Below are 113,094 nucleotides of genomic sequence, written 5' to 3'. Positions count from 1 at the left end.
CCCGTATGGAGAGTCGTGAAGACTTTCAAAAGCCTCGCTCTTTACGCTGGCACTTACAGACCTTCGGGACTCAATACCACCGTGAGTTCCTCGGTAAGCCTAACGTCTGGTTTGACTTGGGCATGATCGAAGTTCGCAAGGCACTCGAAGTCGGTACTTACGACCATGTTGTGGTTACTGACATGCGAATGATCAACGAATACGAAGGGCTGCTTTATGCGCCTTCCGTTAAGACAATCCGAATAGTCCGCGATTGGTTCATTCCAGGCGTAGACGATCAGCCTTATCACATCTCCGACATTGCACTAATGGCCCATCCCTTCGACGCCCTTGTGGTGAATCGACTGGGTGAGCCGTGGGCGATGTTGGATCAACTCAAAGAACAAGGAGTAATCAAATAGTGGAACTTGCACATAAGACCTTTAAGGCCACAGTGGAAATTGACGATCACACCGACGAAGTAACGATCTACGCGGTAAGCATGGACGCCGCATGGGAAAGCGCTGAGGCCCGTTTCAGTAACGCCGCCCGTGTGACCCGTATACGCCCTTTGATGGCGCCGAACGTGGACCGCTTTGGGGTGACGCTGTGAATCGCGCCCAAGGCAATGGTCGGGCAAAGCCTGACGGCTTCCTGCACCTGAACAACTTCAGCCATGTCCGACAGTCTGGGCTGGCCGGTGTTCTCTATGAGCGCCTAATGACCGTAAAGCAACAGGAGCTGGTCGAACTGACGTTGTTGGAGCTTGCAGCTACTCAAGCAGCCACAACGGAAAGCTACGCGCACTTCAAACACGAAGTGTGGCGGTTCAAAAAGTCGTTCCTAAAGGACCACTTTGTTCATGTCGTTTACTCAGTGTTCCGCTCTGTGCGCAAGTCGCCAGCTCAGGAAATCTCTATGGCTATCAGCCGTGAAGAACTCCAAAGCGAATCCCGCAAGGTTATCCAACCAAGCTTTCGCTGATTCAAACCCACCTACTTAAAGCACAGCTAAACAACTTGAGACCCTTAAAGGTCCCGAGCGAATCCCTGTGCTTGTAATTCAGACACCTCAATAAGGAGACCCATAACTATGGCAGGTCCACGTAAAGTAGTTTTCACCACCCCCAAAGGCCTCGCAGAACCGTACTGCTCCCTTCAGAAACCGGACTACGGTAATCCTGAAAAGGGCTTCGGTAATCCACGGGGTCTCTGGAAGGTTGACCACACAGTTCCTTCCCGTGACGCTCAGTCCCTCATCGACACGATCGTTCAGGCGCATGAAGCCAACTACAAGAAGCTCCTGGCTGAACACGAAAAGAACCCACCAGTAGTTCCACGCGGTAAGAAGCCTCTGGTGCCGTATGAGGGTGATATGCCGTTCATGGATAACGGTGACGGCACTGTGACCTTCAAGATCAAGGGTTACGCCTCGTACATCGACAAGAACACCCAGGAGAACAAAGCGATTCCTCTGAAGGTGGTCGATTCCAAAGGCAAACGTATTGACAACGTTCCGGCCATCGCTGGTGGCTCTGAGTTGAAGGTTAAGTTCACTCTGTTTCCGTATGGCTGGACTGCTGTGGCGGGTGCTTCCGTAAAGCTGCAAATCGACAGTGTGATGCTGCTGAACCTGAAAGAGTTCGATGGTGGTAACGACTGGGCTGATGATGTGGAAGAGGGCGGTTACTCCGCTGATGACTCCAGTGAATGGGAACAAGGTGAGGACGTAGACACCCGTAATCACACCACGGAAGAAATCCCTGATGCTGATGACGGCGGCGACTTCTAAGAGTGGCCGCATTCGGTCGCTATACCGGACCCCGAAGAACTCAAAGTTCCTTTCGGTCGGGCCTGGAAGAGAAGAACAGCGAACTGATGGACAAGCACGGTATCCCTTACACCTTTGAACAGCATTGGATTCACTACACGATCCCTGCACGAATCGCTAAGTATCTCCCGGACTTCATCCTGGGGAACGGAATCATCATTGAGTGCAAAGGTATCTGGGAAGTTGAAGACCGCAAGAAGCACTTGCTGTTGCGTGAACAATATCCCCAGCTTGATATCAGATTGGTCTTCTCATCGAGCAAGGCGAAGCTCTATAAGGGCTCACCTACGACCTACGGGGCGTGGTGTGAGAAACACAATATTCAATTCGCAGACAAGTTAGTTCCACTGGCTTGGATGAAGGAGAAGAAGAAACAGATTCCTGATGGGATTCTGAAAGAGAAAGGAGCGTAATTAATGGCTCGTGTTCAATTCAATAAGCGGTCAGTAACACGGCTGCTGGTTATTCACTGTGCAGCTACAAGACCCTCTATGGATATTGGTCTGCGTGAAATCCGGCAATGGCATGTCCAACAAGGCTGGCTCGATGTTGGCTATCACTACATCATCCGTCGAGATGGCACAGTAGAAGTAGGCCGTCCTCATGATGCTGTAGGGTCCCACGTTAAGGGACACAACTCTGAATCCGTAGGCGTCTGCCTTGTGGGTGGTGTTGACGACAACTTGAAGCCTCAAGACAACTTCACGGACGCTCAATGGAAAGCCCTGGACCTGCTGGTCTGGGAAACCATTGTTCCTCTGTATCCCGGTGTGACTCTTAAAGGCCATCGTGACCTTGATCCAGGCAAAGCGTGCCCATCTTTCGATGTCGCCGCCTGGGCATATAAGAGAACCCCAGCGTAAACCAATCACCTCTGTAAGGCGGGCCTACGGGTTCGCTTTAACAGCAATTTCACCTCTTAACTTAGGAGGATTCTCTATGTCTGTTAATCGGGCAACTATGCAAGGTGCATTCGACCTATGTGAACTGTTCCAGATGGGAGGCGTCCCCAGCATTATTGCAGGCGGTGCAGCTCGCGACATTTACTTTGGGGTAACTCCTAAAGATATCGACGTGATCATCTGCGGAATCTCAATGGAGACAGCTTCCGAGATTCTTGCCTGGGCCGGTATCGCTTCGACCCCTTTTCACATCTACAACGGCGCTGCAAGTGACCGCCTCGTGGGTGGCTTTAAGTTGGTCGGAACGGATATCGACGTGTGTCTGTACGACTGCACTGACGTAAGCGAAGCAATTGACGCTTTCGACTTCAACCTGAACCAATTCGTTATCTCGGGGATTCATCACGGGATCGACGGGGCACATGTGCGATTCGTGGGGGACATCCATTGGTCAACCTTGGCCGCTGTCCGCAAAGACTTCACACCAGCTCGCCACGACAAGATGCAAGACAAGTGGCGGGACCTTAGCTGGCGACGAGCCACCGGGGAAACCGTGGAGGTTCCTGTAGGCGGTCCTGATGGATCGTTCTGAGGATTTACCGGAAAGCGAACTGCTCTACAAAGGCCCCTGCACGAACTCCGATGAATGTGCATCCAGCGATGGCATGGCGACTTACTCAGACGGCCACACCTTTTGCTTTGTGTGCAATCACCACACCCATGGGGATGGCTCAGAGGGACACAGCACCCGACCGAACACCAAGCGCGCAGATGGCACCATGTCGATGGTTGACCACCAAGGCCGCTATCAGGATTTGCCCAAGCGTGGCCTTCAACAAGCCATCTGCAAGCAGTACGGATACTGGGTAGGCAAGACGCATGGTGGAAAGGGCATTCAGGTTGCTGACTACCGCGACGAACATGGGAACTTGGTCGGCCAGAAAATACGAGACGCTGATAAGAACTTTTCGTCTACCGGCAAGCATGGTGCGGACTGCCTCTTCGGCAAGCATCTGTGGTCGGGTGGCAAGAAGATCATCATCACGGAAGGTGAAATTGACTGCCTGACAGTGGCCCAGTTGCAAGGCGGGAAGTATCCCGTTGTGTCGCTGCCTACAGGTGCTCCGAGTGCTCGTAAAGCCTGTGCGAAGAACTACGAATACCTCGACACCTTCGATGAAATCATCCTCATGTTTGACATGGATGACGTGGGCCGAGCTGCTGCTATGGACGCCGCTGAGGTTCTACCCGCTGGCAAGGTGAAGATCGCTGTACTCCCCCTGAAAGACCCCAACGATTGCGTGATGAACGGCCAATCGAAGGCCGTGATGGATGCAATGTGGAACGCCGCTCCCTTCATTCCTGACGGTGTGGTCTCTGCGAAGTCCCTGAAGTCCCGCATCAAGAACAAGCAAGACATCCCTCGGATTCCCTTGGCGGGTCCTGTTGAGCTGCGCCGTATGACCAAGGATGCACGGGCCGGTGAGCTGCTTATGGTGACTTCCGGGTCAGGTATGGGTAAGTCCACCTTCGTGCGTCAGAACGTCTACAACTGGTTCCAACAGCACGGCCTGGAAGTTGGCGTAGCGATGCTTGAAGAGTCCGTAGAGGAAACCGTAGAGGACCTTGTGGGCTTGCACTTGCGCCGTCGCTATCGACAGAACCCTGACGGTACGACTGAGGAAGAGTTTGACGCTGCCTTTGACGCCATCTTTGAGACGGACAAGCTGTTTCTCTATGACTCCTTTGCGGAATCCGTAGAAGACCGTTTGATGTCGAAGCTTCACTTCATGGTGAAGGGGCAGGGCTGCAAGGTGATCGTGCTTGACCACATCTCTATCGTGGTTTCAGGCATGGATGACAACGGTGATGAGCGTAAGACCATCGACCGCCTCATGACCAAGCTGAAGACCTTCGCCAAGACCAACGACATCCTCATGGTCGTTATCTGCCACCTCAAGAACCCCGACAAGGGCCAAGCCCACGAAGAAGGCCGAAAGGTTTCCATCACGGACCTTCGGGGGTCGGGCTCTCTACGCCAACTGAGCGACACCATCATTGCCATGGAGCGTAACCAGCAAGGGGACAACCCGAACGTGGTCACGATCAGGGTCTTGAAGTGCCGCTTTACGGGCGACACAGGGATCGCTGGATACCTGATCTACAACAAGAAAACCGGGTGGCTCGATGAGACCCCGGATGGCTGGACGCCTACAGGTACTGACGCCGATTTTAAGGACGATGTACCGAGCAAGGACCCCGATTTTTAACCTGACTCAAGGAGAACCAAATGACCCTTATCAAACTGTACAAGTTCGCACTGAAGCAACTGGTTGCTGCAATGACCAAAGCCGCCAAGGCAAAGAAAGCTCAAGCCGACTTCCTCGTGAAGGCCAGCGTGAAAGCGGCTGAAGAGGCTCTTGAAGCTGCGCAAGAAAGCAAGAAGCTGACTGAAGAAGCCCGCAAGGTTTCCGCGCTGATCTAAGCGTGACTCAAGGGTCTCCGTTCTGAGGACCCTTCGTTCAACCTTAATTCAACTCAACAACCCATCACCAATTAATCATTTGGAGGTATCCCCGTGGACAACAAACAAGTGCGCGCTCATCTGCGTAAAGGCGAACTCGCTGTGCAACTGCTGGAAGGTATGGGCTTTCGTTATACCGATGCGAAGGCCTACGCGGTGCCTAAGTGGTCCGCGCCGGATACCTTCGTGAACATGGAAGAAGCCCGCAAGGAGATGCAAGCGGTCCTCGACAAGTTCAAACCTAAAGAGGTCGTTAAGCTACCGCCTCTTCACAATACGCGCACTTGTCCGGTCGATGTAGGGGCAGACTTCACAATCATTCAGATTCCGCCAGGACACTATCTGCGGAACATCTGTTACCGGCCCAGCCTTGGGGATTCCTTCAAAGTTACCCGCACTGAATACATTGACCGTTATAGCAGTGTGTCTGCGAGGCTTAACGGTTTTATAGGCTGGGCCATCCACTTCGAGTTCAAGGAGACTCAGAGTTCGCAATCCCTGTGGCTTCCTCTGAGTCATATCAAGGTGAAGCGCGATGCTCACTTCTGATATTGAAACGGACGGACTCCTTGAGAACGTCAGCAAGTTTCACTGTGGGGTCAGCAAGGATTATTTCACCGGGGAGGTCTTCGAGTTCGGCCCTAACCAACTCAAGGAATACATCGCACAGCTCGAAGCTGAAGCGGCCAAGCCGGATGGCCTCGTAGTCTTCCATAACGGGATCAAGTACGACATCCCGGTTCTCGACAAGCTGAAGCGTCAGTACTTCGGCAAGCGCCTCAACATCCCCCGTAAGAAGGTCATGGACACCCTTGTCCTCTCCCGACTGATCCACTCGAACCTTCGAGACACAGACGGCGGGCTTCTGCGCACAGGGAAACTCCCAGGTAAACGCTTTGGGTCCCACGCACTGGAAGCTTGGGGCTATCGACTGGGTGAGATGAAGGGCGAGTACACGACTGACTTTAAGGCTCAATGCCTTGCGGACGGTACGACCTACGTGAAGGGCGCTGAATGGCTCAACTGGTCACAGGCCATGCAGGACTACTGCGTCCAAGACGTTGTGGTAACGACCAAGCTTGTTACCAAGCTGATGTCCGACCCGTACTACTTCCCGTCTGGGCTTGCCCCTAATGGTGAGCATTGGATGCAGTCCATCCGTGCGGTTCACCTTGAGCACGACACAGCGTGGTCGCTGGCCCAGATGGAGCGTAATGGCTTCCCGTTCGACGCTGACGCTGCTGAAAGGCTCTACGCGGACCTTGCAGGCCAACGCTCTGACCTCTTGGTGAAGCTCATCAAGACCTTTGGTTCTTGGTATCAACCCAAGGGCGGCACTGAACTGTTCGTTAACCCCAAGACCGGGAAGCCCATTGAGAAGTGGTCTGACGGCCGCCCCATGCCACGGGTCAAGTATCCGAAGGTTGGCGGTGTGTGGCTCAAGGGCGGCAAAAAGCGGGACTCTCGGGAAACCTTTGAGGGTGCCCCGTATACGCCTGTCGAGTTCATAACGTTCAACCCTGCGTCTGGTCAGCACCTCATTAGGGTCCTGAAGATTGCCGGGTGGGAACCCACTGAGTTCACAGAGAAGGGCGCCCCAAAGGTCGACGACGAGACCCTTGAAGGGGTCCATGTGGAAGACCCTGACGCTCAAGCCTGCATCGCCCTGGTGCGTGACTACCTGATGATCCAAAAGAGAATCGGGATGCTGGCTGAGGGGGATAACGCATGGATGCGACTGGTCCAGGCGGACGGCTCAATGCATGGTTCGATCAACCCTAATGGGGCTGTCACCGGACGTGCAACCCACAGCTATCCGAACATGGGCCAAGTGCCCAGCGCCAAGAGTCCTTATGGTCCTGAGTGTCGTGCTTTGTTTGGTGCTGTCTTCGCTCGGAAGCGCGTTAAGGGCTGGGAGAACTGCGTGCAGGTTGGCGTGGATGCTTCCGGTCTTGAGCTGCGTTGCCTGGGCCACTTCGGCGCCAAGTTTGACGAAGGTGCGTATGCCGATCAGGTCCTTAACGGTGATGTGCATTGGGCTAACGGTGTGGCTGCTGGCATCTGTCAGGCGGCTGTCCGGGACAAGTCGAATCACGACCACGACCGATGGCGCGATATGGCGAAGACGTTCATCTATGCGTTTCTGTATGGAGCGGGCGACGCCAAGATTGGGTCCATCGTGGGTGGTGGTGCGAAGCGTGGCAAGGAGCTGAAGAAAGCCTTCTTGGAAGGTACGCCGGTAATCAAGGCCCTTCGGGAAGCCCTCGAAGAATCCCTCATCTCATCCCAGAAGTGGAACCAAGCGCTCAAGAAGTTCGACATCAAATGGAAACGCCGTTGGATCAAGGGCCTGGATGGCCGAAAGATTCACGTTCGCTCACCTCACAGCGCCCTCAACACGCTCCTTCAGTCAGCCGGTGCGCTCATCTGCAAGGCGTGGGTAGTGGAAACCGAAAGACTCCTTATGGAAGACCACGGGTTCATCCACGGATGGGACGGCGACTTCTGCTTCATGGCATGGGTCCACGACGAATTACAGATTGCTGCACGTACCCAAGAGATTGGGGAGGTCTGTGTGGCCGCTGCACAAAAAGCCATTCGCAATGTAGGCGAGTCCTTTGGTTTCCGCTGTGTCCTCGATACAGAAGGAAAGATCGGGCCGACTTGGCGCGAATGTCACTAATCATTATTTAAGGAGGCCCTATGGCTATCACTTTGAATCTGAAACACACCTTTACGACTCGCGTGGTTTACAGCACCGAGTTGATCACCGAGTCGCGCGCTCTGATAGCTTCCCAATATGGAGAAGCCCAAAAGAAACTTGAACAACAAGGTATTACCAACCGTGCCCGCCTGAACGCGGTAAATGTAATCCGCCTTGCCGAAGTGGCCCTGAGTAAGTCCGACGAAGACATGATCCTGTTTACCACCGCCGAGTCTTTCAAAAAAGGTCTCCAATCGGAACTTTCCAGTTCCCTTGCTGAACTTCAAGTGGTCCGCATGAGCCCGGTGCAGACCCAAGTGGTGTCCTGATGGGTGAGTACATTCGGATGCTCTACGCCATCAAAAAGGAAGCCCGCACGTTTCAATCTGACTTCTACCGAAAGAACGCGCATGGAGTCTCTGAGGCTGCTTCACGAGGCCACATATCGTGCGTGTCGGTCGATGGGCGAAACATGGGCGTCTGGTCGCTAACCACAGCGGGCCAGTTGTTCTTACAGAAACATGGAGGTGCAAAATGAACGTATGGCGTTTTAACTGTGAGTGGGACATTGGTTGTAATGATGGCCTATGGGCAACTGAACAACTCTTGCTGCGTGACGTAGCGGAGTGTCTGGAATCCTGTGGTATTGAGGAACCAATTGATGAGCTTGTTAGTGCAGGGCTTTTGCACGTCGAGTCTGAGTCGGTGATTCATGAGTAGCGCGGCCCGTATCGGCGTGGCCCTGGACATGGACTTCCTGATTTTCTCAGCGATGTCCGCAAGTGAATCCGAGATGGATTGGGGGAATGACATTTGGACTCTTGAGTGTGACCACGCGAAAGCACGGGGCATCCTCGGCGGGACCATTAAGACGATCCTAAAGGACATCGAAACGGACATCCGTAAGAAGAATAAGAAGCCCTTCGAGCTGGTGCCGCTGTGCATCATCTCAGGCGACAACAACTTCCGTAAGGAGGTCTTGCCAACCTACAAAGCGAACCGTAAAGGCAAGCGCAAACCGATAGGCTACCCAGACTTCGTTGAGGCCTGTATGCAGCATTACGGCTCTAACGCATTCCGCTGGGATGGCGTTGAGGGTGATGATGTCTGTGGGATCTTGATGACCCGCCCAGAACTCGCTGACTGTGTCGCTGTGGTCTCTGCAAGCTGCGACAAGGACTTCAATACTGTCCCTGGCATGTTCATGTGGCTGACCCCCGGCAAAATGGTACGCAACACCGTAGAGACCGCTGACCGCTATCACATGTACCAGACCCTAATAGGCGATGTTACGGATGGCTACTCAGGGATTCCCGGTGTTGGTCCAGTGGTTGCCGAGGCGTTCCTTGATGATCCTCAGTATTTCTATGAGGCCACGAAGGTCATGAAGTCCGGTCCTAACAAGGGCCAAGAGGTTTCCTATTGGGCGTCGTGCAGTCCTGATGAGGCCTGTGAGCGCGCCTTGTACCCTGCGAGCTTCCTGAACCCTACCCTGTGGCAATGCATGGTCTCACTGGCTGCCTCTAAGGGCATGACCGGAGCTGAACTATTGCAGCAAGCCCAAGTTGCTCGAATCCTACGTTGGTCTGATTGGGACCACGAGAACAAGAAGCCGATCTTGTGGAAACCATAGTGGGCATCTGCTCCGTGATTACCTTGGGGCTTCTTGTTGGCGTTCTGATAGGCGACCTACTGCTACCGAAGTAAAACCCCTCACTAATACCATAGGAGACTTAAAGTTAACTGTCTTCTTTAAGGCATCTTTTCGTCTCCCCAATAAGGAGGTGTGATTCTTGTGTTAAACGATATTCAAGCGGTAATTAGTGATCCTGAAAACATCCCTGATATCCCCAACGCTTCCGCTCAATACCTCAATGTCCGCTGCAATGCTTCTTATCTGATTCGCACGGGTGCCCTGGACGATCTTCGTAAAGCTGGCTACTCGGAGCAATACATTCTTGGTTTCATTGACGGCCTTAATTCCGTTACTGAGTTAATCGAGCTGATGCAGGAGCAGCGGAATACTCCAACCGAAGAAGAAGACTGATAGGAGGTTCTCTATGTGCTTTTCCTCTAAAGCCAAACAACCAAAGGTCGACCCGTCAACTATTGCTGCACCAGCTCCCGTAATGGAAGAGCCACCAAAAGGTGTCGAGTTTGGTGATGGTAGTGATGGCGATAAGTCCGAAACAACTGACGGTATCAAAGACCTGAAAGTCAAGAAAGAAGGCCAAGGCGAAGGTACTCCATCGGCTGCGGTTTCAACTGATACCGGCCTTGCCAAAAAGAAAACTTCAAACGCCTCAGTTAAGAGAGCCCTTAAACGATAGATAAACAAGGAGGAACTTATGGGTTTTTTCAAGAAAGTATTCAAGAAAGCAACAGGTGGTCTCATCGGGGGTAGTGACAAACCTAAAGCCGCCCCGGTAGCTGCTGCTGTTGAGCCACCGGCTCCTGCTGCTGCACAAGTGGAGGCCCCTAAAGAGGACAAGCAGGCCGACGAAGACGGCGATAGCGAATCAGCAAAACGAGCCGCCAAGGCCAAGGGTAAACGATCCCTTTCCGTATCTCGCAGCCAGGGGACCGGCCTTAACATCTAATAGGAGGTCTCTATGGCCTCTACGGCTCGTACAGGGCTTGGTGAGGAATCGGCCAAGGCAGTCTATGACCGCTTGAAGAATGACCGTGTTCCTTACGAGACCCGCGCTGAAAACTGCGCAAAAGTAACAATCCCTTCGCTGTTCCCCAAGACCTCTGATAACGCCTCTACCGACTACACGACTCCGTGGCAAGCCGTGGGGGCTCGTGGTCTTAACAACCTGTCCGCCAAGGTAATGCTCGCTCTGTTCCCACTGCAAAGCTGGATGAAGCTGAAGGTGTCCGAGTGGCAAGCCAAGCAATTGGTCACTGACCCCGAGCAACTGGCAATCGTGGATCAGGGTTTGGGCATGGTTGAGCGAATCATGATGTCCTTCATGGAAGCCAACAGCTACCGCGTGACGCTCTTCGAGCTGATCCGACAGTTGGCCCTTGCAGGTAATGGGTGTCTTCACTTGCCCCAACCGGATGCAAGCGCAACGGGCTACAACCCGATGAAGCTGTACCCCCTCAGTTCATACGTGGTTCAGCGAGATTCCTTTGGGAACGTCTTGCAGATCGTCACGTTGGACAAGGTGGCATACGCCGCGCTTCCTGAAGATGTCCGTAACTCCCTCTCGGATTCGGGTGACAAAAAGCCTGACGAAGAAGTGGAGGTCTACACCCACGTTTACCTTGACGATGAGTCTGGGGACTTCTTGAGCTATCAGGAAGTGGACGGTGAGGAAATAGACGGCACTGACGGGCAATACCCGCCTGATGCTGTTCCATGGATCGCTGTGAGATGGACGAAGCGGGACGGTGAGAACTATGGCCGGTCCCACTGTGAGGAATACCTGGGCGACTTAACGTCCCTGGAGAACCTTCATGAATCCATGATCAAGTTTTCAATGATCGCCTCGAAGATCGTTGGCTTGGTGGACCCCAACGGGATGACCCAAGTACGGCGCTTGACCAAGGCACAGACAGGCGACTTCGTAGCAGGCCGAAAGAAGGACATCGAGTTCTTGCAGCTCGAAAAGACTGCTGACTTCACGGTAGCTAAGTCTGTGGCTGATGCCATTGAGTCTCGTCTTGCCTACGTCTTCATGCTGAACTCTGCCGTGCAGCGGTCGGGTGAGCGGGTGACTGCTGAAGAGATTCGGTATGTGGCAAGCGAACTTGAGGACACTCTTGGCGGGGTCTATTCGATCCTCTCTCAGGAGCTACAACTTCCCCTGGTGCGCATCCTGTTGAACCAGCTTCAGGCTACCTCTCAGATTCCAGACATGCCCAAGGAAGCCGTAGAGCCTACTGTAAGCACCGGCTTGGAAGCCCTGGGCCGTGGTCAGGACCTCGACAAGCTGACTCAGTTCTTCAATGGGCTCCAGGCAATTGCCCCACTGATGCAAGACCCTGACCTCAACATGAGCAACCTCAAGATTCGACTTGCCAACGCTATTGGTCTGGATACCGCTGGGCTTCTGCTCACGGATGCCGACAAGGCCAAGAAACAGGCAGAAGCAATGGTCGCTCAAGGTGGTCAAGCGGCTGCTCAAGGACTTGGTGCAGGCGTGGCCGCTCAGGCAACTGCAAGCCCCGAGAACATGCAGTCAGCCATGGAAACAGCTGGCGTTCAAGCAGGGCCGATCGCGGCCTGACAGAAACAACCCTATGCAGACACACAGAACCTTGGCGACTCGCTGAGAGGACTCTGCGTGTCTGCTCCTAATTCGATCTTAAAGGAGACTCTATGCGCCTCAACATGCTGGCTATGGCTATCGGCCACGTTTACCAATCCGCTGACGTCTATGCATCGTTCGGTGTGAACAGCGCTGTGATGTCGTCCAGTGACCCCGCTGAACACGCACAGAACATGCTGGCCCTGGATGTGGCAACCCGTGACGGTGATACCTCGATTGACCTTGTGGAGCCCTCTGAGGAACTGGAAGAGACCACTGAGGAAGAGGAATCAAGCGACGGTGACGAACCAGAAGCCTCAGAAGGTGATGAGGAAGAAGAGGGTGACTTTAAACCCTTGGGCGATCCTGACACTGAACTGACTGAGGCCTCTCAGCAGCTCGAAGACTACTCCACCGGGTTCGATGAGATGCGCGCCCAGGCCATCAAGGCCGGTCTCCCAACGGACGTAGCGGCCCGTATCGAAGACGAATATGAGGCTGATGGCAAGCTGTCTGACGACTCGTATGCCCAACTGGCTAAGGCTGGTTACTCGGCAGGCTTCGTTAACTCTTTCATGCAGGGTCAGGAAGCTGTCGCTGAGGCCTATGTTACGAAGATCGTGGCCTATGCGGGTGGCAAGGAACAGTTTGACCGCGTTGTGGCACACCTTAAAGCCAACTCTCCGAAGTCTATGGATTCGCTGTATGACGCTATTGAGCGGCGAGACCTGAACACCGTGCAGACAGTAATCAACCTGGGCATGGCGAGTCAGGCCAAGAAGTTTGGCAAGCAGCCAGAGCGGACTTTAAACCGCCGTAGTGCTGCGCCTGCTGGCCGAACTACTGCACCTCAAGTAGAGGGCTATACGTCTCAAAATGAGATGGTCAAGGCTATGAACGACCCACGCTATGGTCGTGACGCTAAGTACACCGACGAAGTTCGTAACAAGGTCTACAAGGCATCGTGGTAAGGCCCTAATTTAAAACCCCTCACTCTTACAGGAAAGATGCTTTCGGACATCCGTCTGAGGTCTTCCTGTGTCCCGGAGATAACTGCATAAGGAGAACTATTACATGGCAATTGCAAAAGGTGGTCAACAGATTGGTAAGAACCAAGGCAAGGGCAATACTGATGCTGACAAACTTGCTAACTTTCTGAAGGTTTTCGGTGGCGAAGTTCTGACTGCTTTCATGCGTCGTGCTGTGACCATGGATAAACATATGGTCCGTACCATTCAAAACGGCAAGTCTGCATCGTTCCCCGTAATGGGCCGCACTGCTGGTTACTACCTTGCAGCCGGTGAGAACCTGGATGACAAGCGTGGTGATATCAAGCACTCCGAGAAAGTAATCACCATTGACGGCCTGCTGGCTTCTGATGTTCTGATTTACGACATCGAAAACGCAATGAACCACTACGATGTCGGCGCTGAATACTCGGCCCAACTTGGCGAAGCCCTGGCTATTGCTGCTGACGGTGCTGTGCTGGCTGAAATGGCGAAGCTGTGCAACTTGCCAGCCGCTGCTAACGAGAACATTGCGGGCCTGGGCTCTGCGACAGTTCTGCCAATTGGCGCCAAGGCAGCTCTCGAAGCTGACGCTGAGGCATTGGGTAAAGCCATCTTGAAGGCCCTGACTGTTGCCCGTGCAAAGCTGACTCGCAACTATGTGCCTGCTCAAGATCGTAAGGTCTACACCAAGCCTGAGTACTACAGCGCCATCTTGGCCGCTCTGTTGCCGAACGCTGCTAACTTCTCGGCGCTGACTGATCCTGAAACCGGCAACATCAAGAACGTAATGGGCTTCGAGATTATCGAAGTACCCCACCTGACTGAAGGTGGCGCAGGCGATGACCGCGATGGCACCAACCGTAAACACGCATTCCCTGCGACCGCTGGTGGTGACGTTCAAGTGGCCCTGGATAACATCGTTGGCCTGTTCAACCACCGTTCGGCTGTGGGCACCGTGAAGCTGAAAGACATGGCTTTGGAACGTGCTCGTCGCCCTGAATTCCAAGCGGACCAGATCATTGGTCGCTACGCAATGGGTCACGGTGGTCTGCGTCCTGAAGCTGCGGGTGCGTTGGTTTTCACAGCGGCCTGACCTCAGTAACTGGCGTAACACTTAGCCAAGCGACCATGAGTCTCCAAATCGGAAACACTAAGTCGCTGACGGCTACTGTTGCGCCTGCTGAGGCCTCTAATACTTCCGTTACATGGGCGTCCAGCAACCCCGCTGTGGCAACTGTGAGTTCTGCGGGAGTTGTTAAGGCCGTTACACAAGGAACTGCAAGTGTCTCTTGCACAACTGTAGATGGTTCTTTCACCAAGAACTGTGCAGTTACTGTCCCTGCTCCATAAATCACCTAAAGCCCCTCATCCCGTTTTCCTAAAGGGTTCGAGGGGCTTTTTGTTTACAGTACTCAACATAAGGAGGGCCGTATGGCTAACGTTGATTCCTATATTGAGGCAGACGGGGAGCTATCAGCTGTAAATGACATGCTCGCATCAATTGGCGAGTCGCCTGTTAGTTCTCTTGAAGGAGACCCTAATGCTGATGTCGCTAACTGCCGCCGACTGCTCAATCAAGTTAACAGAGAGGTCCAGTCCAAAGGGTGGGCCTTTAACATCGAAGAGGATGCTTCTCTGGTCCCTGATAGCTTTTCGGGACTTATCAACTATCTGGGCGACTACCTGAAGATAACCACAGGCAACTATTCGAATCGTGGCGGCTTTCTATATGACCGCACACAGAAGACTGATGTGTTTACGGACCCTATTACCGTCTCCCTTGTTCGCCTTCGTGAGTACGACGAGATGCCTGAGTGCTTCCGCTCTTACATCGTTGCCAAGGCGTCCCGTCGATTCAATATTCGGTTCTTTGGTGCTGGTGAAATTGAAGGTTCCTTACAGGAACAAGAGGCCACTGCCTGGGCGGAATGCCAGGAATACGAACTCGATTACGGTAACTACAACATGCTTGATGGTGACGCATGGACTGGTGGCCGAATCTCCCGTTAATACAACAAGGAGGGTCCCATGGGTCTTGTTAGTCAATCAGTTAAGAATCTTAAAGGAGGCATCTCGCAACAACCGGACATCTTGAGGTTTAGCAACCAAGGAGAAGTTCAAATAAACGGATGGTCCTCTGAGACCGAAGGGTTACAGAAGCGCCCCCCTACAACCTTTGTGAAGCGCTTGGGTGCCGTTGGGATGTTCGGAGCGAAGCCGCTTATCCATCTCGTTAACCGGGATTCCATGGAGCAGTACTTCATGGTCTTCACAGGCCAAGGTGTGGAAGTGGTTGACCTCAAGGGGAATCGCTACACCGTTCGTGATTACAACGGATACGCCAACTGTGCGCACCCCCGGAATGATCTACGGCTTATCACTGTGGCTGACTACACGTTCGTGACGAACCGCAACAAGGTGAGCGCGATGAAGTCAACCTTGACGCACCCTGACTACGGTTCGATGACCCGGCGATGTGTGATCAACGTAAGGGGTGGTCAGTACGGACGGACTCTCAAGATACTCATCAACGACATCCAATTGGCGATCCTGAAGATGCCTGTGGGGGATTCCGTTGTGACCACACCACCCCAAGTGGAACAGACGGACGCCGGTTATATCGCTACTCAGATGGCCAAGCAGATCAACACTAACGGAGTCCCGCACGGCATCACTGCACAAGCAGGTCAAGGCTGGATCGTGGTGACAGCGGCAGGCAACAACATCAAGACGGTGAAGACTGAAGACGGCTACGCCAATCAGTTGCTCAATTCGTTCATCTACCAGATACAAACGTTCTCCAAGCTGCCCGCTCAGTGCATCGACGGATACCTTGTGGAAATCACAGGGGAAGCCTCACGCACCGGGGATAACTATTGGGTCCGCTATGACGCACCGGGGCAGGTCTGGAAGGAGACGGTACGCCCTGGGATCATTACAGGATTCGAACCGACCTCTATGCCCCACGCGTTGGTCAGGGCTGCTGATGGGCAGTTCGATTGGAAGCCACTGACGTGGCCTGACAGAACCTGTGGGGACGACTTAACGAACCCCATGCCCTCGTTTGTAGATGCGACCATTAACGACATTTTCTTCTTCAGGAACCGCTTAGGTTTCCTCTCGGGTGAAAACGTTGTGATGTCCAGGACCTCGAAGTATTTCAACTTCTTCCCGGCCTCTGTCAGCTCGCTTAGTGACGACGACCCTATTGACGTAGCTATCAGCCACAACCGGGTGAGCATCCTAAAGTACGCCGTACCGTTCTCCGAACAGTTGCTGTTGTGGTCCGATCAGGCCCAGTTCGTTCTGTCCTCTCAGGGGATCATGTCGACCAAGACGGCCCAGTTGGACCTAACCACAGAGTTCGATGTGAGCGATGGGGCACGGCCTTTTGGGATTGGGCGGGGTGTTTACTTCGCGGCACCGAGAGCAGCCTATACGAGCCTCAAGCGGTACTACGCGGTGCAGGATGTGAGCGACGTTAAGTCAGCAGAAGACATCTCTTCGCACGTTCCAAGCTATCTGCAAAACGTGGTCTATCACATCCACGGGTCAGGCACTGAGAACTTCGTTTCCGTCCTTTCGGATTCCGAAGAAAACAAGGTCTACATCTACAAGTTCCTCTACCTCAAGGAAGAGCTGGTACAGCAGTCGTGGTCACATTGGGAATTCGGTATTACCAACCGGGTCCTGGCGGCTGACTGTATTGGTTCGTATATGTACCTGCTGAATGAGCGCGCAGGTGTCGGTATGTGCCTGGAACGCATCGAGTTCACAGCAGACACCGTGGACTACATGCAGGAGCCTTATCGGGCCTACATGGACATGAAGAAGCTGATGACACCTACGCGGTACGACGAGGACCGGAATGAGACCTACGTGAGCCTGAGCGCCATCTATGGCGGTGTGCCTGATGCGTTATCAGTGTTCTACACGATGGACCCTCAAGGGGTCTTGGAGCGCCACATATCGACCAACTGGAACACTGACGACCGCATAAAGTTTGTTGGGAATCGCTTAGGCACGACCTTCATCATCGGCCATGAATACGGCTTCCAATACGAGTTCTCGAAGTTCCTCATCAAGCAGACAGCAGATGACGGATCGACCAACACCGAGGACATCGGGCGTCTTCAGCTTCGACGGGCGTGGGTGAACTACGACACTTCAGGTGCCTTTGAAATCAACGTGAATAACGGCTCTACAGAGTTTGTTTACATGATGGCCGGTGGGCGCCTGGGCACTGAAGCGGTCCTTGGTGGGCTCACGTTGGGCACTGGGCAATTCAAGTTCCCAGTCACAGGCAACGCCAAGGCTCAAAGCGTCACCCTTTCGTCCTATGCACCGGTCCCCCTGAACATCATTGGGTGTGGCTGGGAGGGCAACTATATGCGCCGCTCAAGTGGCGTTTAAGGAGAGAAATTAGGAGGCTCATAAATGTACAAAGTGAAAGCAACAGCGGCTGACCTTCTGGCTGCTGCCAACGATCTATCTCCCGGTGATCTTGCCGAGTTCCAAGCGTTGCACGGTAGTCAGCGATGTCCTGTCGCGGTCCTTACAGAAGCCCTTGATGATACGACGCATGCAATCAAGTGTGGCGCTCTCGTGCTGGCTGTAGGCGGGCATGGCAACGGCATAATTTGGTTCGTTACAACCAACGTTATTGGCATGCTGAGCCGGGCCGAGCGCTTCAGGTTCTATCGGATTCTAAAGGACCACTATCGCTCCCTTAAGGGTACTCAGAACTTTCAGTATTCAAACTGTGTGTCCACTGCAAACCACGCACACATCCGTCTCTTGGAGTCCCTGGGTGCGACGTTCGCTAAAGAGAACTCAATGAGCCCAGCCGGGTTTCAATTCAAACAATTCTGGCTATAGGAGGATCGCTGTATGTGTGACCCAACAGGCGGTATCGCTACCGTTGCCATTATTGGTGCGATGAGTGCCGCGATGAGTGCATCTGAAGGAGCCAAGGCTAAGGGCCAGATGACTGACAACGAGCGTAAGCAGCAGAACGAAATCGTCAAGCAGGCGAACTTCGCAGATAACGACGCGAAGCTGGCAACCACAGACAAGCATGATGAAGCCCAGCGTCAGCTCACTGAGGTGAACCTACAGGCTCTACGAAACCAAGGGACCATTAACGCCGCTATTGGTGAGTCGGGTCTTGCTGGCAACTCTATGGACCGCATCAAGAACTCTGTAGCCAACGATGCATCGGCCCAGAAGATGAACATCACTGACAACTACGAGCGTGACTATCAAGCCATCTTCGCGAATCGCGTGGGTTCCTCTGAGAACGCTAAGGCTGCTGTGCGCGGTGCAGGTGGCAAAAACTACAAGGTGAACAACATCGCGAACGCCCTGAATATCGTTTCGTCTGGCGGCAGTGCTTACATGTCTGCTGGTGGCAAGTTCGGTAAGGGCCCATCAACGACACCAGCGGGAGGTAAGACATCGTAATGGCAAAGAATGAAATTGCTCAATCACTGGGTCAATCCGCCCAAAGCACAGCAGGCCGTCAAGGTTTTCGTGCCGGGTCTGGTACTGGTTATCAGGCTGTACGAATCCGGCCTGAGACTACGGATACTTCCCTTGGGGATGCCATGCGGAACTTCGTAAAGGCAGGCGGTAGCGCCTTCGCTTCTTACGAGCAGAACCAGAAGTCTCAGGCAGATGAACGCTCAAACGAGATTATCCGCAAGCTCACCCCCGAGCAGCGCCGTCAGGCAATCGGGGAGGGGACTTTGCTTTATGCAGATGACCCGGACGCCATGCAGCAACTGCGCCTCAAGTCTGGACGCAACGCCGCCTATGAGGTGGACAATGAGGTTCAGACGGAAATCCAAAAGGGGTCGTTTCGATCCCGGCAGGAGCTGGATGAATGGCGGCAGACTCGCATGGAGCAGAAGGCCAAGAACTACGCTGAGATGGCGGGCATTGACTCCAATGACAGCATGTATCAGCAAGGTTTCAATGCGGACATCACCAAGCGTAACGCTGCTGTCTACGACCTGCACTCACAATACCTCTCGAAGAACCTTGAGACCCAAGCGGTCCTTGAGACTCAGGCAGACCTACAGCCGATGCTGGATGACCCAAAGATCTTGGGGAACCCTGCAAGCGCTGACCACTTCGCAGGCTACTTCAACAACAACTTGAAGACTGGAGTGTTCCCCAGTGACAGCCACGCAGTCCAGGCGCTTCAACGAGTGGCCTCAGCGGCTGTAGAGAAGGACGGCGGAACAACGCTGCTGGACAGTCTGGGGGACAAGACGCTCAACGTATACGGGGGCCAACGGAAGGTATCGGACTTGCTGGGCCCCGAGATGATGGACAACCTCAAAATGAAGGCTGCCACGTCGACGTACTCCCGGAACTCCAAACGAAACGAAGAGTTCGAGCTGGGACTGGCGAACGCTGTGCATCAAGTAGACCCCGCTGCTGGCTGGCAGGCGCTCAACAAGCTTGAACAGGGCAACGACTGGCTTCAAACCGGGGAGCAGATGACGCCACAGCGCCAGAAGCTGATCAATGCGAAAGCCCAGATGATTGCCAAGGTGTCCCAAGAGTCCCAGGCGGGTCTTGTGAAGTTGCAGCAAGCGGCCCAGGCGGATAACCGGCAGGCCGTTATTGAGGACGCGTACTCGCGCCGCATGAGCCAAGAGAACGTGGCGGTCTCTCCCAAGTTCCTACCAGTGAATGACAGCACGGGGGAGTTCAAAGAGAGCGACATGGCTACCTATGCGGCCAGCAAGCTCAATCAGATCAACTCGCTGTCGATCCCTGAAGAGAGTAAGTCAGCAATGAAAGCGTCTTTACTCCGCGCTGACTACGACAAGGGGCCGTTTCAAGAGAACTTCAAGACCCTCTTAACGGACGCCTCTCGGGAATGGCAGGGTGCTTTGCTCAACCCTGAGCCTACCGAAGACATGCCACGGCTGAAGGAGCTGCAAGCGGCCTACCAGCAAGACCCCTCGACCATCGCCCAGCTCTTCCCCGATCAGGCAGGGCTCCTTGAGAAGCTTCGGTATTCGGCGGAATCGGGGATTGGCCCACAGATTCTGATTGACGCCGAGAAGTCCAAAAAGGGGCTCAGTAAGGACGAATCGAAATTTAGGGATGAGCAGTGGTCTTCCGTCAAGAACGACAGCGGATACAAGGAACTGAAGTTCATCCCTGGACAATTCGAGAGCCAAGCCCGTCAGGTATTCGATGCGGTGACATTGCGGTCTGGTGATTCCAACGAAGCAGCAAGTGCCGTCTCGGAGTACCTGAAGAAAACCGCTGTGTCATTCACCGACGACAAGGGCACCTTCAGCTCTAACAGCTTCCACGGGATGGTCAGTAAACGGGACCTCATGACGGACGTAAACGATGTCACTTCATGGGAGACCGGCAAGTCGATCATCGACGAGACCATGCAGAACCTGCGTAAAGACGCCGACTGGGGTGCGGGTGGCCTAACCGTCACTGCAACCCAAGGCAACATCATCATCCAGTCCCTTACGGGGCGACGACTCCGACTCAGTAAGGATGCCCTCGGGAACCTTGCACGGGATCGTGCTGCACAGCAGAAACAAGCGGCCTTCGACAAGAACGTGAAGTCTGCGCAGAAAGATCAAGAGCTACACGACCGGTACATCCTCGGAGGTGCCCGCAAACAATGACCTGAATAAAGGAGACCTCTATGAGTAACGACTATGAATCTGTGAAGGCCAAGGGGACACCCTACGACGCTATGATTCGCCAAGAAGCGGACCGCAATGAAATCCCCTACGAGTTCATGCACAAGCTCATTTACAACGAGTCGAGCTTCAACACCACTGCCAAATCCCCCACAGGCCCCTTGGGTCTCGGGCAGTTCACAGAGCTGACCGGCAAGGCTTACGGGCTGATGACCCCTCAAGACCGCTTGGACCCACAGAAGGCAGTTCCCGCGATTGCCCGTCACCTCAAGGACCTCAAAGGCGCCTATCAAGGCGACTTACTGAAGGCCGCATTGGCATACAACCAAGGCCAGGGCCGTTTGGGTTCCCCTCAGTTGGCTGCGCTGGATCAAGGTGACTTCACCAAGATCAGTCCCGAGGGTCAGAACTACATGCGCAAGCTTTTGGATGTGTCCGGTGACTCGCCGTCCCGTCAATGGTTCGATGCTCAAGGGGTGACCGATCCCGGTATCAACCCAAAGGCCCGAGCCGTCAGCTTTGAGGATGCTACTCGGGGTGTGACGGCAGGCTCTAAGGTCCGTGTGGGTGAGGACCTCCCTCAGTTGGGCAACATGAATCTGGAAGGTGGCACAGCTCCTCAGACTCAACAGGACTTCATCACCCTTGAGAACCACATTGGGAAGCCCGAAAAGGGCACCTTCGAGGGGACAGGCGATGCCACAGCGGCCTCCCTGGCTACCTCCCCGATTGCCTCGTTGTTCCGGTACGCAACACAGGAAGACCATGACCCTCTGGACTGGGTGAACCCAAGCGACAACTCTCAGTGGACTGCTGACGATTACGACATGATCCGCAAGGAAGGCGTTGACCCTCAATACTTCAGCTTTGTGCAGGACTATGCCAAGGGCAAACGGGCAAACCTTCCGAACGCCATTGCGATGGCAAAGGAGAACATGGCGTATGAGCAGCGTATTGGGAACGCGGGGACAGGCGCTCAGATCGTCGGTGGCTTTGCGGGTGCGGGTCTGGACCCTTTGACCTACACGCCTATTCCAGGGGCAACTGGTGCCCGTCTCATCTCTCGGGTGGCTCAAGGTGCGATGTACTCGGGTGCCGCTGCGGTGGCCTCTGAGGGGCTGCGTGAAAACATCACGGGCATTGAGGGCCACTACGGGACCGCTCTTGTGGGTGGTGCTTTGTTTGGTGCGGGTGCCACAGCTCTGTTTGATAGAGCGCTGAGGCCAACACCCATCAATGCCCGTGCAGATATTCCAGACGCTGACCTTGAGTCGATCCTTGCGCGGCATGGTGAGTCCGGCTTACCAAATGAGCGCTTTGACCTACACCCTGATATGGAGCCTGACCTAAACGACTTCGCGGGTCCGAGCATTCGCTTGGAGGCCCGAGAGACAGCCCGTCAGTTGGGGCAGGAAGATCCTTCCCGTTTCCCATGGCTGGCCGGTGAGCAGCCTAAAGAAGCCTTTGGGGTGAACTACGTGGATCACCCAAGCGAGCCGGGGGCAGTGCGGCTACAAGACGGTTCTATTCTGTCAGCTAACAACCCGTTGAACCCCAAGACGCTTCAGGAGGCCGCTCAGTTCATGCCTGATGTCATTCCCGAGAGAGCCGCTATGGGGGCGCAGATGGCCGGCTTTACTGAGATTGGCTTGACGTTGCTGAGGGCCGAGAGTGATGAAGTGCGCGCCATTGGTGGGAACCTCTTCAGGTCTCCTACAGGGATGCAGTCGGGGTCTAACGGAAAGTTTGGGCCTGTCGCCTCAGACATCGTGGAGCGGGAGGCTGGCCGGGATCATATGACCATCAACAGGATGTCGGAACAGCTCGTGGAGGCCATCACGGACCCTCAGTACGCAATGACTGCTGGTGGCAGAAAGGCCTCTATGGGGACTGTGGACCGTCGCGTATCTGAGGCTATTGAAGACCCGACTGGTAAAAAGTGGTCACAGCTCAGTAAGAAAGAGCAGGAGTACGGGGAAACAGTACGGGGTCACTATGACCACAAGGCGGACATTGCGGAGTTCCCGCAACAGTTCGGCAATCCGAATGCTCGCTCTATTCTCCCCGAAACACGTCACGCCGGTTCCTATATTCCTAACGTTTATGACGCCGCTCTGAAAGCACTGCATGCACTTCGGTTTGGTGGTGTAGAGGGTTTACAGAAGGTGATTGCTAATAGCTGGTTGGTTTCATACAAGAGTCGGCCACACGTCAAGGCTCGGGTCGATAAGTTCCTCACCGATGCGGCGGCGCGAAGCGGTACGAAGCTCGAAGCGGGTCAACTGGAAGGGGCAGTCCAGAAGTACGCCAACGATAAAGCCTATGGTGTCGCACAGAGCGATGACCTTAATGCATCGAGCCTTCTGGTGGACTCACAGGGACTATCGTCAGCATCGGCTACGAACAACTTTCTTGAAGGGCGGCACTTGTTCGACTCTGATATGTCTATCACCTTGGCCGATGGTGCAACCTTTGCAGTGAACGACCTTCGTAGCTTTGACCTGATTCCTATCACCGCCAGCTACAACCGCCGTATGAATGGTGACGTTGGGATCATGGGGGCCACTGGGCGATCCACCGAAGAGCTTCTTCAAGACATCGCAAAGGTCACTACAGGCACCAAGGCCGAAAGGGCCGCACTGGGCGAGTCCGTAAAGATTCTCACGCAGCAAGCCCGAATGAGTCCCGAAGGCGCCCTTGCGACTGCTGGCAGGACTCTGATGGACCTGAGCTTCATGGCTAAGAACGCCTACATGGGCGTGCAGTCCATCACAGAGGTGGCCGGTATGGTCACGAAGGGCCACACCCACATGCTGCTTAAAGGCGTGCCGTTGCTCCGTGAGATGACCCAATGGGGCTCGAAGATCAGCGCTAAGGACCTCAAGGACATGCACTCAATGGTGTTCGGTCGTGAGCTGGATAACTCAATCCGTCCGAGTCGTATGGACATCGTGCAGCGCTTGCGGGATCAGGCAGGCACCAACCCCTTGCTTGCTCAGGCAGTGGGTACGGCTAAGTACGCCACACAGGAACTCTCGGCCTGGAGCCCATTCACCAAGTTCCTTACTGAGTCCTCGAATTACATTGCTGACGCAGGTCGTTCAGGGGTTCTCTCGGACTTGGTGGATCACGTATTGGCGGGCCGTAAGTCGAGCCTCTTTACACCTCAACGACTTCACGGGATGTCAATCAGCCCCGAGCAGTTCGCTGGCATCAAAGCCATGATTAAGAAGCACATGGTCGTGGACTCAAAGGGTCGCTACAAGATCAAGGATAAGGCTGCGCTTCAACGTGATCCGAACTCCATGTCCATGTGGCGCATGGGCGACAAGATCGCTAACGAAACCATCCTGAGACCCCACACGCTTTCCAACGCTGACACTGTGGCTCACGGTGCTGGTATGGGCATGGCGATGCAGTTCAAGAAGTTCGTACTGCGCTCTGTGAACTCTCGAATGATCCGTGGTTTCCATGAGGCTACAAAGAACGGCCGCGCGATTGATCAGACGATGCAAGCCGTAATCTCCACGGGCCTTGGCCTGTCTATGTACGTGGCAATGAAGTACAGCCAAGCAGCGGGCATGCCCAAGGACCAGCGCGAAGACTTCCTACAGAAATCTCTTGATCCCAAGATGTTGGCTTACGCGGCACTGTCCCGAAGTTCCCACATTGGTGCGCCTTTGGGCTTGGCTAACATCGTGGCTGCTCCCTTGGGGTTTGATCAGGCCGCAATGGTCCGTTCTTCGATCCTCCCACGGGGGCCTAAAGAGAAACGGGACACTGGCGCTATGAAGTATTCACCGCTGAAGTCTGACCAGATTACTGGCCTCCTTGGTCGGGTTGCCGAACAAGTCCCCTCAATGGGTACTGTGGGCAGCGCGTGGCAGGTTACGGATAGCGCCTTTGGTGCCCTTGGTACGGACTCGCGTAGAGCTGATCAGGAATACATGACAGGCGTCTTCAATGGCCTGCGTGGTCTCGTACCTAACGACCCGGTGTCACAGAAGCTCTTGCTGATGATGATGGAAGGCCAGGGCGTAGAGATTCGCTAAGTAAGCCACAGCAGTAGAAACCCTCACTATGAGCAGATGTCTTCATGAGTCTGCTTCCTTTCATCCCTATAGAAACTCCAAAGGAGGACTTAATGGCCGCTCCCAAGACAGTCCTAACGTATCCACTTAATGGTGCGCAAAAGGACTTTACAATTCCATTCGAGTATTTGGCTCGTAAGTTCATCGCCGTGACCCTTATTGGTAAAACACGGCAGACCCTTACGCTTAACTCCGACTATCGGTTTACTTCCCGTACCAATGTCACGACCACAAAGGCGTGGGGGCCTGGGGATCAATTCACAAGTATAGAGATTCGCCGGGTTACTTCGGCAACTGATCGCCTCGTTGACTTTGCCGATGGGTCGATTCTTCGGGCCTACGATTTGAACACCTCACAGGTTCAATCGCTGCACATTGCTGAAGAAGCCCGTGACCTGACGGCGGACACCATTGCGGTGAACAATGATGGTGATTTGGATGCCCGTGGCCGGCGCCTTGTTAACCTTGCGGATGCCGTGTTGGATGGTGACGCCGTTACCTTGCGGCAAGATAAAGCATGGGGAGCCTCGGCGTTGAACCAGGCGAACCGCTCAGAGCAGCAAGCTAACATTGCGACCCAGCAAGCTAACATTGCGAACTCTCAGGCGCGAACTGCGGTTGACGCGGCGGGAACATCCACGGTCATGGCTAATGAGTCGGCGCGGCATTCTGGTAACTCAAGCACATCGGCTGCACAGTCCAAGGAATCCGCTACCACTTCGATCGCCAACTCGAACCTTTCGAAGGCATGGGCTAACGCCGCTGAGGATGTTCTGGTGACCCCCGGCCTGTACTCGTCGCTGCATTACTCCAGAAAGTCCGCCAATAGCGCGGCTCAGGCGTATCAGGATGCAAACCGTTCAACAACTCAAGCTGATCGATCTAAGACCGAGGCTGACCGTGCGAAAGTTGAGGCTGACAAACTGGGTAACGCGAATGCTCTCATGGGCACTATCTTCGATGTCCAGGGTTACGCTGTACGCTTCCGGGGTACGCATCTTATCAAACAGGCGCTCTACATTCAGAGGCAGGGCACAGATGATATAAGTGACTTTGTTAGCTGGAGTTACGAGCCTAACGGTGCTGTTTATCAACGGAATCGTGTGGGGGTGCCGTTCACGAGTCTTGATCCAAGCGGTAACTTTGCTGTATCCGGTACCATCACCGCCAACTCTGGCTCGTTCTACTCTGCGTCTCCTGTAGACGCGGCAAACGCCCACTTCTGGTTGTCTGGTCCAACAGGTACACGTGGTGTTATCTATTCCGGTCCTGATAAGGCGATTCGTATTCGGGGCGGTGAAGGACCTTACCAGCTCGTTGTCGAGGGAAGCGGTAGAGTCTCGGGCATGACAATGGTTGCCTTGCCTGACGCAACTATTCCTGCAAACGCTGACATTCAGGCCTCATGGATGACTGGCGGCTCTTTAGCTCAAGCGCTGGGGCGCGTGACGCCGGGAACCCGTATTCGCAACGTGCCTACAGTTATATGGGAGCGCGGTGTGGACACTGCTGGCGGTACTGGAGACCAAGGCGCGCCGGGTTCTACGTTGTACCTGCGCGAGGCTCTGATGCCGGGAGACTTCTACATGTTCGAGATATACGGTGGTGCGAAGTTCTACTCCACGACAAACTGCATCCCTTATGGGGATTCACCAACTGAGGAACACAACGTGCAGTTCGATTCGGGCGGCGCAATGCTGTTCGTACTCACCGAGGCTGGGCGCAGGATCACTGTTCGATCTGGTAAGCCTAATAACCAGTACGGTATCCGCCGTGTGTTCCTGTTCAAACTACAGCTTGCCTAAAGGGGGGGACTTAATGATCGAACTAAATTTTAACGAGGGGGTGGTTCGCGCCACTCCTGTTGTAGCTGCGGCTGGTGCTGATGTAGCAAGCCGTTTTGCTGGTTTAACAATGTCCGACTGGTTCTATGCAGCGGCCATTATCTACTCGCTAACTCAATGCGCCGTCTTGGTCTACAAGACTGTGAAGGGGGTCCAAACAAAACAGGAGGGTTAATGTCGCAATCTATTCTTGAACAACTACTTGAGGCAATCGACACTGAGACCGGCAAGAATCTTTTGCGGGACCTACAGAAGCCTGAGCTACGAACCCCTCAGCTATACAACGCCATCGGCAAGTATCTCGACCGTCACAAGTTCACTATCGCTAAGTTGCAACCTGATGAGTCCCTACTGGGTGACTTGGCGTCTGCGCTTGCGGAAGTCCCTGAGTTGACCGACGAAGAACTTTACGGTCCAGCAACTCAACACTAAGGAGCCACAACCATGACAACCCTTACCAAGGTTCTCTTGGGGCTTCTGTGTGCCTGTCTGGTAGCTCTTGGGATTTACTTCAAGGGCTATCACGACTCTGACCAGAAACACCTTAAAGAGGACGCTGAGACAGCTTTAGTCTACAGGCAGAAACAGGAGGAAGAACGTGAACTATCTCAAAAGGCTTTGGCGGATATTTCTTTGCAATGGCAAGCGTACCTTAAAGACCAGTCGGCTTTGGCTGACGGGGTTATTGGTAGGTTGCGTAATGACGGTATCAGCCTGCGGGTCAAACTTGCCGATGCAACCGTGCGTTCAGTCACAAGTGCAGGTAGACCCGTCCCTGATGGTTACGCCGACTTATCAGAAGACACTTCTCGATTCCTTATCGAGCAAGCCCAGCGAGCAGACGCCCAAGTAACGGGGCTGCAAGGAGTAATTAAAGAACTGAAAGGAGAGCGCAATGCAACTAAATAAACAGGAGTTACGCCAACTGGTTCGTGAGGATCACCCGGACTTGGAGCAAGTCGAAGAAGGGGAGTGGACCCAGGACCATAAGTATCAGCAATGCGATTTCATCGTGAAGCATCTCGCAACAGGGAAGTTCTATTCGTTCTATGTCAGCCGTTCCGGCTCGTATCACACCGATTGGTATTACAGCTATGAAGATGAAGGCGCAGAACTCCATGAGGTTCAGAAAGTCACCGAGACGATTACCCGCGAAGTCTGGCAGGCCGTCTAATGGCCCGAACTGTTCGCACTGGCGAGCAGGACATAGCGTTAATGAAAAGGTCCTTTGTGGCCTTTTTGTTTGTCCTGTGGCGCGCTCTAAACCTCCCTAAGCCCACCAAGTGCCAGATTGATATGGCACGTACTCTCAGCGACGGAAAGCAACGACGGTTCATCCTGCAAGCCTTCCGGGGCATCGGTAAGTCCTTCATTACGTGCGCCTTTGTGGTCTGGAAGTTGTGGAATAACCCGCAGCTCAAGTTCCTCATCGTGTCGGCCTCGAAGGAACGCGCAGATGCCAACTCTATTTTCATCAAGAGAATCATCGGCCTCCTTCCGTTCCTTGCCGAGCTGAAGACTGGGGCGGGGCAGCGTGATAGCTCCCTGAGCTTCGACGTGGGACCCGCCAAGCCCGACCACTCGCCATCTGTGAAGTCTGTAGGTATCACCGGCCAACTGGCGGGGTCCCGTGCTGACATCCTGATCGCGGATGACGTTGAGGTCCCGAACAACTCAGCCACTCAGGTTGCCCGTGAGCATCTGGGCGAACTCGTTAAGGAATTCGATGCGATCCTGAAGCCGGGAGACGCCTCTACGATCATCTACCTGGGCACCCCCCAAACTGAGATGACTCTTTATCGTGAGCTGGAAAACCGTGGCTATGTGACCACCATCTGGCCTGCGAGATACCCGAAAGACCAGAAAGACCGTGAGAGCTACGGCCATCGTTTGGCACCAATGATTGCGAACGAGCTGGAAGCTGACGGGACCCTTTACTGGAAACCTACAGACCCTGTTCGATTCGATGACACTGACTTGCGTGAGCGTGAGCTGTCATACGGAAAGGGCGGCTTCGCTCTTCAGTTCATGCTTAACCCGAACCTGAGCGATGCCGAGAAGTACCCGCTGAAACTGCGTGACTTCATCGTGGGGCGCTTCAGCCTCGATACAGCCCCTACGACCTTGCAGTGGTTGCCGAACGGTAACAACGAAGCCAAGGGGCTCCCAAACGTGGGCCTTAAAGGGGATCGCTTCCACCGCTACGAGACTGTAGGCCAAGCGTCTGCACCGTACACCGCGAAGATACTTGTGATTGACCCAAGCGGGCGCGGTAAGGATGAGACTGGCTACGCAGTCCTCTACATGCTCAACGGCTATATCTTCCTGATGGACTGGGGTGGTTTCCGTGGTGGCTACGACGACAAGACCTTGCAGGCTCTCGCAGACATCGGCAAGCGCTTCAAGGTCAACGAGGTAGTCATTGAGGGCAACTTTGGTGATGGCATGTACGTGAAGCTGTTCACCCCTGTGATGACCCGGACGCACCGCTGTGCGGTCACTGAGGTCAAGTCAAAGGGTCAGAAAGAGCTACGCATCTGCGACGTTCTGGAGCCTGTGCTGGGCAGCCATAAGCTTGTGGTCTCCGAGGATGTCATTACGAGGGACTATGAGACCGCCTTGAACATCGACGGCACGACTGACATTAAGTACAGCGGCTTCTATCAGCTCTCAAGGATCACTAAGGACCGGGGATCACTGGCGCACGATGACCGCTTGGATGCCCTGGCGATTGGCGTTCAGTTCTTCACAGAGTCCATGGAGAAGGATTCCGAGGTTGGAGCCTCTGAGATGCTGGAAGAGTTCTTGATGCACCACATGGAAAACCCATTGGTAGGCTTCGAGGACCACCGTCAGATGATGCTGGGCGACGTGACGATGCAGTACGAAGAGGACGGCACGACCACCAATTACATGGGTTGGCGATGACTTTGAGGGGCCTTCGGGTCCCTTATTTTTCAGTTTGGTGCTGATTTGCCTGCTCTGTAGGCCACGGCCTGTAAGGGCCACAGAACCCCTCACTATTACCGGATGGGGGCCGTTCCTTATAGATACTTAAAGACCTTCTTTAAGATGCCTCAGAGACCTCCTGTGTGGGGTGGTGGTTATAACCACTTACCACCTTCTCTCTTTATACCAACCTCAAAGGAGGCCGAGCATGATCAAAATGACCACACGATGGCAGACCTTTGCGGCTGTCACTAAGACCCTGGCGACTCACCGGGCCACCTACAGATTCCTTGCGTTGCTCGTTGCCGCCCTTGGGTTCGCTTCTGGTGGTCCTTTAGTCGAGGCCTTTGGGAGCGCTGTATGTGTCTTGGTGGCCGGTGGGTGTGCTGAGTGAACGGACTTGGGGAGGTCTTTGAGAAAATAGCGAAATTTTGGGAGCGACCACCTCAATGCTTATATGACCCAAAGTTCCCCCCCGTGGGGCCTCTCGCGGCTGTGCATGCGTGGGTGAGCATTGGGTCCTTAACGCGGGTCTGTACGCCTCTGTAAGTTGGTCCTTCTGGACCCCTGAGTCTGCGCCAAGGCTGTACTAACTTGATCACATAAGGTATTGATTCTATTGGATTTACAAAGAGTTCTTGCAGTTCTGCATGAACTGACCCTTGAGGCCGTAGACGGCTGCGCCGACCTTGTAGGTCTTGCCGTCGGCGGCCAGGGCGATACTGCTGGCGAGCAGGGAGAGGGCCGCCACGGCGGCCAGGGTGGTACCAAGTTTCATGAGGGGAACTCCGTTATTGTTGTAGTAGGGTCGTTCTCTAGCGTTTTTTCTTGCGCCACACGTCAATCAGTACTGCAAACACGATGATCAGGCCCTTGGCGACCTGCTGGTAATAGGACGACACGCCGAGCAGGTTCAGCCCGTTGTTGATCACACCGATCAGCAGCGCGCCGAACAGCGTGCCGACAATGCTGCCGGTGCCGCCCGACAGGCTGGTGCCGCCGATGACCACGGCGGCAATCGCGTCCAGCTCGTAGGACGCCCCGGCCTGGGGCAGGGCGGAAGTGGTGCGCGCCGACAACACCACGCCGGCCAGCCCGGCGAGCAGGCCCGAGACCACGTACACCGAAAACATCACCTTGCGCACGCCGATGCCGGAGGTGCGCGCGCTCTTTTCATTGCCGCCCACCGCGTACACATAGCGGCCGTAGGTGGTGTAGCGCAGGACCATCCAGAAGATCAGCGCGACCACGGCAAAGATGATGATCGGGATGCCGATCGGGCCGATCTTGCCGATACCCAGCGCCAGGTACGCGTCGGGCAGGTCGGTGATCGGGCTGCCGTCGTTGAGGATGAAGGTCATGCCCCGCGCAATGCTGAGCATGCCGAGGGTGGCCACGAACGGCGGGATCGACAGGTTGGCGACCATGAAGCCATTCACCACGCCGAGCATCGCCCCGGCGAACATCCCGGCGCTCACCGCCGCCAGCAGGCCGTAACCCTGGGTCGCGACCATCGCGCTGCACAGGCCGGAAAACGCCAGGATCGAACCCACGGACAGGTCGATGCCCTTGGTCAGAATCACGTAGGTCATGCCCACGGCGAGGATGCCGTTGATGGAGGTCTGGCGCAGGATGTCCATCCAGTTGCGCCAGGTCATGAAGTATTCGCTGGAAAACGCCATCACCACGCACAGCAGGATAAACACCAGCGGCAGGCCGAAGCGGTCCAGGGACAAACGCAGGCGGTGACGCGGCGTGGCGGTGAGGGGGGAGGCAAGGGTTTTGGCGTTCATGAGGCAAGACTCAGCAAGGCTTCCTGGGAAAGGGCGGTGTCGGTGCTGATGGTCACCAGCCGGCCGCCTTTGAATACCGCGATGCGATCGCTCAAGTGCAGCAGTTCCGGCGCTTCCGACGACACCACGATGGCGGCGCCGCCGGCACGCACGAACTGGTCGAGCAGGTGGTAGATCTCCTGCTTGGCGCCTTCGTCGATGCCGCGAGTGGGCTCATCGCACAGCAGGCACACCGGTTCGGTCGACAGGCATTTGGCGAGCACGACTTTCTGCTGGTTGCCGCCGCTCATGGAGGCCACGGGCAGCTCCAGGGAGGTGGTCTTGATCTGCAGGCGCTTGACCATGTCCTGGGCCAATTGGGTTTCCTTGCGTGCATTGATCAACGACCAGCTCGACAGGCGCTTGTAGGCCGACAGCGCAATGTTCGACAGAATGCTGCTGCTCAGCACCAGGCCGCTGTCTTTGCGGTCTTCGGTGACCAACGACATACCGGCATCGATGGTCGCCTTGGGCAGCCCGATCGGCATGGGTTTGCCTTGCAGGGTGACGCTGCCGGAATCGGCCACCGTCAGCCCATAAATGCAATTGAGGAACTCACTGCGCCCCGAGCCCATCAGGCCATAGATGCCGAGGATCTCGCCCTGGCGCAGTTGCAGGCTGATGTCGTGGAACTCGCCTTTGCGGCTCAGGTTGTCGACCTGCAGGCAGGTGGCGGCGGCGCACTCGCGGCCGACCTTGTGGTCGATGCGCGTCAGTTCCTGGCCGACGATGCCGCGCACCAAATGGTCGCGGTCGATATCCGCCATGCGCCCGCTTTCCACGAAGGCGCCGTCGCGGAAGATGCTGTAGTCATCGGCGATCTGCGCCAGTTCGCTCAAGCGGTGCGACACATACACGATGCCGGCGCCACGGGCGGTGAGGCGGCGGATCGCCTTGAACAGGGTCTGCGCTTCGTGCTCGCCGATGGCCGAGGTGGGTTCGTCCATGATCATCACCTGGCAGTCATGGCTGAATGCCTTGGCGATTTCCACCAGTTGGATTTGCGCCACGCTGAGGCGATGCATCGGGCTGCTGGCGTCGACGTCGAACTCCAGGCTTTCGAGCAGCTCGCGGGTGCGCCGGTTCAGGGCCTTGTTGTCGACGATGCAGCCGGCGCGGCGCGGTTCGCGGCCCAGCCAGATATTTTCGGCGACGCTCATGTAGGGGATGGGTTCCAGCTCTTGGGTGATCATCGCGATCCCCGACGCCAGGGCTTCACTCGGGCGGTTGAACTGCACCGCTGCGCCGTTGAGCAGGATGGTACCGGCGTCACGCGCGGTGATGCCCATCAGGATGCTCAGAAACGTCGACTTGCCCGCGCCATTGCCGCCGCACAGCGCGTGGACGCTGCCAGCCCGCAGAGAGAGGCGCCCGTCACGCAGGGCAGGGATACCGGCGTAAGCCTTGGCGACGTGTTCAGCCTGGAGCAGTAATGGCGTGGCCATCGGCGTGTCCTCGTGCTGTGAATTCTTATTAGGTCGCACAGTCATGTTTCGCTGTGAGCATATGTGTATCAAATGAAATTCTGATCAGTCAATCTCTTTCATGTAAAAGCTGTGATTCTCATCTTTAGCCTCAATAACGCCTTTTTAGACGGCTTTGACTGCCGAGTCAGTTAAATCATGCTTGACAGAGGGGGGTGGTTGCCCGCGAAATACCTGAACGATATTTCACTGACTGATCATATGATCGGTCATAAGCACGACCTCGGCAGCGGAGCCAGACGCCATGAACACACCTTTCCCGGTGGCTATCGGATGCGATGAAGCGGGTTTTGAGCTCAAAGAGTTGTTAAAGCGCCATATCGAAGCGCTGGGTCACCCGGTGACCGACTTCGGCACCCATTCCACCGCGCCAGTGCTTTACCCGGATATCGCCCTGGCCGTGGCCAATGCCATCAATGCCGGGCAGCAGCGCCTGGGGGTACTGGTGTGCGGCACCGGGATCGGCATGGCCATCTCGGCGAACAAGGTGCTGGGGATTCGCGCGGCCCAGGCCCATGACACGTACTCGGCGGAGCGTGCGCGCAAGAGCAACGATGCGCAGATCCTGTCCATCGGCGCGCGGGTGATCGGCGCGGAGCTGGCCAAGAGCATCGTCACCGCGTTCCTCGCGTCAGAGTTCGAGGCGGCGCGTTCCGGGGCCAAGGTCGAGCGCATCAATGCGATTGAGCGCAATGGGCATCAGTAGTAGACGTGGCGGGGCAAGAGTCGGGAGAATGCGCCTTTGACGCCGAAACGGAAGCCCGTCCCCATGAGTGACAGTACCCAGCGCATGGCCAGTGATATCGATCAGATGACCGAAGTGGCGATGCTCTATTACCTCGAGAACGTCACTCAGGAAGCCATCGCCAAGCGCTTTGACCTGTCGCGGGCAAAAGTCAGCCGCCTGCTCAAACGTGCGCGCGACGAGGGCATTGTCGAAGTGCGCGTGTTGCAGCACCCGGCGATGAACAATGAGCTGGAACGTGCCCTGGTGGAGCGCTTCAAGCTCGACCGCGCGCTGATCGCCGTCGACCACAGCGACCCCGACACCCAGCGCTCGGCCGTCGCCAGCCTGGTGGCCAATTACCTGAACAAGACGTTGAGCGACGGCATGATCGTCGCCGTGGGCATGGGTCGTAACGTTGGCGCGGTGGCTGATAACGTGTTCCTGCCGGTGACGCGCAATTGCACATTTGTCTGCGCCATCGGCGGTTCGCTCAAGGCCGGCGAATACATGAACCCCGATCATATCTGCCGGCGCCTGGCCCTGCGCTTTGGCGGCGAGAGTGAAAGTCTGTACGCGCCGGCCCTGGTGGCTAACCCGGAACTGCGCGGCGTGCTGATCAATAACGACACGGTGCGCTCGACCCTGGATCGCGCGCGGCGGGCGGACATTGCGCTGATCGGTATTGGCGACATGAGCGAGAACAGCAATATGGTTCGTATGGGCTGGTTCTCGCCCCAGGAAATTGCCCAGGCGCGGTTGTCCGGCACAGTGGGCGACATGATGGGTTATGACTTTATCGATATCCACGGGCAGCCGGCGGTCAACGCCATTCAGGGGCGGGTGATCGGGCTGACGGTGCAGGAGTTGTTCCGGATTCCGGATGTGGTGGCGATTGCCAGTGAGAACACCAAGGCGGCGGCGACGCTGGGGGCGTTGCGGTCGGGGGTGATCAATACCCTCGCGACCACGGTGACTAATGCTCATACCATATTGGCGCTGGATGAAGCGACCCGTAAAGCCTGACACGCCACGGGTCAAAGTGTGGGAGGGGCGGTGCGACGATTCGACTTGCTCCCGATAGCGGTCTTTCAGATAAATATATGCTGGCTGATACACCGCCATCGGGGGCAAGCCCCCTCCCACATGGGGGGTGTGTGGGCTTTGGGGACAGGTTTTGTAATAGTTTTGTGTTGTAGGGAATTTGTGGTTCGACTGTAGGATTCAAGTCCTTTTGTTAATTCAGGACTTGCATGAACGCCCTCTCGGAGCCTCCCAGTCGTCTTTCCCCAAGACAACCGCTGTTGCTGTTCCCGCTGAAGCACCCCGTATTCCAACGGCTAACCCTGTCCCGGTCCTCTGACCGCGCTTTGCCGTGCCCGGCATTCTGAACACCGATAAAGAGACTCTATAAATGGAATGGTTAGCGGACCCCACGGCCTGGCTCGGCCTGTTGACGTTGATTGTGTTGGAACTGGTGCTGGGCATCGACAACCTGGTGTTTATCGCGATCCTGGCGGACAAGTTGCCACCGGAGCAGCGCGACCGTGCGCGGTTGATCGGTTTGTCCCTGGCCTTGCTGATGCGCCTGGGCTTGCTGGCGAGTATTTCCTGGTTGGTGACCCTCACCCAGCCGTTGTTCGAGGTGTTCGACAAGAGCTTCTCCGGGCGTGACCTGATCATGCTGTTTGGCGGCGTGTTCTTGTTGTTCAAGGCCACCATGGAATTGCATGAACGCCTTGAAGGCCATGTGGCGCAACGCTCGGGCAATGTGGCCTATGCGATGTTCTGGCCGATCGTCGCGCAGATCGTGGTGCTCGACGCGGTGTTCTCCCTCGATGCGGTGATTACCGCCGTGGGCATGGTCGATGAGCTGGCGGTGATGATGATCGCCGTGATCATTTCCATCGGCCTGATGATTGTCGCGAGCAAGCCGCTGACCCGTTTCGTCAACGCGCACCCGACGGTGATCATGCTGTGCCTGGGTTTTTTGATGATGATCGGTTTCGCCCTGACCGCCGAAGGCCTGGGCTTCCACATTCCGAAGGGCTACCTGTACGCGGCGATTGGTTTCTCGATCCTGATCGAGGTGTTCAACCAGATTGCCCGGGCTCGGCGCAAGAAGGCTGCGCAAGGCGTATTGCCCATGCGTGAGCGCACCGCCCATGCGGTGATGCGCTTGCTCGGTGGTCGCAGCCTGGCAGAGGAAGAGGTGGGCGAAGAGGTGGCCGACCTGTTGGGTGAGCCGGATATGACTCAGGGCCCGCTGTTTGATCGACGTGAGCGGGTGATGATCAGCGGCGTGCTGCAACTGGCCGAGCGGCCGATCCGCACCTTGATGACGCCACGGGCCACGGTCGACTTTATCGACTTGGCGGACGATCTCGACACTATCCGCCTAAAACTGATGCGTTCGTCCTACTCGCGGCTGCCGTTGATCCGCAACGGCGCTGTCGATGAGCCATTAGGTTTTGTACAAAAAAAGGAGTTGCTCAAGGAGTACCTGGCCGGCAATGAGCTGAACCTTGAGCACCTGGCGCGCCGGGCGATCAACCTGCTGGCGAGCTGCTCGATCCTCAACGCCCTGGAGCAGATGCGCCAGGCCTCGACCCACATTGCTTTCGTGATCAACGAGTGCGGTGATTTCATCGGCGTGTTGAGCATGACCGACATCCTTGAGTCCATCGCCGGTGAATTGCCGGACGCCACGGGTCATGCAGGTTTTCCGGGTGCCGTTGCTACAGGCGTAACCGCGTAGGCTCGGGTGTACTGCTCGAAGGCTTTTTTCAGCGCGTCTTCGCCAAGGCCGGGCAGGGCGTCGAGCAGTACCTGGTCGCGGTAGATCAGCAGCATCGGGATGCGGTCGACACGCGGATGCTTGGGGGTGTTGACGCAGTCAAGGATCATGACTTTGACCTGGCCCTTGTAACGCTCGCTGATTCGTAGGAACCGCGGCATCGCGTCACTGCACGCGGTGCAGTCATGTGAGATGAAAACGACAAACACAGGCTGCGGGGTACTCAGTTCCCGTTCAAACGCAGCCTTGTCCTTAACCACGGCGTTGACATAGTTCATGAGGGCTTCTCCCTGTTGTACATGCGCTTACGCTAGGTGGGGAGATCACCTACGTCTACTGTCAATCTTCACAGGTCACTCACACACCTGCCAACGCCCGTTCAAGGTGTGGGCGCGCGATAAAGGTGCACGGTAACGCCAGGGCGGTGCGCCCATGTGGACCTGTCACGGGGTGTGGGGCCTTGGGTAGCAAAGGGATTGCCGTTACTCGTGTTACGCCTTATGCCGCATCAATATGTATACCGCTGATTTAAAACGACTTTATTCCCAGCGTATTTTTCCATTACTGCGTATGGCACACTTTCTGCTGTCTATTCCGTTGTTACATACCAAGTTCCGGTATAGCGGAATACACAACTCCTGGAGTGCTTGTCATGCATCACCGACCTTCCGTGTTCAAAGCGTGTGTTTTTCTCTTCGCCGCATCGGCTGCCCTCGCAAGCACCGTGCAGGCGGCGGGCAGCAAGCTCGATGATGTGCTCAAGCGTGGGCATCTGGTCGTGGGTACAGGCAGTACCAATGCGCCGTGGCACTTCCAGGGAGCGGATGGCAAGTTGCAGGGGTTCGATATCGACATCGGTCGCATTGTGGCCAAGGGCTTGTTCAACGACCCAAGTAAGGTCGAGTTTGTGGTGCAGTCTTCCGACGCACGGATTCCCAACCTGCTGACCGATAAGGTCGACATGAGTTGCCAGTTCATCACCGTCACCGCCAGCCGAGCGCAGCAGGTGGCGTTTACCCTGCCGTACTACCGCGAAGGCGTCGGCCTGCTGCTGCCGAACAACAGCAAATACAAAGAAATCGAAGACCTGCAAGCCGCCGGCGATGGCGTCACCGTGGCCGTGCTGCAAAACGTCTACGCCGAAGAACTAGTCCACCAGGCGCTGCCCAAGGCCAAGGTCGATCAGTACGACAGCGTCGACCTGATGTACCAGGCGGTGAACTCCGGCCGCGCCGATGCCGCCGCCACCGACCAGTCTTCGGTCAAATACCTGATGGTGCAGAACCCTGGCCGCTACCGCAGCCCGGCTTACGCCTGGAGCCCGCAAACCTACGCGTGCGCGGTCAAGCGCGGCGACCAGGACTGGCTGAATTTCGTCAATACCGCGCTGCATGAAGCCATGACCGGTGTGGAATTCCCTACCTACAAGGCCTCGTTCAAGCAATGGTTCGGTGTCGACCTGCCGGAGCCTGCGATCGGTTTCCCCGTCGAGTTCAAGTGATTCGTGAAAACCGGGGCGCCGCGAACGGCGCCCCCATCAGGTACTGTCGACCATGAACTATCAGTTGAACTTTGCCGCCGTGTGGCGCGACTTCGACACCTTGCTGGCGGGGCTGTGGCTGGGCCTTGAGCTGGCGCTGCTGTCGATCGCCATCGGCTGCGTGATCGGCTTGCTGATGGCGTTTGCCATGCTGTCCAGGCACCGGGCGTTGCGCATCCTGGCTTCGGTGTATGTGACGGTGGTGCGCAATACGCCGATCCTGGTGCTGATCCTGTTGATCTACTTTGCGTTGCCGAGCCTGGGCATCCGCCCGGACAAGATCCCTTCGTTCATCATCACCCTGTCGCTGTACGCCGGCGCCTACCTGACCGAAGTGTTCCGCGCCGGGCTGTTGAATATTCCCAAGGGCTTGCGCGAAGCCGGGCTGGCCATCGGCCTCGGCGAGTGGCGCATCCGCGCCTATATCACCGTGCCGGTGATGCTGCGCAACGTACTGCCGGCGCTGTCGAACAACTTCATTTCGCTGTTCAAGGACACCTCGCTGGCGGCCGCGATCGCGGTGCCGGAGCTGACTTATTACGCCCGCAAGATCAACGTCGAAAGCTACCGGGTGATTGAAACCTGGCTGGTCACGACCGCGCTCTACGTGGCCGCCTGTTACCTGATCGCCATGCTGCTCCGTTACCTGGAACAGCGTCTGGCGATCCGTCGTTAGAAGAGGCTCGCATGTACCAATCCCCCAGCTGGCTGCATGAGTTGTGGATCGCCCGGGACACCCTCTGGGCGGGGTTCCAGGCCAGCGTCTATGTCTCGGCGCTGGCGATTATCTTCGGCACCCTGATCGGCATCGTCGCGGGGTTGATCCTGACTTACGGTAGATTCTGGATGCGCGCGCCGTTTCGCCTGTATGTCGACCTGATCCGTGGCACGCCGGTGTTTGTGCTGGTGTTGGCGTGTTTCTACATGCTGCCGGCGCTCGGTTGGCAGATCAGCGCGTTCCAGGCCGGTGCGGTCGGGCTGACGTTGTTCTGCGGCTCCCACGTCGCGGAGATCGTGCGCGGCGCGCTGCAAGCCATTCCCCGCGGGCAAATGGAAGCGGGCAAGGCGATTGGCCTGACGTTCTACCAGACCCTGGGCTACGTGCTGCTACCCCAGGCGCTGCGGCAGATCCTGCCGACCTGGGTCAATTCCTCCACGGAAATCGTCAAGGCCTCGACCCTGCTTTCGGTGATCGGCGTCGCCGAGTTGCTGCTCAGCACCCAGCAGGTGATCGCGCGCACCTTCATGACCCTGGAGTTCTACCTGTTCGCCGGGTTTCTGTTTTTTGTCATCAACTACGCCATCGAGTTATTCGGGCGCTACATTGAAAAGCGGGTGGCCTTGCCATGAACCAACCTCAAACAACCCAACCGCTGCTGGACATTCGCGGCCTGCGTAAACAATACGGCCCAGTGGAGGTGCTCAAGGGCGTCGACCTGTCCATGCAGCGCGGCAACGTGGTGACGTTGATCGGCTCCAGCGGCTCGGGCAAGACCACGCTGCTGCGCTGCGTCAACCTGCTGGAAGAATTCCAGGGCGGGCAAATCACCCTGGACGGCGAGTCCATCGGCTACCGCGACATCGCCGGCAAGCGCGTGCGCCATCCGGAGCGGCTGATCGCCCAGCACCGCGCCATGACCGGCATGGCATTCCAGCAGTTCAACCTGTTCCCGCACCTGACGGCGCTGCAGAACGTCACCTTGGGCTTGTTGAAAGTTAAGAAAATGCCTAAGGACGAAGCCGTGGCTTTGGCGGAAAAATGGTTGGACCGTGTAGGACTCTTGGAGCGCCGCAATCACTTCCCCGGTCAGTTGTCCGGCGGCCAGCAACAGCGCGTGGCCATCGCCCGTGCGATTGCGATGAACCCGAGCCTGATGCTGTTCGACGAAGTCACCTCGGCCCTCGACCCCGAACTGGTGGGCGAAGTGCTCAGCGTGATCAAGGGCCTGGCGGAAGAGGGCATGACCATGTTGTTGGTGACGCATGAGATGCGCTTTGCTTACGAAGTCTCGGACAAGATCGTCTTCATGAACCAGGGCCGTATTGAAGAACAGGGCTCGGCGAAGGACATCTTCGAACGCCCGCAGTCGCCGCGCCTGGCGGAATTCCTGAAAAACATTCGTTTTTAACTGTCAGTCAAGGAGCACTATTTATGAGCATTACGCGTTACGGCGCCGGCAGCACCGCCGGTGGTGGCCAGCCACGTCCTTTCGCCCGTGCGGTGGAAGCGGACGGCTGGCTCTACGTCTCGGGCCAGGTGCCGGCGGTGGACGGTGAAATCATCAACGGCGGCATCGTCGAACAAACCCGCCAGACGATGCGCAACGTGGTGGCGATTCTCGAAGAGGCCGGCTACGCGTTGAAAGACGTGGTGCGCGTCGGCGTCTGGCTGGAAGACCCCCGGGATTTCTGGAGCTTCAACAAAGTCTTCGGCGAATACTTCACCCCCGAACACGCCCCGGCGCGCGCCTGCGTGCAGGCCAACATGATGGTGGATTGCAAGGTCGAGATCGATTGCGTGGCCTACAAGAAAAAGGGCTAAATGCCCGCATCTCAAGACCACATCAAATCCAATGTGGGAGGGGGCTTGCCCCCGATAGCGGTGTATCAGCAACAGATGTGTCTACTGGCACACCGCCATCGGGGGCAAGCCCCCTCCCACAAGGGATCACTGTGCAGCACACACCTTTCAGCGGACCGAAACTTCCATGACCGAAGACACCATCAAACGCCGCGCCAAAGGCCTGGACCGTGCATTCGATATCCTCGATTTTCTCAAGGAAATCGGCCAGCCCCTGCGCCCGAATGATATTGCCAGCGGCATCGGCAGCCCCAAGTCCACGGTCTACGAGTTGGTCGCCTCCTTACTGGAGCGTCGCATCTTGGAAACCGTGGGCAAGGACGGGCACGTCTACCTCGGCCGCCAGCTGTACTTCCTCGGCCAGGCGCACCTGCGCCATTTTGACCTGACCCGCGAGGCCGACCATGCCTTGCAGGCGATCGTCAGCCAGACCCACGAAACCGCGCAGATGTGCCTGCTCAACGGGCGCAAATACACGGTGGCGCTGATGCGTGAAGGCGAGCGGCATTTCCGGATTTCCTCGGACATCGGCGAAAACGCGCCGATCCCGTGGACCGCGTCCGGGCGCCTGTTACTGGGGCACTTGAGCGACCAGCAGATCGTCGACCTGATCGACCCCGACGACTTCATCCTGCCGGACGGCCAGCGCTTGCCGCTGGAGACCTTCCTCGCGCAGATCCGTCAGGCCAGCACCGAGGGCTTCTTTTCCTTCGACAGCGTGGCCGACACCTTTACCCATTGCTTTGCCGCCCCGGTCCGGGACGCGCAGGGCGTGAGCATTGCGACCCTGTGCATCGTCGCCCCCCGGGCCGATGCCAGTCAAAACTACAATGACTACCGCCGGGTGTTGATCGAAAGCGCCAACAACCTGGCCCGTCGCATCAACGAATAGGAGCTGTTCATGTCTGCCATCAACGCCGTTGCAAAAGGCGCCGCCGCTGTCGGCGCCCATCTGGTCCGTGACGTCAGCCTGCCGGCCCTGGTGCTGCACCGCGACGCCCTTGAACACAACATTCGCTGGATGCAGGCCTTTGTCAGCAACAGCGGCGCCGAGCTTGCGCCCCATGGCAAGACCAGCATGATGCCGGCCCTGTTCCAGCGCCAGATCGCCGCCGGTGCCTGGGGCATCACCCTGGCCAGCGCGGTACAGACCCGCGCCGCCTATGCCGGTGGCGTGCGCCGTGTGTTGATGGCCAACCAACTGGTGGGCGCGCCGAACATGGCGTTGATCGCCGAGTTGCTGGCCGACGCGGACTTTGACTTCCACTGCCTGGTCGACCACCCGGATAACGTCGCCGACCTGGGCCTGTTCTTCGCCGCCCGTGGCCTGCACCTGAACGTGATGATCGAGTACGGCGTGGTCGGTGGCCGTTGTGGTTGCCGTAGCGAGCAGGCGGTACGCGACCTGGCCAAGGCAATCAAGGCCCAGCCGGCGTTGGTACTGACCGGTATCGAAGGCTACGAAGGCGTGATCCACGGTGAGCACGCCATCAGCGGCATCCGCGAATTCGCCGCGAGCCTGGTGCGCCTCGCCGTGGACCTGCAGAACAATGGCTCGTTCGACCTGGCCAAGCCGATCATCACCGCGTCGGGATCGGCCTGGTATGACTTGATTGCCGAGTCCTTCGAAACGCAAAACGCCGCCGGTCGGTTCCTCAGCGTGCTGCGTCCCGGCAGCTATGTAGCCCATGACCACGGCATCTACAAAGACGCGCAATGCTGCGTGCTCGACCGGCGTAGCGACCTCAATGAAGGCCTGCGCCCGGCGCTGGAAGTCTGGGCCCATGTGCAATCGTTGCCTGAGCCTGGCTTCGCGGTGATCGCCCTGGGCAAACGCGATGTGGCTTACGACGCTGGTTTGCCGGTGCCGCTCAAGCGCTACAAGGCCGGGATTGTGCCGGCGCAAGGCGATGACATAAGCGCGTGCAAGGTCACAGCGGTGATGGACCAGCATGCGTTCATGAGCGTGGCACCGGGGGTTGAACTGCGCATCGGCGACATCATTTCCTTCGGGACTTCCCACCCGTGCCTGACCTTCGACAAGTGGCAGGTCGGTTGCCTGGTGGATGAGCAACTTCAGGTGATCGAGTCCCTGCATACCTGCTTCTAGACCGCGTCGCCTCTATCGTGAGCAAACCCGCTGCGACCTTTGGGTGTGCGAACACATTCAAAGGTGGGAGCGGGCTTGCCCGCGAAGGGGCCATCAGCCGCACCGGAGACAACAGGCATGAACACCACCCCTCGCATCGCCCTCATCGGCGAATGCATGATCGAACTGCAACACCGCGCCGACGGCAGCCTGCACCAGAGCTTCGGCGGCGACACCCTGAACGCGGCGGTGTACCTGCGCCGCGAGCTGGGGGCGATCGGCAGCGTCGACTACGTCACCGCCCTGGGCGATGACAGCTTCAGCGATGCCATGTGCCAACAGTGGACCGCCGAAGGCCTTGGCCTAGACATGGTCCAGCGCCTACCCGGGCGGCTGCCGGGTTTGTACTGCATCCAGACCGACGCCAATGGCGAGCGCAAATTCCTCTACTGGCGCAACGAAGCGGCCGTGCGCGACTGCTTCACCACGGCAGCCGCCGCACCGATTTTGGCGGCGTTACCGGGCTATGACGTGGTGTATTTCAGCGGCATCACCCTGGCGGTGCTGGGTGAAGTTGGGCGTGAGCGTTTGTTGCACGCCTTGATCGAAACCCGTCGGCGCGGCGGTCAGGTGGTGTTCGACAACAACTACCGGCCGCGTTTGTGGGCCAGTATCGAGGCGGCGCGTGCGGCCTATCACAAGGTGTTGGCCGAAGTGGATATTGCCTTGTTGACCGAGGATGACGAGTACGCGTTGTTTGGTTATGCCGACAGCGAGCAGGTGTTCGCGGCGTATCCGGCAATCGCGGAAGTCGTGCTCAAGCGCGGTGCCGAAGACTGTTTGATTCGTTGCGCAGGTCAGCGCTTTGCCGTGCCAGCGTTGAAGGTCGAGACGGTGGTAGACACCACGGCGGCGGGGGACTCGTTCAGTGCGGCGTACCTGGCCAGTCGGCTCAAGGGTGGTTCGCCGCAAGAGGCGGCCTTGGCTGGGCATCGGCTGGCGAGCCGGGTTATCCAGGTGCCGGGGGCGTTGATTCCTCGGGCGTGAATGGCCGCCTGCGGCGGATCGGGGGCAAGCCCCCCCCACAGTTGACCGCATTCTTCCAGATGAAATGCGCTCACTGTGGGAGGGGGCTTGCCCCCGATAGCGGCCTAAAGCCAACCCATCAATCCCGATAAAACACCTGTACCAAGTGGTACCCAAACTTGCTCTTGACCGGCCCATGCACCACCCGCAGCGGCTTCTTGAAGATCACCGCATCAATCACGCCGACCATTTGCCCCGGCCGAACCTCGCCGAGATCGCCGCCGCGCTTGCCAGACGGGCAGGTGGAATACTTCTTGGCCAGCACATCAAACGCTTCGCCCTTGGCGATGCGCTGCTTGAGCTGTTCGGCTTCTTCGCTGGTTTTCACTAGGATATGGCGGGCTTGGGCTTTCATGGTTCTCTACCAAGTGTGCGACGGCGCGCGATTATGCCTTAACTGAATCATCGACGCTGATCATGCTGCGAATTTTGGTGGCGAGCAGGTCGATGGAAAACGGCTTGGCGACCATGTCCATGCCGTCTTCCAGAAGGCCCTGGCGTTCGGTGGCTTTTTGCGCATAACCGGTCATGAACAAGATGCGCAGGCCCGGGCGATGCTGGCGGGCGATTTCCGCCAGTTGCCGGCCGTTCATGCCCGGCAGGCCCACATCGGTCACCAGCAAATCCACGCGCAAGTCCGATTCCAGCAGCGGCAAGGCCGTGCGCGCATCCGCTGCCTGGTGTGCGGTGTAGCCCAGTTCATCGAGTACATTCACCACCAGCATGCGCACGGCCGGGTCGTCCTCGACCACCACCACGGCCTCTCCGGCCAGGGCCACCGGCGCCTCACTGAGGCTGGTCGGCAGGCTGCTTTCCAGGGCGGTGCCGTGCAGGCGTGGCAGATACAAACGCACGCAGGTGCCCTGGCCCGGTTCGCTGTGGAGGGTCACATGGCCGCCGGATTGCTGGGCGAAGCCATAGATCATCGACAGCCCGAGGCCGGTGCCCTGGCCGATGGGTTTGGTGGTGAAAAACGGATCGAAGGCCTTGGCCAGGATTTTCGGCGCCATGCCGGTGCCGTTGTCGCACACGCCGAGCATCACGTAATCACCGGCCTTGACCGGTTCCAGCGTGGTGATGTCGGTGCCGTCCAGGTAGCTGTTGGCGGTTTCGATCAGCAGTTCGCCACCTTCGGGCATGGCATCCCGGGCGTTGATCACCAGGTTGAGCAGGGCGTTTTCCAACTGGCTGGCGTCGGTGTTCACCGGCCAGATATCGTTGCCCAGTTGCACCTTGAGCGTGATGTGCGCGCCCTTGGTGCGCCGGAACAAGTCTTCCAGCGAGGCCACCAACTGGTTCGGATCGAGCGGGCGGCGGTCCAGCGACTGGCGCCGCGAGAACGCGAGCAGGCGATGAGTGAGGGCGGCGGCGCGATGGGCGGAGGCCACGGCGGCGTCGGCAAAGCGGCCGATGTCGTCGCTGCGCCCGTCGGTGATGTAGCGTTGCATCAGGTCCAGGCTGCCGATGATGCCGGTGAGCATATTGTTGAAGTCATGGGCGATGCCACCTGTGAGCTGGCCCACCGCTTCCATCTTCTGCGCATGGCGCAGGGCGTCTTCGGCGCGCTCGCGTTCGACCATCTCGTTTTGCAGGCGCTGGTTGGCCTCGGCGAGTGCCAGGGTGCGCTGGGCCACACGCTCTTCGAGGTTTTCGTTGAGGTGGCGCAGGCGTTGCTCGGTGCTTTGCTGGGCTTTGAGGCTGGCTTCGGAGCGCTGTTGCAGTTCCTGGGTGAACTGGCGGCGTTCGTTGGTTTCGATGGCGGTGACGAGGATGCCGGACACGCTGGCGCATTCATCGCGGATCGGGCTGTAGGTCAGGTCAAGCCAGATCTCGGTGTCGCGCTGGTTGCGCTGCAGGACAAAGCGCTGTTCGCTGAAGGATCGCACCTGGCCGCTGAGAACCGCGTCATAGATCGGTGCGGTGAAACTGTGCAATTCCGGCCAGGTCTGGTGCGCCGGTTGGCCCATCGCGTCAGGGTGCTTGTTGCCCGCCAGCAGGGCGAAGGCGTCGTTGTAGAGTTGGATGAGTTCGCTGCCCCACAACAGCAGCATCGGCATCGGCGAGTGGACGACAATATCCACGGCGGTGCGCAGGCTTTGCGGCCAATCATTGGCCTCACCGAGGGGGCTTTTGGCCCAGTCCAGCCGCGCAATCAATGCGGCGGCTTCGCTACCGGTGGATGTTTCCTTCATAAAAAGCCCTGAGCGTAACGCTTTGAAAAATGACAACACCCATTATCCGGTGGGACAACGATGGGTGACTACCCCCGAAAAATAGCATGCATTGGGGGTTTGTCTTCAAATGAGTGCGTTGGCGCTGAAACCTTTCACCTTAACGTGCCAGCTCAGGCCGGTCGCGAAACTGTGCCAGGGCCTCCGGGTTGGCCAGCGCGTCGGTGTTTTTCACCGGTTCGCCATGTACCACATTGCGCACCGCCAGTTCGACGATCTTGCCGCTGATCGTGCGCGGGATATCGCTGACGGTGAGGATCTTCGCCGGCACATGCCGTGGCGTGGTGTTGGCGCGGATCACCTGGCGGATCTGCTGTTCGAGGGCGTCATCCAGCTCGACGCCATCGTTGAGCCGCACGAACAGCACCACGCGCACATCGTCCTGCCAGCGCTGACCAATGGCCAGGCTTTCCAGCACCTGCGGGACTTTTTCCACCTGCCGATAAATCTCGGCGGTGCCGATCCGCACACCGCCAGGGTTGAGCACCGCATCGGAGCGCCCGTGAATCAGCAGGCTGCCGTTGGGCCGCTGCTCGGCGTAATCGCCCTGGGCCCACACGCCGGGGAATTGGCTGAAATAGGAGGCGCGCAGTTTTTTCTGCTGCGGGTCGTTCCACAGGCCAATGGGCATAGCGGGGAAGTGCCGGGTACACACCAGTTCGCCCTTTTCACCGACCAGCGGCCGCCCCTGGTCGTCCCACACCTCGATGGCCATCGCCAGGCTCTTGCACTGCATTTCACCGCGGCGCACCGGCAACACCGGATTGCCGATGACGAAGCAAGAGACGATATCGGTGCCGCCGGACATCGAGGACAGGCACACCTCGCGCTTGATCTCGCGGTACACGTAGTCGTAGCTCTGGGGCGACAGTGGCGAGCCGGTCGAAATCAGCCCTTTGAGACTGCCCAGGTCATGGCTCAGGCGCGGCTGCAGCCCGGCCTTTTCCAGGGTGACGAGGTACTTGGGGCTGGTGCCGAACACGCTGATCCGTTCCGCGTCGATCAGGTCGATCAAGCGCTCGGGGCCAGGGTGAAACGGCGAGCCGTCGTACAGCACCGCCGTGGCGCCGAGCGCCAGAACCGAGACCAGCCAGTTCCACATCATCCAGCCGCAGGTGGTGTAGTAGAACAGGCAATCCTCACGGGACAGGTCCGCGTGCAGGCCGTGTTCCTTGAGGTGGGTGAGCAGCACGCCGCCGGTGCCGTGGATGATGCACTTGGGCACGCCGGTGGTGCCGCTGGAATAGAGGATATACAGCGGATGGTCGAACGGCACCGCGACAAACTCAGGCGCGCCGCCGGGTTGGTAGAAGTCACTCCACAGCGCGACGTTGGCGGCGCTCCGATAGTCCTCGACCCGCGCCTGGGGCCGCGCATACGGCACGATGATCAGTTGCTGCAGGGACGGCAGGCGTTCGAGGATCTCGTTGAGCTTGGCGCTCTGGTCGATGGTCTTGCCGGCGTAGCGGTAACCGGCGCAGGTGATCAGCACCTTGGGTTCGATCTGGCCGAAACGGTCGATCACGCCTTGGGTGCCGAAGTCTGGCGATGAGCACGACCAGATCGCGCCCAGGCTGCTGGTGGCGAGCATGCCGACCAGGGTTTGCCAGGTGTTGGGCATGCACGCGGCGACCCGGTCGCCCAGCCCAACCCCGGCCGCCCGCAGGCTGCGTTGCAGGCCGGCGACGTGGGCGGCCAGTTCGGCGTAGCTCAGTTGCTCGCGCTGGCCGTCTTCGCCGATGGCGACTACAGCGGGGTGATCGTCGCGACGGCGCAGCAGGTGTTCGGCAAAGTTCAGGGTTGCGCCGGGGAACCACTGGGCGCTGGGCATCTCGGCGTCTTCGATCAACACCGCACTGGGCGGGCTGCGAAACTGCACGTCGAAAAACGCCACGAGCGCCTGCCAGAAGTCGGGCCGCTGGTCGATGCTCCACTGGTGCAAGGCCGGGTAGTCGCTGAGCTGCACGCTGTAGCGGTCATTGATAAAGCGCCGGAACTGGTCCATCCGGGTGTGGCGGATGCGTTCGGGGGAGGGTTGCCAGAGGATCTCGGACATCAGCAAAGTCTCTTATTCTTGTACAAGTCTTCCAAACAATAGAGTTCCAATGTGGGAGGGGCGGTGCGACGATTCGACTTGCCCCCGATAGCAATGGGTCAGTCATCAATGTGTTAACTGATACACCGCCATCGGGGGCAAGCCCCCTCCCACAGTTTTAATCTCCAGTGTCTGGTTTTATTGAGCCAGCCACCCACCATCGATATTCCACGCCGCGCCCCGCACTTGGGCACCGGCCTCGCTGCACAAAAACAGCACCAACTCGCCCAGTTGCGGCGGGGTCACGAACTCCAGCGACGGCTGCTTCTCCGCGAGCAAATCATGCTGGGCCTGTTGCGGGTCGACACCGTTGGCCGCGCGGTCATCGATCTGCTTCTGCACCAGCGGCGTCAGCACCCAGCCGGGGCAAATCGCGTTGCAGGTCACGTTGCTGGTGGCGGTTTCCAGGCCGACCACCTTGGTCAGGCCGATCACGCCGTGCTTGGCCGCCACATACGCGGCTTTGCCCACCGACCCCACCAGGCCATGCACCGAGGCGATATTGACGATGCGCCCCCAGCCCTTGGCCTTCATGCCCGGCAGGCTCAGGCGCGTGCTGTGGAACACCGACGACAGGTTGATCGCGATGATCGCATCCCAGCGTTCCACCGGGAACGCTTCCACCGCCGCCACATGCTGGATGCCGGCGTTGTTGACCAGAATGTCCACGCCGCCGAATTCGCGCTCGGCGTAGGTGATCATGTCGGCGATCTGCGCCGGGTCGCTGACGTCCGCCGGGTGGTGCCCAACCTTGCCGCCGAATGCCTGCACCTGGGCGATCACCGCGCTGGCGTCGCCGAAGCCGTTGAGGATCAGGTTGGCGCCGGCCTCGGCCAAACTCAAGGCGATGCCCAAGCCGATACCGCTGGTGGAGCCGGTGACCAGGGCGGTCTTGCCGTTCAAGTTCGTCATAGAAACCTCACACAATGCCGGTGGCGTAGAAAGTACCGATCACCACGAACACCGCGAGGGTCTTGATAATCGTGATGCCGAAGATGTCCTTGTAGGCTTCGCGGTGGGTCAGCCCGGTGACCGCCAGCAACGTGATCACCGCGCCGTTGTGGGGCAGGGTGTCCATGCCGCCGCTGGCCATGGCCGCGACCCGGTGCAGCACTTCAAGCGGGATATTGGCCGCGTGGGCCGCAGCAATAAAACTCTCGGACATCGCCGCCAGGGCGATGCTCATGCCGCCGGACGCCGAGCCGGTGATACCGGCCAGCAGGGTCACGGTGATCGCTTCGTTGACCAGCGGGTTGGGGATGCCCTTGAGCCAGTCCGCCAGCACCAGAAAGCCCGGCAGCGAGGCGATCACTGCACCAAAGCCGTATTCCGAAGCGGTGTTCATCGCCGCCAGCAACGCACCACTGACCGCGCTCTTACTGCCTTCGGCGAGCTTGCTTTTGATTGCTGACCAGCCGAACACCAGCACCATGACGATGCCCACCAGCAGCGCCGCTTGCACCGCCCAGATCGCAGTGAGCTTGGCGATTTCGGTGGTCACCGGCGTGCTCATGCCCGCCAGGCTGAGGCTGTGGGTCTTGCCGTACCACTGCGGAATCCAGTGGGTGAACAGCAGGTTCATCACCCCCACCAGGATCAGCGGCGACAGCGCGATCCAGGGGTTAGGCAGGCTCAGGTTTTCGGCGGTCTCCGGCTCGTTGCGCAGCTCGGTGCCGTAGCCTTCACCGCCCCGTTGCGCCTTGTTGCGCTGGCGCGCCAGGTAGAGCATGCCGGTGCAGAACACGAAGACCGTGCCGATCAGCCCCAACCACGGCGCGGCCCAGGCGGTGGTGTTGAAGAACGTACTGGGGATGATGTTCTGGATCTGTGGTGTGCCGGGCAGCGCGTCCATGGTGAAGGAGAACGCACCCAGGGCAATGGTCGCCGGAATCAGGCGCTTGGGGATATCGCTCTGGCGGAACATCTCCGCCGCGAACGGGTACACCGCAAACACCACCACGAACAGCGACACGCCGCCGTAGGTGAGCAGGGCGCAGACCAGCACGATCACCAGCATCGCCTGGCGCGTGCCGAGCAAACGGATCGCGGCTGCGACGATGGAGCGCGAGAAACCCGACAGCTCGATCAGCTTGCCGAACACGGCACCGAGCAGGAATACCGGGAAATACAGCTTGATGAAACCGACCATTTTCTCCATGAACACCCCGGTAAACGCAGGGGCGACGGCGGACGGGTCGGTGAGCAGGACGGCGCCGAGGGCGGCGATGGGGGCAAACAGGATAACGCTATAGCCACGGTAGGCAGCCAGCATCAGCAGCGCGAGGGCTGCCAGGGCAATGATCACACTCATGGTGTGTCTCCATCGGATTGTTATTTTTGTGGGGTGAAGCTGTGGAGGAAGGCTATAGCGAGATGTGTGCCATGTTCATAACCTATTGAAAAACATAGATATTCACGTACACATGAACAAACTTTCCAGATTTAGTCTCAATCTAGAGACAAAAACAGATCAAAGGTGGGAGGGGGCTTGCCCCCGATAGCGGTGGGTCTGCAAAGAATAGGCTGACTGAGGCACTGCCATCGGGGGCAAGCCCCCTCCCACAAGGATTGTCTTTGTATTGAGATTTGTGTCTCTTTATTGAGATGTGGCCAGGCCCAGCGCGACCATTTTCTTGTACAAGGTCGACCTGCCCAGCCCCAAGCGCTGGGCCGCGTCCACCACATTCCCGTCGCAGGCCTTGAGCGCCGCCGCAATCACCTGCCGATCAAAGCGCTCGCGCGCCGCCGCAAACGTCTCGCCCTCGACGGTCTCCAGCGCCCCGCGCGCCACCGGGCTGAACGTGCCGATGGCGGCGCGAATCTCTGCTGCATCCAGTACAAGGTCATCGCTCAACAACGCCGCGCGCTCCAGCACGTTGCGCAGCTCGCGGATATTCCCCGGCCACGCATGCTGCGCCAACAACGCCAGGGCCTCGCGATCCAGTTCGTGGTGGCTGCGCAGTTCTTCGAGGATCGCTTCGCTCAACGCCGGAATATCCTCCAGCCGCTCGCGCAACGGTGGCACCCGGATCGGCAGCACATTCAACCGGTAATACAGGTCCGCCCGAAACTCGCCGCGTTTGATCGCCGCTTCCAGGTCCATGGACGTGGCGGCAATCACGCGCACATCGCTGTGCAGCATCTCGTTGGAGCCGACCGGTTCGTATTCCTTCTCCTGTAACACCCGCAGCAGCTTGCTTTGCAGCGGCAGGGGCATGTCGCCGATTTCATCGAGAAACAGCGTGCCGCCCTGGGCGATCTGCAACTTGCCGGGGCGGCCTTTGCGATCGGCGCCGGTAAACGCACCGGGCGCGGTGCCGAAGAACTCGGCCTCGAGCAGGTCATGGGGAATGGCTGCGCTGTTGATGCTGACAAATGCTTTGTGCGCGCGTGTTGAGGCGCCGTGGATCGCCTGGGCCAGCAACTCCTTGCCGGTGCCGGTTTCGCCGAGCAGCAATACCGGCGACTCGGCGCTCGCGCTGCGCCGCGCACGGCGTTTGACTTCCAAACTGGCGGCGCTGGTGCCGATAAAGTGCGCAAAGGTGTACTTGCTCTGGCGCGAACGCAGCAGCGAGCGGGTCGACGCCAGCTCCTGCTGCATGCTCAGGTAACGCTCGATCAGCGGCGACAGGTTGCGCAGCTCATCGAACAGCGCAAAGCCGATGGCGCCGATCACCGCGCCGGCGTCGTTGTGGATCGGCAGGCGCATCACCACCAGCGGTCCCTTGGGTGTGTCCTGAATATCCAGCAGGATCGGCAGGTCTGTGCTCACCACCTGGCGTAGCAGGCTGTTGGAGATGACTTTTTCGCAGGGTTGGCCGATGGCTTCGTCGGCGCTTTTAAGGCCGAAGCGCTTAGCATAGCGCTCGTTCATCCACACGATGTTGGCGTCGCGGTCGACGATCACCGTGCCTTCGCTGGACTGCTCGATGATCTCGAACAGCGACCGAATGGCCAGGCCGCGAACCTGTTGGTAGTCCTTGAGGCTGGTACTCATCTCGACAATCCGAGGGCGGCCGCCAGCAACTCCTGGGTGTAGGGGTGCTGCGGCGATGTGAATACGTCATGGCTGGCGCCACGCTCCACGACCTTGCCGTCCTTGATCACGATCATGTCGTGGGCCATGGCGCGGACCACGGCCAGGTCATGGCTGATAAACAGGTAGGTCAGGCCGTATTTGTCCTGCAGTTCGCGCAGCAACGCCACCACTTGCTTCTGCACCGTGCGGTCGAGGGCTGAGGTGGGCTCGTCGAGCAGCATCAACGCGGGCCTGAGCACCAGGGCGCGGGCGATGGCAATGCGTTGGCGCTGGCCACCGGAAAACTCGTGGGGGTAGCGATGCCGGCTGGCCGGGTCGAGGCCGACGTCCTTGAGCACCTGGATCACCTGCGCGTCACGCTCGGCAAGGCTGCACGGTGCATGCACTTCCAGGCCTTCGCTGATGATCTGCTGCACCGACATGCGCGGGCTGAGGCTGCCGTAAGGGTCCTGAAACACCACCTGCATCTGCTTGCGCCATGGGCGCATCTGCTGGTGATTGAGCGGGTCGAGGGCCACCCCCTGGAAGCGGATGCTGCCGGTGGAGTCCAGCAGGCGCAGGATCGCCTGGCCCAGGGTGGATTTACCCGAGCCCGACTCACCGACGATGCCCAGCGTCTTGCCGCGCTGCACGCTGAGGCTGATGCCGTCCACCGCGCGCAGGTAAGTCTTGCGCTGAAACAGGCCGCCGCCGAGGGGGAATTGCACGCTCAGGTCGTCCACCTGCAACACCGTTTCACGCGCTTCGCTGCACAGCGCCTCGCCCGCCGGTTCAGCATCCAGCAGCAAGCGGCTGTAGGGGTGTTGCGGCGCGGTGAACAAGGTCTCGCAGTCGGCCTGCTCGACGATCTCGCCGGTATGCATCACGCACACCCGCTGCGCCATGCTGCGCACCAGGTTGAGGTCGTGGCTGATCAGCAGCAGCGACATGCCCAAGCGTTGTTGCAAGGACTTGAGCAGCAGCAGGATCTTGCGCTGCACGGTCACGTCTAGCGCGGTGGTGGGCTCGTCGGCGATCAGCAGTTCCGGCTCGCAGGCCAGGGCCATGGCAATCATCACGCGTTGACGTTGGCCGCCGGAGAGTTGGTGCGGATAGGCCTTGAGCCGTTCCTCGGGCTTCTGGATACCGACCAGTTCCAGCAGTTCGAGGATGCGTGCCTGCGCCGCCTTGCCGCCCAGGCCCTTGTGCAACAGCAGGGTTTCGCCAATCTGCTTTTCGATGCTGTGCAGCGGGTTGAGGGAGGTCATCGGCTCCTGGAAGATTATGGCGATGCGGTTGCCGCGTAGCTTTTGCAAGGTGGCGGGCGACGCACCGATCAATTCCTGGCCGCGATAGCGCACGGAGCCGCTGGATTGCGTGCCGGCTTCGGGCAGCAATTGCAGGATCGAAAGGGCCGTCACCGACTTGCCCGAGCCCGACTCGCCGACCAGCGCCAGGCACTCGCCGGGGCGCACATCCAGGCTCAGGTTGTGCACCACGGTCTGGCCGCTGAAGGCGACGCAGAGGTCGCGGATCTCGATCAGGTTGTCGCTCATACGGACTCACTCATGAACGGGGGTCGAAGGCATCGCGCAACGCCTCGCCGATAAATACCAGCAGCGACAGGATCAGCGCCAAGGTGAAAAACGCCGTCAGGCCCAACCAGGGCGCTTGCAGGTTCTGCTTGCCCTGGGCGATCAACTCACCCAACGACGCGCTGCCTGCCGGCATGCCGAAGCCGAGGAAGTCCAGGGCGCTCAAGGTGGAAATCGCACCAGTCAAAATGAACGGCAGGTAGCTCAGGGTAGCCGTCATGGCATTGGGCAGGATATGCCGGCGAATGATCTTGGCGTCGCCCAAGCCCAACGCCCGCGCCGCCTTGACGTACTCCAGGTTGCGCCCGCGCAGGAACTCGGCGCGCACCACATCCACCAGGGCCAGCCAGGAAAACAGCGCCATGATCCCCAGCAGCCACCAGAAGTTCGGTTCGACAAAACCGGACAGGATGATCAGCAGGTACAGCACCGGCAACCCGGACCACACTTCCAGGAGGCGTTGGCCGAGCAAGTCGACCCAGCCGCCGTAGTAACCCTGCAGCGCGCCGGAAGCGATGCCGATGCTCGCACTGATCACCGTGAGCGCCAGGGCAAACAGGATCGACACCCGCGCGCCGAAGATCACCCGCGCCAGTACGTCGCGCGACTGGTCATCGGTGCCCAGCCAGTTCACCGCTGAAGGTGGGCTGGGGGCAGGGCGGGTCAGCTCGTAGTTAGGCGTGTCATCGCTGAACGGCACCGGCGGGAACAGCATCCAGCCGCCGTCCTGCTTGATCAGCTTCTGCACGTAGTCGCTGCGATAGTCCGCCTGGAACGGCAATTGCCCGCCGAACTGCTGTTCGGTGTAGCGTTTGAACACTGGGAAATACAGCTCGTTCTGGTAGCTGAGCACCAGCGGCTTGTCGTTGGCGATCAACTCGCCGCCCAGGGTCAGGATAAACAGGCCGATAAACAGCCACAGCGACCACCAGCCGCGCCGGTTTTTCTTGAAGCGTTCGAAACGTCGGCGGGCCACGGGAGACAGGTTCAGCATCAGGCGTTCCTCGCGGCGAAGTCGATACGCGGGTCCACCAGGGTGTAGCAGAGGTCGCCGATCAGTTTTATCAGGAGGCCGAACAGGGTGAAGATAAACAACGAGCCAAACACTACCGGATAGTCGCGGGACACGGCGGCTTCGTAGCTCATGCGCCCGAGTCCATCGAGGGAGAAGATCACTTCGATCAGCAGCGAGCCGGCAAAGAACACGCTGATAAACGCCTGGGGAATCCCCGAAATCACCAGCAGCATCGCATTGCGGAACACGTGGCCGTACAGCACGCGGTGTTCGCTCAAGCCTTTGGCGCGGGCGGTGACCACGTACTGGCGCGTGATTTCATTGAGGAACGAGTTTTTCGTCAGGATGGTCAGCGTGGCGAAGCCGCCAATCACCAGCGCCGTGACCGGCAAGACCAGGTGCCAAAAATAGTCGGCGACCTTGCCTACTGTGCTCAGGTCGTCGAAGTTTTCCGAGACCAGGCCGCGCACCGGGAACCAGTTCAGCGACGTGCCGCCGGCGAACACCACGATCAGGAACATCGCAAACAGGAACGCCGGCATCGCATAGCCGATCACGATCGCGGTGCTGCTCCACACATCGAAGCTGCTGCCATGGCGCACCGCCTTGCGAATCCCCAATGGGATCGACACCAGGTAGGTGATCAGCGTCGCCCACAGACCGAGGGAGAGGGTGACCGGCATTTTTTCCAGGATCAGGTCGGTGACTGTCGCGCCGCGAAAGAAGCTGTTGCCGAAGTCCAGTTGGGCGTAGCTCTTGAGCATCAGCCACAGGCGTTCCGGCGCCGGTTTGTCGAAGCCGTATTGTTTTTCGATGTCCTTGATCAGTTTCGGGTCCAGGCCCCGGCTGGCCCGCGAGCCGCTGCTGAGGCCTTCGCCTGCGGAGCCGCCGATGGCACCGCCGCCGATGCCTTGCAGGTGGGCGATCGCCTGTTCCACCGGCCCGCCGGGCGCGGCCTGTACGATCACGAAGTTGACCAGCAGGATGATCACCAGCGTCGGGATGATCAACAGCAGGCGGCGCACGATATAGGCAAACATCAGTGGGCCCCTCCGCGTTTTTTAAGCTGCGCGTTCATTTGTTCGTTCGTCAGTGGTGTGGGGCTGATTTCCCACCAGGTTTCCAGGGCTTCGTCATTTTTCGCCTCGATGGCTGGGCGCCCGAAGCGGTTCCACCACGCGGCAGAGGTGCCGGGCGGGTAGTAGTTGGGGATCCACAGGTAGTTCCATTGCAGCACGCGGTCCAGGGCATGGGCGTAGGTGAGCATCTGCGCCTGGGTGTTGGCCTTGACCAGGCCTTTGATCAGGCTGTCGATGGCCGGGTCCTTGAGCACCGTGTAGTTGTTGGCGCCCGGGTCGAATGCGGCGGCGGAGCCGAAGTAGTTGTACAGCTCCATCCCCGGCGACATGGTGACCGGGAAACCGGTGACGATCATGTCGTAGTCCCGTGTCATCAGCCGGTTGACGTACTGCGAGGCGTCGATGCGGCGGATGTTCAGGGTGATGCCGATCTGTGCCAGGTTGCGCTTGTACGGCAGCAACAGACGTTCCAGGCCGGCCTGGGCATTGAGGAAGGTGAACGCCAGCGGCTCGCCCTCGGCGTTGACCAGCTTGTCGCCGTCGGGTTTCCAGCCGGCTTCTTCCAGCAGGGCCAGGGCTTGCAGTTGCTTGTCGCGGATCATGCCGCTGCCGTCGGTGACCGGTGCCTTGAAAACCTGGGTGAACACCTCGTCGGGCACCTGGCCGCGCAGGGGTTCGAGGATCGCCAGTTCTTCTGGGGTCGGCAATTGGCTCGCGGCCAACGGGCTATTGGAGAAGTAGCTCTGCTGGCGGATGTACAGGTTGCGCATCATCTGCCGGTTGGCCCATTCGAAATCCCACAGCATCGCCAGGGCCTGGCGCACGCGGCGGTCCTTGAACATCGGGTTCTGCACGTTGAACACGTAGCCCTGGGCCGGTTGCGGCATCTCTTTGGCCAGGTGCGCCCGTTGCAGGCGACCGTCATCCAGCGCCGGGCCGTTGTAGCCGATGGAGTAGCCGGTGGCGGAGAACTCGCGGTTGAAGTCATACGCGCCGCCACGCAGCACCTGGCGCGCCACTTCGGTGTCGCCGAAATATTCCAGGCTCAGGTGATCGAAGTTGTACAGGCCACGGCTGACCGGTAAGTCCTTGCCCCACCAGTCAGGGTTGCGGGTAAAGGTGATGGTGCTGCCCGCGTCGATCTTGCTGACCTTGTACGGGCCACTGCCCAGCGGCGCTTCATAGCCGCCGCCGTTGGCGAAGTCGCGGGTTTTCCACCAGTGCTCGGGGAACACCGGCAGGGTGGCGATATCCAGCGGCAGGGTGCGGTTTTCATCGCTGGAAAAATCGAAGCGCACCTGGCGCTCGCCTTCGACTTCGACGTGTTTGACGTCGGCAAACAGCGTGCGAAAGTGCAGGCTGCCCTGGGTCATCAGCAAATCGAAGCTATAGCGCACGTCTTCGGCGGTGATCGGTGTGCCATCGGCGAACCGTGCCTTGGGGTTGAGGTAGAAGCGCAGCGACAGGCCGTCGTCCGCACGCTCCATCTTCTCGGCGACCAGGCCGTAAACGGTGTACGGCTCATCCAGCGAGCGCAGTGCCAGCGGCGAATACACCCAGCCGTCGATCTGGGACACGCCGATGCCTTTGTCGATATACGGCAGCACATGGTCGAAGCGCCCGATCTCGATGGCCGAACGCCGTAGGCTGCCGCCCTTGGGTGCGTTGGGGTTGGCATAGTCGAAATGGGTGAAGTTGGCGGCATATTTGGCCGGTTCGCCATACACCGTCAGGTAGGGTTGCGGGGCTGCGATCACAGCGGTACTGGCCAGCAGCAGGGCCAGGGTGGAGCTAAATAGAGTCGAAAAAACCAGTCGCATTATCAGCCTTGAGCGCCGGGTGAAGAAGAATAGGGATTTGTACGCTAACGGCCTGTGCATCGCCAGTCATCCCATGCACAACGGCCCACCAAAAGGCGGGCCGTTGTTTCAAACATCAGCGCGGACTGAATCAGTCCTGACGGCTGGTGACTTCCAGCAGGTGATAACCGAACTGGGTTTTCACCGGGCCTTGCACCGTGTTGACCGGGGCGCTGAACACCACGGCGTCGAATTCTTTAACCATCTGGCCTGGACCGAACGAACCCAGGTCGCCGCCTTGACGGCTGGATGGGCAGGTGGAATTGGCTTTGGCAACGTCTGCGAAATCGGCGCCGCCTTCGATCTGGGTCTTGAGTTCATTGCACTTGTCTTCGGTGGCAACGAGGATGTGACGGGCGGTGGCTTTGGCCATGGGAATTAACTCCTTGAGTAAAAACGGTGAGCGTACCGGATTCAGGCGGTTATTTCCCGGCAAAGTTCCCCTGTTCGTGGCGGGCGTGCTTGATCTACGACAAGGGCAAAGCGCAGGCGGCGGCGCAAGATTGTCGCATTCATCCGTTCAGGAGCCGTGCTATGCAAGTGCTCGATCGACGCAAGGCCATGGCGATTCCCCCATTGTTTCGCCTGGCGTTCCGCCCGTTTTTCCTTGGCGCCTGCCTGCTGGCGGTGCTGGCAATTCCCCTGTGGCTGTTCGCCCTGAGCGGCGCCACCGGTACTTGGCAACCGGCCGGAGGCTGGTTGGCCTGGCACCGGCATGAGCTGCTGTTCGGCTTTGGCGTGGCGATCATCGCCGGCTTTTTGCTGACGGCGGTACAGACCTGGACCGGTCGCCCCGGCCTCAGTGGCGCGCCGCTGGCGCTGCTCGCCGGTCTATGGCTGGCGGCGCGCCTGGGTTGGTTGGTTAACCTGCCATGGCCGCTGTTGGCGGTGCTGGAGCTGAGTTTTCCGCTGGCCGTGGCCGGCGTGATGGGCTGGACGCTGTGGACGGTCAGGCAAACCCGCAACTACCCGATTGTACTGGTGCTGGGCCTGCTCGCCGTGGCAGACGCGTTGGCGCTCTATGGGGTGCTGCGCCATGACGAAGGCACGCAGCGCCAGGCGGTGCTCACCGGTCTGTGGTTGGTGGCGGCGATGATGGGGCTGATCGGCGGCCGGGTGATTCCGTTCTTTACCCAGCGTGGCCTGGGCCGGGTCGATGGGGTCAAGCCGTGGCCGTGGCTGGACCGCGTATTGCTCGGCGGTTCGATCCTGATAGCGTTGCTCTACGCCAGCGGGCTGGCGGTGTTCCCCAGTGGCTGGAGCGGCGCGCTGTTCGCCGCGCTTGGCCTGGGCCACCTGCTGCGCCTGGTGCGCTGGCATGACCGTGGCCTGTGGCGCGTGCCGCTGCTGTGGTCGCTGCACCTGGCATATGCATGGTTGGCTGTGGCCTGCCTGGGTATGGCGCTGTGGCATTTCGGCGCGCCGCTCAACCCGAGCCTGGCCGTGCATGCGCTGACGGTCGGCGCCATGGCCGGGATGATCCTGGCGATGCTGGCGCGGGTCAGCCTGGGCCATACCGGTCGGCCGTTGCAGCCGCCGGGCGGGATGACCCTGGCGTTTGCACTGTTGAACCTGGCCGCAGTCTGCCGGGTGGTGCTGGTGTTAATCTGGCCCGTAGCGGCGTTGTGGCTGGCGGGGATTTGCTGGACGGTCGGCCTGGGCCTGTACCTATGGCGTTATGCGCCGATGCTGTGGCACGCGCGGGTCGACGGGCATCCCGGTTAGGAGCATTGCATGCTGTATTCGTGGTTGTTGATCGTGCATCTGCTGGCGGCGATTGCTTTTATTGGCACGCTGTTTTTTGAAGTAATGATCTGGCACAGCGCCCGCGAGGAGTTGGCCTGGTCGGCGCGCTTCACTGCCGAACACGCCATCGCCCGGCGTTCGCGGCGGGTGCTGCATGGCGTGGTAGTGCTGCTGTATGGGGCGGGCATCGGCCTGGCCTGGCATTACCGGGGCATGCCCTGGAACAGTCATTTCGGACTGTTCCTGAGCCTGAAAATCCTGCTGGCCCTGAGCATCATCGGGCACTACCTGCTGCTGGCCTACTGGCTGACCCGCGAGCGCCTGAGCCCCAAGCGTGCGCTGTGGATACGGCGCAGCATTCTCGCGCACATGGTGGTGATCGTGGTCCTGGCGAAGTCACTGTGGTGAGCGGCCTGCGGCGCCATGCCGCGGCGGATTGTTGATCGTGATCAAGGGATAGAACCTGCGCAGTTCCCACACTGTGGCGAATTCTCTGGAGGTCCGTCCCATGCCCCTGTCCCTCGCGCAACTGCGCCGCAACTACACCCTCTACGGCCTGCGGGACGACGGTGAGCAGGACAATCCGCTGGTGTTGTTCGGTCAGTGGCTGAGCCAGGCACGCAAAACCGAAGTGCCTCCCGCCGAGGCCAACAGCATGGCCCTGGCCACGGTCGATAGCGAAGGGTGCGCCCATTGCCGCATCCTGCTGCTCAAGGGTTTCAGCGCCGAGGGCTTTGTGTTTTTTGGCAATTACCAGAGCGCCAAGGGCGATGAACTGGCGAGCAACCCCCAAGCGGCGATGACGTTTTTCTGGCCGGGCCTGGAGCGCCAGGTGCGCATTGAAGGCGCGGTCGAGCGCCTCGATCCGGCGCTGTCGGACGCCTATTTCGTCGCCCGTCCGGCCGCCAGCCAACTGGGCGCCTGGGCCTCGCCGCAGAGTCAGCCCCTGGCCCACCGCAGCGAGCTGGAAGGCTTGCTGCGCGAGGTCACCGAGCGTTTCGCCGGCCAGCAGCCGCCACGGCCCGAGCATTGGGGCGGGTACTGCCTGAAGCCGCGCCGCATCGAGTTCTGGCAAGGCCGCCCTGACCGCCTGCATGACCGCCTCGACTACCGCCTGCGAGACGGCGCTTGGCAGCGCACACGGTTGGCGCCCTGACGAGGTACCTCCTTGGAGGAATAGGCCCTGCGCCCGTTGCGGCGCAGGCTGAGCGCATCTTTTTATATGGCTGGAGCCTTGATCATGGCCCATTTGACCCAACGCAGTTTTGTCTCCCTGAACATCGCCGTGCTGACCATCAGCGACACCCGCACCTTTGACACCGATACCTCCGGGCAGACCCTGGTGGACCGCCTGGAACGCGCCGGCCATGTGCTGATCGACCGTGGCCTGGTGATGGACGATATCTACCAGATCCGCGCCCGTGTCTCGCAGTGGATCGCCGACCCGCAGGTGCAAGTGGTGCTGATGACCGGCGGCACCGGCTTCACCGCCCGCGACAACACGCCACAAGCGGTGTTGCCGCTGCTGGATAAACAGGTGGACGGTTTTGGCGAACTGTTCCGCCAGGTGTCCCTGGCGGAAATCGGCATGTCCACCTTGCAGTCCCGTGCCCTGGCGGGCATGAGCAACGGCGTGCTGGTGTGCTGCATGCCCGGTTCGCCCGGCGCGTGCCGCACCGCCTGGGACCAGATTCTGGTCGGTCAACTGGACAGCCGCACCGGCCCGTGCAACTTCGTTGCGCACCTCAAGCCCCAGTTCGAACAGACGCTCAGCGCCTGTGAGGCGCGGTCATGAACACCCGCGTGTGTGACAGCGGGTCGTTGATGCCGGTGGACGAGGCGATCGCGCAACTGCTGGCCCAGGCGCCGCCTGTGCCGTCCACCGAAGTGATCCCCCTCGGCCAGGCTGCGGGCCGGGTGATCGCCGAAGAACTGTTTTCCCCCCTCGACTTGCCGGGCTGGGACAACAGCGCCATGGACGGCTACGCTCTGCGCGCCGCCGATGTGCCGGAGCAGGGCGGCTACCTGGTGTTGGCCGGGCGGATTGCCGCCGGGCACAGCAGCGACGTGCCGTTGCAGGCCGGGCAAACGGTGCGGATTTTCACCGGCGCGCCGTTGCCGCCCGGCGCCGACAGCGTGGTGCCCCAGGAGCGTTGCCGCGTTTACGGCCAGCGCATCTGGTGCCCGCCGTTGCGCCTGGGCGAACACGTGCGCAAGCGCGGTGAAGAACTGCAACGCGGGCAACGCCTGTTGCGTGTCGGCCAGCGCCTGCGCGCCCAGGAAGTCGGCCTGCTGGCGTCGGCCGGCATCCCGTGGGTCAAGGTCTATCGCCCCTTGCGCGTGTGCCTGCTGAGCAGCGGCGATGAACTGCGCGAGCCGGGCGAGTCATTGGCGCCGGGACAGATCTACAACAGCAACCGCCACCTGGTGACCGCGTTATTGCGCGGCTGGGGTGTGGAGGTGCTCGACTACGGGGTGATGGCCGACGCGCTGGCCGCCAGCCGCGACGCGTTGATCCTGGCGTCCTCCGAATGCGACCTGCTGCTGACCACCGGCGGCGTGTCGGTCGGCGAGGAGGACCATCTCAAGCAAGCCATCCAGGAGCTCGGTCGCGTTGACTTCTGGCGCCTGGCGATCCAGCCCGGCAAGCCCCTGGCGTTTGGCGAAGTCGCGGGCAAACCGTGGATCGGCCTGCCCGGCAACCCGTCCGCCGCGCTGATCACCACGTTGGTGGTGGTGCGTCCGTTCCTGTTGCGCGCCCAGGGTGTCGAGCGCGTATTACCGGTGCCGATCCAGGTGCCGGCCGGGTTTGAATGGCCCACCCCCAACAAGCGTCGCCAGTACCTGCGCGCGCGCTTGAGCCCGGGCGAGGATGGGCAATTGCGCGCCGTCCTGCACCCCCAGCAAAGCTCGGCAATGCTCACCGCCGCCTGCTGGGCCGATGGCCTGGTGATCGTCGAGCGCGAGCAAGTGTTGCTCAAGGACGCACCGGTGCTTTTCCTGTCTTTCGCCGAGTTTCAATGAGGAGTCTCCATGCAACTGGTCTGCCCGGCAGGCAACCTGCCTGCGCTCAAAGCCGCGGTGCGCCAAGGCGCCGATGCGGTGTATGTCGGTTTTCGCGATGACACCAATGCCCGGCATTTCGCCGGGCTGAACATGGACGACAAACAGTTCGACGCCGCCGTTTCCCATATCCGCCAGCACCAGCGCAAGCTGTATGTGGCGGTCAACACCTACCCGCAACCGAAGATCTGGTCACGCTGGCAGCGCGCCGTCGACCGCGCGGCCGATCATGGCGTGGATGCGCTGATCGCCGGCGACCCCGGTGTGCTCGGTTACGCCGCTGCGCGCCATCCGCAAATGGCGTTGCACTTGTCGGTGCAGGGCTCGGCCACCCATGCGGCGGCGTTGAAGTTCTACGTCGAACGTTATGGCATTCGTCGCGCGGTGCTGCCTCGGGTGCTGTCCCTGGCCCAGGTGCGGCAGGTGGCGGCGAGCAATGTGGTGCCGATCGAAGTGTTCGGCTTCGGCAGCCTGTGCATCATGGCCGAAGGGCGTTGCCACTTGTCGTCGTATATCACCGGCGAGTCGCCCAACCTGTGCGGAGTGTGTTCGCCGGCCAAGGCGGTGCGCTGGAGCGACGACGCCGATGGTCTCAGCGCACGCCTCAGTGAAGTGCTGATCGACCGCTACACCCCGGAGGAACCGGCCGGCTACCCGACCTTGTGCAAAGGCCGTTTCCTGGTCGGCGGCAAGCGCTTCCACGCCCTGGAAGAACCGACCAGCCTCGACACCCTGGACCTGTTGCCCGAACTCAGCGCCATTGGCGTGGCAGCGGTGAAGATCGAAGGCCGGCAACGCAGTCCGGCCTATGTGGAACAAGTCACCCGAGTCTGGCGTGCCGCCCTCGACGCCCACCGCAGCGCCCCGGCCAATTTTGTGGTCAGGGACCAGTGGCGCCAGGTGCTGGCCGGACTTTCCGAAGGCAGCCAGACCACCCTGGGTGCTTACCATCGCGCATGGCAGTGAGGAATTACAGATGAAACTCAGCCTGGGACCGGTGCTGTTTTATTGGGATAAGGAACACCTGGGGCGCTTCTATTCAGACATGGCCGGCTTGCCCCTGGACGTGATTTACCTGGGGGAAACCGTGTGCTCGAAACGCCGCGCGTTTTCGCTGGATCAATGGTTGGGCCTGGGCCGCGAGTTGCAGTCGTGCAGCCCGGCGCAGATCGTGCTGTCGAGCCTGACCTTGATCGAAGCCGCCTCCGAGCTGTCGAGCCTGCGCCGCCTGTGCGACAACGGCGAGGTGCTGGTTGAAGCCAACGACATGGGCGCGGTGCAGTTGCTGATCGAGCGCAAGCTGCCCTTTGTCGGCGGCCCGGCGCTCAACCTGTACAACGGCCACGCGCTGGTGCAATTGCTCGATGCGGGCATGCAGCGCTGGGTGCCGCCGGTGGAGTGCTCGCAAAGCCTGATCGCCGATGTGCTGGAGCAGGTGCGCGAACTCGGCCGACCGCTGCCCGAAGTGGAGATCTTCGCCTACGGGCATTTGCCGCTGGCGTATTCGGCCCGTTGCTTCACCGCCCGTGCGGAAAACCGGCCCAAGGACGATTGCCAGTTCTGTTGTATCAACTACCCCGATGGCATGGCCCTGACCAGTCAGGAAGGGCAACCGCTGTTCACCTTGAACGGGATTCAGACGATGTCGGCCGATGTCACCAACTTGCTCGCCGATTACCCTGGCTTGGTCGCGTGTGGCGCTGGCCTGTTGCGCCTGAGCCCACGGGCTGAGGGCATGGTCGGCGTGGTCCAGGCTTTCGATCAGGTGCGCCAGGGCGCGATGCCGCCGTTGTGCGTCGACGGCTGCAACGGCTACTGGCACGGCCAGGCCGGCATGCTGCGGGTCGAGGAGGTGGGCCTGTGTTGAGTCGCAAACAATGGCTGCTCAAGGGCGCCGATCGCTTGCTGCCGTTGGTGCGCCACGTGCCGTTCCGGGTGCAGCGCCTGGCCTTGCAGCAAGGCCTCAACCGCTGCCTGGCCGAGCCGTTGCGCGACGGCGGCTTCGACCTGCTGCGCGGGCGCTGGATGTGCCTGCGCATCCCCGACCTCGGGCTGTGCTGGTACCTGACCCTGGCGCGGGACGGTTTGCGCCTCGCCGAAAAAGCCGAGGCCCAGGTGACGATCAGTGGAAATTGGCGCGAGTTCTTGTTGCTGGCCAGTCGGCAGGAAGACCCGGACACCTTGTTCTTCCGGCGTCGCTTGGTGATTGAAGGCGATACGGAGTTGGGGCTGGGCTTGAAGAACCTGATCGACAGCCTGGACTCCGATGTGCTGCCGCCTTGGTTGTGGCGCAACCTGGAGCGGGCAGGGCGCGGGCTGGCGGCCTGACGCGAGCGACCTATCCCTACGGATAGGTCACTGCCACGCGCTAAGGCGTCGGCACCAAAAACGCCGCCTCCAGCAATTGCCGGGTATAAGCATGCTGCGGGTTGGCGAAAATCGCCGGCGCATCGCCTTGTTCCACCACCTGCCCGTGCTTGACCACCATCAACTGGTGACTCAGCGCTTTCACCACGGCCAGGTCATGGCTGATGAACAGATAGGTCAGGTTGTACTTGGCCTGCAAACCGCGCAGCAGTTCCACCACTTGGCGCTGTACCGTGCGGTCGAGCGCCGAGGTCGGTTCGTCGAGCAGAATCAGGCGCGGCTTGAGTACCAGGGCGCGGGCAATGGCGATGCGTTGGCGCTGGCCGCCGGAGAACTCGTGGGGGTAGCGATGCCGCGATTGCGGGTCGAGGCCGACTTCCTTGAGCGCCGCGATAATCGCCGCTTCCTGCTCCGCCGGGCTGCCCATCTTATGGATACGCAGGCCTTCGCCGACGATCTCGCTGACGCTCATGCGTGGGCTGAGGCTGCCAAACGGGTCCTGGAACACCACCTGCATTTCCCGGCGCAACGGGCGCACCTGTTGCTGGGTCAGGCGGTCGAGTTGCTGGCCTTCGAAGCGAATCCCGCCTTTGCTGGCGATCAGACGCAGGATCGCCAGGCCGAGGGTGGACTTGCCTGAGCCGCTTTCGCCGACGATGCCCAGGGTTTGCCCTTGGGGCAGGCTGAAATTGATGCCGTCCACCGCCTTGACGTAGTCGACGGTGTTGCGCAGAAAGCCTTTCTTGATCGGAAACCAGACTTTCAAATCATCGACTTCCAGCAACGGCGGCCCGGCTGCCGTGTCGGCCGGCCCACCGCTGGGTTCGGCGGCGAGCAGTTCCTGGGTGTAAGGGTGCTGCGGCGACTGGAACAAGGTTTCGCAATCGGCTTGTTCGACGATGCAACCCTGCTGCATCACGCACACCCGGTGGGCAATGCGCCGCACCAGGTTCAAGTCGTGGCTGATCAACAGCAACGCCATGCCCAGGCGCGCCTGCAGTTCCTTGAGCAGTTCGAGGATCTTCAGCTGCACCGTTACGTCGAGGGCGGTGGTCGGTTCATCGGCGATCAACAGCTCCGGCTCGTTGGCCAAGGCCATGGCGATCATCACCCGTTGGCGCTGGCCGCCGGACAGTTCGTGGGGCAGGGCCTTGAGGCGTTTATGCGGCTCGGGAATGCCCACCAGTTCGAGCAACTCCAGGGTGCGTCGGGTGGCGACTTTGCCGGTCAGCCCCTTGTGCAGGCCGAGCACTTCGTTGATCTGCTTCTCGATGCAGTGCAGCGGGTTCAACGAGGTCATCGGCTCCTGGAAGATCATCGCAATGCGGTTGCCGCGAATATGCCGGATGGTTTTTTCTTTGAGGGTCAGCAGGTCCTGGCCGGCGTACTCGATGGTGCCGGCGGGGTGCCGCGCCAAGGGGTAGGGCAGCAGGCGCAGGATCGAGTGGGCGGTCACCGATTTGCCGGAGCCGCTTTCGCCGACCAGCGCCAGGGTTTCGCCGCGCTTGATGTCGAAGCTGACGTGGTTCACCACGCGCTGGTGATGCTCGCCGGTGACGAACTCGACGCAGAGGTCGCGGACTTCGATCAGATTGTCCTGATTCATCTCATTTCCTCGGGTCGAAGGCATCGCGAGCGGACTCGCCGATAAACACCAGCAAGCTCAACATGATCGCCAGCACGGCGAAGGCACTCATGCCCAGCCACGGCGCTTGCAGGTTGGATTTACCCTGGGCCACCAGCTCTCCCAGCGACGGCGAACCCGCCGGCAGGCCGAAGCCGAGGAAGTCCAGGGCGGTCAAGGTGCCGATGGCGCCGGTGAGGATGAACGGCATGAAGGTCATGGTCGAGACCATGGCATTGGGCAGGATATGCCGGAACATGATCGCGACGTTCTGCATGCCCAGTGCCCTGGCCGCACGCACATATTCCAGGTTACGCCCGCGCAGGAACTCGGCGCGGACCACGTCCACCAGGCTCATCCACGAGAACAGCAGCATGATCCCCAGCAGCCACCAGAAGTTGGGCTGTACGAAACTGGCGAGGATGATCAGCAGGTACAGCACCGGCAAGCCCGACCAGATCTCCAGGAAGCGTTGCCCGGCCAGGTCGACCCAGCCGCCATAGAAACCCTGCAGGGCACCGGCGATCACGCCGATGATCGAACTGAGCACGGTCAGGGTCAGGGCAAACAGCACCGACACACGGAAGCCGTAGATCACCCGTGCCAAGACGTCGCGGCCCTGGTCATCGGTGCCCAGCAGGTTGACCGAAGACGGCGGCGCAGGGGCCGGCACCCTCAGGTCGTAGTTGATGCTCTGGTAGCTGAACGGGATCGGCGCCCACAGCGTCCAGGCGTCCTTGGCCTTGAGCAGTTCCTGGATATACGGGCTCTTGTAGTTGGCCTCCAGGGGGAATTCGCCGCCGAAGGTGGTTTCCGGGTAGCGCTTGAGCGCCGGGAAATACCAGTCGCCGTCAAAATGCACCGCCAGCGGTTTGTCGTTGGCGATCAGCTCGGCGCCCAGGCTCAGGCCGAACAGAATCAGGAACAGCCACAGCGACCACCAGCCACGCTTGTTCGCCTTGAACCGCTCGAATCGGCGGCGATTGAGGGGGGACAGATTCATCTCAATGCTCCCGGCTGGCGAAGTCGATACGCGGATCGACCAGGGTGTAGGTGAGGTCACCGATCAGCTTCACCACCAAGCCGAGCAGGGTGAAGATAAACAGCGTGCCGAACACCACCGGGTAATCGCGGTTGATCGCCGCTTCAAAGCTCATCAGGCCGAGGCCGTCGAGGGAGAAGATCACTTCCACCAGCAAGGACCCGGTGAAGAAAATCCCGATGAACGCCGAGGGGAAACCGGCGATCACCAGCAGCATGGCGTTGCGGAACACGTGGCCGTAGAGCACGCGGTGGTTGGTCAGGCCCTTGGCCTTGGCGGTGACCACGTACTGCTTGTTGATCTCGTCGAGAAAGCTGTTTTTGGTCAGCAGCGTCATGGTCGCGAAGTTGCCGATCACCAGCGCGGTGATGGGCAAGGCCAGGTGCCAGAAGTAGTCGAGGATCTTGCCGCCCCAGCTCAATTCATCGAAATTGTTGGAGGTCAGCCCGCGCAAGGGGAACCAGTCGAAATAACTGCCACCGGCAAACACCACGATCAGCAGGATCGCGAACAGGAACGCCGGGATCGCGTAGCCGACGATGATCGCCGAGCTGGTCCATACGTCGAAGTGGCTGCCGTGTCGCGTGGCCTTGGCGATCCCCAGCGGGATCGAGATCAGGTACATGATCAGCGTGCTCCACAACCCGAGGGAGATTGACACCGGCATCTTTTCCTTGATCAGGTCGATGACCTTGGCGTCACGAAAGAAGCTGTTGCCAAAATCCAGGCGGGCGTAGTTCTTGACCATGATCCACAAGCGTTCCGGTGCCGACTTGTCGAAACCGTACATGGTTTCGATTTCCTTGATCAGCGCCGGGTCCAGGCCTTGGGCGCCACGGTAGCTGGAACCGGCCACCGCGACTTCGGCACCGCCGCCGGCAATGCGGCTGGTGGCGCCTTCGAAGCCTTCGAGTTTGGCGATCATCTGCTCCACCGGGCCGCCGGGGGCGGCCTGGATGATGATGAAGTTGATCAGCAGAATCCCGAACAGCGTGGGGATGATCAGCAATAGGCGGCGAACAATATAGGCCAGCATTTAATCGCCTCCGCTCGCCGGGTCGGCGCTCGTGTCTAGGGTGATGGCGGGTTTCACGTCGGGTTTCGCCCACCAAGTGGCGGTGCCGACGTCATAGCGCGGTGGCACCTTCGGATGGCCGAGGTGGTCCCAGTACGCCACGCGGAAGGTCTTGATGTGCCAGTTGGGGATCACGTAGTAGCCAAATTGCAGCACGCGATCCAGGGCCTTGGCATGGGCGACCAGGCTTTGGCGTGAGTCGGCGTCGATCAGTTCCTCTACCAGTTGGTCGACGGCCGGGTCCTTGAGGCCCATGTAGTTGCGGCTGCCGGGTTTATCGGCGCTGGAGGATTTCCAGAATTCGCGTTGTTCGTTACCCGGCGAGGTGGACTGCGGGAAGCTGCCCACCAGCATGTCGAAATCCCGCGAGCGCAGGCGGTTGACGAATTGTGAGACGTCGACCCGGCGAATCACCAGATCGATACCCAGGTCCGCCAGGTTGCGTTTGAAGGGCAGCAGGATACGTTCGAACTCGGTCTGCGCCAGCAGGAATTCGATGGTCACCGGTTTGCCGGTGGCGTCGACCATCTTGTCGTCGACGATGCGCCAGCCGGCTTCCTGCAACAGTTGGTAGGCCTCGCGCTGTTGGGTGCGGATCATGCCGCTGCCGTCGGTTCTGGACGGCGCAAAGGCCTGGGTAAAGACTTCGGCGGGGATTTTGTCGCGCAGCGGTTCGAGGATGGCCAACTCGTCCGGGCCGGGCAGGCCGGTGGCGGCCATCTCCGAGTTCTCGAAGTAGCTGCGGGTGCGGGTGTAGGCGCCGTTGAACAACTGCTTGTTGCTCCACTCGAAGTCCAGCAACAGGCTGATGGCCTTGCGCACGCGCACGTCCTGGAACATCGGCTTGCGCGTGTTGAACACGAAACCCTGCATGCCGGTGGGGTTGCCGTTGGGGAGCTCTTCCTTGACCAGGCGCCCTTCGGCCACCGCCGGAATGTTATAGGCGTTGGCCCAGTTCTTCGCGCTGAATTCCAGCCAGTAGTCGAACTGCCCCGCCTTCAACGCTTCCAGGGATACCGTACTGTCACGGTAATAGTCGGTGATGCGCTGATCGAAGTTGTAGAAGCCTTGGGTGATCGGCAGGTCCTTGGCCCAGTAGTCCTTGACCCGCTCGTAGCGAATCATGCGCCCGGCCTTGACCTCGGCCACCTTGTACGGCCCGCTGCCCAGCGGTATTTCCAGGTTGCCCTTGGTAAAGTCGCGAGTGGCCCACCAATGCTTGGGTAATACCGGCAGTTGCCCAAGGATCAGCGGCAATTCGCGGTTGTTGGTGCGCTTGAACTTGAACAGCACTCGCTGCGGGTCTTCGGCCACCACTTCGTCAACGTCGGCGTAGTAGGTGCGGTAGAGCGGCGAACCTTCCTTCATCAGCGTCTGGAAGGTAAACACCACGTCTTCGGCCTGGATCGGCTGGCCATCGTGGAAGCGTGCTTCGGGGCGCAGGTAGAAGCGTACCCAACTGTTGTCCGGGGCTTTTTCGATTTTGCCGGCCACCAGGCCGTATTCGGTGATGGGTTCGTCCAGGCTCTGCATGGCCAGGGTGTCGTAGATCAGGCTGATATTGTCCGCCGGCACGCCCTTGCTGATGTAGGGATTGAGACTGTCGAAACCGCCCATGCTCGACTCGCGAAAGGTGCCGCCCTTGGGGGCGTTGGGGTTGACGTAGTCGAAGTGCTTGAAGTTGGCGGGGTACTTGGGCGGCTCGTTGTAGAGGGTCAGCGCATGTTGCGGGGCGGCGTGGGCCGCCGTGCATAGCAACAGACTGCCGAGCAGTGCAGTACGCAAAGACATCATTGGGCTTTCTCCGAAGCTTTCAGCCACCATGCGCTCAGGCCCAGGCTGTAGGGCGGCGTGGTGACAAAGGCGAACCGGTTGCGGTACGCCAAGCGATGATAGTTGAGGTACCAGTTGGGAATGCTGTAATGCTGCCACAGCAGGACCCGGTCCAGGGCCCGGCCGGCCGCCAGTTGTTCGTCGCGGGTCTGTGCCGACAGCAGTTGTTCGAGCAGGCGGTCGACCACCGGATTGGCGATGCCTGCGTAGTTCTTGCTGCCCTTGATCGCCGCCTGGCTGGAGTGGAAGTACTGCCACTGCTCAAGGCCGGGGCTGAGGGTTTGGTTGAGGGTCATCAGGATCATGTCGAAGTCGAACTGATCGAGGCGCTGTTTGTATTGCGCCCGGTCGACTGTGCGCAGGTGCGCGTCGATGCCGATACTGTTCAGGTTTTCCACATAGGGCTGCAGGATGCGCTCCAGGTTCGGGTTGACCAGCAGGATTTCGAAGCGCAGCGGTTGCCCGTCCTTGTTGAGCAGGCGTTGCCCGGACAGCTTCCAGCCGCCTTCGCCGAGCAGGGCCAGGGCGCGGCGCAGGGTCTCGCGGGGGATGCCGTGCCCGTCGGTCTGGCGCAGGCTGAACGGTTGGGTGTAGAGATTGGCCGGCAGTTGGTCGCGGTAGGGCGAGAGCATCAACCATTCATGGCCGACCGGGACGCCGGTCGCCGAAAATTCGCTGTTGGGGTAATAGCTCAAGGTGCGTTTATAGGCGCCGCTGAACAGGGTGCGGTTGGTCCATTCAAAGTCGAACATCAGCCCCAGGGCTTCGCGCACCTTGGCTTGTTTGAAGGTCGGGCGCCGGGTGTTCATGAACAGGCCCTGGCTTTGGGTCGGGATCTGGTGGGCGATCTGCGCCTTGATCACATCGCCGCGGTTGATCGCCGGGAAGTTGTAGCCATTCGCCCAATTTTTGGCCTGGTGCTCGATATAGATATCGAACTCGCCGGCCTTGAAGGCTTCGAAGGCGACGTCGCTGTCGCGGTAGAACTCCACTTCGACCTTGTCGTAATTGTAGAAACCCTGGTTGACCGGCAGATTCTTGCCCCAATAGTCCTTGACCCGCTCGAACACCAGTTGTCTGCCCGGCGTGACTTTGCTGAGGCGATAGGGCCCGCTGCCCAGCGGTGGTTCGAAGGTGGTGGCCTTGAAATCGCGGTTTTTCCAGTAGTGCTGGGGCAGCACCGGCAGTTCGCCCAGGCGCAGGATCAGCAACGGGTTGCCGGCGCGCTTGAATACAAAACGGATACGGTGGCGGTTGAGGATGTCGACCCGCGCCACTTCCTGCAGGTTGGTGCGGTATTGCGGATGACCTTCGGTCAGCAGGGTGCGATAGGAAAACGCCACGTCATAGGCAGTGATCGGCTTGCCATCGTGAAAGCGGGCTTCCGGGCGCAGGTTGAACACCACCCAACTGCGGTCCTCGCTGTACTCCACCGACTGGGCAATCAGCCCGTAGCTGGAGGTCGGCTCATCGCCGGACGGCGCGTACTGGCCGGTGCCGACCATCAAAGGTTCGTTCAGCTCATTGACGCCGTATTGCAGGAAGTTCGGCGTGGAAACCGGGCTTGAGCCCTTGAAGGTATAGGGGTTGAGGGTGTCGAACGTGCCAAACGCCATGACCCGCAACGTCCCGCCTTTCGGCGCTGCAGGGTTTACCCAATCGAAGTGGGTGAATTTGGCCGGGTACTTGAGGGTGCCGAACTGCGCATAACCGTGGCTCTCGGTAATCGTCGCGTTCGCAGCAAAGCTCAAGGCCAGACTTATTAGTAGAAGGAGGGGACGCGTCAAGTCAGAGATCCGATCCAGGCAGCTTGGGCTTTATGATCGGTACAGTAACAGCTTGTTCCGGTTGGAAAAAGCCAGTTGGAATGATGGCGATCCTATGTGGGAGGGAGCTTGCTCCCGATGGCGGTGCGTCAGTCAGCTTATGTACCGACTGATGCACCGCCATCGGGAGCAAGCCCCCTCCCACAATTGGCGCTCCAGTGTTCTTGCGGTGTCAGCGTGGCCCGGAAACCACCAGCATCTGCCCCGGCTTGAGCGCCATGCCAGTGCGTGGGTTCCAGCGCTTGAGATGTTGCATCTCAACGTTGAAACGCTTGGCGACGATATACAGCGAGTCGCCTTTCTTGACCTTGTACTGCACCGGTTTCTTGCTGTCGGCCTTGGCCACCAGCTTGCGCGTGTCCTGCATCACCAGGGTCTGGCCGACCTTGAGCGCCTGGCCGTTGAGCTTGTTCCAGCGCTGCAGGTCATGCACGTCGACCTTGTTGGCCTTGGCGATCAGCGTCAGGTTGTCGCCGTTGCGCACCTTGTAGTTGCGGGTACGGCCAGCCACGGACCGGGTCTCGACTTCGTCGAATACCGGCTTTTTCGGGCGCATTGCCAGCAATTCTTCAGGCTTCATCGCCGAAAGGCTGCTGGTCAATAGTTGTGCCTTGGAGCTGGGCACGAGCAAATGCTGGGGACCGTCCAGGGTGGTACGTTGTTTCAGCGCCGGATTGAGCTGGAACAGTTCGTCTTCGTCGATCTCGGCCAGTGCGGCGACCCGTGACAGGTCCATGCTTTGCTTGACTTCAACCACTTCGAAGTACGGCGTGTTGGCAATCGGGTTCAGGTTGACGCCGTAGGCCTCGGGGGCGAGCACCACCTGGGACAGCGCCAGGAACTTGGGCACGTAGTCCTTGGTTTCCTGGGGCAGGGGCAGGTTCCAGTAGTCGGTCGGCAGACCGAGCTTCTCGTTGCGCTCGATCGCCCGGCTTACCGTGCCTTCGCCGGCGTTATACGCGGCCAGGGCCAGCAGCCAGTCGCCGTTGAACATGTCATGCAGACGTGTCAGATAGTCCAGCGCGGCGGTGGTGGAAGCGGTGATATCGCGACGACCGTCGTAGGCGCGGGTCTGGCGCAGGTTGAAGTAGCGCCCGGTGGAGGGAATGAACTGCCACAAGCCGACCGCATCGCTGCGCGAATAGGCCATTGGGTTGTAGGCACTTTCAATCACTGGCAACAGCGCCAGTTCCAGGGGCATGTTGCGTTCTTCAAGGCGTTCGACGATGTAATGAATGTAGAGGCTGCCACGTTCGCCGGCGTTCTCCAGGAAGGACGGGTTGCTGGCGAACCACAGGCGCTGTTGCTCGATACGCGGGTTGACGCCGAGGCCGTCCTGCAATTGAAAGCCCCGACGCATGCGTTCCCAGACATCCTGGGGGGCTTCGGGGCTGGGCTTCTCTGAGAGCCAAATAGGTTTTTGCTTGATCTTGGCAGCAAGATTCGGTTTGGGTTGCACGGTGGATTGTGCAGCGAAATTTGTCGATTGGCAGCCCGCCAGAGTTGCGGAGACAGCCACCGCCACGGCTTGAGCCAGGCGGGTCAATGCGTCTGAATGATTGGATTTACGAGTAGATGACGACATTGGCTGGAAGTAAGTTCCGGGCAAAAATGTCGGGCGATTCTAGAAAGCGCTTTGGTTCCGGTCAACCATTCAGAAATTTCGTATCAGACTGCGTCACGTTAGAACTTATCTTTCCAAGCCCTCAAGCTAGCAAATACCTCGGCTCCAGAGCGGTTGTCACGGCCATTCCGTTCGTCAGCTTTTTGTTTAACGGATGTTTCAGCGGTACGCAGGAACGGATTGGTGCGCTTTTCCAGGGCCAGGTTGGAAGGCAGCGTGATCTCGCCACGGGCGCGCAGTTGGTTGACGTTTTCCACCCGTTCGGCGATATCGGCGTTGTCTGGTTCCACCGCCTGGGCAAACCTGAGATTGCTCTGTGTGTATTCATGGGTGCAGTACACCAGGGTGTCGGCCGGCAGGGCGGCCAGGCGTTGCAGCGAGGTGTACATTTGCGCTGGCGTGCCTTCGAACAGGCGGCCGCAACCGGCGGCGAAGAGGGTGTCGCCGCAGAACAGCGCGCCCTGGTGATAGAAGGCAACATGGCCGAGGGTATGGCCGGGGACGGCGTACACGGCGAAGTCCCAGCCCAGCACCGTGATGCGGTCGTTGTCCTGCAGCGCGATGTCCCGTGCCGGGATCGTTTCGCTGGCCGGGCCGTAGACCTTGGCACCGGTCACACGTTTCAGTGCTTCGACGCCACCTACATGATCATGGTGATGGTGGGTGATGAGGATGTCGCTGAGCGTCCACTCCGGGTTCTGCTCGAGCCAGGCCAGCACGGGGGTGGCATCGCCGGGGTCGACCACGGCGCAGCGGCGGGTCTGGGGTTCCTGTAACAACCAGATGTAGTTATCGGTGAAGGCGGGCAGGGCACTGATCTGTATCATTCTTCGATTCGCCAAGCTGAACACATTGGTGCATCTTAGAACGTCTAGGCGAGTTGGAGAATGCAATGACTGATAAAGCGTTCGCCCAGGCCGATCCTGAATGGCTGGCCCTGATCAGCGCAGCCCGTGACTGGCTGTCCGGGCCGATCGGGCAATTTTTGCTGGATGAAGAACGGAGCATGCTCGAAGACGAGCTGGGCCGGTTCTTTGGCGGTTACCTGGTGCATTACGGTCCGTCGGCCCAGACGCCGCCGTCCGCGCCGCAGGTGCAGCGCAATGTGCGCCTGGGCGCGCCGTTGCCGGGGGTGGAGATCGTCTGCGAAGAGCAGGCCTGGCCGTTGAGCGAGCACGCTGCCGATGTGGTGGTGCTGCAGCATGGCTTGGATTTCTGCCTGTCACCCCACGGTTTGTTGCGCGAAGCTGCCAGCAGCGTGCGCCCAGGTGGCCATTTGCTGATTGTCGGCATCAACCCCTGGAGCAGTTGGGGCCTGCGCCATGTGTTCGCCCGTGACGGCCTGCGCCAGGCCCGTTGCATCTCGCCGTCGCGGGTGGGGGACTGGCTGAACCTGCTGGGCTTCGCACTGGAGAAACGCCGCTTCGGATGCTATCGTCCGCCGCTGGCGTCGACCAAGTGGCAGGGCCGTCTGGCTGGCTGGGAGCGTCGGGCGGGGGCCTGGCAACTGTCGGGTGGCGGCTTCTATTTACTGGTTGCACGCAAGATCGTGGTCGGGCTGCGGCCGGTGCGTCAGGTGCTACGCCAGCCCATGGGCAAGCTGGTGCCGATGCCGATGGCCAAGGTCAACCGCAAGCAAAGCGAACCGTAAAACCCTCTTTTTGATTTCAGGCCGAATCATTCGGCCTCGGGATGCTGTCGGCCTATGCCCGGCGACCCGTTTTGATGGATGCAACCGATGACCGATAGCGTTGAACTCTTCACCGATGGCGCCTGCAAAGGCAACCCTGGCCCAGGCGGCTGGGGCGCCTTGCTGGTGTGCAAGGGCGTGGAGAAGGAACTATGGGGCGGCGAAGCCAACACCACCAACAACCGCATGGAGCTGATGGGCGCCATTCGCGGCCTGGAAGAGCTCAAGCGGCGTTGCGACGTGCTGCTGGTGACCGACTCGCAATACGTGATGAAGGGCATCAACGAGTGGATGGTCAACTGGAAGAAGCGCGGCTGGAAGACGGCGGCCAAGGAGCCGGTCAAGAACGCCGACCTGTGGCAACTGCTCGATGAGCAATGCAATCGCCATAACATCACCTGGAAATGGGTGCGCGGGCACATTGGCCACCACGGCAACGAGCGCGCCGACCAATTGGCCAACCGTGGCGTCGACGAAGTGCGGGGCTACAAGCAGAGCTGATGTCGGCTGACGTGTTAAGATTGCGCCTCTTGAAATACACCACACCGTTGAGAGCTGAACCCTGATGGCCATCCGATCTGTTGTACTCGATACCGAAACCACCGGCATGCCGGTGACTGATGGCCACCGGATCATTGAAATCGGCTGCGTCGAATTGATGGGCCGTCGCCTCACCGGCCGTCACTTCCACGTCTACCTGCAACCGGACCGCGAAAGTGATGAGGGCGCCATCGGCGTCCACGGTATCACCGACGAATTCCTCAAAGGCAAGCCGCGCTTCGCTGAAGTCGCCGACGAGTTCTTCGAATTCATCAACGGCGCGCAGTTGATCATCCATAACGCGGCGTTCGACATCGGCTTCATCAATAACGAGTTTGCCCTGATGGGGCAGACGGATCGCGCGAATATTTCCCAGCACTGCTCGATCCTCGACACCTTGATGATGGCCCGTGAGCGTCACCCGGGCCAGCGCAACAGCCTGGATGCCTTGTGCAAACGCTACGGCGTCGACAACTCCGGCCGTGAGCTGCACGGCGCGTTGCTCGACTCCGAGATCCTGGCGGACGTTTACCTGACCATGACCGGCGGGCAGACCAGCCTGTCCCTGGCCGGCAACGCCTCCGACGGTGCCGGTTCGGCGGAAGGTTCGGGCAATCGCCCTTCGGAAATCCGTCGCCTGCCGGCTGATCGCAAACCGGCGCCGATCATCCGCGCCAGCGAGCAGGACCTGGCTGAGCATGCAGCGCGTCTGGAAGCGATTGCCAAATCGGCGGGTGCGCCGGCGTTGTGGACCCAACTGACCCAGCAATAATCTGGCGGAGCGCTGTCAAACAATGTGGGAGGGGGCTTGCTCCCGATAGCGGCGTGCCAGTTGGCATTGATGCCACTGATCCACCGCTATCGGGAGCAGCCCCCCTCCCACATTGGTGAGTTGCTGCTTTCAAAATCTTCATTCGCCACATCTGCTTACAGCTTCTACCCTGAGTGCATCACCCTCAGGACTTAAAGCTCTCATGTACAAAGACCTGAAGTTCCCCATCCTTATCGTGCATCGCGACATCAAGGCCGACACCGTTGCCGGCGACCGGGTCCGAGGTATCGCTCAAGAGCTGGAACAAGAGGGCTTCGGTATCTTTTCTGCGGTGGACTACGCCGAAGGCCGGCTGGTGGCCTCGACCCACCATGGCCTGGCGTGCATGTTGATCGCCGCCGAAGGCGCCGGGGAAAACACGCATCTGCTGCAAAACATGGTCGAACTGATCCGACTGGCGCGTCTGAGGGCGCCGAACCTGCCGATTTTCGCCTTGGGTGAACAAGTCACCCTGGAAAACGCCCCCGCCGATGCGATGAGCGAACTCAACCAACTGCGCGGCATTCTTTACCTGTTCGAAGACACTGTGCCGTTTCTTGCCAGGCAAGTTGCCCGCGCCGCACGCACTTACCTTGATGGCTTGTTGCCGCCCTTCTTCAAAGCCCTGGTGCAACACACCGCCGACTCCAATTACTCCTGGCACACGCCCGGCCACGGTGGTGGCGTGGCCTATCGCAAAAGCCCGGTGGGGCAGGCGTTTCATCAGTTTTTTGGGGAAAATACGCTGCGCTCTGACCTGTCCGTTTCTGTGCCGGAGTTGGGCTCGCTGCTCGATCACACCGGGCCGCTGGCCGAAGCAGAAGCGCGCGCCGCGCGGAATTTTGGCGCCGATCACACCTTCTTTGTAATCAATGGCACCTCGACCGCCAACAAGATCGTCTGGCACTCAATGGTCGGTCGTGATGACTTGGTGCTGGTCGACCGCAACTGCCACAAGTCGGTGCTGCACTCGATCATCATGACCGGCGCGATCCCGCTGTACCTGTGCCCGGAGCGCAATGAACTGGGCATCATCGGCCCGATTCCCCTCAGCGAATTCAGCCCCGCGTCGATTCGCGCCAAGATTGAGGCCAGCCCGCTGGCCAGTGGCCGGCCGGCGAAAGTGAAGCTGGCGGTGGTCACCAACTCCACCTACGACGGCCTGTGTTACAACGCCGAGCTGATCAAGCAGCAATTGGGCAACAGTGTCGAGGTGCTGCACTTTGACGAAGCCTGGTACGCCTACGCGGCGTTCCACGAGTTCTTCGCCGGGCGCTATGGCATGGGCACTTCACGCACGCCGGACAGCCCGTTGGTGTTTACCACGCATTCCACGCACAAGTTGCTGGCGGCGTTCAGCCAGGCCTCGATGATTCATGTGCAGGACGGCGGCGCGCGGCAGTTGGATCGCGATCGGTTCAACGAAGCGTTCATGATGCATATCTCCACCTCGCCGCAATACAGCATCATCGCCTCGCTGGACGTGGCTTCGGCGATGATGGAAGGCCCAGCGGGGCGCTCTCTTTTGCAGGAAATGTTCGACGAAGCCTTGAGCTTTCGCCGCGCCCTGGCCAACCTGCGCCAGCACATCGCCGCCGAGGATTGGTGGTTTTCCATCTGGCAGCCGCCGTCCGTGGCCGGCATCGACCGGGTCGTCACGGCGGATTGGCTGTTGCAGCCGCAGGATGACTGGCATGGCTTTGGTGACATAGTCGAAGATTACGTGCTACTGGACCCGATCAAAGTCACGTTGGTGATGCCCGGCCTCAATGCCGGCGGCGCGTTGAGCGACTGCGGGATTCCTGCTGCGGTGGTCAGCAAATTCCTCTGGGAGCGTGGTCTGGTGGTGGAAAAAACCGGGCTTTATTCGTTCCTCGTGTTGTTTTCCATGGGTATCACCAAGGGCAAATGGAGTACCTTGCTCACCGAGTTGCTGGAATTCAAGCGCAACTACGACGCCAACGTCAGCCTCGCCAGTTGCTTGCCCTCGGTATTCGCCCAGGGCCCGGCGCGCTATCAAGGGCTGGGGCTGCGCGACCTGTGCGATCAATTGCATAGCTGCTACGGTAGCAACGCCACCGCCAAACACCTCAAACGCATGTACACCGTTTTGCCCGAAATTGCGATGAAACCGGCCGACGCCTATGACCAATTGGTCAGGGGGGAAGTGGAGGCGGTGCCCATCGATGCCTTGCCAGGGCGCATCGCCGCCGTGATGCTGGTGCCTTATCCGCCGGGCATTCCGTTGATCATGCCCGGCGAGCGCTTTACCGAGGCAACGCGTTCGATCATCGACTACCTGGCGTTTGCCCGCACGTTCGATAGCAGTTTCCCCGGTTTTGTCGCGGATGTTCATGGGTTGCAACACGAAGATGACGGCAGTGGTCGTTGTTACACCGTCGATTGCATTAAGGGTTAAGGATGTTTATGCAAGCTGTAATGAACCCGAAGTATCCAGGGCTCAGTGTGCGGGTCGCCGACGAGGGCTTTGACGCTTACGTGTGGGGCAATGATTTCAGTTTTGAGGTCAGCGCCTATGGCGTGCCGGAGATGGGCAAGCGGGTCGAACAGTGGCCCGTGGAGCGCATCCTGCCCTATCGTAAGTGCTACGGCATCGACCCGGAGGAGTTCGCCAGTTTTCGCGACGCGCCCGACAGCGCGATCTTCATGGCCTTTCTAGACGATCGAGCGGTCGGGCATGTTGTGGTGAGTACCAATTGGAACGGCTTCGCGCACGTTGACGAGCTGGCCGTGGCGTTGCCCGCGCGGCGTCATGGCGTGGCCAAGGCGCTGCTGGACGTGGCGCAGTTCTGGAGTCGCAAGAAAAACCTGCCGGGCATGATGCTGGAAACCCAGAACAACAACCTCGGCGCCTGCCGTCTGTATGAGCGTTGCGGGTATGTGATGGGCGGGATCGATCACCTGCGCTATCGCGGGATCGACCCGCAAACCCGCGAGGTGGCGATTTTCTGGTATCGCTTGTTCAAGACGGAAGTCGAAGCGGTCTGACGCGTTCAGCTCGCCAGCAGGCCTTCAGCTTTCTGCGTGACAATCTCCAGCAGCGCATTCAATGCCGGTGACGTCACGCCGTCCCTGAGGGTCAGCGCATACAGGCTGACCATGATCGGCGGCGATACCGGGCACGCGTCGAGCCCGGCCTCGCGGGCGCCGAACGCGGTGAACGGGTCGACAATCGCCAAACCTTCACCGGCCTCCACCATGCTGCGCATCATCTGGTAGGTCTGCACCCGCGTCTGCACCACCGGCAACGGGCGCAGGGCTTGCAGCTTGGCGTCGAGCAGGCGACTGAGCGGGTCTTGGCCCTCCAGCCCGATCATCGACTGCCCGGCCAGGTCCTGCAGGGCGATGTACTTCTGCTTGGGTTTGAGCCAGCCATGGGGCGCGAGCAATTGCAGTTTGCCCTGGGCCAATATGCTGCTTTGGATTTGCGGATGTTCGGGGTCGTGCAGGCTCAGGCCCACGTCGGCCTCGTGCAGCAACAGGCTCCTGACGATCTCGCGGGTCGGCTGGCTCGACAGGTTGCACGGCGTGTCCTGGAAGCGTCGGCGCAGCACGGCGATGCTGTGTGGCAGCAGTTGATTGGCCAGGGGCGGCGTACACAGGGCACGCAGGGTCGGCGCGTGATGGTGTTTCAGGCGGCTGGCCAAGCGTTGCACCGGCTCCAGCGCTTCATACACATGCGCGATTTGCGCCTGCAACTCCAGGGTTTCCCGGGTCGGTTGCAAGCGTCCGCGCACGCTGGCGAACAACATAAAACCCAATTGCTGCTCGGCGTCCTTGAGCGCCGCGTCCACATCGCCCACGGGGAGTTGCAACCATTCGGCGGCCGTGCCGAGGTGTCCGGTCTGCAAGATGGCCTGAATCACTTCGATATGACGTAAACGCATGGCCGGAGTCTAGGGTCAGCAGGGCCGGGATTCAATGGCTTGGGGAAAAACAACGGGAGCGTTGATTTGCGTCGACGAACGTTGGTCTTGCGCAACTGCAACAAGCAGGGCATATAACGAGCGTATCAACCGAGGAACAAGGGGGGCTCAGAATGCCTGTACCAATCGCAGTCGGTCACATGCGTACCCAAGGCGGCTTTACGCGGTGGGCAGTGCTGGTGGTGCTTGTCATCATCGGCTTGTTGGCCCTGGCGGTGGGGCCGCGGCTGTTTGGTGAGATGGCCCTGACAGAAATAGCCACGGCCAAGGCCCAGGTCGCCTTGCTGGGCAAGGCCGTCGAACAGTTCCATCAAGACACTGGCCGTTATCCGACCGATCAGGAAGGCCTGGGTGCATTGATCACGCCGCCTGCCGCCGACGCGAAATGGAAAGGTCCCTACATCAACGAGGAGCTGCTGACCGATCCCTGGGGAGTTGCCTATCAGTATCAGTATCCGCCGAGCCAACCCCAGCTCCCGTTCGACCTGTTCTCATTCGGCAAGGACCGGACGTTGGGCGGTGTCGGGGATAACAAGGATATTGCCTACGGAGACAATTGATTCATCTGGCATTACCCATCGACCTGATTAGAATGGCTCGTCTGATCATCAATGACCAATGCCGGTTACCCGGCACTTACAACAAAAACAGGTCTGGTCTCAAATGCCGATGCCCGCGAAACTTTTCGGGGTAACGGCCAGGCAACTGCTGGTCCTGGTGACCGTGGGGTGCGTGGCCGCTTATCTCTTGAGCAATCCTGACGACACTACGCCCGAAAACCTCGCGCTCGATGCGTTCATCCGTTCCCAGGAACAGGTGGGCGCGCAGGTGGGTACGGTGCTGGGCATCACGCTGGTCAGGCAGGTGGTGGCGTATCCCGCGTATGGTACGCAGGGCTACAAGCGCTTGATGTATGCCGTAGAGGGCGAGAAGGGGCGACTGATGGTCACGCTCAAACAGATTGAAGGGGACCCTGGCATTGAAGTGACGGAGGTTCGCCGTCCGTGATCGCCCGGCCCAGTCAATGCCGTCAATGGCCAGGACTGAGCTGGTACGCTCGGGGGGATCAAGCTTATTGCGCGCGGATGGTTTCCGATTCGCGGACGATAATGGTCCCCGACTGAATCAATCTGAATTCATCGCCGTCCAGTTTTTCTACACGGTCGCCAATGGCCAGCTTGTAGGTTGTGGTGGGCGCCGAGCCAGCCAGGCCGTCTAACGGCGGGATGGATTCCTGGAACTCATGCACCGAATAAACGCGACCTTCCGCGTCTCTGGCATGGAACTGTCCGACAAGTACTGCTGCCATCTGTTTAGAACCTCTGGAGATAAACACTCGATTTGCGGTTCTGTAGACCGTCATGGAGCGGGGTAGTTTACCTATGGAAAAAAAATACTATTCGCTGAGGTTTTCAGACGCTTCCTACGCGGGTGATTGCGAGGCAGACGCCGGTGGGGATAGCAAAACCTTCTGGTGAACGCGCCGCGAAGTCTCTATAACTACACACTCCTTTAGTCAAACGTCGGGAAACCTCAATGAGCAAGGTCTACACGATTGCCGTCCTGGTTGGCAGCTTGAGAAAAGAGTCGATCAACCGCAAGGTCGCCCTGGCATTGGCCGAACTGGCCCCCGCCAACCTCACATTGAACATTGTCGAAATTGGCGATTTGCCGCTCTACAACGAGGACATCGACGGGGTATCACCGCCCGCAGCCTACAGTACTTTCCGTCAACAAGTGCGTTCATCCGACGCAGTGTTGTTTGTGACCCCCGAATACAACCGCTCCGTGCCCGCTCCGCTGAAGAACGCCATCGATGTGGGCTCGCGCCCTTACGGGCAAAGCGCCTGGAGTGGCAAGCCGGGGGCGATCATCAGTGTCTCGCCGGGGGCGATTGGCGGCTTTGGCGCCAACCACCATCTGCGCCAGTCCCTGGTGTTCCTCGATGTGCCGTGCATGCAGCAGCCTGAAGCCTATCTGGGGGGCGCGGGCAATGTGTTTGATGAGGCCGGCAAACTGTCGGAGAAAACCAAGCCGTTTCTACAGGCGTTTATCGATGCCTACGGCAAGTGGGTAGAAAAACAGCACGGCTGATAAACGCTGGCAGCCCGCGATAGCGCCGTATCAGTGGAAGCTGTATTCACTGAATCACCGCAATCGCGGGCAAGCCCGTTGCCCTATGTTCAAATCAGCGCAACCAGTTGGTACGCGCCAACTCGATCACTTCATCCCCGCGCCCGCTCATCACCGCCTTGAGCATGTACAGGCTGAAACCCTTGGCCTGCTCCAGCTTGATGCTGGGTGGCATCACCAGTTCCTGGGTCGCCGTCACCACGTCTACCAGCACCGGGCCGTCATGGGCCAGGGCGCGGCGCAGGGCCGGTTCGAGGTATTCGGATTGCTCCACGCGAATCCCCAGGATGCCCATGGCATTGGACATGGCCGCGAAATCCGGGTTTTTTAGCTCGGTGCCGGTGTCAAGGTAGCCGGCAGCTTTCATTTCCATGGCGACAAAGCCAAGTGACGCGTTATCGAACACGATGACTTTCACCGGCAGTTTCAACTGCGCCAGCGAGATGAAATCCCCCATCAACATGGTAAAACCGCCGTCGCCGGACATCGATATGACCTGCCGCCCAGGGAAGGCCGCCTGCGCGCCGATGGCCTGGGGCATGGCGTTGGCCATCGAGCCGTGGTTGAACGAGCCGATCAGGCGCCGCTTCCCATTCATCTTCAGGTAGCGCGCCGCCCACACGGTGGGCGAGCCCACGTCGGCGGTGAAGATCGCATCGTCGTCGGCCAGTTCGCTGAGCAGGCGCGCCACGTATTGCGGGTGAATCGGCCGGTTGGCCTTTGACGGTTGTGCCAGGTCGTCGAGGCCCTGGCGGGCTTTCTCGTAGTGCTTCAAGGAGGTTTCGAGGAAGCTGCGGTCGGTCTTGCGGGTCAGGTGCGGCAACAATGCGTCGAGGGTCTCGCTCACGTCAGCGGCGATGCCCAGGTCCAGCGTGGCGCGCCGGCCCAGCGCCTGCGGGTTGCGATCGACCTGGATGATCTTCGCTTCGGTGGGGTAGAACTGGCGATAAGGGAAGTCAGTGCCGAGCATGATCAACGTGTCGCAATTGAGCATGGCGTGGTAACCGGAGCTGAAACCGATCAGACCGGTCATGCCCACGTCGAACGGGTTGTCCCATTCCACATGTTCCTTGCCGCGCAACGCGTGTACCACCGGCGCACCCAAGGCATCCGCCAGGGCCACCACTTGGGCGTGGGCGCCGGCGCAACCGCTGCCGCACAACAGGGTGGTTTTCTGGCTGCTGCTAAGGATTTCGCGCAGGCGTTGCAGGTCCTGTTCTGCCGGCAGGGTGCGCGGCGCATGCAGGGGCGGCCAGGGTTTTAGCGTGTCTTCCACTTCCAGCAGCGACACATCCCCGGGGATCACCACTACCGCCACGCCGCGGTTGAGGATCGCCGAGCGCATGGCCCGATGCAACACTTGGGGCATCTGCTCGGGGTTGGTCACCAGTTCGATAAAGTGGCTGCACTCCGTGAACAGTTCCTGGGGATGGGTTTCCTGGAAGTAGTTCAGGCCGATTTCCGAAGACGGGATTTGTGCGGCGATGGCCAGCACCGGCACGTGGTTGCGATGGCAATCGAACAGGCCGTTGATCAAGTGCAGGTTGCCCGGCCCGCAGCTGCCGGCGCACACCGTCAACTCGCCGGTGGCGGCAGCTTCGGCACCGGCGGCGAAGGCGGCGACTTCTTCGTGGCGCACATGCATCCACTCGATGCTGTCCATGGTGCGCAGGGCGTCGGTGAGGCCGTTGAGGCTGTCGCCGGTCAGGCCCCAGATGCGCTTGATGCCCGCCTGTTCAAGGGTGGTCGCCAATTGCTGGGCCAAGTTGATTTTCGCCATGAAGAACTCCAATCGTCAGTGAGGTTAAAAGCTGCTGATCAGTAGAGGACAGTTCGATCACGACGAATGCTCCGTGCTTAATGTGAAGATCGCGTCATGGTCGTGCGGTATTGGCGAGTGCGCCGGGCGATAAACCATTGGTCGCGGAGCAGCGCCATGCAGGGCGCGACGTTGGGGTTGGGGCGCTGGCCGCGGCTCAGGCGGCGCATCTGGTCACGCACCACGGCCAGGGTGGCGAGGGCGGCGAGAGGCTTGCGCTGCCAACTGATCGGTTTCAGTTGCGGGTTGAGGTCGCGCCCTTCGCGCCAGTGTTTGATCAGTTGCGGTTCCAGGGTCAGGGCGGTGGCAATGCCGGCCATGGCGATCCCGCTGTCCAGGACTTGCTGCACCACCGGCAGGCGACGAATGCCACCGGTCACCATCACGGGCATTTTGGCGATGGTCGCCAGTTCGCGGGCCATTTCCAGGAAATACGCTTCGCGTGCCAGGGTCCGCCCGTCCCGGGCTTCGCCTTGCATGGCCGGTGCTTCGTAGCTACCGCCGGACAGCTCCAGCAGGTCGATGGGGAGCGGATTCAACAACTCGACCACGGCGCGCGCATCGTCTGCGTCGAAGCCGCCGCGCTGGAAGTCTGCCGAGTTGAGTTTCACCCCCACGCAAAATGAGGGGCTGACACTGGCGCGAACGGCCTTGATCACTTCAAGCAGCAAGCGCGCGCGGTTTTGCAGGGCGCCGCCCCAGTGATCGGTGCGTCGGTTGCTCAAGGGCGAGAGAAATTGACTTAGCAAGTAGCCATGCGCGCCGTGGATCTGCACGCCGCTAAACCCCGCTTTCTCGGCCAGGCGCGCGCTGGTGGCAAAGCGCGTGATCACGTTCTGGATCTGGTCTTCGGACATGGCCTTGGGCTTGGCGAACATTTTCGAAAAGCCACCCAGGTCGAGGGCTACGGCGGAAGGCGCCAAGGCTTGCTGGCGCAGGTTGGCCGGCGTCTGGCGCCCCGGATGATTGAGCTGGACCCAGAAGTGCACGCCCTTGTTTCGTCCGATGGCCGCCCATTCGCGAAAGCTGTCGAGCTGCTGCTCGTCTTCAAGGGCCACGCCGCCGGGGCCGGTCATTGCGCGGCGGTCGATCATCACGTTGCCCGTCAGCAGTAAGCCGGGCTCGCCATCCGCCCAGGCCTGGTACAGCTGCTTCAATTCACGGGACGGCGCTTGTTGGGCGTCCGCCATATTTTCCTCCATCGCGGCCTTGGCGATACGGTTGGCAAGGACTTGGCCGTTGGGCAGTTGCAAGGGTTCGAAAGGTGACATGGTTGACTCCTGAGCGGGTGAGGCCTCAGGCTAAGATTAAAGTTAACTTTAATGTCAAGCAGGCGTGACGATGAATATTGGCGAACTGGCAAAACAGAGCGGGCTGGCCGCGTCGCGTATTCGCTTTTATGAAGCCGAAGGGTTGATCAGCCAGGTGGGGAGGCAGGCCAACGGCTATCGGCGTTATGCACCCGAAGCGCTGCAAACCCTGCAACTGATCCAGAGCGCGCAACAGGCCGGGTTTACCTTGCAGGAACTCAAGGCATTGATGCCGGCCCCGGGGGAGCACAAGCGCGAGGAACTGATTGAGGCGTTGGAGCGTAAGGTGCAGCAGATCGAAGGGATGCAGGCGCAACTGGCGCACAGCAAGGCGCAGTTGCTGGGCGTGATCGAGGCGGTGCGGGCGCAGCCGGAAGGTGTGCCGTGTTCCATGGGGCAGAAGCAGGTGCTGGCGTCGATCAAAATCGATGTATAAAAACCAGGCGCCGGATAGATTTAGGCAAGCCAACTAACCATCACTGATCAGCATTGCAAAAAAGGGGGTGACCATAGATTTTCGACTTTTGCGTCGGGTCGCATCATGAGGTGCTGGCTCCGGAAAGGAATCGGGAGGACAGCATCGAAGATCAGGTGACGGCTTTGAATGTGGGGTTTATGGAGCGCTTACAGACCAATAGCGCCTGTCGTTTGATCAATCAGCATCTGCTGGAACACCCTCAACTGCTCTGGCCAATGTTGGTACGGACGGAAGGCTGGCTGTGTAGCCGAGAACAGTTGCGGGCGGAATTGGGTGGGAAGCGAGAAGGTGCAGGTCGATTATCAAAACCGTCAGTTGAAGTTGGAACTGAGGTTTGTAGGGTAATCGACCAGAATGATTTATTTTTTTTCGCGTCTTAAACGACACTATCCGTGTTCGAACAAGCTGCCCGTCTTGCGCAACATGGCTGTAGTTCGTTCCATGCGTCGGGCAAAGTCATCCAGTTCAATCTGATGCTTCTGCTCCGACGCGATCTGACCCACATGGCTGCTTGGTTGCAGGAGTTGTTCCGCGCCAGGCAAGAACGGTACCACTAGGCCAGTGGCCTTATCGATCACCTGGTAGCCGATGGTCGCCGCCCCAATGCCCGCCGCCAGTCCGCCAACACCACCTAATACACCACGGCGCTTGATGCCATACACCGTAGCCCCGGCAATCATCGCCACGCCCAATATGCGACCGGCCACTACGACTGGGGACAGATCACGGCTATTGTCATTGCCGAAATAGGTCATGCGGTAAAAGAAATAACCGGCCCACAACTCCCTCGACTTCAACTTGTCGTGCATGAACCAGGCCCGCGAGTCGTGTATCTGGTCATCGAACAACGCCACCAGTAGGGCCATCTCAGGGTCTGCACTGGACGTGCCTTGAGCATCACGGAACAGTTGCTTACTGCGCAGATCACCTGCCGTCTTGAGGGCGTCATGGTCCTTGGACTCGTCATTCTCGTTAAGTAAATAGATCGCATCGCGTAACACCACGTCGGTCACCGTGCCTTGCCAACTGGATTGCTCACGCTTCTGGCCGGTGTAGTCAGACTTGAATTCCTCGGCAGCTTGGCTGAGTTGGGTCTGATCAATCTGCGGCTCATAGATCCGTGGGCCGGGATACTGAGGGTTATCCCGCCGCATTTTCACGGCATCAGCCTCGTCTTTTTTATACTGTTCGCGTTCAGTAGTTTCCTGATAGGGCGTCGCCTCTTTGGCTTGGGTGAAAAAAGGCTGGCGCTTATAGCTGTCGTTATTACCTTGAGGATCATTGACGTAACGACCAATACGCCAACCGGTGATCCAGCCCAGTTGATCGGCCAGGGTGTCTTCTACGGTGGTGTTCAGACGCAGCGGCTTATAGGCCGAGTCCTCGACGGATTCGTCAGCCGCAATACCTGGTAGGGTTTTGAGGCGCCAGGCGTTGAAGCGCTCAATCAGTTGCTGACTGACCACAAACTCTGAGGAAGTCCCAGGCCCCATTTTTCGCCACAACCTCTCCGAGCTATTATTAAACGTGTCCGGCAGTACCTCTTCCGGTACTTGCAGAGGGGCACCCGCTGCAAAAGCAGCGGCATATAAGTCGTGCAAGACAATCTGCGACACCAGCTCATGGGTACCTTCACGAGCTTTGCCCTGGTCATTTTTCGGGTAGCCGCCGCCCACATCCGAGTGCACACCGGGGTACACCACTTCGTAGGTATTGGCCGGATACTGGCCGTTTTCGTTACGAATCGAGTCCAACGGAAAGCATGAGCGTTGCTCGAAGCCCGCGACAAAATGCCGACAACACTTGACCAGTTCCGGGAACCGCTGCGCATCCGGTAGCAACTGGGTGTTATCGGCCCAGTCCATATGCCCAGCAAAGAATGGGGCTACATGGGCAATACCCACCGAGGCCACCGTGTCCAGCACGCCAAGAAACTCGACGCTGACAGGTAAGCCCAACAGTTGCTGTTTTGGCAGTTCGTCCCCTTCTGGGGTGTCGAACAACTGACTCAACCAGGTAACAAAAGTGCGAGCCTCTGCCGCTCCCCGAGAGAAACCGTACACGTACAGTTTGACCGCCAGCACTTTAGGTTGGGCCTCGTCCTTGCGAGCTTGTAAAGGGGCCAGCAGCTCTTTCATGATTCGGCGGCGATTGCCTTCACCCAGGGCACTCATCAGCGGTGCCTTCCAGGTGCTCATGGCCTCGACCTTGGTCTTGGCGACAATGTCATCAATTCCGGTTTTATTGTTCAGAGCATAAGATAACGCGCTGGCCACCTGTACCAAGGCCCAGTTGATCCGGTCTTCCCCCCCAGTGGCATATTGCAGCCCGCTATCGCTGTAATCCAGTTCGCCAACTTCGGGGAATGGCGTGCCGACACCGGGCATGTAATACGAAAAATAACCCTGCCCCATCGCGTCTTTACCTCGTAGTGAGGCATGAAACAGCTTGGCGATATTAGTGGGATGACCATCCTGGGTGTCGCTCTTTTCGTTATTGTTGGTGCCATCGAAAAACAGACTGATATGCAGGCTATGACAACACGTAAAACGCTGTGTGCGACGCCCTTGAACGTCACGTTTTTGTTGAAACCGATTTTGCTCAGTAATTTGCTTATTGTAGTTATCTGTCACATCCGAAGTTTTCGTCGGAAAACGCCCCGCAGCAGGAAAAACTGGCGGCCCCCAAGCTTTGTCTTTTGAATTATTGTTCACTTCGGACATACGGCTGGCTCCTTCATTTGAGAGGGTTCTTTAATCGGGTAATACTCTGAGTTAAATGCCCAGCATGAGCTCGTAACCTTGATCTGGTTACAAACCAAAAAGTGCACCTTCAGGCCGCATCGCTCCGTTCCAGGCCACTCTGGAATATCCACGTTGGTGCTGTGGCGCTGATAGTTGGCTGCATGTTTGGCATAAACCTCTCTGAACTCATCTGATGTTACAGAGGGCATTTTTGCAGACGGCTCGGGATCGACCTCCCATTCAATCTGGGCCTTTAAGCCAGGACGCCATTTGACGGGCATGATGATGCAACACGAGTTTCCACCACCACCGTCCGCTCGGTAACCATTGACCGACATCCAGTTAATACCGTGCATGGTATGGTTGATGGCTTGCAGGTTTCCCCCAGCCATTTCATTGTTCGCTGAAGAACACCCAGATAACGCGAATCCCAACAAGTAAAACGAGACTTTTTGTATTATTTTTTTTATTGTCGATTGCATTGCTAGTAACTTCCCTGCTGATTGCCTTGAACGCGTAAATCATTAAAGCCACTTGTGCAAAGTGGCTATCCAGGCAACTTGGTTCCGCTTAAGTTCTGTTTCACATACTCGGTCAAATCGCCGAAATAATTTTCCTGACCCGCTTGCACAATAAGTGAGTGAATCAACGCGAAACGCCGCTCTCGGCTCTCATCCAGGAAATCAAAGTTTTTGCCATTTAACAGTTGCTGTGCATCGCTGATACAACCAAGCAGGTCAAATTGTTGATCGTTAATTTCCACGAAGGGAGTGACTTGGATATTGCTCTGATGGGTAAGCCTCGTGCCTTGTAACCACTGCGGCTGGTTATCCCGATCAAGCCAGCCCCAATAAGCAACGGCTTGCAGAAACTCGGCGCGCTGCTGATCGGTGAGGATCGAGGACATCAGCAGGGGAAAGATGCGTGAGTCGTAATACCGTAACAAACCGGTTTGTCCACCCCAAGCCAATTGCGAAAACCCTTGCAGGGTTTTACTCAAAACTTCGAAGGGCAATGACGAGATCACCACCATTAGGCGACCATCGGTGGCATGCTCCACCAACTGGTCCAGCCAGGCCTTATGTTGCCACTGCGTCAAGTCTAGACGCATCAACAGAGGGGCCTGATCCAACAGGTTTTGCTCTGGCGTGCCGGTGAACAACGAGAACCAGGGGACTTCTGGCGTTAGCATCTCCAAGGCAGGCACAGCACGGTGGCCCCATCCTGCTTGGTCGAGCAGTAGGTCAATCTGGCTTATGCCAATGTGGGCGCAAACATGTTCGATCTGTTCTTGCCATTGATTGGGCATCGTCATATCCATATTCCCTCGATTAATTATCGCGGATCAGTCCAGTCGAGGTTCTCGCGTCGGCGGGCAGACGCTCAAACGATGCGCCAAAGGCTGCACACATAAAAATCGAGAGTAAATAGGACATTTCCCAAAGATGGGAGCCTAGTCATGCAAAATATTTCATGGCGATCACACTGGAAACTACTCCCTGACGCAATTGCCACAAAGCAGCACTGATGTACTTAGCGTGTCAGAAAGTCGATGAATGCGAGTCGCATATTTTTCAAGCGCGAACCGTTACAAGTAGGCAGAATTTTGGCGGTTCATAACCACCAGTGCGGTGGTTCACTATCACTGGAATAAGTGGCTCACAACCACTGGAATACACAGTCAGTATCTTCGCCAGGCCGGCGTGCCGTTCACATCATCTGTTGTTCAGCTATCGCAAAACCTGAAGGGTGAATCGTGGTACTGCAACAACCGCAGGATCAGGCGCTCAAGGCGTCTGGCCCTGCTTCATATTGCGTATGGTGAGCGGCTATCGCCCAAGCGATACGCGCCAGTTTGTTAGCCAAGGCACAGGCCACGATATTCGAATGTCGTCGATCCGTCAGTTCTTTATCCAGCGCTTTGATTTGCTCATCCAGGTAGACGAAGTGATCGTGTAGGCGTTGTAACAATACCGTCAGACGAACGGGTAATTCATGCTCGGCCAAGACGCTCGCCAAACGCTTCATGATGGCCAATCCCTTGGGCAGGCTGATGCCAAACTCCAGCAGGAAACCGTGCATCTGATTAGCCGTTTTGGTGCGCTCACGCACCAACGATTCGCGCATCCGATGCAGCACAGACAGGGTTTGCTGAGATTCGGTTTTAGGCGTAACGAAGCGCATGGATGGACGAGAATCGGCTTCGCAAATCGCCTTAACGTCGACAAAGTCGTTTTTGTTGTCCTTGATGAAGGGACGAACAAACTGCGGAGAGATCAGCTTGGCCGTATGCCCCATCGCCATCAGTTGGTGAGCGACAAAATGCGACCCTGCGCAGGCCTCCATCACCACAACACAGCTCGGCACATTGCCGAAAAACCGCATCATCTGCGCCCGTGAGCATTTTCTGCGAAAGACCTCGCGGCCCGACTTATCCTGGCCGTGCAGGTGGAAAGTGTGTTTACCGAGATCGATACCGATCAGCGCTGACTCGCTCATGATAATGGCCTCCGAAAACAAAACACCCCGTGAAAGCGTAGCCCTCACAGGGTGTTGGGGGTGACCATCTCATTAGCCCTGGTATGCCAGGGCTTTTCACTGCGCTAACGCTTAACGTCGACGGAACAGCGGCAGCGGTTCGTCCGTTGCAGCCTGGTAGGTCACGGAGAAGTCCTTGAGGCTCTCCAGCGCTTCATACGGGTCTTTGTCGGCGCGCAGGGCGAAGGCATCGAACCCGCAGCGGTGCAGGTAGAACAGCTGGTCGCGCAGCACGTCGCCAATCGCGCGCAATTCGCCCTTGTAACCATAGCGGTCACGCAGCAGGCGCGCGTTGGAGTAGTTGCGCCCGTCGGTGAAGGCCGGGAAGTTCAGGGCGATGACCTGGAAGTGAGCCACGTCGTCACCGATCTCTTCGGCTTCTTCATCGGCGTCCAACCACACACCCAGGCCGCCGTCGCGGGCCTTGAGCGCATGGCCGTGCTCGCGCCACAGGGCCAGCGGCACGATCAGGTCGTCGCAGTTGGAGATGCCGTCGAAGGTCGCGTCCTTGGGCAACAGGTGCCAGGTTTCGTCGACGACTTCGTTGTTCTTAATGATTCGCTGCATAGACGCGCTCCTTGAACAGGTCAATGCCGATGCGCTGGTAGGTGTCGATGAAACGCTCATCTTCGGTACGCTGCTCGATGTACACATCGATCAGTTTGCCGATCACCTCGGGCATGGCTTCCTGGGCGAAGGATGGGCCGAGGATCTTGCCCAGGCTCGCATCGCGGCTGGCGCTGCCACCCAGGGACACTTGGTAGAATTCTTCGCCTTTCTTGTCCACGCCCAGGATGCCGATGTGGCCGACGTGGTGGTGACCACAGGCGTTCATGCAGCCGGAAATGTTCAGGTCCAGCTCGCCGATGTCGAACAGGTAGTCCAGGTCGTCGAAACGGCGCTGGATCGATTCGGCAATCGGGATCGACTTGGCGTTGGCCAGGGAGCAGAAGTCGCCGCCCGGGCAGCAGATGATGTCGGTCAGCAGGCCGATGTTCGGTGTGGCGAAACCACCTTCGCGCAGTTCGCCCCACAGGGTGAACAGTTGGCTCTGCTCAACGTCCGCGAGAATGATGTTCTGCTCGTGGGAGGTGCGCAGTTGACCGAAGCTGTAGCGCTCGGCCAGGTCGGCCACGGCGTCCAGCTGTTTATCGGTGATATCGCCGGGGGCGACGCCGGTAGGCTTGAGCGACAGGGTCACGGCGATATAGCCCGGCTTTTTGTGCGCCAGGGTGTTGCGTGTACGCCAGCGGGCGAAGCCTGAGTGCTGCTGGTCGAGCGCGGCGAGTTCGGCGTCCTGATTGCTCAGGGCCTTGTACTCGGGGTCGACGAAGTGCTTGGCCACACGGTGGACTTCGGCTTCGGTCAGGGTGGTCTGGCCGCCGCGCAGATGTTCCATCTCGGCGTCGACTTTCTGGGCGAACACCTCAGGGGTCAGCGCTTTGACCAGAATCTTGATCCGGGCCTTGTACTTGTTGTCGCGACGGCCGTAGCGGTTGTAGACCCGCAGGATCGCGTCGAGGTAGCTCAGCAGGTCCTGCCACGGCAGGAACTCGTTGATAAACGCGCCGACTACCGGGGTACGACCCAGGCCGCCACCCACCAGTACACGGAAGCCCAGCTCGCCAGCGGCGTTGTGGACCGGCTCCAGGCCTATGTCATGCACTTCGATAGCCGCACGGTCCGACGTCGAGCCATTGATGGCGATCTTGAACTTGCGCGGCAGGTAAGCGAATTCGGGGTGGAACGTGGTCCATTGGCGGACGATTTCACACCAGGGGCGCGGGTCGATCAGCTCGTCGGCGGCAACCCCGGCGAACTGGTCGGTGGTCACGTTGCGCAGGCAGTTACCGCTGGTCTGAATGGCGTGCATCTGCACGGTGGCCAGTTCAGCCAGGATGTCCGGCACATCTTCCAGCGCCGGCCAGTTGAACTGTACGTTCTGGCGGGTACTGATGTGGGCGTAGCCCTTGTCGAAGTCACGGGCAATCTTGGCCATCATGCGCGTCTGGCGCGACGTCAGTTGGCCATAAGGCACGGCCACCCGCAGCATCGGCGCAAAGCGCTGCACATAAAGGCCATTTTGCAGGCGCAGAGGGCGGAACTCTTCTTCGCTCAGTTCACCTGCTAGGTAGCGTCGGGTCTGATCACGGAACTGCTTGACGCGGTCCTCGATGATGCGCTGATCGTATTCGTCGTATACGTACATATAGGTCCTGTTCTCGGCAAATCTGCGCGCACGGCCGCGCACTCCCAACGGAGCCGGGGCACGATACCAGTTTGCGTTTATGCGCAAAAGTGATGTTTGAGTATATGCAAAGAACCAAATCGACTAATGGGTACGATTTTTAGCATACCCACATTTGTCATGCGGGCAATCATCGACTTTACTGTGGGCGAGTCTTAATGCAATCACCTATAAAACTGACAAGAGGCGATGCGATGAGCAATTCGACAAAAGCCCGTAAACCCGACAGTACTGTGGACGCCTGGGCCATTCTATTCCTGATCATTCTCGTGGTAGGGACTGCGGTGTTCTGGGTCGGCCACCAATAAAGAGCGTTGACTGAGCCTCGAATGACTGTCTGATTGCCAGTATCATGGCGGCCAATGTTCAAGGCTTAAATAATAATGTTGAAGGTTTTGTTTACATGCGTGTGGTTGCTGGGGCCGGCGTTTTGCGGAGTGGTCCAGGCGGCGTCGGTGGTGTTTCTCAACCCGGGCATGTCAACGGAAACCTTTTGGGTCAGCTATACGCAATTCATGCAGGCCGCAGCCAAGGACCTCGGCCTGGATTTGCGTGTGCGCTATGGCGAGCGCGATCCCCGCAACACGCTGGAACAGGCCCGAGAGGTGCTGCAAAGCAGCGAGCGGCCCGATTACCTGGTACTGGTGAATGAGCAGTATGTTGCACCGCAGATTCTGCGCATGGCCCAGGGCAGTGGGGTCAAATTGCTGATGGTGAACAATGCGCTGACCGCCGACCAAGTGCGATTGTTCGGGGCCCACGATGGCATCAATTTGATTGGCAGTCTGGTAGCCGACGACGAACAGGCTGGCTACCTGATGCTCAAGGACATGTTGCGCCAGCGCGGTCGAGTTGCACCCGGCGAATCCCTCGACCTGTTGGCATTTTCCGGCATCAAGACCACCCCCGTTGCCCTCTTGCGAGAACAAGGCATGCACCGAGCGCTGGCCGAACATCCCGAGGTGCGCCTGCGTCAGTTGGTCTATGGCGAGTGGAGCCGCGAGCGCGCCTTCGAGCAAGCGACGCAGTTGTTCAAGCGCTATCCGCAGACGGCACTGGTGTGGTCGGCCAACGATCAGATGGCGCTGGGTGCTATGCAGGCGTTCCAGGACAGCGGGCGGTTGCCCGGCAAGGACGCGCTGTTCAGTGCGGTCAACAGCTCGCCGGAGATCTTGCGCGAGCGTCTAAGCGGCCGGTTGTCGTCCTTGGTCGCCGGGCATTTCACCGTGGGTGGGTGGGCCATGGTACTGATCCATGATGATGCCAAGGGCGTGGACATTGGCGCCCATGGCGGGCGCGACCGCCGTGAGGCGCTATTCCAGCTGGTCGATGCCGCTCAGGCGCGGCGATTGTTGGGGCCCACACCGACGGTGAATTTTCGTGCACTGTCCGCCGTGGGCAAGCCCGCGTCCTATCGCTATCCCTTCAGCATGCAACTGCTGATGCGCTAAACCCCGGCCAGCAGCAACACCAGCTTGACGATGCCGAACAGGGTCAAGGCAAACACCGCCGTGAACAGAATGCCCAGAACCACAAAGTGGCTGGGCTTGCCATGGGTGAAGTCGCGGGCGCGGTTCTTGCCGCTCTGTACGCCAAAGGCGGCGGCGACGACGCTGTGTAGCATCTGCCACAGGGTAGGCGGCTTGTTGTTGGCTGGATCGTCCATACGTGCCTCGACACAAGGTGTGTGAGGCAAGCATAGACAATCTGCGCGTGCTTAGTTGTCGTAACCCAGGTTCGGTGCCAACCAGCGCTCGGTCACGGCCAGATCCTGGCCTTTACGCGCGGTGTAGCTCGCCACCTGGTCTTTGTCGACCTTGCCCACGGCGAAGTATTGCGCCTGCGGGTGGGCGAAGTACCAACCGCTGACCGCTGCCGCCGGGAACATTGCGTAGTGTTCGGTGAGGAACACGCCGCTGCGACCGGCCTGCATCTCGCGGGCCTCGGGGTCCAGCAGTTGGAACAAGGTGCCTTTCTCGGTGTGGTCGGGGCACGCCGGGTAGCCGGGGGCAGGGCGGATGCCGCTGTACTGCTCTTTGATCAGCGCCTCGTTATCCAGTTGCTCGTCCTTGGCATAACCCCAATAGTTTTTGCGCACCTGCTGGTGCAGCCATTCGGCGCAGGCTTCGGCCAGGCGGTCGGCCAGGGCCTTGACCATGATCGAGTTGTAGTCGTCGCCCGCGTCCTGGTAAGCCTTGGCCACTTCCTCGGCGCCGATGCCGGCGGTGGTGATAAAACCACCCACGTAGTCGGTGATGCCGCTGTCTTTAGGCGCGACAAAATCGGCCAGGGAGAAGTTCGGCTTGCCGTCGGTCTTGATGATCTGCTGGCGCAGGTGGTGCAAGGTTGCCAGGGGTTTGCCGTCTTCGCCGTAGACTTCCAGGTCGTCGTCCTTCACCTGGTTGGCCGGCCAGAAGCCAAACACCGCACGAGCGCTGATCAGCTTCTCGTCGATCAGCTTGGCGAGCATTTCCTGGGCATCGGCATACAGCGCGGTGGCGGCTTCACCCACCACTTCATCGGTGAGGATGCGCGGGAACTTGCCGGCCAGGTCCCAGGAAATAAAGAACGGGGTCCAGTCGATGTATTCGGCCAGCACCTTGAGGTCGATGTTGTCCAGCACCTTGGCGCCGGTAAAGGTCGGCGTGACCGGCGTGTAAGTGCTCCAGTCGAATTGCGGCTTCTTGGCGATCGCTGCCGGGTAGCTCAGGCGTTCGGTGCGCGCGCTGCGGTTCGAGGTGCGCTCGCGGACTTCGATGTATTCCAGGCGGGTTTTCTCGACGAAACCGGCCTTCAACTCCTTGGACAGCAGTTGCGTGGCCACGCCCACCGCGCGCGAGGCGTCGGTCACATAGATCACGGCATCGTTGCTGTACTTGGGCTCGATCTTCACCGCCGTGTGCGCCTTGGAGGTGGTGGCGCCGCCGATCATCAGCGGCAGGTGGAAGTCCTGGCGCTGCATTTCGCGGGCGACGTGGACCATCTCGTCGAGGGACGGCGTGATCAGGCCGGACAGCCCGATGATGTCGCACTTCTGTTCCTTGGCCACCTGCAGGATCTTCTCCGCCGGCACCATCACGCCCAGATCGACGATGTCATAGCCGTTGCACCCCAGCACCACGCCGACGATGTTCTTGCCGATGTCATGCACGTCGCCCTTCACCGTGGCCATCAGGATCTTGCCCTTGGCTTCCGGCTTGTCGCCTTTCTCCAGTTCGATGAATGGGATCAAGTGGGCCACGGCCTGTTTCATGACGCGTGCGGACTTGACCACCTGGGGCAGGAACATTTTGCCGGCGCCAAACAGGTCGCCGACGATGTTCATGCCGGACATCAGCGGGCCTTCGATCACTTCGATCGGGCGCGCGAACGACTGCCGGGACTCCTCGGTGTCTTCAACAATGTGCGTGGTGATGCCCTTGACCAGTGCGTGTTCCAGGCGCTTGTTGACTGGCCAGCCGCGCCATTCCTCGGTTTCGGCTTCTTTGACGCTGCCGTCGCCCTTGTACTTGTCGGCGATGGCGAGCAGGGCGTCGGTGCCTTCCGGGGTGCGGTTGAGCACCACGTCTTCCACTGCATCGCGCAGTTCGGTCGGGATCTGGTCGTAGATCTCCAACTGGCCGGCGTTGACGATGCCCATGGTCAGGCCGTTGCGGATCGCATACAGCAGGAACACCGAGTGGATCGCCTCGCGCACCGGGTTGTTGCCGCGGAACGAGAACGACACGTTGGACACGCCACCCGACGTCAGTGCATACGGCAGCTCGTCGCGGATATAGGCGCAGGCGTTGATGAAGTCGACCGCGTAGTTGTTGTGCTCTTCGATACCGGTGGCGACCGCGAAGATGTTCGGGTCGAAGATGATGTCTTCCGGCGGGAAGCCGACTTCATTGACCAGGATGTCGTAGGAGCGTTTGCAGATCTCTTTCTTGCGCGTTTCGGTGTCGGCCTGGCCGGCTTCGTCGAAGGCCATCACCACCACGGCCGCACCGTAGCGTTTGCACAGCTTGGCGTGATAGATGAACTGCTCGACGCCTTCCTTCATGCTGATGGAGTTGACGATGCCCTTGCCCTGGATGCACTTGAGGCCGGCCTCGATCACTTCCCACTTGGAGGAGTCGATCATGATCGGCACGCGGGAGATGTCCGGCTCGCCGGCAATCAGATTGAGGAAGGTCACCATGGCCTTCTTCGAATCGAGCATGCCTTCGTCCATGTTGATGTCGATCACCTGGGCGCCGGCTTCCACCTGCTGCAGGGCGACTTCAAGGGCTTCGGTGTAGTTGTCTTCGCGGATCAGCCGGGCGAAACGCGCGGAACCGGTGATGTTGGTGCGTTCGCCGACGTTGACGAACAGCGACTGGCGATCAATGGTGAACGGCTCCAGGCCCGACAAGCGGCAGGCCTTGGGGATGTCCGGGATCTGGCGCGGTGCGTAACCGGCCACCGCGTTGGCGATGGCTTCGATATGCCCCGGCGTGGTGCCGCAGCAGCCGCCGACAATGTTCAGGAAACCGCTCTGGGCGAATTCCTCGATGACTTTGGCGGTTTGCGCCGGCAATTCGTCGTACTCGCCGAATTCGTTGGGCAGGCCAGCGTTGGGGTGCGCGGACACATAAGTGTTGGCCTTGTTCGACAGCTCTTCGAGGTACGGACGCAACTCGCTGGCGCCCAGGGCGCAGTTGAGGCCCACGGAAATCGGCTTGGCGTGGCTGACCGAGTTCCAGAACGCTTCGGTGGTCTGGCCCGACAGGGTACGGCCGGAGGCATCGGTGATGGTGCCGGAGATCATGATCGGCAGTTCGAAGCCCAGTTCTTCGAACACGCCCTGCACGGCAAAGATCGCTGCTTTGGCGTTGAGGGTGTCGAAAATGGTTTCGATGAGAATCATGTCCGCACCGCCTTCGATCAGGCCCTTGGTGGCCTCGGTGTAGTTCTCCACCAGTTCATCGAAGGTCACGTTGCGGTAGCCGGGGTTGTTCACATCCGGCGACAGCGAGCAGGTACGGCTGGTCGGGCCGAGCACGCCGGCGACGAAACGCGGTTTGTCCGGGGTCTCCAGAGTCTTGGCGTCGGCCACCTTACGCGCGACCCGCGCGCCCTCTACGTTCAGCTCGTAGGCGAGCGACTCCATGCCGTAATCGGCCTGGGACACTTGGGTGGCATTGAACGTGTTGGTTTCGAGGATGTCGGCGCCGGCATCCAGGTACGCCTTCTCGATGGAGGCGATGACGTCCGGGCGGCTGAGCAGCAACAGGTCGTTGTTGCCCTTGACGTCGCTCGGCCAGTCGGCAAAACGTTTGCCACGGTAGTCCTGTTCTTCCAGTTTATAGCTCTGGATCATCGTGCCCATGCCGCCGTCGAGGATCAGGATGCGTTCCTTGAGGGCTTGGTGGAGGGCTTGCAGACGAGCGCTACGATCGGACATGGGACTACTCTGGTCAGGCATTACGGAGGGCGTGGATCATAGCAAACCTGTGTGGATTTGGAGCATGTGCAGGTTTTGCATGAATATCGTTCATGTTGGTGTGGGGGTTGGGCCGGTAGAATCCGCGGGGTTTTATATTTTGGCTTTGTATTGGGACCAGGCTCATGCCGTATCGCATCATCATCAGCTTCGCTCTGTTGCTGATTGGCAGCACCGCACAGGCCCAAGATTCCGCTCCGGCGATTTCCTACACCCGTGATATCCAACCGATCTTCACTGATAAATGCGTAGCGTGCCATGCCTGCTACGACTCGGCCTGCCAGTTGAACCTGGGCAGCGGCGAGGGCGCGGCCCGGGGCGCGACCAAAGTGCCGGTCTACGACGGTGAACGCAGCCAGGCGACCAAGCCGACTCGCCTGTTCTATGACGCTTTCGGCAAGGCCGCCTGGCGGCACGAAGGCTTCAGCTCTGTACTCGACGCCCAAGGCAGCCAGGCCGCGCTGATGGCGCGCATGCTCGAACTGGGCCACCGCCGCGCGCCGTTGCGGCCCAACGGCAAGCTGCCCGACGACATCGTGCTGGGCCTGAACCGCGAGAACATGTGCCCGCTGCCGGGCGAGTTCGACGCCTATGCCGACGCGCACCCGAATGAAGGTATGCCGTTGGCCGTGACCGGCTTGAGCGACCAGCAGTACCAGACCCTGCGACGCTGGCTGGCTTCCGGTGCGCCGATTGACCAGCAAGGCGTGGCGCCAAGCGCCCAGGAAGCCGCGCAGGTGCTGCAATGGGAAAGCCTGCTCAACGCTCCCGGCGCCCGTGAAAGCCTGGTCGCCCGCTGGCTGTTTGAACACCTGTTTATCGCGCACCTGTATTTCGAAGGCGGTGAGCCCGGGCATTTCTTCCAGTGGGTCCGCTCGCGCACCCCCAGTGGTCAGCCGATCGACCTGATCAATACCCGTCGCCCCAACGACGATCCCGGTACCCGGATCTACTACCGGCTGTGGCCGGTACAAGGGGTGATCGTCCATAAGACCCACATCACGTACCCGCTCAGTGCCGCGAAAATGGAACGGGTCAAAGCCTTGTTCTACAGCGGCGACTGGCAGGTCAGTGCCTTGCCGGGCTACGGTCCCGGCCGTCGGGCCAACCCGTTCGAGACATTCGAGGCGATTCCGGCCCAGGCGCGCTACCAGTTCATGCTCGATAACGCCGAATTCTTTGTACGCACCTTTATCCGCGGCCCCGTGTGCCGTGGGCAGATCGCTTCGGACGTGATCCGCGACAATTTCTGGGCGCTGTTCCAGGCGCCCGAACACGACCTGTACATCACCGATCCGCTCTATCGCGGCAGGGCCACGCCGTTGCTGGCGATGCCCGGGCAGAACGACGACGTGGGCAGTGTGCTCAGCCTGTGGCTCAAGTACCGTGACAAGCGCAACGAGTACGAAGCGCTGCGTCAGTACCGCTATGGCGAGTTGCCTGCGCCCGGTTGGTCGACCCTGTGGGCCGGCAACGACAATGCGTTGTTGAGCATCTTCCGTCACTTCGACAGCGCGTCGGTCAATAAAGGCCTGATCGGTGAAGTCCCGCAGACGCTGTGGTTGTTCGATTATCCGTTGCTGGAGCGCACCTATTACCAATTGGTAGTCAACTTTGACGTGTTCGGCAACGTCTCCCATCAGGCCCAGACCCGCTTGTACTTTGACCTGATCCGCAATGGCGCCGAACAGAACTTCCTGCGCCTGATGCCGGCCAATTCGCGGGACGATTTCCTCGACGATTGGTATCAGAACGGCGGCAAGGTCAAGTTGTGGATGGACTATGAGTCGATCGACGACGATAAACCCACCGGCCTGAAGCTGAATGAAAAGGACCCGAAACGCGATTTCGTCAATCAGTTGCTGGCCCGTTACGGCGACCTCAATGCCAGCCCGGACCCGCTCAATCGCTGTGTCGGCGCCTACTGCTCGCGGCCGGGCCTCGAACCGGTGCTGCGCGATGCCGAGCAGGCCCTGAGTCGCCTGACATCACGCCCGGCGGCGGGGCTCAAAGTTATCGACCGATTACCGGAAGCGACCATGCTGCGCATCGAAACCCGTAGCGGTCATCGTGAGGTCTACAGCCTGCTGCGCAACCGTGCTCACAGTAATGTCGCGTTCATGCTGGGTGAGGCTTCTCGCTATCAACCGGGCCTGGACACGTTGACGGTCTACCCCGGCGTGCTGAGCAGTTATCCGAACTTCATATTCAATATCCCGGCCGAGCAAGTGCCGGCGTTCGTCGCGGCCATGGAAAATGCCCGGGACGCCCAGCACTTCGAGAAAGTCGTCGATCGTTGGGGCATACGCCGCAGTCATCCGCAGTTCTGGGAGTACTTCCACGATCTGTCGACCTACATCCGCGAAACCACGCCGGTGGAAGAAGGTGTGCTGGATATGAACCGCTATGAAAACCTCTAACGGCGATGGCGAGGCTTTTCCGACAAAATTACTGGGGCTTTGTATCTGCGTAATATTTTGGCGTAAACTGCCAGCAAGCCTGTGAGGAGTTTCCATGACTGCCATAACCATTACCGACGCCGCCCACGATTACCTGGCTGACCTGCTGTCCAAGCAGAACACCCCGGGTATCGGCATCCGCGTTTTTATCACCCAGCCTGGCACCCAGTACGCCGAGACGTGCATCGCCTACTGCAAGCCAGGCGAAGAGAAGCCGGAAGACACCGCGCTGGGGCTGAAAAGCTTCACCGCGTATATCGATGCCTTCAGCGAAGCGTTCCTCGACGACGCGGTGGTCGACTACGCGACCGACCGCATGGGCGGCCAATTGACCATCAAGGCGCCGAACGCCAAGGTGCCGAACGTCAATGCCGACAGCCCGGTCAACGAGCGTATCAATTATTACCTGCAGACCGAGATCAACCCGGGGCTGGCCAGCCACGGCGGGCAGGTCAGCTTGATCGACGTGGTGGATGACGGTATCGCCGTATTGAAGTTCGGCGGCGGCTGCCAGGGCTGCGGCCAGGCGGACGTGACCCTGCGTGAAGGCATCGAGCGCACCTTGCTCGAGCGCATTCCGGAGCTCAAGGGTGTACGTGATGTGACTGACCACACGCAGAAAGAAAATGCCTACTACTGAGTAAGGCGTTCACTGCGAACTAAAAAACGGCGCCCCGTGAGCGCCGTTTTTTTATTTAATTTCAGTTGGTTACGACTTTTGTCTAACGCTAAAGATTAAGTGTGGGAGGGGGCTTGCCCCCGATAGCATCCTGTCAGTCTACTTATTAAGCGACTGATACACCGCTATCGGGAGCAAGCCCCCTCCCACAGTTTCTATATTTATTTATTTAAAACAGCGTGTTGATAACAACATATGATGTTTTAGATTAAGGTCGGTACAGGTGCGCATGCCCGGCCCGATACAGCGACGACGCGCTGAAACTGTCACTCGCCAGCACCCGACCCACCACAATCAACGCCGTGCGCCTGAAGCCCTTGGCCGCGACCTTTTCGGCGATGTCCGTCAAGGTGCCGACGGCCCAATCCTGATCCGGCCAGGTCGCACGGTGCACCACGGCAATCGGGCAATCCGCGCCGTAGTGCGGCAGCAGTTCGGCAACGATCTTCTCCAAGTGATTGACCCCCAGGTGAATCGCCATGGTCGTGCCGTGGCGGGCCAGGCTGTCGAAGTCTTCACCGGCAGGCATGCGGGTTTTGTCCGCATACCGGGTGAGGATCACGCTCTGGGCGATGTCCGGCAGCGTCAGTTCGGTCTCTAGCAGCGCTGCGCAGGCCGCTACGGCGGTGACCCCGGGGATGACCTGGAACGCAATGCCCAACTCGCGCAACTGCCGGATCTGTTCGCCAATCGCCCCATACAGGCTTGGATCGCCGGAGTGGACCCGCGCCACATCCTGGCCCTTGGCATCGGCGGCCTTGATCACATCGATGATCTGTTCCAGGTGCAGTTCGGCGCTGTTGACCACCTGTTCGGCCTGATGACCTTCCAGTACCGCCGCCGGCACCAGCGACCCCGCATAGATGATCACCGGGCAACTGCGGATCAGCCGCTGGCCTTTGACGGTGATCAATTCCGGGTCGCCGGGGCCGGCGCCGATGAAGTAGACGGTCATGGAGAATTCCTGTGGAAAAGCGGGCGAGCATGAAGATTGCTCATGATCGGAAGCGGCGATTATCGCGATTTCAGTCGGTGCAGGCTAATGCCAACGTGGCTCGGGCGGATTTTTTGCGCGGGATCAACAAGCGGGCAGGGGCGCCGCTGAGCTGTTCGGCCAGGGCCAGGGCAGCGCTTTCGGCGATGCCGTAACAACCGGTATGGGCAAAGGCGACGGCAGATCTATGGCTCAGGCGACCTTCATACACCGCCAGTTGCGCGGCGCTGAAGCACTGCAGTGGCAGGTTCAGGACTTGCGCTAGAGCTAGCAAGCCCGGCTCGTCCTGCTTGCGATCAATGCTGGCGAGCGCCGTGATGCGGTGGCGCTCGATACCGCCCTCGGCGAGGGCGGCGTCCAGCAGGTCGAGCAGGGCTTGCAGCGCGCAGCCGCGCTGGCAGCCCAGGCCGACCACCAGGTTCATGCCGAGTATCGATCGTCGCGATTGCGGCGAAACAGCCAGGCGCTGATCAGGCCCAACGCCAGCCAGAACGCGACGTTGGTCAGTTGCGAGGCGATCTTGAACTGCGCCTCCAGAGCCTCAGGGGCCAGCATCGAATGTACTTCAGGTTGCGGTGCGCCAATCACATGAGGCACCACGAGGATCGCCGCGCCCAGCGCTTTGAGCAGCCAGTTGCCTCCAAATACCAGCAGCGCGATACCGGCCGCGGTTGAGGCCGCAGTGCCGATCCACCAGATCTGCCGTTGCGCCAGGTCGGCGGCGGCAGTGCCCGGCAATTCCGGTGGCAGGCCCAGGGTTGGTGCCAGGACAAAGGTCGCGTAGCCGGCCAGGCCCCACAGCAGCCCTTGAGCCGTGCGGGTCGGCGCGCGCAGGGTGTAGAGACCGGCGAGCATCAGCGCGAAACCGACCGCCACCACCAGGTTGCCGCCGGTGGTGGACAGCACGCGTTGCCAGCCGTCTTCCGGTTCCCAGGCTTCGGCGTCATGGGTGTGCGCGGTTGTACCGGCGGCGTGCTCATGCACCACTTCCGTCGCGGCCGGGGCTTTTTCAAAGGTTTCCGCCTGCATGATCAGCGGGGCGACCCAGAAACTTTGCAGCAAGGTTAGCAACAGGGCGGCCAGCAGCCCGCTGAAACCTGCGGTTTGCGCAATACGCTTGATCATGTCGGCAGCTCTCAATGGCACGGGAACGCGGCGCTGTGGCGGGTATCGTGGGCGGCGTTGTGTACCGCTTCGATATGCGAGAACCCGGCGAAATACACCAGGCACGCGCCGAGGATCGACGCGCCGATGGCGGCGCTCAGGCGTTGGCTCAGGGTGGCGGTACTGCTAGAGGTATGCGAGGTGCTGCTGATGATCGACATGGCGCGTCCCTTCAGGGTTTCAGGGTGACACGAGCGCATGAAAATCCCACGAGCCAGGCACGCAGGATTCAAACAGCGCCCGCCCACCGCGGGTTTGTTGGATGATTTTTTCGGGCCGGTCTCCGGGCTTGCGAGGGGGCTCTTGAACTGAGTCCTGAAAGCATCGCCTTCCCATGCACAAAGCACAGTGGCTGTGACGCTTCGCTCGCTTACCGTTGCGGGGGCAGCACCGGACTGGTCATATCGCTATGACTCACCGGTTTCCCGTTTCACCCTGTGAGGGGCACCCGAAACAAGGTGAGTAGGAAAGCATGCAGGGCGACGGTAGTCAAATTGACCGAGCCCCTGTAGCCTTGCACCTTCGAGGTTCTTCGGCCCAGGCCGAAGCTAAGAAGGGAACGCGGTTCAAGCCGCGGCTGCCCCCGCAACTGTGAAGGGTTTATCTGACTGCCACGCCACTGCCATCAAGGCGGGAAGGCGCAGCCAGCGCCGGTCGCAAGACCCGCAAGCCTCAAGCCAGGAGACCTGCCTCGTAACCGATTTTTCAATTCAACCGGGCGGGGTGATCCGGTGACGAAATCTGCTGCTGCGCGCTGCGCAGGGCCTATCGTCCCGTATGCCCGCCCCCAAGGGCATCCGATGAAAACACTGGCCAAACTCCCCGTCACCATCGTTACCGGCTTTCTCGGCTCGGGCAAAACCACCTTGCTGCGCCATATGCTCGATAACGCCCAGGGCCGTCGCATCGCGGTGATCGTCAACGAGTTCGGCGAGCTGGGCATCGACGGTGAAATCCTCAAGCAGTGCTCCATCGGGTGCACCGAGGAAGAAGCCAACGGTCGCGTGTATGAGCTGGCCAACGGCTGCCTGTGCTGCACCGTGCAGGAAGAGTTCTTTCCGGTGATGCGCGAGCTGGTCGCCCGTCGCGGCGACCTCGACCATATCCTCATCGAAACCTCCGGCCTGGCCCTGCCAAAGCCCCTAGTGCAGGCGTTCCAGTGGCCGGAAATCCGCAGCGCCTGCACGGTCGATGCAGTGATCACCGTGGTCGACAGTCCCGCTGTGGCGGCCGGCACCTTCGCTGCGTTCCCGGACCAGGTCGACGCCCAGCGCAAGCTCGACCCGAACCTGGACCACGAATCACCGCTGCATGAGCTGTTCGCCGACCAACTGGCCAGCGCCGACCTGGTGATCCTCAACAAGTGCGACCTGATCAGCCCCGAAGACCTGGCCCGCGTGCGCCTGGAAGTCGCTGAAGAGCTGCCGCCGGCGGTGAAGATCATCGAAGCCAGCAGCGGTCGTGTGCCGCTGGACGTGTTGATCGGCCTGGGCGCCGACTCCGAAGCGCACATCGACGGTCGCCACAGCCATCACGATCATCATCACGAAGGTGAAGACGATCATGATCACGACGCGTTCGACTCCATTTCCATCGATCTGCCCCAGTCCGACGAAGCGCTGCTGCTCGACGCCCTGACCCAACTGGTGGTGCAGCACGGCATCCTGCGCGTCAAAGGCTTCGCGGCGATCCCGAACAAGCCGATGCGCCTGCTGATCCAGGGCGTGGGCACGCGCTTCGACAAGCACTTCGATCGGGCCTGGAGCGCCGACGAAGCGCGCATCACGCGCCTGGTGCTGATCGGCCAGGAGCTGGATGCGGCGGGCCTCGAAGCGCAATTGCGCGCCGCCCTCAGCGTTTAACCCATGCACCTGCTCAGGACCCAGCCCGGCGGTTTCGTCGCGGACGACAATATTGCCGACCTTGGGCAAACCCCCGCCGAGCTGGTGATCCTGTGCAGTGGCGACTCCAGCCTGGCGCTACTCGCTGAAGCGGCCCAGCAATTGCCTGAGGACTACCCCAGCTTTCGCCTGGCCAACCCGATGCAGGTGCAGAACCATGCCTCGGTGGACTTGTACGTCGATGAAGTGCTGCGCCACGCCAAGGTCATCCTGATTTCCCTGCACGGCGGGATCGGCTATTGGCGTTACGGCATCGAGCGTCTGGTGGCGTTGGCCGAGCGCGGGGTCACGTTGATCCTGGTGCCGGGGGATGATCGCCCGGACCCGGAGCTCAGCGGTCTCAGCACCGTGGATGCCGCAGCGCGCGAGCGCCTGTGGCAGTTCCTGCGCCAGGGCGGCCTGGGCAATGCGCTGGATTTTTATCGCTGCCTGGCCAGCGGCTACCTGGGCCGCGACTATGCCTGGGCCGAGCCGCAAACCCTGCCGCGCAGCGCGATTTATCACCCGCGTAAAGCCAATGCGTGCCTCAACGACTGGCAGTCGGACTGGAATCCCGAGTTTCCGGTGGCGGCCGTGCTGTTCTACCGCTCCCATCTACAAGCGGCCAATACCGGTTTTATCGATGTGTTCTGCCAGCGCCTGCTGGCGGCGGGCCTGAATCCGTTGCCGATGGCGGTGGCCAGTCTGAAGGAGCCCGGCTGCCTGACGGCGGTCGAGGATTGGCTGGATGAAGTGCAGGCATCGGTGATTCTCAACACCACTGGCTTTGCCCAGTCCAGCCCCGAGGCGCCACATTTGCGCCCGTTTCGCCGCAATATCCCGGTGATTCAGGCGATTTGCGCCCAAGATAATCAACCCGGCTGGCAGGCCAGCGAACAAGGTCTCGGCCCGCGTGACCTGGCGATGCACATTGCCTTGCCGGAACTGGATGGCCGGATCATCAGCCGGCCGATCAGCTTCAAGGACCTGGCCTGGCGTAGCGAGCGCAGCCAGTCGGATGTGGTGTGCTATCGCGCAGCGCCGGAGCGCATGGACTTTGTCGCTGAACTGGCGCGCCGTTGGGTCGAACTGGCGCGGGTGCCGAATGCCGATAAGCGCATCGCCCTGATCCTTGCCAACTACCCCACGCGCGACGGTCGCATTGGTAACGGTGTGGGCCTGGACACGCCGGCGGCGGCGCTGAATATCCTGCGGGCCTTGCAGGCCGAGGGTTATCCACTGCCGCAGGTCCTGCCGGAAAGCGGCACCGCGCTGATCCACCAACTACTCGGTGGCGTCACCAACGACCTGGACAACCTCGACCTGCGCCCGTGCCACCAAAGCCTGGGTCTGGACGACTACGAGGCGATGTTCAAGCGCCTGCCCGAAGCCAACCGCCAGGCGGTGCTGGAACGCTGGGGCACGCCCCACAACGACCCGATGTGCCGCGACGGCCGCCTGATGATCGCCGGCCTGCGCCTGGGCCTGACGTTTATCGGCATCCAGCCGGCCCGTGGTTATCAGGTAGACGCCAGTGCGGTGTACCACGACCCGGACCTGGTGCCGCCCCACGCTTACCTGGCGTTCTATTTCTGGTTGCGCCACACCTACGGCGCTCATGGCGTGATCCACGTCGGCAAGCACGGCAACCTGGAATGGCTGCCGGGCAAGGGTGTCGGGCTGTCGGAAAATTGCTGGCCCGACGCGCTGCTCGGGCCGCTGCCGAATATCTACCCGTTTATCGTCAACGACCCGGGCGAGGGCGCCCAGGCCAAGCGCCGCACCCAAGCGGTGATCATCGATCACTTGATGCCGCCGCTGACCCGTGCCGAAACCTACGGGCCGCTGCGCGACCTGGAGCTGTTGGCGGACGAATACTACGAAGCGCAGTTGCTCGACCCGCGCCGCGCCCGCGAGCTGCAAAAAGACATCCTCAAGCTGGTGCGCGAAACGCGTATCGACCAGGAACTTGAGCTGGACAGCGATGCCGACGCGGCCATCTGGCTGCCGCGCCTGGATACCTACCTGTGTGACTTGAAGGAATCGCAGATCCGCGATGGCCTGCATATCTTCGGCGAGTCGCCCCAGGGCCGCTTGCGCATCGACACGTTGCTCGCGTTGCTGCGTATCCCCCGTGGCGACGGCCGAGGCGCGCAATCGAGCCTATTGCGGGTATTGGCCAAGGCCTTCGAACTGGCTTTCGATCCGCTGGACTGCGCGCTGGCCGAACCTTGGACCGGTCGCCGTCCAGAGGTTTTGCAAAAGATCGATCCCCAGCTGTGGCGCACGGCCGGTGATACCCGCGAGCGTCTGGAGCTGTACGCCGCGTGGTTGATCGAGCACGCGCTGGAAGGGCCGCTGGAACAGTTGGAAGAGCCCGGTTGGGAGGACGTCAAGTCAGTCATCGAAAGCCTGCGCGGTGTCGTGGCGCCGCGCCTGGATGCGTGCGGCCCGGCGGAAATGCGCGGCTTGCTCGATGCCCTGGGCGGCCGCTTTGTACCGGCGGGCCCAAGCGGCGCGCCGAGCCGGGGCCGCCTGGATGTGCTGCCCACCGGGCGCAATTTTTTCAGCGTCGACGTGCGCAACCTGCCGACCACCACGGCCTGGCGCATCGGCTTCCAATCGGCCAACCTGATTTTGGAGCGGCATCTGCAAGACCACGGCGACCACCTGCGCCAGCTCGGCCTGTCAGTGTGGGGCACCGCCACCATGCGTACTGGCGGCGACGATATTGCCCAGGCCATGGCCCTGATGGGTGTGCGCCCGGTGTGGGCCACGGGCAGCCAGCGGGTGGATGACTTCGAAATCCTGCCGATCAGTTTGCTGGACCGCCCGCGTGTCGACGTGACCTTGCGCGTGTCCGGGTTCTTCCGCGATGCCTTTGCCAACCTGATCCGCCTGTTCGATGCAGCGGTACAGGCGGTGGCGGCGCTGGACGAGCCCGACGACATGAACCCGCTGGCCGCCAAGGTCCGCAGCGAGCGCCAGGCTCTGCTTGAGTCTGGCCTGGACGAAGCCGCAGCGGCGAAACAGGCCGGTTGGCGTATTTTCGGCGCCAAGCCCGGTGCCTACGGCGCGGGCGTGCAGGGCGCGATCGATGGTCGCCTGTGGCAGAGCCGCGAGGACTTGGCCGAGGTCTACCTGAACTGGGGCGGCTATGCCTATGGTGGTGCCGACGAGGGCACCGCCGCCCGCGAGCAATTCGCCCAGCGCCTGAGCCAGGTGCAGGCGGTGCTGCAGAACCAGGACAATCGCGAGCACGACCTGCTCGATTCCAACGACTACTACCAATTCCAGGGCGGCATGCTCGCGGCCGTGGAAACCCTGAGCGGCGATAAGGCCGCCAGCTACCATGGCGACCACAGCCAGCCGGACTTGCCGAAGATCCGCACCTTGAAGGAAGAGCTGAACCGGGTGATCCGTTCCCGCGCCGCCAACCCCAAGTGGATCGAAGGCGTGAAACGCCATGGCTATAAGGGCGCATTCGAGATGGCGGCGACCGTGGACAATCTCTTCGCGTTCGACGCCACTACCGCGCTGATCGACGATCATCAATACGCATTGCTCGCCGACGCCTACCTGCTCGACCCCGACACCCGCGCCTTTGTGCAACAGCACAATCCCGATGCCCTGCGGGACATGACCGAGCGTATGCTCGAGGCCCAACAACGCGGCATGTGGCAGGCGCCGGGGGCGTATCGCGAGGCGTTGGAAAACCTGTTGCTGGATATAGAAGAAGACAGCTGATGACTGATATTCCCCATTTTCCGCTGTCAGCCGTGGTCGGCGCCGACGACCTGAAGCTGGCGCTGTGCCTGACCGCCATCGACCCGAAGATCGGCGGTGTGCTGATCGAAGGCCCGCGTGGCATGGCCAAGTCCACCCTGGCGCGTGGGTTGGCGGACCTGTTGGCCAGTGGTCAATTCGTCACCTTGCCGTTGGGCGCCACCGAAGAGCGACTGGTCGGTACCCTGGATCTGGATGCCGCATTGGGCGAAGGCCGCGCGCAGTTTTCACCCGGCGTGCTGGCCAAGGCTGACGGCGGCGTGTTGTATGTCGACGAGGTCAACTTGCTGCCTGATCACTTGGTGGACCTGCTGCTGGACGTGGCCGCCAGCGGTACCAATCTGATTGAGCGCGACGGCATTTCCCACCGGCATTCGGCGCGCTTTGTGCTGATCGGCACGATGAACCCGGAGGAGGGTGAGTTGCGCCCGCAGTTGCTCGACCGCTTCGGTTTCAACGTGGCCTTGAGCGGGCAAACCGTGCCGGCCGAGCGTGGGCAGATCATCCGTCGGCGCCTGGACTTCGACAGCGACCCCGCAGCGTTCTGCGCGCAGTGGGCGCAGCCGCAGTCGGCGTTGCGCGAACGCTGCACCCAGGCGCGGGCCTGCCTCGACAGCATTGCATTGGATGACGAGGCGCTGGCACAGATCACCGAGCGCTGCTTTGCCGCGGGCGTGGATGGTTTGCGCGCCGACCTTGTGTGGTTGCGTGGCGCCAGAGCGCATGCCGCCTGGCGCGGCGCGACGGCCATCGCCGAGGAAGATATCGAAGCCGTGGCCGAGTTTGCCTTGCGCCATCGTCGCCAGGCGCAGTCCCCACCGGCAAGCCCACCCAACCATGAGGGCCAGGCGCCCCAAGCGTCCGACACCTCACCCGGCCAAGGCCAGTGGGGCGATATGCCTGCGCCGGCCTTGCCCACGGGCGCTCGCCGAGATGTGCCCGCCTGGCCAAAAAAGCCCTAGGCATCCGCCCCCGACCTGACGCGGGGGCGGATGCCCGGCCCAAGGCGGGGCGACTGGATAAAGGCAGGCACGGCAAGCCGCGCAGCGCGCAGCAGGGCGCGATCAACTGGCCGGGCACCTTGCTCGGGGGGCGGCCGCAGTGCCGTGAGGATCTGCGCTTGCACCTGCGCAGCCGCTCGGCCCAAGAGTTATGGTTGGTGATTGTCGACGCCTCGGCGTCCACCCGACGGCATCGTGCGTTGACCGATGCCAAAGGGTTATTGGCCCAACTGTTGGATGACGCCTACCGGCAGCGGGCGCGCATGGCATTGCTGACGGCGAGCGGACAGTCGCCGAAGTGGCAGGTGCAGGGCCTGAAAGCCGCGAAGAGCCTGATGGGTTGGCTGGATCAGCTCGGCGCGGGTGGCGGTACGCCGCTGTTGGCCGCGCTGAGCGAGGCGGCACAATGGCTGGCGGCGCGCAGAAAACGCTACCCCACCGAGCAGCAGCGGTTGCTGGTAATGACCGATGGGCGGCTCAAGGAGATTGTCGCGTTGCCAGCGCTGGATTGCCCGGGGTTACTGATCGATATCGAGCGTGGGCCGATTCGGTTGGGGAGGGCACGAGAGCTGGCTCAGCGCCTCTATTTGGACTATCGACATATCGATAGTTTTTAGGCTCTAAAACCCAATCGGGAAGTGTCGCTCTTGTAAAGTCGAATTTTCCGACATTATTCAGCGATAACAAATCTTTACTCTCTGGGCTCTCGCGTCCAGGAGTAAAGGGAATGACTTCCAGCGTACTACCGAGCGTTTTTTTCGACCACAGCCGGCACACCCTGAACGTGCGCAACGTCGAAACCCGTTTCGACGTGTTGGCCTTTGAGGGCCAGGAATACCTGAGCCAACCCTTCACCTATCGCATAGAGTTCACCAGCACCGAACGTGACCTCGGCGCCGAAACCCTGCTCGGCCAGGCCGCCCGTTTCAGCCTGCACGCCCCACCGCAAAAACCACCGGCCTTGGGCTTCAGCGCGCCCGAGATCAAACCGCTGCGTACCCTGCACGGGGTGGTCACCGGCTTCAAACGCCTGTCCGGCTCCGCTGATGAAGCCCGCTACGAAATCACTCTGCAACCGCACCTGGCTCTACTTGGCCAAGGCCGACAATTTCGCATCTACCAGCATCAATCGGTACCGCAGATCGTCGAAAGCATCCTGCGCAGCCGCCACGATTTTGAAGGCCAGGACTTCCTTTTCAGCCTGGTGCGTGAATACCCCAAACGCGAACAGGTTATGCAGTATGGCGAGAGCGATCTGGCCTTCATCTCGCGCCTGCTGGCCGACGTCGGCATCTGGTACCGCTTCACCAGCGACGAACGCCTGAATATCGACGTGGTGGAATTTCACGATGACCAGCGTCACTACCAGTTTGACGTGGCGTTGGCCTACCGCCCGCAATC

105 protein-coding genes, 2 pseudogenes and 2 riboswitches (1 of these 109 only partly in view) are annotated in these 113,094 nt (G+C 59.7%); of the genes and pseudogenes, 69 read left to right on the top strand and 38 right to left on the bottom strand.

Translation table 11 applies throughout. The features are described from left to right. The 33 genes from ACP7CJ_RS12155 to ACP7CJ_RS11995 all read left to right on the top strand — a co-directional run. Nucleotides 1-401, top strand: the 3' portion of a protein-coding gene (locus ACP7CJ_RS12155; RefSeq protein WP_426101440.1) for a hypothetical protein. The gene continues 268 nt to the left of window position 1, outside the view; only the last 401 of its 669 coding nucleotides appear in the window; its start codon lies off the left edge, out of view; its stop codon occupies nucleotides 399-401. Continuing rightward, entirely contained in the window at nucleotides 401-592 is a 192-nt protein-coding gene (locus ACP7CJ_RS12150) for a host cell RNA polymerase inhibitor (RefSeq protein WP_426101442.1), read from the top strand. The genes ACP7CJ_RS12155 and ACP7CJ_RS12150 overlap by 1 nt, the downstream gene beginning before the upstream one ends. Then, the gene (locus ACP7CJ_RS12145) at nucleotides 589-963 is read left to right on the top strand and encodes a hypothetical protein (RefSeq protein WP_426101444.1); all 375 of its coding nucleotides are present in this window, start codon (nucleotides 589-591) and stop codon (nucleotides 961-963) included. The genes ACP7CJ_RS12150 and ACP7CJ_RS12145 overlap by 4 nt, the downstream gene beginning before the upstream one ends. A gap of 108 nt (nucleotides 964-1,071) precedes the next feature. Then, complete coding sequence (locus ACP7CJ_RS12140) at nucleotides 1,072-1,770, top strand: DUF2815 family protein (RefSeq protein WP_426101446.1); 699 nt, start codon at nucleotides 1,072-1,074, stop codon at nucleotides 1,768-1,770. A gap of 2 nt (nucleotides 1,771-1,772) precedes the next feature. Further along, nucleotides 1,773-2,222 (top strand): endodeoxyribonuclease, encoded by a 450-nt coding sequence (locus ACP7CJ_RS12135; RefSeq protein WP_426101448.1) that lies wholly within the window; start codon nucleotides 1,773-1,775, stop codon nucleotides 2,220-2,222. A gap of 3 nt (nucleotides 2,223-2,225) precedes the next feature. Continuing rightward, entirely contained in the window at nucleotides 2,226-2,672 is a 447-nt protein-coding gene (locus ACP7CJ_RS12130) for a peptidoglycan recognition protein family protein (protein WP_426101450.1), read from the top strand. 76 nt (nucleotides 2,673-2,748) lie between these two features. Continuing rightward, nucleotides 2,749-3,303, top strand: a complete 555-nt coding sequence (locus tag ACP7CJ_RS12125; RefSeq protein WP_426101452.1) for a hypothetical protein — start codon at nucleotides 2,749-2,751, stop codon at nucleotides 3,301-3,303. Further along, the gene (locus ACP7CJ_RS12120) at nucleotides 3,290-4,981 is read left to right on the top strand and encodes a DnaB-like helicase C-terminal domain-containing protein (RefSeq protein WP_426101454.1); all 1,692 of its coding nucleotides are present in this window, start codon (nucleotides 3,290-3,292) and stop codon (nucleotides 4,979-4,981) included. The genes ACP7CJ_RS12125 and ACP7CJ_RS12120 overlap by 14 nt, the downstream gene beginning before the upstream one ends. 20 nt (nucleotides 4,982-5,001) lie before the next feature. Next, nucleotides 5,002-5,196, top strand: a complete 195-nt coding sequence (locus ACP7CJ_RS12115) for a hypothetical protein (protein ID WP_426101456.1) — start codon at nucleotides 5,002-5,004, stop codon at nucleotides 5,194-5,196. A 93-nt stretch (nucleotides 5,197-5,289) separates the two neighbouring features. Then, nucleotides 5,290-5,784 (top strand): hypothetical protein, encoded by a 495-nt coding sequence (locus ACP7CJ_RS12110; protein ID WP_426101458.1) that lies wholly within the window; start codon nucleotides 5,290-5,292, stop codon nucleotides 5,782-5,784. Further along, on the top strand, nucleotides 5,771-7,918 hold the full coding sequence (locus ACP7CJ_RS12105) for a DNA polymerase (protein WP_426101460.1): 2,148 nt from the start codon (nucleotides 5,771-5,773) through the stop codon (nucleotides 7,916-7,918). The genes ACP7CJ_RS12110 and ACP7CJ_RS12105 overlap by 14 nt, the downstream gene beginning before the upstream one ends. Before the next feature lie 20 nt (nucleotides 7,919-7,938). Further along, a complete protein-coding gene (locus ACP7CJ_RS12100; RefSeq protein WP_426101462.1) occupies nucleotides 7,939-8,268 on the top strand; it encodes a hypothetical protein in 330 nt (109 codons plus the stop codon). Between the two features lie 383 nt (nucleotides 8,269-8,651). After that, nucleotides 8,652-9,572 (top strand): hypothetical protein, encoded by a 921-nt coding sequence (locus tag ACP7CJ_RS12095; RefSeq protein WP_426101464.1) that lies wholly within the window; start codon nucleotides 8,652-8,654, stop codon nucleotides 9,570-9,572. 162 nt (nucleotides 9,573-9,734) lie between these two features. After that, nucleotides 9,735-9,986, top strand: coding sequence for a phage protein (locus ACP7CJ_RS12090; RefSeq protein ID WP_426101466.1), 252 nt, complete (start codon nucleotides 9,735-9,737; stop codon nucleotides 9,984-9,986). Between the two features lie 13 nt (nucleotides 9,987-9,999). Continuing rightward, nucleotides 10,000-10,269: a DUF5476 domain-containing protein gene (locus ACP7CJ_RS12085; protein ID WP_426101468.1), complete on the top strand. Its 270-nt coding sequence runs from the start codon at nucleotides 10,000-10,002 to the stop codon at nucleotides 10,267-10,269. 18 nt (nucleotides 10,270-10,287) lie between these two features. Beyond that, nucleotides 10,288-10,539, top strand: coding sequence for a hypothetical protein (locus tag ACP7CJ_RS12080; RefSeq protein WP_426101470.1), 252 nt, complete (start codon nucleotides 10,288-10,290; stop codon nucleotides 10,537-10,539). Between the two features lie 12 nt (nucleotides 10,540-10,551). Further along, on the top strand, nucleotides 10,552-12,177 hold the full coding sequence (locus ACP7CJ_RS12075; RefSeq protein WP_426101472.1) for a portal protein: 1,626 nt from the start codon (nucleotides 10,552-10,554) through the stop codon (nucleotides 12,175-12,177). Between the two features lie 92 nt (nucleotides 12,178-12,269). Further along, complete coding sequence (locus ACP7CJ_RS12070) at nucleotides 12,270-13,169, top strand: capsid assembly protein (protein WP_426101474.1); 900 nt, start codon at nucleotides 12,270-12,272, stop codon at nucleotides 13,167-13,169. 103 nt (nucleotides 13,170-13,272) lie between these two features. Next, nucleotides 13,273-14,301 (top strand): hypothetical protein, encoded by a 1,029-nt coding sequence (locus ACP7CJ_RS12065; protein WP_426101476.1) that lies wholly within the window; start codon nucleotides 13,273-13,275, stop codon nucleotides 14,299-14,301. Next, nucleotides 14,298-14,558 (top strand): Ig-like domain-containing protein, encoded by a 261-nt coding sequence (locus ACP7CJ_RS12060; RefSeq protein ID WP_426101559.1) that lies wholly within the window; start codon nucleotides 14,298-14,300, stop codon nucleotides 14,556-14,558. Before ACP7CJ_RS12065 ends, ACP7CJ_RS12060 begins: the two co-directional genes overlap by 4 nt. Nucleotides 14,559-14,639: 81 nt before the next feature. Next, entirely contained in the window at nucleotides 14,640-15,218 is a 579-nt protein-coding gene (locus ACP7CJ_RS12055; protein WP_426101478.1) for a hypothetical protein, read from the top strand. A gap of 18 nt (nucleotides 15,219-15,236) precedes the next feature. Next, nucleotides 15,237-17,621 carry a hypothetical protein gene (locus ACP7CJ_RS12050; protein WP_426101480.1) on the top strand — a complete coding sequence of 795 codons (2,385 nt, stop codon included), beginning with the start codon at nucleotides 15,237-15,239 and terminating at the stop codon, nucleotides 17,619-17,621. A 24-nt stretch (nucleotides 17,622-17,645) separates the two neighbouring features. After that, on the top strand, nucleotides 17,646-18,086 hold the full coding sequence (locus tag ACP7CJ_RS12045; protein ID WP_426101482.1) for a phage protein Gp13 family protein: 441 nt from the start codon (nucleotides 17,646-17,648) through the stop codon (nucleotides 18,084-18,086). A gap of 12 nt (nucleotides 18,087-18,098) precedes the next feature. Then, nucleotides 18,099-18,671 (top strand): virion core protein, T7 gp14 family, encoded by a 573-nt coding sequence (locus tag ACP7CJ_RS12040; RefSeq protein ID WP_426101484.1) that lies wholly within the window; start codon nucleotides 18,099-18,101, stop codon nucleotides 18,669-18,671. Then, nucleotides 18,671-20,878 (top strand): hypothetical protein, encoded by a 2,208-nt coding sequence (locus tag ACP7CJ_RS12035; RefSeq protein WP_426101486.1) that lies wholly within the window; start codon nucleotides 18,671-18,673, stop codon nucleotides 20,876-20,878. Before ACP7CJ_RS12040 ends, ACP7CJ_RS12035 begins: the two co-directional genes overlap by 1 nt. A 20-nt stretch (nucleotides 20,879-20,898) precedes the next feature. Next, nucleotides 20,899-24,948 carry a transglycosylase SLT domain-containing protein gene (locus ACP7CJ_RS12030; RefSeq protein WP_426101488.1) on the top strand — a complete coding sequence of 1,350 codons (4,050 nt, stop codon included), beginning with the start codon at nucleotides 20,899-20,901 and terminating at the stop codon, nucleotides 24,946-24,948. A 44-nt stretch (nucleotides 24,949-24,992) separates the two neighbouring features. Next, on the top strand, nucleotides 24,993-26,792 hold the full coding sequence (locus ACP7CJ_RS12025; RefSeq protein ID WP_426101490.1) for a phage tail fiber protein: 1,800 nt from the start codon (nucleotides 24,993-24,995) through the stop codon (nucleotides 26,790-26,792). 13 nt (nucleotides 26,793-26,805) lie between these two features. Continuing rightward, complete coding sequence (locus tag ACP7CJ_RS12020; protein ID WP_426101492.1) at nucleotides 26,806-27,006, top strand: hypothetical protein; 201 nt, start codon at nucleotides 26,806-26,808, stop codon at nucleotides 27,004-27,006. After that, nucleotides 27,006-27,263 carry a hypothetical protein gene (locus ACP7CJ_RS12015; protein WP_276197693.1) on the top strand — a complete coding sequence of 86 codons (258 nt, stop codon included), beginning with the start codon at nucleotides 27,006-27,008 and terminating at the stop codon, nucleotides 27,261-27,263. The genes ACP7CJ_RS12020 and ACP7CJ_RS12015 overlap by 1 nt, the downstream gene beginning before the upstream one ends. A gap of 12 nt (nucleotides 27,264-27,275) precedes the next feature. Beyond that, on the top strand, nucleotides 27,276-27,740 hold the full coding sequence (locus tag ACP7CJ_RS12010; RefSeq protein ID WP_426101494.1) for a hypothetical protein: 465 nt from the start codon (nucleotides 27,276-27,278) through the stop codon (nucleotides 27,738-27,740). Continuing rightward, nucleotides 27,727-28,005, top strand: a complete 279-nt coding sequence (locus ACP7CJ_RS12005) for a hypothetical protein (RefSeq protein WP_426101496.1) — start codon at nucleotides 27,727-27,729, stop codon at nucleotides 28,003-28,005. The genes ACP7CJ_RS12010 and ACP7CJ_RS12005 overlap by 14 nt, the downstream gene beginning before the upstream one ends. After that, on the top strand, nucleotides 28,005-29,759 hold the full coding sequence (terL, locus tag ACP7CJ_RS12000; RefSeq protein ID WP_426244280.1) for a phage terminase large subunit: 1,755 nt from the start codon (nucleotides 28,005-28,007) through the stop codon (nucleotides 29,757-29,759). The genes ACP7CJ_RS12005 and terL overlap by 1 nt, the downstream gene beginning before the upstream one ends. A gap of 229 nt (nucleotides 29,760-29,988) precedes the next feature. Continuing rightward, on the top strand, nucleotides 29,989-30,174 hold the full coding sequence (locus tag ACP7CJ_RS11995) for a gp19.5 family protein (protein ID WP_426244278.1): 186 nt from the start codon (nucleotides 29,989-29,991) through the stop codon (nucleotides 30,172-30,174). 249 nt (nucleotides 30,175-30,423) lie between these two features. Here ACP7CJ_RS11995 and ACP7CJ_RS11990 read toward each other — a convergent pair. From ACP7CJ_RS11990 to ACP7CJ_RS11980, 3 genes and pseudogenes are all read right to left on the bottom strand, one after another. Then, nucleotides 30,424-30,558 (bottom strand): annotated as a pseudogene (locus ACP7CJ_RS11990) (substrate-binding domain-containing protein); the annotation flags it as partial. Nucleotides 30,559-30,595: 37 nt separating this feature from the next. Further along, entirely contained in the window at nucleotides 30,596-31,573 is a 978-nt protein-coding gene (locus tag ACP7CJ_RS11985; RefSeq protein ID WP_426101500.1) for an ABC transporter permease, read from the bottom strand. Beyond that, the gene (locus ACP7CJ_RS11980; protein WP_321862890.1) at nucleotides 31,570-33,057 is read right to left on the bottom strand and encodes a sugar ABC transporter ATP-binding protein; all 1,488 of its coding nucleotides are present in this window, start codon (nucleotides 33,055-33,057) and stop codon (nucleotides 31,570-31,572) included. The genes ACP7CJ_RS11985 and ACP7CJ_RS11980 overlap by 4 nt, the downstream gene beginning before the upstream one ends. A 283-nt stretch (nucleotides 33,058-33,340) precedes the next feature. Between ACP7CJ_RS11980 and rpiB the strand changes: the two genes are divergently transcribed. The 3 genes and pseudogenes from rpiB to ACP7CJ_RS11965 form a co-directional block, all read left to right on the top strand. Further along, entirely contained in the window at nucleotides 33,341-33,802 is a 462-nt protein-coding gene (rpiB, locus tag ACP7CJ_RS11975) for a ribose 5-phosphate isomerase B (protein ID WP_426101502.1), read from the top strand. Between the two features lie 63 nt (nucleotides 33,803-33,865). After that, nucleotides 33,866-34,846, top strand: coding sequence for a sugar-binding transcriptional regulator (locus ACP7CJ_RS11970; protein ID WP_247401298.1), 981 nt, complete (start codon nucleotides 33,866-33,868; stop codon nucleotides 34,844-34,846). Nucleotides 34,847-35,234: 388 nt separating this feature from the next. Beyond that, nucleotides 35,235-36,530: pseudogene (locus ACP7CJ_RS11965) on the top strand (TerC family protein); the annotation flags it as partial. 2 nt (nucleotides 36,531-36,532) lie between these two features. On the opposite strand, the gene ACP7CJ_RS11960 reads toward ACP7CJ_RS11965, so the two are convergent. Then, on the bottom strand, nucleotides 36,533-36,895 hold the full coding sequence (locus tag ACP7CJ_RS11960; protein ID WP_276193375.1) for a thioredoxin family protein: 363 nt from the start codon (nucleotides 36,893-36,895) through the stop codon (nucleotides 36,533-36,535). A gap of 374 nt (nucleotides 36,896-37,269) precedes the next feature. On the opposite strand from ACP7CJ_RS11960, the gene ACP7CJ_RS11955 reads away from it, so the two are divergent. The 8 genes from ACP7CJ_RS11955 (at nucleotide 37,270) to ACP7CJ_RS11920 (ending at nucleotide 43,874) form a co-directional block, all read left to right on the top strand. Beyond that, nucleotides 37,270-38,118, top strand: a complete 849-nt coding sequence (locus ACP7CJ_RS11955; RefSeq protein ID WP_276193374.1) for a transporter substrate-binding domain-containing protein — start codon at nucleotides 37,270-37,272, stop codon at nucleotides 38,116-38,118. Nucleotides 38,119-38,170: 52 nt separating this feature from the next. Beyond that, on the top strand, nucleotides 38,171-38,833 hold the full coding sequence (locus tag ACP7CJ_RS11950; RefSeq protein ID WP_426101504.1) for an amino acid ABC transporter permease: 663 nt from the start codon (nucleotides 38,171-38,173) through the stop codon (nucleotides 38,831-38,833). An 11-nt stretch (nucleotides 38,834-38,844) separates the two neighbouring features. Then, nucleotides 38,845-39,507, top strand: coding sequence for an amino acid ABC transporter permease (locus ACP7CJ_RS11945; protein ID WP_276193372.1), 663 nt, complete (start codon nucleotides 38,845-38,847; stop codon nucleotides 39,505-39,507). After that, on the top strand, nucleotides 39,504-40,286 hold the full coding sequence (locus tag ACP7CJ_RS11940; RefSeq protein WP_276193370.1) for an amino acid ABC transporter ATP-binding protein: 783 nt from the start codon (nucleotides 39,504-39,506) through the stop codon (nucleotides 40,284-40,286). Before ACP7CJ_RS11945 ends, ACP7CJ_RS11940 begins: the two co-directional genes overlap by 4 nt. Nucleotides 40,287-40,309: 23 nt before the next feature. Further along, entirely contained in the window at nucleotides 40,310-40,699 is a 390-nt protein-coding gene (locus ACP7CJ_RS11935) for a RidA family protein (RefSeq protein ID WP_276193369.1), read from the top strand. 166 nt (nucleotides 40,700-40,865) lie between these two features. Next, nucleotides 40,866-41,630: an IclR family transcriptional regulator gene (locus ACP7CJ_RS11930; RefSeq protein WP_247401380.1), complete on the top strand. Its 765-nt coding sequence runs from the start codon at nucleotides 40,866-40,868 to the stop codon at nucleotides 41,628-41,630. Nucleotides 41,631-41,639: 9 nt separating this feature from the next. Continuing rightward, the gene (locus ACP7CJ_RS11925; protein ID WP_276193368.1) at nucleotides 41,640-42,848 is read left to right on the top strand and encodes an amino acid deaminase; all 1,209 of its coding nucleotides are present in this window, start codon (nucleotides 41,640-41,642) and stop codon (nucleotides 42,846-42,848) included. Nucleotides 42,849-42,965: 117 nt separating this feature from the next. Further along, nucleotides 42,966-43,874, top strand: a complete 909-nt coding sequence (locus ACP7CJ_RS11920; protein WP_426101506.1) for a sugar kinase — start codon at nucleotides 42,966-42,968, stop codon at nucleotides 43,872-43,874. Between the two features lie 118 nt (nucleotides 43,875-43,992). Here ACP7CJ_RS11920 and ACP7CJ_RS11915 read toward each other — a convergent pair whose 3' ends face one another. The 11 genes from ACP7CJ_RS11915 to ACP7CJ_RS11865 all read right to left on the bottom strand — a co-directional run bounded on the left by ACP7CJ_RS11915 (nucleotide 43,993) and on the right by ACP7CJ_RS11865 (nucleotide 58,178). Beyond that, the gene (locus ACP7CJ_RS11915; RefSeq protein WP_028622750.1) at nucleotides 43,993-44,268 is read right to left on the bottom strand and encodes a peptidylprolyl isomerase; all 276 of its coding nucleotides are present in this window, start codon (nucleotides 44,266-44,268) and stop codon (nucleotides 43,993-43,995) included. Nucleotides 44,269-44,299: 31 nt separating this feature from the next. Next, entirely contained in the window at nucleotides 44,300-46,105 is a 1,806-nt protein-coding gene (locus tag ACP7CJ_RS11910) for a response regulator (protein ID WP_276193366.1), read from the bottom strand. A 139-nt stretch (nucleotides 46,106-46,244) separates the two neighbouring features. Beyond that, nucleotides 46,245-48,200, bottom strand: a complete 1,956-nt coding sequence (locus tag ACP7CJ_RS11905; protein WP_426101508.1) for an acetoacetate--CoA ligase — start codon at nucleotides 48,198-48,200, stop codon at nucleotides 46,245-46,247. Nucleotides 48,201-48,377: 177 nt separating this feature from the next. Beyond that, nucleotides 48,378-49,151, bottom strand: a complete 774-nt coding sequence (locus tag ACP7CJ_RS11900) for a 3-hydroxybutyrate dehydrogenase (protein WP_426101510.1) — start codon at nucleotides 49,149-49,151, stop codon at nucleotides 48,378-48,380. A gap of 7 nt (nucleotides 49,152-49,158) precedes the next feature. Beyond that, the gene (locus ACP7CJ_RS11895) at nucleotides 49,159-50,550 is read right to left on the bottom strand and encodes a GntP family permease (RefSeq protein WP_426101512.1); all 1,392 of its coding nucleotides are present in this window, start codon (nucleotides 50,548-50,550) and stop codon (nucleotides 49,159-49,161) included. A 285-nt stretch (nucleotides 50,551-50,835) separates the two neighbouring features. Next, nucleotides 50,836-52,236 carry a sigma-54 interaction domain-containing protein gene (locus ACP7CJ_RS11890; protein WP_426101514.1) on the bottom strand — a complete coding sequence of 467 codons (1,401 nt, stop codon included), beginning with the start codon at nucleotides 52,234-52,236 and terminating at the stop codon, nucleotides 50,836-50,838. Continuing rightward, a complete protein-coding gene (locus ACP7CJ_RS11885; RefSeq protein ID WP_426101516.1) occupies nucleotides 52,233-53,813 on the bottom strand; it encodes an ABC transporter ATP-binding protein in 1,581 nt (526 codons plus the stop codon). The genes ACP7CJ_RS11890 and ACP7CJ_RS11885 overlap by 4 nt, the downstream gene beginning before the upstream one ends. Before the next feature lie 10 nt (nucleotides 53,814-53,823). Then, complete coding sequence (locus ACP7CJ_RS11880; RefSeq protein ID WP_276193360.1) at nucleotides 53,824-54,846, bottom strand: ABC transporter permease; 1,023 nt, start codon at nucleotides 54,844-54,846, stop codon at nucleotides 53,824-53,826. Next, nucleotides 54,846-55,907: a microcin C ABC transporter permease YejB gene (locus ACP7CJ_RS11875; protein WP_426101518.1), complete on the bottom strand. Its 1,062-nt coding sequence runs from the start codon at nucleotides 55,905-55,907 to the stop codon at nucleotides 54,846-54,848. Before ACP7CJ_RS11875 ends, ACP7CJ_RS11880 begins: the two co-directional genes overlap by 1 nt. Next, on the bottom strand, nucleotides 55,907-57,766 hold the full coding sequence (locus tag ACP7CJ_RS11870) for an extracellular solute-binding protein (RefSeq protein WP_276193359.1): 1,860 nt from the start codon (nucleotides 57,764-57,766) through the stop codon (nucleotides 55,907-55,909). The genes ACP7CJ_RS11875 and ACP7CJ_RS11870 overlap by 1 nt, the downstream gene beginning before the upstream one ends. A gap of 130 nt (nucleotides 57,767-57,896) precedes the next feature. Then, the gene (locus ACP7CJ_RS11865) at nucleotides 57,897-58,178 is read right to left on the bottom strand and encodes a peptidylprolyl isomerase (RefSeq protein ID WP_276193358.1); all 282 of its coding nucleotides are present in this window, start codon (nucleotides 58,176-58,178) and stop codon (nucleotides 57,897-57,899) included. A 161-nt stretch (nucleotides 58,179-58,339) separates the two neighbouring features. On the opposite strand from ACP7CJ_RS11865, the gene ACP7CJ_RS11860 reads away from it, so the two are divergent. The 8 genes from ACP7CJ_RS11860 (at nucleotide 58,340) to ubiT (ending at nucleotide 64,942) form a co-directional block, all read left to right on the top strand. After that, nucleotides 58,340-59,530, top strand: coding sequence for an NnrS family protein (locus ACP7CJ_RS11860; protein ID WP_426101520.1), 1,191 nt, complete (start codon nucleotides 58,340-58,342; stop codon nucleotides 59,528-59,530). A 9-nt stretch (nucleotides 59,531-59,539) separates the two neighbouring features. Beyond that, nucleotides 59,540-59,959 (top strand): hypothetical protein, encoded by a 420-nt coding sequence (locus ACP7CJ_RS11855; protein ID WP_276193356.1) that lies wholly within the window; start codon nucleotides 59,540-59,542, stop codon nucleotides 59,957-59,959. A 100-nt stretch (nucleotides 59,960-60,059) separates the two neighbouring features. After that, a complete protein-coding gene (gene pdxH, locus ACP7CJ_RS11850; RefSeq protein ID WP_276193355.1) occupies nucleotides 60,060-60,707 on the top strand; it encodes a pyridoxamine 5'-phosphate oxidase in 648 nt (215 codons plus the stop codon). 84 nt (nucleotides 60,708-60,791) lie between these two features. Next, nucleotides 60,792-61,346, top strand: a complete 555-nt coding sequence (gene moaB, locus ACP7CJ_RS11845; RefSeq protein ID WP_426101522.1) for a molybdenum cofactor biosynthesis protein B — start codon at nucleotides 60,792-60,794, stop codon at nucleotides 61,344-61,346. Beyond that, nucleotides 61,343-62,575, top strand: coding sequence for a gephyrin-like molybdotransferase Glp (gene glp / locus ACP7CJ_RS11840; protein ID WP_426101523.1), 1,233 nt, complete (start codon nucleotides 61,343-61,345; stop codon nucleotides 62,573-62,575). Before moaB ends, glp begins: the two co-directional genes overlap by 4 nt. A 9-nt stretch (nucleotides 62,576-62,584) precedes the next feature. Beyond that, entirely contained in the window at nucleotides 62,585-63,580 is a 996-nt protein-coding gene (ubiU, locus tag ACP7CJ_RS11835) for a ubiquinone anaerobic biosynthesis protein UbiU (RefSeq protein ID WP_426101525.1), read from the top strand. 10 nt (nucleotides 63,581-63,590) lie between these two features. Continuing rightward, a complete protein-coding gene (locus tag ACP7CJ_RS11830; RefSeq protein WP_276193350.1) occupies nucleotides 63,591-64,481 on the top strand; it encodes a U32 family peptidase in 891 nt (296 codons plus the stop codon). Continuing rightward, complete coding sequence (ubiT, locus tag ACP7CJ_RS11825; protein WP_253395229.1) at nucleotides 64,475-64,942, top strand: ubiquinone anaerobic biosynthesis accessory factor UbiT; 468 nt, start codon at nucleotides 64,475-64,477, stop codon at nucleotides 64,940-64,942. Before ACP7CJ_RS11830 ends, ubiT begins: the two co-directional genes overlap by 7 nt. Nucleotides 64,943-64,982: 40 nt before the next feature. On the opposite strand, the gene ACP7CJ_RS11820 is transcribed toward ubiT, so the two are convergent. From ACP7CJ_RS11820 to gloB, 7 genes are all read right to left on the bottom strand, one after another. Beyond that, nucleotides 64,983-66,587, bottom strand: coding sequence for an ABC transporter ATP-binding protein (locus ACP7CJ_RS11820; RefSeq protein ID WP_276193347.1), 1,605 nt, complete (start codon nucleotides 66,585-66,587; stop codon nucleotides 64,983-64,985). A 1-nt stretch (nucleotide 66,588) separates the two neighbouring features. Beyond that, nucleotides 66,589-67,608, bottom strand: a complete 1,020-nt coding sequence (locus tag ACP7CJ_RS11815; RefSeq protein ID WP_276193346.1) for an ABC transporter permease — start codon at nucleotides 67,606-67,608, stop codon at nucleotides 66,589-66,591. A gap of 1 nt (nucleotide 67,609) precedes the next feature. Further along, complete coding sequence (locus ACP7CJ_RS11810; protein ID WP_276193345.1) at nucleotides 67,610-68,683, bottom strand: microcin C ABC transporter permease YejB; 1,074 nt, start codon at nucleotides 68,681-68,683, stop codon at nucleotides 67,610-67,612. Beyond that, entirely contained in the window at nucleotides 68,684-70,516 is a 1,833-nt protein-coding gene (locus ACP7CJ_RS11805; protein ID WP_276193343.1) for an extracellular solute-binding protein, read from the bottom strand. It lies immediately after the preceding gene. Beyond that, the gene (locus ACP7CJ_RS11800) at nucleotides 70,513-72,342 is read right to left on the bottom strand and encodes an extracellular solute-binding protein (RefSeq protein ID WP_426101527.1); all 1,830 of its coding nucleotides are present in this window, start codon (nucleotides 72,340-72,342) and stop codon (nucleotides 70,513-70,515) included. Before ACP7CJ_RS11800 ends, ACP7CJ_RS11805 begins: the two co-directional genes overlap by 4 nt. A gap of 211 nt (nucleotides 72,343-72,553) precedes the next feature. Next, the gene (locus ACP7CJ_RS11795; protein ID WP_426101528.1) at nucleotides 72,554-73,966 is read right to left on the bottom strand and encodes a transglycosylase SLT domain-containing protein; all 1,413 of its coding nucleotides are present in this window, start codon (nucleotides 73,964-73,966) and stop codon (nucleotides 72,554-72,556) included. Between the two features lie 98 nt (nucleotides 73,967-74,064). Next, a complete protein-coding gene (gene gloB / locus ACP7CJ_RS11790) occupies nucleotides 74,065-74,832 on the bottom strand; it encodes a hydroxyacylglutathione hydrolase (protein WP_276193338.1) in 768 nt (255 codons plus the stop codon). 65 nt (nucleotides 74,833-74,897) lie between these two features. On the opposite strand from gloB, the gene ACP7CJ_RS11785 reads away from it, so the two are divergent. The 5 genes from ACP7CJ_RS11785 to ACP7CJ_RS11765 all read left to right on the top strand — a co-directional run bounded on the left by ACP7CJ_RS11785 (nucleotide 74,898) and on the right by ACP7CJ_RS11765 (nucleotide 80,055). Further along, the gene (locus tag ACP7CJ_RS11785; protein ID WP_426101530.1) at nucleotides 74,898-75,656 is read left to right on the top strand and encodes a class I SAM-dependent methyltransferase; all 759 of its coding nucleotides are present in this window, start codon (nucleotides 74,898-74,900) and stop codon (nucleotides 75,654-75,656) included. An 87-nt stretch (nucleotides 75,657-75,743) separates the two neighbouring features. Next, the gene (gene rnhA / locus ACP7CJ_RS11780) at nucleotides 75,744-76,196 is read left to right on the top strand and encodes a ribonuclease HI (RefSeq protein ID WP_069075857.1); all 453 of its coding nucleotides are present in this window, start codon (nucleotides 75,744-75,746) and stop codon (nucleotides 76,194-76,196) included. Nucleotides 76,197-76,266: 70 nt separating this feature from the next. After that, entirely contained in the window at nucleotides 76,267-77,007 is a 741-nt protein-coding gene (dnaQ, locus tag ACP7CJ_RS11775) for a DNA polymerase III subunit epsilon (protein WP_247399390.1), read from the top strand. Nucleotides 77,008-77,209: 202 nt separating this feature from the next. After that, nucleotides 77,210-79,465: an Orn/Lys/Arg decarboxylase N-terminal domain-containing protein gene (locus ACP7CJ_RS11770; protein WP_426101532.1), complete on the top strand. Its 2,256-nt coding sequence runs from the start codon at nucleotides 77,210-77,212 to the stop codon at nucleotides 79,463-79,465. Between the two features lie 20 nt (nucleotides 79,466-79,485). Then, nucleotides 79,486-80,055 carry a GNAT family N-acetyltransferase gene (locus ACP7CJ_RS11765; protein ID WP_276197948.1) on the top strand — a complete coding sequence of 190 codons (570 nt, stop codon included), beginning with the start codon at nucleotides 79,486-79,488 and terminating at the stop codon, nucleotides 80,053-80,055. Between the two features lie 5 nt (nucleotides 80,056-80,060). Here ACP7CJ_RS11765 and ACP7CJ_RS11760 read toward each other — a convergent pair whose 3' ends face one another. Then, nucleotides 80,061-80,954 carry a LysR substrate-binding domain-containing protein gene (locus ACP7CJ_RS11760; RefSeq protein WP_276193337.1) on the bottom strand — a complete coding sequence of 298 codons (894 nt, stop codon included), beginning with the start codon at nucleotides 80,952-80,954 and terminating at the stop codon, nucleotides 80,061-80,063. A gap of 152 nt (nucleotides 80,955-81,106) precedes the next feature. Here ACP7CJ_RS11760 and gspG point away from each other — a divergent pair, with 152 nt between their 5' ends. Both gspG and ACP7CJ_RS11750 read left to right on the top strand, forming a co-directional pair. After that, nucleotides 81,107-81,553, top strand: coding sequence for a type II secretion system major pseudopilin GspG (gene gspG / locus ACP7CJ_RS11755; RefSeq protein ID WP_276193336.1), 447 nt, complete (start codon nucleotides 81,107-81,109; stop codon nucleotides 81,551-81,553). Between the two features lie 103 nt (nucleotides 81,554-81,656). After that, nucleotides 81,657-82,001 carry a hypothetical protein gene (locus ACP7CJ_RS11750; protein WP_276193335.1) on the top strand — a complete coding sequence of 115 codons (345 nt, stop codon included), beginning with the start codon at nucleotides 81,657-81,659 and terminating at the stop codon, nucleotides 81,999-82,001. A gap of 64 nt (nucleotides 82,002-82,065) precedes the next feature. Here the strand turns inward: ACP7CJ_RS11750 and ACP7CJ_RS11745 are convergent, their stop codons facing one another. After that, complete coding sequence (locus tag ACP7CJ_RS11745; RefSeq protein WP_247399382.1) at nucleotides 82,066-82,302, bottom strand: hypothetical protein; 237 nt, start codon at nucleotides 82,300-82,302, stop codon at nucleotides 82,066-82,068. A gap of 227 nt (nucleotides 82,303-82,529) precedes the next feature. On the opposite strand from ACP7CJ_RS11745, the gene ACP7CJ_RS11740 reads away from it, so the two are divergent. After that, on the top strand, nucleotides 82,530-83,087 hold the full coding sequence (locus ACP7CJ_RS11740) for an NADPH-dependent FMN reductase (RefSeq protein ID WP_426101534.1): 558 nt from the start codon (nucleotides 82,530-82,532) through the stop codon (nucleotides 83,085-83,087). 94 nt (nucleotides 83,088-83,181) lie between these two features. Here ACP7CJ_RS11740 and poxB read toward each other — a convergent pair whose 3' ends face one another. Next, the gene (poxB, locus tag ACP7CJ_RS11735; RefSeq protein ID WP_426101536.1) at nucleotides 83,182-84,906 is read right to left on the bottom strand and encodes a ubiquinone-dependent pyruvate dehydrogenase; all 1,725 of its coding nucleotides are present in this window, start codon (nucleotides 84,904-84,906) and stop codon (nucleotides 83,182-83,184) included. A gap of 77 nt (nucleotides 84,907-84,983) precedes the next feature. Next, nucleotides 84,984-86,216: an NADH:flavin oxidoreductase/NADH oxidase family protein gene (locus ACP7CJ_RS11730; RefSeq protein WP_426101538.1), complete on the bottom strand. Its 1,233-nt coding sequence runs from the start codon at nucleotides 86,214-86,216 to the stop codon at nucleotides 84,984-84,986. A 70-nt stretch (nucleotides 86,217-86,286) separates the two neighbouring features. Here ACP7CJ_RS11730 and ACP7CJ_RS11725 point away from each other — a divergent pair, with 70 nt between their 5' ends. Then, nucleotides 86,287-86,691, top strand: a complete 405-nt coding sequence (locus ACP7CJ_RS11725) for a MerR family transcriptional regulator (protein WP_276193331.1) — start codon at nucleotides 86,287-86,289, stop codon at nucleotides 86,689-86,691. A gap of 428 nt (nucleotides 86,692-87,119) precedes the next feature. On the opposite strand, the gene ACP7CJ_RS11720 is transcribed toward ACP7CJ_RS11725, so the two are convergent. The 6 genes from ACP7CJ_RS11720 to ACP7CJ_RS11695 form a co-directional block, all read right to left on the bottom strand. Then, nucleotides 87,120-89,456, bottom strand: coding sequence for a T6SS phospholipase effector Tle1-like catalytic domain-containing protein (locus ACP7CJ_RS11720; protein WP_426101540.1), 2,337 nt, complete (start codon nucleotides 89,454-89,456; stop codon nucleotides 87,120-87,122). Next, nucleotides 89,444-89,959, bottom strand: coding sequence for a DUF3304 domain-containing protein (locus ACP7CJ_RS11715; protein ID WP_276193329.1), 516 nt, complete (start codon nucleotides 89,957-89,959; stop codon nucleotides 89,444-89,446). Before ACP7CJ_RS11715 ends, ACP7CJ_RS11720 begins: the two co-directional genes overlap by 13 nt. Before the next feature lie 65 nt (nucleotides 89,960-90,024). After that, nucleotides 90,025-90,792, bottom strand: coding sequence for a DUF4123 domain-containing protein (locus ACP7CJ_RS11710; protein ID WP_276197947.1), 768 nt, complete (start codon nucleotides 90,790-90,792; stop codon nucleotides 90,025-90,027). Between the two features lie 464 nt (nucleotides 90,793-91,256). Continuing rightward, nucleotides 91,257-91,976 carry an IS110 family transposase gene (locus ACP7CJ_RS11705; protein WP_426101542.1) on the bottom strand — a complete coding sequence of 240 codons (720 nt, stop codon included), beginning with the start codon at nucleotides 91,974-91,976 and terminating at the stop codon, nucleotides 91,257-91,259. 111 nt (nucleotides 91,977-92,087) lie between these two features. Further along, entirely contained in the window at nucleotides 92,088-92,582 is a 495-nt protein-coding gene (locus tag ACP7CJ_RS11700; protein ID WP_247397716.1) for a DUF934 domain-containing protein, read from the bottom strand. Continuing rightward, on the bottom strand, nucleotides 92,566-94,224 hold the full coding sequence (locus tag ACP7CJ_RS11695) for a nitrite/sulfite reductase (protein WP_426101544.1): 1,659 nt from the start codon (nucleotides 94,222-94,224) through the stop codon (nucleotides 92,566-92,568). Before ACP7CJ_RS11695 ends, ACP7CJ_RS11700 begins: the two co-directional genes overlap by 17 nt. Nucleotides 94,225-94,646: 422 nt before the next feature. On the opposite strand from ACP7CJ_RS11695, the gene ACP7CJ_RS11690 reads away from it, so the two are divergent. Next, nucleotides 94,647-95,714 carry an ABC transporter substrate-binding protein gene (locus ACP7CJ_RS11690; protein ID WP_426101546.1) on the top strand — a complete coding sequence of 356 codons (1,068 nt, stop codon included), beginning with the start codon at nucleotides 94,647-94,649 and terminating at the stop codon, nucleotides 95,712-95,714. Here ACP7CJ_RS11690 and ACP7CJ_RS11685 read toward each other — a convergent pair. Continuing rightward, nucleotides 95,711-95,929, bottom strand: a complete 219-nt coding sequence (locus ACP7CJ_RS11685; protein WP_247397725.1) for a DUF2970 domain-containing protein — start codon at nucleotides 95,927-95,929, stop codon at nucleotides 95,711-95,713. The two genes, ACP7CJ_RS11690 and ACP7CJ_RS11685, sit on opposite strands and share 4 nt — an antisense overlap. Before the next feature lie 51 nt (nucleotides 95,930-95,980). Next, on the bottom strand, nucleotides 95,981-99,691 hold the full coding sequence (metH, locus tag ACP7CJ_RS11680) for a methionine synthase (RefSeq protein ID WP_426101548.1): 3,711 nt from the start codon (nucleotides 99,689-99,691) through the stop codon (nucleotides 95,981-95,983). 164 nt (nucleotides 99,692-99,855) lie between these two features. Between metH and ACP7CJ_RS11675 the strand changes: the two genes are divergently transcribed. Then, nucleotides 99,856-102,150 carry a fatty acid cis/trans isomerase gene (locus tag ACP7CJ_RS11675; protein WP_426101550.1) on the top strand — a complete coding sequence of 765 codons (2,295 nt, stop codon included), beginning with the start codon at nucleotides 99,856-99,858 and terminating at the stop codon, nucleotides 102,148-102,150. 94 nt (nucleotides 102,151-102,244) lie between these two features. After that, complete coding sequence (nfuA, locus tag ACP7CJ_RS11670) at nucleotides 102,245-102,829, top strand: Fe-S biogenesis protein NfuA (protein ID WP_003190728.1); 585 nt, start codon at nucleotides 102,245-102,247, stop codon at nucleotides 102,827-102,829. A 247-nt stretch (nucleotides 102,830-103,076) separates the two neighbouring features. On the opposite strand, the gene cobM is transcribed toward nfuA, so the two are convergent. From cobM to ACP7CJ_RS11650, 4 genes are all read right to left on the bottom strand, one after another. Beyond that, a complete protein-coding gene (gene cobM, locus ACP7CJ_RS11665) occupies nucleotides 103,077-103,823 on the bottom strand; it encodes a precorrin-4 C(11)-methyltransferase (RefSeq protein WP_276193324.1) in 747 nt (248 codons plus the stop codon). Between the two features lie 70 nt (nucleotides 103,824-103,893). After that, on the bottom strand, nucleotides 103,894-104,286 hold the full coding sequence (locus tag ACP7CJ_RS11660) for a cobalamin biosynthesis protein (RefSeq protein ID WP_426101552.1): 393 nt from the start codon (nucleotides 104,284-104,286) through the stop codon (nucleotides 103,894-103,896). Beyond that, on the bottom strand, nucleotides 104,283-104,987 hold the full coding sequence (locus ACP7CJ_RS11655; RefSeq protein ID WP_276193322.1) for a CbtA family protein: 705 nt from the start codon (nucleotides 104,985-104,987) through the stop codon (nucleotides 104,283-104,285). The genes ACP7CJ_RS11660 and ACP7CJ_RS11655 overlap by 4 nt, the downstream gene beginning before the upstream one ends. A gap of 11 nt (nucleotides 104,988-104,998) precedes the next feature. After that, nucleotides 104,999-105,187, bottom strand: coding sequence for a CbtB domain-containing protein (locus ACP7CJ_RS11650; RefSeq protein ID WP_247407717.1), 189 nt, complete (start codon nucleotides 105,185-105,187; stop codon nucleotides 104,999-105,001). Between the two features lie 96 nt (nucleotides 105,188-105,283). Beyond that, nucleotides 105,284-105,493, bottom strand: a riboswitch (cobalamin riboswitch). A gap of 41 nt (nucleotides 105,494-105,534) precedes the next feature. Next, a riboswitch (cobalamin riboswitch) is annotated at nucleotides 105,535-105,734 on the top strand. A 92-nt stretch (nucleotides 105,735-105,826) separates the two neighbouring features. On the opposite strand from ACP7CJ_RS11650, the gene cobW reads away from it, so the two are divergent. The 5 genes from cobW to ACP7CJ_RS11625 form a co-directional block, all read left to right on the top strand. Then, complete coding sequence (gene cobW, locus ACP7CJ_RS11645) at nucleotides 105,827-106,888, top strand: cobalamin biosynthesis protein CobW (protein ID WP_426101554.1); 1,062 nt, start codon at nucleotides 105,827-105,829, stop codon at nucleotides 106,886-106,888. 3 nt (nucleotides 106,889-106,891) lie between these two features. Continuing rightward, nucleotides 106,892-110,653 carry a cobaltochelatase subunit CobN gene (cobN, locus tag ACP7CJ_RS11640; RefSeq protein ID WP_426101555.1) on the top strand — a complete coding sequence of 1,254 codons (3,762 nt, stop codon included), beginning with the start codon at nucleotides 106,892-106,894 and terminating at the stop codon, nucleotides 110,651-110,653. Beyond that, a complete protein-coding gene (locus ACP7CJ_RS11635; RefSeq protein WP_276193318.1) occupies nucleotides 110,653-111,654 on the top strand; it encodes an ATP-binding protein in 1,002 nt (333 codons plus the stop codon). Before cobN ends, ACP7CJ_RS11635 begins: the two co-directional genes overlap by 1 nt. A gap of 53 nt (nucleotides 111,655-111,707) precedes the next feature. Beyond that, nucleotides 111,708-112,310, top strand: coding sequence for a vWA domain-containing protein (locus ACP7CJ_RS11630; RefSeq protein WP_426101563.1), 603 nt, complete (start codon nucleotides 111,708-111,710; stop codon nucleotides 112,308-112,310). Nucleotides 112,311-112,420: 110 nt separating this feature from the next. Continuing rightward, a partial coding sequence (locus ACP7CJ_RS11625) for a type VI secretion system Vgr family protein (RefSeq protein ID WP_426101557.1) occupies nucleotides 112,421-113,094 on the top strand: 674 nt, incomplete at its 3' end.

Source organism: Pseudomonas sp. PSPC3-2, assembly GCF_049897085.1.
Lineage (GTDB): Bacteria > Pseudomonadota > Gammaproteobacteria > Pseudomonadales > Pseudomonadaceae > Aquipseudomonas > Aquipseudomonas paraveronii.
Note: the sequence above shows the minus strand (reverse complement) of the source record. Positions and strands in the feature narration are given on the sequence as shown.

What these genes read in the sequence shown, in the direction of transcription:
- ACP7CJ_RS11745 (WP_247399382.1), bottom strand. Translation starts at nt 82,302, where the DNA reads ATGGCAGCAGTACTTGTCGGACAGTTCCATGCCAGAGACGCGGAAGGT.
- ACP7CJ_RS11960 (WP_276193375.1), bottom strand. Translation starts at nt 36,895, where the DNA reads ATGAACTATGTCAACGCCGTGGTTAAGGACAAGGCTGCGTTTGAACGG.
- cobN (WP_426101555.1), top strand. Translation starts at nt 106,892, where the DNA reads ATGCACCTGCTCAGGACCCAGCCCGGCGGTTTCGTCGCGGACGACAAT.
- ACP7CJ_RS11820 (WP_276193347.1), bottom strand. Translation starts at nt 66,587, where the DNA reads ATGAATCAGGACAATCTGATCGAAGTCCGCGACCTCTGCGTCGAGTTC.
- moaB (WP_426101522.1), top strand. Translation starts at nt 60,792, where the DNA reads ATGGCCCATTTGACCCAACGCAGTTTTGTCTCCCTGAACATCGCCGTG.
- ACP7CJ_RS12035 (WP_426101486.1), top strand. Translation starts at nt 18,671, where the DNA reads ATGGCAAAGAATGAAATTGCTCAATCACTGGGTCAATCCGCCCAAAGC.
- gspG (WP_276193336.1), top strand. Translation starts at nt 81,107, where the DNA reads ATGCCTGTACCAATCGCAGTCGGTCACATGCGTACCCAAGGCGGCTTT.
- ACP7CJ_RS12130 (WP_426101450.1), top strand. Translation starts at nt 2,226, where the DNA reads ATGGCTCGTGTTCAATTCAATAAGCGGTCAGTAACACGGCTGCTGGTT.
- ACP7CJ_RS11855 (WP_276193356.1), top strand. Translation starts at nt 59,540, where the DNA reads ATGCTGTATTCGTGGTTGTTGATCGTGCATCTGCTGGCGGCGATTGCT.
- ACP7CJ_RS11715 (WP_276193329.1), bottom strand. Translation starts at nt 89,959, where the DNA reads ATGCAATCGACAATAAAAAAAATAATACAAAAAGTCTCGTTTTACTTG.
- ACP7CJ_RS12080 (WP_426101470.1), top strand. Translation starts at nt 10,288, where the DNA reads ATGGGTTTTTTCAAGAAAGTATTCAAGAAAGCAACAGGTGGTCTCATC.
- ACP7CJ_RS11985 (WP_426101500.1), bottom strand. Translation starts at nt 31,573, where the DNA reads ATGAACGCCAAAACCCTTGCCTCCCCCCTCACCGCCACGCCGCGTCAC.
- ACP7CJ_RS12055 (WP_426101478.1), top strand. Translation starts at nt 14,640, where the DNA reads ATGGCTAACGTTGATTCCTATATTGAGGCAGACGGGGAGCTATCAGCT.
- ACP7CJ_RS11860 (WP_426101520.1), top strand. Translation starts at nt 58,340, where the DNA reads ATGCAAGTGCTCGATCGACGCAAGGCCATGGCGATTCCCCCATTGTTT.
- ACP7CJ_RS12050 (WP_426101480.1), top strand. Translation starts at nt 15,237, where the DNA reads ATGGGTCTTGTTAGTCAATCAGTTAAGAATCTTAAAGGAGGCATCTCG.
- poxB (WP_426101536.1), bottom strand. Translation starts at nt 84,906, where the DNA reads ATGGCGAAAATCAACTTGGCCCAGCAATTGGCGACCACCCTTGAACAG.
- ACP7CJ_RS11930 (WP_247401380.1), top strand. Translation starts at nt 40,866, where the DNA reads ATGACCGAAGACACCATCAAACGCCGCGCCAAAGGCCTGGACCGTGCA.
- ACP7CJ_RS11955 (WP_276193374.1), top strand. Translation starts at nt 37,270, where the DNA reads ATGCATCACCGACCTTCCGTGTTCAAAGCGTGTGTTTTTCTCTTCGCC.
- ACP7CJ_RS12065 (WP_426101476.1), top strand. Translation starts at nt 13,273, where the DNA reads ATGGCAATTGCAAAAGGTGGTCAACAGATTGGTAAGAACCAAGGCAAG.
- cobW (WP_426101554.1), top strand. Translation starts at nt 105,827, where the DNA reads ATGAAAACACTGGCCAAACTCCCCGTCACCATCGTTACCGGCTTTCTC.
- ACP7CJ_RS12120 (WP_426101454.1), top strand. Translation starts at nt 3,290, where the DNA reads ATGGATCGTTCTGAGGATTTACCGGAAAGCGAACTGCTCTACAAAGGC.
- ACP7CJ_RS11690 (WP_426101546.1), top strand. Translation starts at nt 94,647, where the DNA reads ATGTTGAAGGTTTTGTTTACATGCGTGTGGTTGCTGGGGCCGGCGTTT.
- ACP7CJ_RS11895 (WP_426101512.1), bottom strand. Translation starts at nt 50,550, where the DNA reads ATGAGTGTGATCATTGCCCTGGCAGCCCTCGCGCTGCTGATGCTGGCT.
- ACP7CJ_RS11765 (WP_276197948.1), top strand. Translation starts at nt 79,486, where the DNA reads ATGAACCCGAAGTATCCAGGGCTCAGTGTGCGGGTCGCCGACGAGGGC.
- ACP7CJ_RS11650 (WP_247407717.1), bottom strand. Translation starts at nt 105,187, where the DNA reads ATGTCGATCATCAGCAGCACCTCGCATACCTCTAGCAGTACCGCCACC.
- ACP7CJ_RS11700 (WP_247397716.1), bottom strand. Translation starts at nt 92,582, where the DNA reads ATGCAGCGAATCATTAAGAACAACGAAGTCGTCGACGAAACCTGGCAC.
- ACP7CJ_RS12100 (WP_426101462.1), top strand. Translation starts at nt 7,939, where the DNA reads ATGGCTATCACTTTGAATCTGAAACACACCTTTACGACTCGCGTGGTT.
- pdxH (WP_276193355.1), top strand. Translation starts at nt 60,060, where the DNA reads ATGCCCCTGTCCCTCGCGCAACTGCGCCGCAACTACACCCTCTACGGC.
- ACP7CJ_RS11810 (WP_276193345.1), bottom strand. Translation starts at nt 68,683, where the DNA reads ATGCTGGCCTATATTGTTCGCCGCCTATTGCTGATCATCCCCACGCTG.
- ACP7CJ_RS11720 (WP_426101540.1), bottom strand. Translation starts at nt 89,456, where the DNA reads ATGTCCGAAGTGAACAATAATTCAAAAGACAAAGCTTGGGGGCCGCCA.
- gloB (WP_276193338.1), bottom strand. Translation starts at nt 74,832, where the DNA reads ATGATACAGATCAGTGCCCTGCCCGCCTTCACCGATAACTACATCTGG.
- ubiU (WP_426101525.1), top strand. Translation starts at nt 62,585, where the DNA reads ATGCAACTGGTCTGCCCGGCAGGCAACCTGCCTGCGCTCAAAGCCGCG.
- ACP7CJ_RS11935 (WP_276193369.1), top strand. Translation starts at nt 40,310, where the DNA reads ATGAGCATTACGCGTTACGGCGCCGGCAGCACCGCCGGTGGTGGCCAG.
- ACP7CJ_RS11795 (WP_426101528.1), bottom strand. Translation starts at nt 73,966, where the DNA reads ATGTCGTCATCTACTCGTAAATCCAATCATTCAGACGCATTGACCCGC.
- ACP7CJ_RS11760 (WP_276193337.1), bottom strand. Translation starts at nt 80,954, where the DNA reads ATGCGTTTACGTCATATCGAAGTGATTCAGGCCATCTTGCAGACCGGA.
- metH (WP_426101548.1), bottom strand. Translation starts at nt 99,691, where the DNA reads ATGTCCGATCGTAGCGCTCGTCTGCAAGCCCTCCACCAAGCCCTCAAG.
- ACP7CJ_RS11970 (WP_247401298.1), top strand. Translation starts at nt 33,866, where the DNA reads ATGAGTGACAGTACCCAGCGCATGGCCAGTGATATCGATCAGATGACC.
- ACP7CJ_RS11685 (WP_247397725.1), bottom strand. Translation starts at nt 95,929, where the DNA reads ATGGACGATCCAGCCAACAACAAGCCGCCTACCCTGTGGCAGATGCTA.
- ACP7CJ_RS11900 (WP_426101510.1), bottom strand. Translation starts at nt 49,151, where the DNA reads ATGACGAACTTGAACGGCAAGACCGCCCTGGTCACCGGCTCCACCAGC.
- ACP7CJ_RS11635 (WP_276193318.1), top strand. Translation starts at nt 110,653, where the DNA reads ATGACTGATATTCCCCATTTTCCGCTGTCAGCCGTGGTCGGCGCCGAC.
- ACP7CJ_RS11880 (WP_276193360.1), bottom strand. Translation starts at nt 54,846, where the DNA reads ATGCTGAACCTGTCTCCCGTGGCCCGCCGACGTTTCGAACGCTTCAAG.
- ACP7CJ_RS12045 (WP_426101482.1), top strand. Translation starts at nt 17,646, where the DNA reads ATGTACAAAGTGAAAGCAACAGCGGCTGACCTTCTGGCTGCTGCCAAC.
- ACP7CJ_RS11915 (WP_028622750.1), bottom strand. Translation starts at nt 44,268, where the DNA reads ATGAAAGCCCAAGCCCGCCATATCCTAGTGAAAACCAGCGAAGAAGCC.
- ACP7CJ_RS11655 (WP_276193322.1), bottom strand. Translation starts at nt 104,987, where the DNA reads ATGATCAAGCGTATTGCGCAAACCGCAGGTTTCAGCGGGCTGCTGGCC.
- ACP7CJ_RS11940 (WP_276193370.1), top strand. Translation starts at nt 39,504, where the DNA reads ATGAACCAACCTCAAACAACCCAACCGCTGCTGGACATTCGCGGCCTG.
- ACP7CJ_RS11740 (WP_426101534.1), top strand. Translation starts at nt 82,530, where the DNA reads ATGAGCAAGGTCTACACGATTGCCGTCCTGGTTGGCAGCTTGAGAAAA.
- ACP7CJ_RS11950 (WP_426101504.1), top strand. Translation starts at nt 38,171, where the DNA reads ATGAACTATCAGTTGAACTTTGCCGCCGTGTGGCGCGACTTCGACACC.
- ACP7CJ_RS12125 (WP_426101452.1), top strand. Translation starts at nt 2,749, where the DNA reads ATGTCTGTTAATCGGGCAACTATGCAAGGTGCATTCGACCTATGTGAA.
- ACP7CJ_RS12025 (WP_426101490.1), top strand. Translation starts at nt 24,993, where the DNA reads ATGAGTCTGCTTCCTTTCATCCCTATAGAAACTCCAAAGGAGGACTTA.
- ACP7CJ_RS11710 (WP_276197947.1), bottom strand. Translation starts at nt 90,792, where the DNA reads ATGACGATGCCCAATCAATGGCAAGAACAGATCGAACATGTTTGCGCC.
- ACP7CJ_RS12075 (WP_426101472.1), top strand. Translation starts at nt 10,552, where the DNA reads ATGGCCTCTACGGCTCGTACAGGGCTTGGTGAGGAATCGGCCAAGGCA.
- ACP7CJ_RS11865 (WP_276193358.1), bottom strand. Translation starts at nt 58,178, where the DNA reads ATGGCCAAAGCCACCGCCCGTCACATCCTCGTTGCCACCGAAGACAAG.
- ACP7CJ_RS11980 (WP_321862890.1), bottom strand. Translation starts at nt 33,057, where the DNA reads ATGGCCACGCCATTACTGCTCCAGGCTGAACACGTCGCCAAGGCTTAC.
- ACP7CJ_RS11730 (WP_426101538.1), bottom strand. Translation starts at nt 86,216, where the DNA reads ATGTCACCTTTCGAACCCTTGCAACTGCCCAACGGCCAAGTCCTTGCC.
- terL (WP_426244280.1), top strand. Translation starts at nt 28,005, where the DNA reads ATGGCCCGAACTGTTCGCACTGGCGAGCAGGACATAGCGTTAATGAAA.
- ACP7CJ_RS12005 (WP_426101496.1), top strand. Translation starts at nt 27,727, where the DNA reads ATGCAACTAAATAAACAGGAGTTACGCCAACTGGTTCGTGAGGATCAC.
- ACP7CJ_RS11925 (WP_276193368.1), top strand. Translation starts at nt 41,640, where the DNA reads ATGTCTGCCATCAACGCCGTTGCAAAAGGCGCCGCCGCTGTCGGCGCC.
- ACP7CJ_RS11830 (WP_276193350.1), top strand. Translation starts at nt 63,591, where the DNA reads ATGAAACTCAGCCTGGGACCGGTGCTGTTTTATTGGGATAAGGAACAC.
- ACP7CJ_RS12085 (WP_426101468.1), top strand. Translation starts at nt 10,000, where the DNA reads ATGTGCTTTTCCTCTAAAGCCAAACAACCAAAGGTCGACCCGTCAACT.
- ACP7CJ_RS12095 (WP_426101464.1), top strand. Translation starts at nt 8,652, where the DNA reads ATGAGTAGCGCGGCCCGTATCGGCGTGGCCCTGGACATGGACTTCCTG.
- ACP7CJ_RS11725 (WP_276193331.1), top strand. Translation starts at nt 86,287, where the DNA reads ATGAATATTGGCGAACTGGCAAAACAGAGCGGGCTGGCCGCGTCGCGT.
- ACP7CJ_RS12020 (WP_426101492.1), top strand. Translation starts at nt 26,806, where the DNA reads ATGATCGAACTAAATTTTAACGAGGGGGTGGTTCGCGCCACTCCTGTT.
- ACP7CJ_RS11920 (WP_426101506.1), top strand. Translation starts at nt 42,966, where the DNA reads ATGAACACCACCCCTCGCATCGCCCTCATCGGCGAATGCATGATCGAA.
- ACP7CJ_RS11815 (WP_276193346.1), bottom strand. Translation starts at nt 67,608, where the DNA reads ATGAATCTGTCCCCCCTCAATCGCCGCCGATTCGAGCGGTTCAAGGCG.
- rpiB (WP_426101502.1), top strand. Translation starts at nt 33,341, where the DNA reads ATGAACACACCTTTCCCGGTGGCTATCGGATGCGATGAAGCGGGTTTT.
- glp (WP_426101523.1), top strand. Translation starts at nt 61,343, where the DNA reads ATGAACACCCGCGTGTGTGACAGCGGGTCGTTGATGCCGGTGGACGAG.
- ACP7CJ_RS12015 (WP_276197693.1), top strand. Translation starts at nt 27,006, where the DNA reads ATGTCGCAATCTATTCTTGAACAACTACTTGAGGCAATCGACACTGAG.
- ACP7CJ_RS11870 (WP_276193359.1), bottom strand. Translation starts at nt 57,766, where the DNA reads ATGCGACTGGTTTTTTCGACTCTATTTAGCTCCACCCTGGCCCTGCTG.
- ACP7CJ_RS12105 (WP_426101460.1), top strand. Translation starts at nt 5,771, where the DNA reads ATGCTCACTTCTGATATTGAAACGGACGGACTCCTTGAGAACGTCAGC.
- ACP7CJ_RS11805 (WP_276193343.1), bottom strand. Translation starts at nt 70,516, where the DNA reads ATGATGTCTTTGCGTACTGCACTGCTCGGCAGTCTGTTGCTATGCACG.
- ACP7CJ_RS12010 (WP_426101494.1), top strand. Translation starts at nt 27,276, where the DNA reads ATGACAACCCTTACCAAGGTTCTCTTGGGGCTTCTGTGTGCCTGTCTG.
- rnhA (WP_069075857.1), top strand. Translation starts at nt 75,744, where the DNA reads ATGACCGATAGCGTTGAACTCTTCACCGATGGCGCCTGCAAAGGCAAC.
- nfuA (WP_003190728.1), top strand. Translation starts at nt 102,245, where the DNA reads ATGACTGCCATAACCATTACCGACGCCGCCCACGATTACCTGGCTGAC.
- cobM (WP_276193324.1), bottom strand. Translation starts at nt 103,823, where the DNA reads ATGACCGTCTACTTCATCGGCGCCGGCCCCGGCGACCCGGAATTGATC.
- ACP7CJ_RS11675 (WP_426101550.1), top strand. Translation starts at nt 99,856, where the DNA reads ATGCCGTATCGCATCATCATCAGCTTCGCTCTGTTGCTGATTGGCAGC.
- ACP7CJ_RS11785 (WP_426101530.1), top strand. Translation starts at nt 74,898, where the DNA reads ATGACTGATAAAGCGTTCGCCCAGGCCGATCCTGAATGGCTGGCCCTG.
- ACP7CJ_RS11770 (WP_426101532.1), top strand. Translation starts at nt 77,210, where the DNA reads ATGTACAAAGACCTGAAGTTCCCCATCCTTATCGTGCATCGCGACATC.
- ACP7CJ_RS11750 (WP_276193335.1), top strand. Translation starts at nt 81,657, where the DNA reads ATGCCGATGCCCGCGAAACTTTTCGGGGTAACGGCCAGGCAACTGCTG.
- ACP7CJ_RS12030 (WP_426101488.1), top strand. Translation starts at nt 20,899, where the DNA reads ATGAGTAACGACTATGAATCTGTGAAGGCCAAGGGGACACCCTACGAC.
- ACP7CJ_RS11875 (WP_426101518.1), bottom strand. Translation starts at nt 55,907, where the DNA reads ATGTTTGCCTATATCGTGCGCCGCCTGCTGTTGATCATCCCGACGCTG.
- ACP7CJ_RS11885 (WP_426101516.1), bottom strand. Translation starts at nt 53,813, where the DNA reads ATGAGCGACAACCTGATCGAGATCCGCGACCTCTGCGTCGCCTTCAGC.
- ACP7CJ_RS11945 (WP_276193372.1), top strand. Translation starts at nt 38,845, where the DNA reads ATGTACCAATCCCCCAGCTGGCTGCATGAGTTGTGGATCGCCCGGGAC.
- ACP7CJ_RS11905 (WP_426101508.1), bottom strand. Translation starts at nt 48,200, where the DNA reads ATGTCCGAGATCCTCTGGCAACCCTCCCCCGAACGCATCCGCCACACC.
- ACP7CJ_RS11910 (WP_276193366.1), bottom strand. Translation starts at nt 46,105, where the DNA reads ATGAAGGAAACATCCACCGGTAGCGAAGCCGCCGCATTGATTGCGCGG.
- ACP7CJ_RS11705 (WP_426101542.1), bottom strand. Translation starts at nt 91,976, where the DNA reads ATGAGCGAGTCAGCGCTGATCGGTATCGATCTCGGTAAACACACTTTC.
- ACP7CJ_RS12040 (WP_426101484.1), top strand. Translation starts at nt 18,099, where the DNA reads ATGTGTGACCCAACAGGCGGTATCGCTACCGTTGCCATTATTGGTGCG.
- ACP7CJ_RS12140 (WP_426101446.1), top strand. Translation starts at nt 1,072, where the DNA reads ATGGCAGGTCCACGTAAAGTAGTTTTCACCACCCCCAAAGGCCTCGCA.
- ACP7CJ_RS12070 (WP_426101474.1), top strand. Translation starts at nt 12,270, where the DNA reads ATGCGCCTCAACATGCTGGCTATGGCTATCGGCCACGTTTACCAATCC.
- ACP7CJ_RS11995 (WP_426244278.1), top strand. Translation starts at nt 29,989, where the DNA reads ATGATCAAAATGACCACACGATGGCAGACCTTTGCGGCTGTCACTAAG.
- ACP7CJ_RS11695 (WP_426101544.1), bottom strand. Translation starts at nt 94,224, where the DNA reads ATGTACGTATACGACGAATACGATCAGCGCATCATCGAGGACCGCGTC.
- ACP7CJ_RS11890 (WP_426101514.1), bottom strand. Translation starts at nt 52,236, where the DNA reads ATGAGTACCAGCCTCAAGGACTACCAACAGGTTCGCGGCCTGGCCATT.
- ACP7CJ_RS11660 (WP_426101552.1), bottom strand. Translation starts at nt 104,286, where the DNA reads ATGAACCTGGTGGTCGGCCTGGGCTGCCAGCGCGGCTGCGCGCTGCAA.
- ACP7CJ_RS12115 (WP_426101456.1), top strand. Translation starts at nt 5,002, where the DNA reads ATGACCCTTATCAAACTGTACAAGTTCGCACTGAAGCAACTGGTTGCT.